101 protein-coding genes (1 of these 101 cut by a window edge) are annotated in these 115343 nt (G+C 72.1%); 62 read left to right on the top strand and 39 right to left on the bottom strand.

Features of this window, described 5'->3' with window-relative positions; all coding sequences use genetic code 11:
* The 4 genes in view from IE172_RS12330 to IE172_RS12315 are tightly spaced (at most 43 nt apart) and all read right to left on the bottom strand, a layout consistent with a single transcriptional unit that may run on beyond the window.
* On the bottom strand, positions 1–182 hold the beginning of the coding sequence (locus IE172_RS12330) for a succinate dehydrogenase/fumarate reductase iron-sulfur subunit (protein ID WP_190097212.1). The gene continues 586 nt to the left of window position 1, outside the view; 182 of the gene's 768 nt are visible here — the first part of the coding sequence; the start codon lies at positions 180–182; its stop codon lies off the left edge, out of view.
* Positions 179–2113, bottom strand: a complete 1935-nt coding sequence (locus tag IE172_RS12325; protein WP_190097211.1) for a fumarate reductase/succinate dehydrogenase flavoprotein subunit — start codon at positions 2111–2113, stop codon at positions 179–181. Before IE172_RS12325 ends, IE172_RS12330 begins: the two co-directional genes overlap by 4 nt.
* Positions 2114–2128: 15 nt before the next feature.
* The gene (sdhC, locus tag IE172_RS12320) at positions 2129–2965 is read right to left on the bottom strand and encodes a succinate dehydrogenase subunit SdhC (protein ID WP_190097210.1); all 837 of its coding nucleotides are present in this window, start codon (positions 2963–2965) and stop codon (positions 2129–2131) included.
* A gap of 43 nt (positions 2966–3008) precedes the next feature.
* Positions 3009–3302 carry an Rv0250c family protein gene (locus IE172_RS12315; protein ID WP_190097209.1) on the bottom strand — a complete coding sequence of 98 codons (294 nt, stop codon included), beginning with the start codon at positions 3300–3302 and terminating at the stop codon, positions 3009–3011.
* A gap of 290 nt (positions 3303–3592) precedes the next feature.
* On the opposite strand from IE172_RS12315, the gene IE172_RS12310 reads away from it, so the two are divergent.
* Positions 3593–5884, top strand: a complete 2292-nt coding sequence (locus IE172_RS12310; RefSeq protein WP_190097208.1) for an ABC transporter family substrate-binding protein — start codon at positions 3593–3595, stop codon at positions 5882–5884.
* Positions 5885–5956: 72 nt separating this feature from the next.
* Here the strand turns inward: IE172_RS12310 and typA are convergent, their stop codons facing one another.
* On the bottom strand, positions 5957–7873 hold the full coding sequence (typA, locus tag IE172_RS12305; protein ID WP_190097207.1) for a translational GTPase TypA: 1917 nt from the start codon (positions 7871–7873) through the stop codon (positions 5957–5959).
* Between the two features lie 441 nt (positions 7874–8314).
* On the opposite strand from typA, the gene IE172_RS12300 reads away from it, so the two are divergent.
* From IE172_RS12300 to IE172_RS12255, 10 genes are all read left to right on the top strand, one after another.
* Positions 8315–9361, top strand: coding sequence for an ABC transporter permease (locus tag IE172_RS12300; RefSeq protein ID WP_190097206.1), 1047 nt, complete (start codon positions 8315–8317; stop codon positions 9359–9361).
* 100 nt (positions 9362–9461) lie between these two features.
* Entirely contained in the window at positions 9462–11264 is a 1803-nt protein-coding gene (locus IE172_RS12295; protein ID WP_190097205.1) for an ABC transporter substrate-binding protein, read from the top strand.
* Between the two features lie 104 nt (positions 11265–11368).
* Complete coding sequence (locus tag IE172_RS12290) at positions 11369–12346, top strand: ABC transporter permease (protein ID WP_190097204.1); 978 nt, start codon at positions 11369–11371, stop codon at positions 12344–12346.
* A 10-nt stretch (positions 12347–12356) separates the two neighbouring features.
* Complete coding sequence (locus IE172_RS12285) at positions 12357–13418, top strand: ABC transporter ATP-binding protein (protein WP_190097203.1); 1062 nt, start codon at positions 12357–12359, stop codon at positions 13416–13418.
* Between the two features lie 15 nt (positions 13419–13433).
* Positions 13434–14552, top strand: a complete 1119-nt coding sequence (locus IE172_RS12280) for an ABC transporter ATP-binding protein (protein ID WP_190097202.1) — start codon at positions 13434–13436, stop codon at positions 14550–14552.
* A 183-nt stretch (positions 14553–14735) separates the two neighbouring features.
* Entirely contained in the window at positions 14736–16364 is a 1629-nt protein-coding gene (locus tag IE172_RS12275; protein WP_190097201.1) for a peptide ABC transporter substrate-binding protein, read from the top strand.
* Between the two features lie 6 nt (positions 16365–16370).
* On the top strand, positions 16371–17294 hold the full coding sequence (locus tag IE172_RS12270) for an ABC transporter permease (RefSeq protein WP_190097200.1): 924 nt from the start codon (positions 16371–16373) through the stop codon (positions 17292–17294).
* A complete protein-coding gene (locus IE172_RS12265; protein ID WP_190097199.1) occupies positions 17287–18267 on the top strand; it encodes an ABC transporter permease in 981 nt (326 codons plus the stop codon). The genes IE172_RS12270 and IE172_RS12265 overlap by 8 nt, the downstream gene beginning before the upstream one ends.
* A gap of 6 nt (positions 18268–18273) precedes the next feature.
* Positions 18274–19248, top strand: a complete 975-nt coding sequence (locus IE172_RS12260) for an ABC transporter ATP-binding protein (protein WP_190097198.1) — start codon at positions 18274–18276, stop codon at positions 19246–19248.
* A complete protein-coding gene (locus tag IE172_RS12255; RefSeq protein ID WP_190097197.1) occupies positions 19241–20290 on the top strand; it encodes an ABC transporter ATP-binding protein in 1050 nt (349 codons plus the stop codon). The genes IE172_RS12260 and IE172_RS12255 overlap by 8 nt, the downstream gene beginning before the upstream one ends.
* A 101-nt stretch (positions 20291–20391) precedes the next feature.
* On the opposite strand, the gene IE172_RS12250 is transcribed toward IE172_RS12255, so the two are convergent.
* On the bottom strand, positions 20392–22530 hold the full coding sequence (locus tag IE172_RS12250) for a S9 family peptidase (protein WP_190097196.1): 2139 nt from the start codon (positions 22528–22530) through the stop codon (positions 20392–20394).
* 176 nt (positions 22531–22706) lie between these two features.
* Between IE172_RS12250 and IE172_RS12245 the strand changes: the two genes are divergently transcribed.
* Complete coding sequence (locus IE172_RS12245; protein ID WP_030860044.1) at positions 22707–22901, top strand: hypothetical protein; 195 nt, start codon at positions 22707–22709, stop codon at positions 22899–22901.
* A 200-nt stretch (positions 22902–23101) separates the two neighbouring features.
* Positions 23102–24541, top strand: a complete 1440-nt coding sequence (locus tag IE172_RS12240) for an amidase (RefSeq protein ID WP_190097195.1) — start codon at positions 23102–23104, stop codon at positions 24539–24541.
* Between the two features lie 57 nt (positions 24542–24598).
* On the opposite strand, the gene IE172_RS12235 is transcribed toward IE172_RS12240, so the two are convergent.
* From IE172_RS12235 to IE172_RS12225, 3 genes are read right to left on the bottom strand one after another with little or no spacing between them, the layout of a single operon-like run.
* Positions 24599–26488 (bottom strand): hypothetical protein, encoded by a 1890-nt coding sequence (locus tag IE172_RS12235; protein WP_229885960.1) that lies wholly within the window; start codon positions 26486–26488, stop codon positions 24599–24601.
* A 35-nt stretch (positions 26489–26523) separates the two neighbouring features.
* Positions 26524–26733 carry a DUF397 domain-containing protein gene (locus IE172_RS12230; protein WP_190097194.1) on the bottom strand — a complete coding sequence of 70 codons (210 nt, stop codon included), beginning with the start codon at positions 26731–26733 and terminating at the stop codon, positions 26524–26526.
* Positions 26730–27614 carry a helix-turn-helix domain-containing protein gene (locus IE172_RS12225; protein WP_190097193.1) on the bottom strand — a complete coding sequence of 295 codons (885 nt, stop codon included), beginning with the start codon at positions 27612–27614 and terminating at the stop codon, positions 26730–26732. Before IE172_RS12225 ends, IE172_RS12230 begins: the two co-directional genes overlap by 4 nt.
* 141 nt (positions 27615–27755) lie before the next feature.
* Between IE172_RS12225 and IE172_RS12220 the strand changes: the two genes are divergently transcribed.
* The 5 genes from IE172_RS12220 (at position 27756) to IE172_RS12200 (ending at position 32688) form a co-directional block, all read left to right on the top strand.
* A complete protein-coding gene (locus IE172_RS12220; protein WP_403380726.1) occupies positions 27756–28223 on the top strand; it encodes an ATP-binding protein in 468 nt (155 codons plus the stop codon).
* A gap of 303 nt (positions 28224–28526) precedes the next feature.
* Positions 28527–28910 (top strand): peptidase inhibitor family I36 protein, encoded by a 384-nt coding sequence (locus tag IE172_RS12215; RefSeq protein ID WP_190097192.1) that lies wholly within the window; start codon positions 28527–28529, stop codon positions 28908–28910.
* 177 nt (positions 28911–29087) lie between these two features.
* Complete coding sequence (gene mshB / locus IE172_RS12210) at positions 29088–29957, top strand: N-acetyl-1-D-myo-inositol-2-amino-2-deoxy-alpha-D-glucopyranoside deacetylase (protein ID WP_190097191.1); 870 nt, start codon at positions 29088–29090, stop codon at positions 29955–29957.
* Positions 29958–29974: 17 nt separating this feature from the next.
* A complete protein-coding gene (locus tag IE172_RS12205; RefSeq protein WP_190097340.1) occupies positions 29975–30367 on the top strand; it encodes a DUF6113 family protein in 393 nt (130 codons plus the stop codon).
* A gap of 194 nt (positions 30368–30561) precedes the next feature.
* The gene (locus tag IE172_RS12200) at positions 30562–32688 is read left to right on the top strand and encodes a hypothetical protein (RefSeq protein ID WP_190097190.1); all 2127 of its coding nucleotides are present in this window, start codon (positions 30562–30564) and stop codon (positions 32686–32688) included.
* Positions 32689–32772: 84 nt separating this feature from the next.
* Here the strand turns inward: IE172_RS12200 and IE172_RS12195 are convergent, their stop codons facing one another.
* The 4 genes from IE172_RS12195 to IE172_RS12180 form a co-directional block, all read right to left on the bottom strand.
* Complete coding sequence (locus IE172_RS12195; protein WP_190097189.1) at positions 32773–34368, bottom strand: MFS transporter; 1596 nt, start codon at positions 34366–34368, stop codon at positions 32773–32775.
* A gap of 130 nt (positions 34369–34498) precedes the next feature.
* Positions 34499–34963: a MarR family winged helix-turn-helix transcriptional regulator gene (locus IE172_RS12190; RefSeq protein ID WP_190097188.1), complete on the bottom strand. Its 465-nt coding sequence runs from the start codon at positions 34961–34963 to the stop codon at positions 34499–34501.
* A 90-nt stretch (positions 34964–35053) separates the two neighbouring features.
* The gene (locus IE172_RS12185; RefSeq protein ID WP_190097187.1) at positions 35054–35908 is read right to left on the bottom strand and encodes a transglutaminase-like and tetratricopeptide repeat-containing protein; all 855 of its coding nucleotides are present in this window, start codon (positions 35906–35908) and stop codon (positions 35054–35056) included.
* A 17-nt stretch (positions 35909–35925) separates the two neighbouring features.
* On the bottom strand, positions 35926–36990 hold the full coding sequence (locus IE172_RS12180; RefSeq protein ID WP_190097186.1) for a GNAT family N-acetyltransferase: 1065 nt from the start codon (positions 36988–36990) through the stop codon (positions 35926–35928).
* 140 nt (positions 36991–37130) lie between these two features.
* Between IE172_RS12180 and fdxA the strand changes: the two genes are divergently transcribed.
* Positions 37131–37448, top strand: a complete 318-nt coding sequence (gene fdxA / locus IE172_RS12175; protein ID WP_004926152.1) for a ferredoxin — start codon at positions 37131–37133, stop codon at positions 37446–37448.
* A 104-nt stretch (positions 37449–37552) separates the two neighbouring features.
* Complete coding sequence (locus IE172_RS12170; RefSeq protein ID WP_190097185.1) at positions 37553–38650, top strand: bifunctional succinyldiaminopimelate transaminase/glutamate-prephenate aminotransferase; 1098 nt, start codon at positions 37553–37555, stop codon at positions 38648–38650.
* 155 nt (positions 38651–38805) lie between these two features.
* Here the strand turns inward: IE172_RS12170 and IE172_RS12165 are convergent, their stop codons facing one another.
* Together IE172_RS12165 and IE172_RS12160 are read right to left on the bottom strand one after the other, a co-directional pair.
* A complete protein-coding gene (locus IE172_RS12165) occupies positions 38806–39147 on the bottom strand; it encodes an ATP-binding protein (RefSeq protein ID WP_190097184.1) in 342 nt (113 codons plus the stop codon).
* Positions 39148–39286: 139 nt separating this feature from the next.
* Positions 39287–40297 (bottom strand): heavy metal transporter, encoded by a 1011-nt coding sequence (locus IE172_RS12160; RefSeq protein ID WP_190097183.1) that lies wholly within the window; start codon positions 40295–40297, stop codon positions 39287–39289.
* Positions 40298–40380: 83 nt separating this feature from the next.
* Between IE172_RS12160 and dapE the strand changes: the two genes are divergently transcribed.
* Together dapE and IE172_RS12150 are read left to right on the top strand one after the other, a co-directional pair.
* A complete protein-coding gene (gene dapE / locus IE172_RS12155) occupies positions 40381–41460 on the top strand; it encodes a succinyl-diaminopimelate desuccinylase (RefSeq protein ID WP_190097182.1) in 1080 nt (359 codons plus the stop codon).
* A gap of 119 nt (positions 41461–41579) precedes the next feature.
* Positions 41580–42338 (top strand): LOG family protein, encoded by a 759-nt coding sequence (locus IE172_RS12150; protein ID WP_190097181.1) that lies wholly within the window; start codon positions 41580–41582, stop codon positions 42336–42338.
* A gap of 115 nt (positions 42339–42453) precedes the next feature.
* Here the strand turns inward: IE172_RS12150 and folP are convergent, their stop codons facing one another.
* Positions 42454–43314 (bottom strand): dihydropteroate synthase, encoded by an 861-nt coding sequence (gene folP, locus IE172_RS12145; protein ID WP_190097180.1) that lies wholly within the window; start codon positions 43312–43314, stop codon positions 42454–42456.
* 134 nt (positions 43315–43448) lie between these two features.
* On the opposite strand from folP, the gene IE172_RS12140 reads away from it, so the two are divergent.
* Positions 43449–43811: a DivIVA domain-containing protein gene (locus tag IE172_RS12140; protein WP_190097179.1), complete on the top strand. Its 363-nt coding sequence runs from the start codon at positions 43449–43451 to the stop codon at positions 43809–43811.
* Positions 43808–44398 carry a DNA-3-methyladenine glycosylase I gene (locus IE172_RS12135; RefSeq protein ID WP_190097178.1) on the top strand — a complete coding sequence of 197 codons (591 nt, stop codon included), beginning with the start codon at positions 43808–43810 and terminating at the stop codon, positions 44396–44398. The genes IE172_RS12140 and IE172_RS12135 overlap by 4 nt, the downstream gene beginning before the upstream one ends.
* Positions 44399–44507: 109 nt before the next feature.
* Here the strand turns inward: IE172_RS12135 and chcB are convergent, their stop codons facing one another.
* The gene (gene chcB, locus IE172_RS12130) at positions 44508–45311 is read right to left on the bottom strand and encodes a 2-cyclohexenylcarbonyl CoA isomerase (protein ID WP_190097177.1); all 804 of its coding nucleotides are present in this window, start codon (positions 45309–45311) and stop codon (positions 44508–44510) included.
* 379 nt (positions 45312–45690) lie between these two features.
* Between chcB and IE172_RS12125 the strand changes: the two genes are divergently transcribed.
* Complete coding sequence (locus IE172_RS12125) at positions 45691–45858, top strand: DUF3117 domain-containing protein (protein ID WP_003966491.1); 168 nt, start codon at positions 45691–45693, stop codon at positions 45856–45858.
* A 113-nt stretch (positions 45859–45971) separates the two neighbouring features.
* Here IE172_RS12125 and IE172_RS12120 read toward each other — a convergent pair whose 3' ends face one another.
* Positions 45972–46778 (bottom strand): O-methyltransferase, encoded by an 807-nt coding sequence (locus IE172_RS12120; protein WP_306432787.1) that lies wholly within the window; start codon positions 46776–46778, stop codon positions 45972–45974.
* Positions 46779–46946: 168 nt separating this feature from the next.
* Here IE172_RS12120 and sigE point away from each other — a divergent pair, with 168 nt between their 5' ends.
* From sigE to IE172_RS12095, 5 genes are all read left to right on the top strand, one after another.
* Positions 46947–47606, top strand: a complete 660-nt coding sequence (sigE, locus tag IE172_RS12115) for an RNA polymerase sigma factor SigE (RefSeq protein WP_190097176.1) — start codon at positions 46947–46949, stop codon at positions 47604–47606.
* A complete protein-coding gene (locus IE172_RS12110; RefSeq protein ID WP_190097175.1) occupies positions 47603–48541 on the top strand; it encodes an anti-sigma factor family protein in 939 nt (312 codons plus the stop codon). Before sigE ends, IE172_RS12110 begins: the two co-directional genes overlap by 4 nt.
* Positions 48542–48641: 100 nt before the next feature.
* Positions 48642–50468: a S1C family serine protease gene (locus tag IE172_RS12105; protein ID WP_190097174.1), complete on the top strand. Its 1827-nt coding sequence runs from the start codon at positions 48642–48644 to the stop codon at positions 50466–50468.
* Positions 50469–50596: 128 nt separating this feature from the next.
* Positions 50597–51037 carry a sec-independent translocase gene (locus IE172_RS12100; RefSeq protein WP_190097173.1) on the top strand — a complete coding sequence of 147 codons (441 nt, stop codon included), beginning with the start codon at positions 50597–50599 and terminating at the stop codon, positions 51035–51037.
* A gap of 263 nt (positions 51038–51300) precedes the next feature.
* Positions 51301–51975 (top strand): hypothetical protein, encoded by a 675-nt coding sequence (locus tag IE172_RS12095; RefSeq protein ID WP_190097172.1) that lies wholly within the window; start codon positions 51301–51303, stop codon positions 51973–51975.
* Positions 51976–52047: 72 nt separating this feature from the next.
* Here the strand turns inward: IE172_RS12095 and IE172_RS12090 are convergent, their stop codons facing one another.
* The 3 genes from IE172_RS12090 to IE172_RS12080 are packed head-to-tail and all read right to left on the bottom strand — an operon-like array spanning position 52048 to position 55109.
* The gene (locus IE172_RS12090) at positions 52048–53181 is read right to left on the bottom strand and encodes an Mrp/NBP35 family ATP-binding protein (RefSeq protein ID WP_190097171.1); all 1134 of its coding nucleotides are present in this window, start codon (positions 53179–53181) and stop codon (positions 52048–52050) included.
* 43 nt (positions 53182–53224) lie between these two features.
* On the bottom strand, positions 53225–53833 hold the full coding sequence (locus IE172_RS12085) for a DUF1003 domain-containing protein (RefSeq protein ID WP_190097170.1): 609 nt from the start codon (positions 53831–53833) through the stop codon (positions 53225–53227).
* Positions 53823–55109 (bottom strand): magnesium transporter MgtE N-terminal domain-containing protein, encoded by a 1287-nt coding sequence (locus IE172_RS12080; protein ID WP_190097169.1) that lies wholly within the window; start codon positions 55107–55109, stop codon positions 53823–53825. Before IE172_RS12080 ends, IE172_RS12085 begins: the two co-directional genes overlap by 11 nt.
* A 215-nt stretch (positions 55110–55324) precedes the next feature.
* Here IE172_RS12080 and IE172_RS12075 point away from each other — a divergent pair, with 215 nt between their 5' ends.
* Positions 55325–56098, top strand: a complete 774-nt coding sequence (locus IE172_RS12075) for a hypothetical protein (RefSeq protein ID WP_190097168.1) — start codon at positions 55325–55327, stop codon at positions 56096–56098.
* Positions 56099–56288: 190 nt separating this feature from the next.
* Here the strand turns inward: IE172_RS12075 and IE172_RS12070 are convergent, their stop codons facing one another.
* Together IE172_RS12070 and IE172_RS12065 are read right to left on the bottom strand one after the other, a co-directional pair.
* Entirely contained in the window at positions 56289–56804 is a 516-nt protein-coding gene (locus tag IE172_RS12070) for a hypothetical protein (protein ID WP_190097167.1), read from the bottom strand.
* Between the two features lie 34 nt (positions 56805–56838).
* On the bottom strand, positions 56839–57960 hold the full coding sequence (locus IE172_RS12065) for a magnesium and cobalt transport protein CorA (protein WP_190097166.1): 1122 nt from the start codon (positions 57958–57960) through the stop codon (positions 56839–56841).
* 496 nt (positions 57961–58456) lie between these two features.
* Between IE172_RS12065 and IE172_RS12060 the strand changes: the two genes are divergently transcribed.
* The 4 genes from IE172_RS12060 to IE172_RS12045 all read left to right on the top strand — a co-directional run bounded on the left by IE172_RS12060 (position 58457) and on the right by IE172_RS12045 (position 61553).
* Positions 58457–59041: a suppressor of fused domain protein gene (locus IE172_RS12060; protein WP_190097165.1), complete on the top strand. Its 585-nt coding sequence runs from the start codon at positions 58457–58459 to the stop codon at positions 59039–59041.
* A gap of 113 nt (positions 59042–59154) precedes the next feature.
* The gene (locus tag IE172_RS12055) at positions 59155–59796 is read left to right on the top strand and encodes a DUF6758 family protein (protein ID WP_190097164.1); all 642 of its coding nucleotides are present in this window, start codon (positions 59155–59157) and stop codon (positions 59794–59796) included.
* A gap of 142 nt (positions 59797–59938) precedes the next feature.
* The gene (locus IE172_RS12050; RefSeq protein ID WP_190097163.1) at positions 59939–60796 is read left to right on the top strand and encodes a PHP domain-containing protein; all 858 of its coding nucleotides are present in this window, start codon (positions 59939–59941) and stop codon (positions 60794–60796) included.
* Positions 60797–60947: 151 nt separating this feature from the next.
* Positions 60948–61553: a MarC family protein gene (locus tag IE172_RS12045; RefSeq protein ID WP_190097162.1), complete on the top strand. Its 606-nt coding sequence runs from the start codon at positions 60948–60950 to the stop codon at positions 61551–61553.
* 113 nt (positions 61554–61666) lie between these two features.
* On the opposite strand, the gene IE172_RS12040 is transcribed toward IE172_RS12045, so the two are convergent.
* The gene (locus IE172_RS12040) at positions 61667–61819 is read right to left on the bottom strand and encodes a DUF8834 family protein (protein WP_189559336.1); all 153 of its coding nucleotides are present in this window, start codon (positions 61817–61819) and stop codon (positions 61667–61669) included.
* 234 nt (positions 61820–62053) lie between these two features.
* On the opposite strand from IE172_RS12040, the gene IE172_RS12035 reads away from it, so the two are divergent.
* Positions 62054–62947, top strand: coding sequence for an NYN domain-containing protein (locus tag IE172_RS12035; protein ID WP_190097339.1), 894 nt, complete (start codon positions 62054–62056; stop codon positions 62945–62947).
* Here the strand turns inward: IE172_RS12035 and IE172_RS12030 are convergent.
* Complete coding sequence (locus IE172_RS12030) at positions 62944–63804, bottom strand: alpha/beta fold hydrolase (protein WP_190097161.1); 861 nt, start codon at positions 63802–63804, stop codon at positions 62944–62946. The genes IE172_RS12035 and IE172_RS12030 overlap by 4 nt on opposite strands.
* 115 nt (positions 63805–63919) lie before the next feature.
* Positions 63920–66385, bottom strand: a complete 2466-nt coding sequence (locus IE172_RS12025) for a DEAD/DEAH box helicase (RefSeq protein ID WP_190097160.1) — start codon at positions 66383–66385, stop codon at positions 63920–63922.
* Between the two features lie 479 nt (positions 66386–66864).
* Between IE172_RS12025 and IE172_RS12020 the strand changes: the two genes are divergently transcribed.
* Positions 66865–67620, top strand: coding sequence for a ferritin-like domain-containing protein (locus tag IE172_RS12020; protein WP_190097159.1), 756 nt, complete (start codon positions 66865–66867; stop codon positions 67618–67620).
* Between the two features lie 57 nt (positions 67621–67677).
* Here the strand turns inward: IE172_RS12020 and IE172_RS12015 are convergent, their stop codons facing one another.
* From IE172_RS12015 to IE172_RS12000, 4 genes are all read right to left on the bottom strand, one after another.
* A complete protein-coding gene (locus IE172_RS12015; protein WP_190097158.1) occupies positions 67678–67947 on the bottom strand; it encodes a hypothetical protein in 270 nt (89 codons plus the stop codon).
* Positions 67948–68119: 172 nt separating this feature from the next.
* Positions 68120–68347, bottom strand: a complete 228-nt coding sequence (locus IE172_RS12010; RefSeq protein WP_019522837.1) for a DUF3107 domain-containing protein — start codon at positions 68345–68347, stop codon at positions 68120–68122.
* Positions 68348–68488: 141 nt separating this feature from the next.
* Positions 68489–69133: a TetR/AcrR family transcriptional regulator gene (locus IE172_RS12005; protein ID WP_190097157.1), complete on the bottom strand. Its 645-nt coding sequence runs from the start codon at positions 69131–69133 to the stop codon at positions 68489–68491.
* 197 nt (positions 69134–69330) lie between these two features.
* The gene (locus IE172_RS12000; protein ID WP_190097156.1) at positions 69331–69558 is read right to left on the bottom strand and encodes an Rv3202a family protein; all 228 of its coding nucleotides are present in this window, start codon (positions 69556–69558) and stop codon (positions 69331–69333) included.
* Between the two features lie 229 nt (positions 69559–69787).
* Here IE172_RS12000 and IE172_RS11995 point away from each other — a divergent pair, with 229 nt between their 5' ends.
* From IE172_RS11995 to moeZ, 7 genes are all read left to right on the top strand, one after another.
* Complete coding sequence (locus IE172_RS11995) at positions 69788–70840, top strand: alpha/beta fold hydrolase (protein ID WP_190097155.1); 1053 nt, start codon at positions 69788–69790, stop codon at positions 70838–70840.
* An 8-nt stretch (positions 70841–70848) separates the two neighbouring features.
* Positions 70849–72480 (top strand): DUF3152 domain-containing protein, encoded by a 1632-nt coding sequence (locus IE172_RS11990; RefSeq protein ID WP_190097154.1) that lies wholly within the window; start codon positions 70849–70851, stop codon positions 72478–72480.
* A 192-nt stretch (positions 72481–72672) separates the two neighbouring features.
* Positions 72673–74331: a DUF3492 domain-containing protein gene (locus IE172_RS11985; protein WP_229885956.1), complete on the top strand. Its 1659-nt coding sequence runs from the start codon at positions 72673–72675 to the stop codon at positions 74329–74331.
* Entirely contained in the window at positions 74328–75443 is a 1116-nt protein-coding gene (locus IE172_RS11980; protein ID WP_190097152.1) for a hypothetical protein, read from the top strand. Before IE172_RS11985 ends, IE172_RS11980 begins: the two co-directional genes overlap by 4 nt.
* A gap of 96 nt (positions 75444–75539) precedes the next feature.
* The gene (locus IE172_RS11975; protein ID WP_190097151.1) at positions 75540–76553 is read left to right on the top strand and encodes an NAD-dependent epimerase/dehydratase family protein; all 1014 of its coding nucleotides are present in this window, start codon (positions 75540–75542) and stop codon (positions 76551–76553) included.
* Positions 76541–77287: a spherulation-specific family 4 protein gene (locus tag IE172_RS11970; RefSeq protein ID WP_190097150.1), complete on the top strand. Its 747-nt coding sequence runs from the start codon at positions 76541–76543 to the stop codon at positions 77285–77287. Before IE172_RS11975 ends, IE172_RS11970 begins: the two co-directional genes overlap by 13 nt.
* Positions 77288–77351: 64 nt before the next feature.
* Complete coding sequence (moeZ, locus tag IE172_RS11965; protein ID WP_190097149.1) at positions 77352–78530, top strand: adenylyltransferase/sulfurtransferase MoeZ; 1179 nt, start codon at positions 77352–77354, stop codon at positions 78528–78530.
* 71 nt (positions 78531–78601) lie between these two features.
* Here moeZ and IE172_RS11960 read toward each other — a convergent pair whose 3' ends face one another.
* The 3 genes from IE172_RS11960 to IE172_RS11950 all read right to left on the bottom strand — a co-directional run bounded on the left by IE172_RS11960 (position 78602) and on the right by IE172_RS11950 (position 84628).
* Positions 78602–80110, bottom strand: coding sequence for an alpha/beta hydrolase (locus IE172_RS11960; RefSeq protein WP_190097148.1), 1509 nt, complete (start codon positions 80108–80110; stop codon positions 78602–78604).
* 152 nt (positions 80111–80262) lie between these two features.
* A complete protein-coding gene (locus IE172_RS11955) occupies positions 80263–81810 on the bottom strand; it encodes an alpha/beta hydrolase (protein WP_190097147.1) in 1548 nt (515 codons plus the stop codon).
* A gap of 97 nt (positions 81811–81907) precedes the next feature.
* Positions 81908–84628, bottom strand: a complete 2721-nt coding sequence (locus IE172_RS11950; protein ID WP_190097146.1) for a lysylphosphatidylglycerol synthase transmembrane domain-containing protein — start codon at positions 84626–84628, stop codon at positions 81908–81910.
* A gap of 186 nt (positions 84629–84814) precedes the next feature.
* Between IE172_RS11950 and IE172_RS11945 the strand changes: the two genes are divergently transcribed.
* The 5 genes from IE172_RS11945 (at position 84815) to nudC (ending at position 95224) form a co-directional block, all read left to right on the top strand.
* Positions 84815–85201, top strand: a complete 387-nt coding sequence (locus IE172_RS11945) for an MGMT family protein (protein WP_190097145.1) — start codon at positions 84815–84817, stop codon at positions 85199–85201.
* A 257-nt stretch (positions 85202–85458) separates the two neighbouring features.
* Complete coding sequence (locus tag IE172_RS11940) at positions 85459–89016, top strand: ATP-dependent helicase (RefSeq protein ID WP_190097144.1); 3558 nt, start codon at positions 85459–85461, stop codon at positions 89014–89016.
* A 100-nt stretch (positions 89017–89116) separates the two neighbouring features.
* A complete protein-coding gene (locus IE172_RS11935; protein ID WP_190097143.1) occupies positions 89117–92707 on the top strand; it encodes an ATP-dependent helicase in 3591 nt (1196 codons plus the stop codon).
* A gap of 10 nt (positions 92708–92717) precedes the next feature.
* On the top strand, positions 92718–94130 hold the full coding sequence (locus tag IE172_RS11930) for a dipeptidase (protein ID WP_190097142.1): 1413 nt from the start codon (positions 92718–92720) through the stop codon (positions 94128–94130).
* A 137-nt stretch (positions 94131–94267) separates the two neighbouring features.
* Positions 94268–95224, top strand: a complete 957-nt coding sequence (gene nudC / locus IE172_RS11925) for an NAD(+) diphosphatase (RefSeq protein ID WP_190097141.1) — start codon at positions 94268–94270, stop codon at positions 95222–95224.
* Between the two features lie 64 nt (positions 95225–95288).
* Here nudC and IE172_RS11920 read toward each other — a convergent pair whose 3' ends face one another.
* Entirely contained in the window at positions 95289–95531 is a 243-nt protein-coding gene (locus tag IE172_RS11920) for a mycoredoxin (RefSeq protein ID WP_005312266.1), read from the bottom strand.
* A 120-nt stretch (positions 95532–95651) separates the two neighbouring features.
* Here IE172_RS11920 and IE172_RS11915 point away from each other — a divergent pair, with 120 nt between their 5' ends.
* The 4 genes from IE172_RS11915 to IE172_RS11900 all read left to right on the top strand — a co-directional run bounded on the left by IE172_RS11915 (position 95652) and on the right by IE172_RS11900 (position 99282).
* On the top strand, positions 95652–97946 hold the full coding sequence (locus tag IE172_RS11915; protein ID WP_438817011.1) for an ATP-dependent DNA helicase UvrD2: 2295 nt from the start codon (positions 95652–95654) through the stop codon (positions 97944–97946).
* Between the two features lie 162 nt (positions 97947–98108).
* Complete coding sequence (locus IE172_RS11910) at positions 98109–98423, top strand: hypothetical protein (protein WP_190097139.1); 315 nt, start codon at positions 98109–98111, stop codon at positions 98421–98423.
* Between the two features lie 170 nt (positions 98424–98593).
* Positions 98594–98962: a WhiB family transcriptional regulator gene (locus IE172_RS11905; RefSeq protein WP_189559311.1), complete on the top strand. Its 369-nt coding sequence runs from the start codon at positions 98594–98596 to the stop codon at positions 98960–98962.
* Positions 98959–99282 (top strand): putative WhiB-interacting protein, encoded by a 324-nt coding sequence (locus tag IE172_RS11900; RefSeq protein ID WP_190097138.1) that lies wholly within the window; start codon positions 98959–98961, stop codon positions 99280–99282. Before IE172_RS11905 ends, IE172_RS11900 begins: the two co-directional genes overlap by 4 nt.
* Before the next feature lie 151 nt (positions 99283–99433).
* Here IE172_RS11900 and IE172_RS11895 read toward each other — a convergent pair whose 3' ends face one another.
* Together IE172_RS11895 and IE172_RS11890 are read right to left on the bottom strand one after the other, a co-directional pair.
* Positions 99434–100801, bottom strand: coding sequence for an ABC1 kinase family protein (locus IE172_RS11895; RefSeq protein WP_190097137.1), 1368 nt, complete (start codon positions 100799–100801; stop codon positions 99434–99436).
* The gene (locus tag IE172_RS11890) at positions 100794–102041 is read right to left on the bottom strand and encodes a ThiF family adenylyltransferase (RefSeq protein WP_190097136.1); all 1248 of its coding nucleotides are present in this window, start codon (positions 102039–102041) and stop codon (positions 100794–100796) included. Before IE172_RS11890 ends, IE172_RS11895 begins: the two co-directional genes overlap by 8 nt.
* A 214-nt stretch (positions 102042–102255) precedes the next feature.
* On the opposite strand from IE172_RS11890, the gene IE172_RS11885 reads away from it, so the two are divergent.
* The 4 genes from IE172_RS11885 to IE172_RS11870 all read left to right on the top strand — a co-directional run bounded on the left by IE172_RS11885 (position 102256) and on the right by IE172_RS11870 (position 106147).
* Positions 102256–102852 (top strand): M48 metallopeptidase family protein, encoded by a 597-nt coding sequence (locus tag IE172_RS11885; RefSeq protein WP_190097135.1) that lies wholly within the window; start codon positions 102256–102258, stop codon positions 102850–102852.
* 137 nt (positions 102853–102989) lie between these two features.
* Entirely contained in the window at positions 102990–104681 is a 1692-nt protein-coding gene (locus IE172_RS11880) for a TerD family protein (RefSeq protein WP_190097134.1), read from the top strand.
* Between the two features lie 12 nt (positions 104682–104693).
* Complete coding sequence (locus IE172_RS11875; protein ID WP_190097133.1) at positions 104694–105374, top strand: AIM24 family protein; 681 nt, start codon at positions 104694–104696, stop codon at positions 105372–105374.
* 17 nt (positions 105375–105391) lie between these two features.
* Positions 105392–106147 carry an AIM24 family protein gene (locus IE172_RS11870; RefSeq protein WP_190097132.1) on the top strand — a complete coding sequence of 252 codons (756 nt, stop codon included), beginning with the start codon at positions 105392–105394 and terminating at the stop codon, positions 106145–106147.
* A 50-nt stretch (positions 106148–106197) separates the two neighbouring features.
* On the opposite strand, the gene IE172_RS11865 is transcribed toward IE172_RS11870, so the two are convergent.
* The gene (locus tag IE172_RS11865) at positions 106198–106725 is read right to left on the bottom strand and encodes an NUDIX hydrolase (RefSeq protein WP_190097131.1); all 528 of its coding nucleotides are present in this window, start codon (positions 106723–106725) and stop codon (positions 106198–106200) included.
* Complete coding sequence (locus tag IE172_RS11860) at positions 106722–108170, bottom strand: zinc-dependent metalloprotease (RefSeq protein WP_190097130.1); 1449 nt, start codon at positions 108168–108170, stop codon at positions 106722–106724. The genes IE172_RS11865 and IE172_RS11860 overlap by 4 nt, the downstream gene beginning before the upstream one ends.
* 192 nt (positions 108171–108362) lie before the next feature.
* Between IE172_RS11860 and IE172_RS11855 the strand changes: the two genes are divergently transcribed.
* The 4 genes from IE172_RS11855 to IE172_RS11840 all read left to right on the top strand — a co-directional run bounded on the left by IE172_RS11855 (position 108363) and on the right by IE172_RS11840 (position 111639).
* Complete coding sequence (locus tag IE172_RS11855) at positions 108363–109526, top strand: SDR family oxidoreductase (protein ID WP_190097129.1); 1164 nt, start codon at positions 108363–108365, stop codon at positions 109524–109526.
* 97 nt (positions 109527–109623) lie between these two features.
* Positions 109624–110082 carry a molybdenum cofactor biosynthesis protein MoaE gene (locus IE172_RS11850; protein ID WP_190097128.1) on the top strand — a complete coding sequence of 153 codons (459 nt, stop codon included), beginning with the start codon at positions 109624–109626 and terminating at the stop codon, positions 110080–110082.
* A 187-nt stretch (positions 110083–110269) separates the two neighbouring features.
* On the top strand, positions 110270–110434 hold the full coding sequence (locus tag IE172_RS11845; protein ID WP_190097127.1) for a hypothetical protein: 165 nt from the start codon (positions 110270–110272) through the stop codon (positions 110432–110434).
* Between the two features lie 110 nt (positions 110435–110544).
* Entirely contained in the window at positions 110545–111639 is a 1095-nt protein-coding gene (locus IE172_RS11840) for a YlbL family protein (protein WP_190097126.1), read from the top strand.
* 10 nt (positions 111640–111649) lie between these two features.
* Here the strand turns inward: IE172_RS11840 and IE172_RS11835 are convergent, their stop codons facing one another.
* Complete coding sequence (locus tag IE172_RS11835; protein ID WP_268253468.1) at positions 111650–112192, bottom strand: PPA1309 family protein; 543 nt, start codon at positions 112190–112192, stop codon at positions 111650–111652.
* A 165-nt stretch (positions 112193–112357) separates the two neighbouring features.
* Here IE172_RS11835 and IE172_RS11830 point away from each other — a divergent pair, with 165 nt between their 5' ends.
* Positions 112358–115288, top strand: a complete 2931-nt coding sequence (locus IE172_RS11830; protein WP_229885981.1) for a UPF0182 family membrane protein — start codon at positions 112358–112360, stop codon at positions 115286–115288.
* Positions 115289–115343 lie beyond the last annotated feature (55 nt).

Raw genomic sequence — 115343 nt, 5'->3', positions numbered from 1 at the left:
GAGCCGCACTTGCCGGCCTTGCAGTTCCAGCGCACGGCGAGGTCGGGGGCCTGGGTGGCCTGGAGGCGGTGGATGATGTCGAGCACCACCTCGCCGTCGTTCACCTCGACCCGGAAGTCCTCCAGGGCACCGCCCCGCACGTCCCCCCGCCACACCTTGAAGCGGGCCTCGTAGCTGCTCACTCGTAGAGCTCCTCTTCGGCGAGGTACTTGACCAGCTCCTCCTTCTCGAAGAGGGCGAGCAGGTCGGGGCGGACGGGTTCGGTGGTCTCCCGGGTGAGGGCGATCTGGCCCCGCACCGCTTCGGTGACGGGGAGGGCGTCGTCGGGTTCGGCGAGCGCGCACAGCAGGTTGACGTTGCGCCAGGCGCGGTCCATGGCGGCGTGGTCCTCACGGGTGTGCCCGCCGCGCGACTCGGTGCGTTCCAGTGCCGCCCGCGCCACGCACTCGCTGACCAGCAGCATGTTCCTGAGGTCGAGGGCGAGGTGCCAGCCCGGGTTGAACTGCCGGTGCCCCTCGACCCCGGCGCGGCGGGCCCGCACCCGCAGCTCGGCGAGCTTGTCGAGGGCCTGTTCCATCTCGTGCGCGCGGCGGATGATGCCGACCAGGTCGTTCATCGTCTGCTGGAGTTCCTGGTGCACGGTGTACGGGTTCTCCGGCGGGCCCCCGGCCGGTTCCCCGCCCTCCGCGGAGAACGGGCGCAGCGCCTCGGCGGCGGCCGTGTCGACCTGTACGTCGTCCACCCGGGGCCGGGTGTCCGCCAGGGAGCCCGCGTACTCGGCCGCGTGCCATCCCGCCCGGCGCCCGAACACCAGCAGGTCGGAGAGGGAGTTGCCGCCGAGCCGGTTGGAGCCGTGCATGCCGCCGGCCACCTCACCGGCCGCGAACAGCCCCGGCACCCCGCGGGCCGCCGCGGTGTCGGAGTCGACGGCGATGCCGCCCATCACGTAGTGGCAGGTCGGCCCGACCTCCATCGGCTCCGCCGTGATGTCGACGTCCGCCAGCTCCTTGAACTGGTGGTACATCGAGGGCAGCCGTCGTGTGATGACGTCGGCCGGCATCCGGGTGGAGACGTCCAGGAAGACCCCGCCGTGCGGGGAGCCGCGGCCCGCCTTGACCTCCGCGTTGATGGCGCGGGCCACCTCGTCGCGGGGGAGCAGTTCGGGCGGGCGCCGGTTGTGGTCGGGGTCGTCGTACCAGCGGTCGCCCTCCTCCTCGGACTCGGCGTACTTGTCCTTGAAGACGTCCGGGACGTAGTCGAACATGAACCGCTTGCCCTCGGAGTTGCGCAGCACCCCGCCGTCGCCGCGCACCGACTCGGTGACGAGGATGCCCTTCACCGACGGCGGCCAGACCATCCCGGTCGGGTGGAACTGCACGAACTCCATGTTCAGCAGCGGCGCCCCGGCCAGCAGCGCCAGCGCGTGTCCGTCGCCGGTGTACTCCCACGAGTTGGACGTCACCTTGAACGACTTGCCGATCCCGCCGGTGGCGATCACCACGGCGGGCGCCTGGAGGACGAAGAAGCGCCCGGTCTCCCGTTCGTAGCCGAAGACCCCCGAGACGCGGGGCCCGTCCTTGAGCACGCGGGTGACCGTGCACTCCTGGAAGACCTTCAGCCGGGACTCGTAGTCCCCGGTCTCGCGGAAGTCCTCCTGCTGGAGGGCGACGATCTTCTGCTGGAGGGTGCGGATCAGTTCGAGGCCGGTGCGGTCGCCCACGTGCGCCAGGCGCGGGTACTCGTGGCCGCCGAAGTTGCGCTGCGAGATGCGGCCGTCCTTCGTGCGGTCGAACAGCGCGCCCCAGGTCTCCAGCTCCCACACCCGCTGCGGCGCCTCCCGGGCGTGCAGTTCGGCCATCCGCCACTGGTTGAGGAACTTGCCGCCGCGCATGGTGTCGCGGAAGTGGACCTGCCAGTTGTCGCCGGAGTTGACGTTGCCCATCGCCGCGGCGATGCCGCCCTCGGCCATCACGGTGTGCGCCTTGCCGAACAGCGACTTGCAGATCACGGCCGTACGGGCGCCCCGCTCGCGCGCCTCGACGGCGGCGCGCAGGCCCGCGCCGCCGGCGCCGACCACGACGACGTCCCACTCCTGTCGGTCGACCACGGACATAGGCAAGGCCCCCAGCTAGAAGAAGCGCGGATCGTCGAAGACACCGGTCGCGACGAGGTACACGTAGAGGTCGGCGACCGCCACGCTCACCAGCGACGCCCAGGCGAGCTGCATGTGCCGGGCGTTCAGCCGGCCCACCCACTGCCACATCCGGTAGCGCACCGGGTGCTTGGAGAAGTGCTTCAGCTTCCCGCCGACGATGTGCCGGCAGGAGTGGCAGGAGATGGTGTACGCCCAGATGAGGGCGATGTTGACCAGGAACACCAGGGTGCCGAGCCCCATGTGGCCCCAGTCGTAGTTCTCGTCCCGGAAGGCGAGCACGGTGTCGTAGGTCAGGACGCCGGCGACCAGCAGGGCCGCGTAGAAGAAGTACCGGTGGATGTTCTGGAGGATCAGCGGGAAGCGGGTCTCCCCGGTGTACGTGGCGTGCGGCTCGGCGACGGCGCAGGCCGGGGGGGACGCCCAGAAGCCCCGGTAGTAGGCCTTGCGGTAGTAGTAGCAGGTCAGGCGGAAGCCGAGCGGGAAGATCAGGATGATGACCGCCGGTGAGATGCCCCACCAGCTCCCGAAGAGCTCCCAGTTCGGTCCGGCCTTCATCGGCTCGCAGTTCTCCGCCAGGCACGGCGAGTAGAACGGCGAGACGTAGGGGGCCGCGTAGTAGTCGGCGTTGGCCAGGGCCCGCCAGGTCGAGTAGACGACGAAGGCGAGCAGCCCGGCCGCGGTGGCGGCGGGGGCCAGCCACCAGCGGTCGGTCCGCAGGTGCGGGGCGGCGATCGCGGCGCGTGTGCCGGTGCGCACGCCGCCGGTTCGGGGATGGGGTTCGGTGGCGGGAGGTTCCGTGCCAGTGGCCACTGGTCCACTCCGGTAGGGGTCAGGGTGCCGCGATCGGCGGTGGTCAGGGGGCGTGTCGGCCGCGGGCGCCGAGCCCTTCGTCGTCCGTGTCCACCCACAGCGAGGGGTCGTAGGGCGTGTCGGAGATGGTGACGAGGTCGTGCCGCTTCTGGGGGGCCGCGGCGGTGACCGCCGTCTCCCGCAGCAGCGCGATGCTCTCGCGCAGGTGATCGGTGTCGGACCGGACGCGGCGCATCTCCAGGCCGCCGCTGCCCATCTGCTTCTCCAGGCGCCCCACCGACCGGATCAGGTCGTCGAGGCAGCGCTGGACGGATGTCAGTTCATCGTGCACGGACATGACTTGCCCTCACTTCCACGGGTCCTTCGGGCCCAAGGCGGCAACGCTCATGCGCCTGCGAGTGTCGCGCGTCACACCTTGCGCTGTGAAGGGATGTGCATCGATTGGCCGAGGCGTACGGGTGCATCGTCCGGTGCGTTGCGCCGCACGGGTGGGCTTGTCACTCATGGCCGTCGTGTCGCCCTGCGTTGCAGAACCCTTTCCTCTTCAGTGGGCCGCATACATCGGATGAGATCCAAATACCACCAAAAGTGATCGTAACGCCCGCGGCTTCCCGGAGGTACTCAGAGATGTCCCACGACGGCGTCGGCCCGCGCGCGGCTCTGCGCTCGGTCGCCCTCCTCACCGCCGGCATCCTCGCGGTACCCGCGCTGGCCGGATGCGGCTCCGAAGGCGACCCCGCGGGCGAGCCGCTCGCCGGCGCGGACATCGGGCGCGCCGACCGGGCGACGATCGCGGACGGGGGCACCCTGCGCTGGGCCGTGGACACCGTCCCGGCCACCCTGAACACCTTCCAGGCGGACGCCGACTCCACCACCTCCCGGATCGCCCAGGCCGTGCTGCCCTCCCTGTACCGGACGGACGGCAAGGGCCGGGCGGTGCGCAACCCCGACTACCTGGAATCGGCCGAGGTCGTCGACACCGAGCCCAAACAGGTGGTCCTCTACAAGCTCAACCAGCAGGCCGTGTGGAGCGACGGCCGCGAGATCGGCGCCGCCGACTTCGCCGCCCAGTGGCGCGCCCTGTCCGGCAAGGACACCGCCTACTGGACCGCCCGCAACGCCGGCTACGACCGCATCCAGAAGATCGAGCGGGGCAGGAACAACCTGGAGGTCAAGGTCACCTTCGACCGTCCCTACGCCGACTGGAAGTCGCTGTTCACCCCGCTGTACCCCAAGGAGGTCATGGGCACCCCGGACTCCTTCAACGACGGGGCGCGCAAGAAGCTGAAGGTCACCGCCGGCCCCTTCACGGTGAAGAAGATCGACACCGAGGAGGACGAGGTCACCCTCGTCCGTGACGCGCGGTGGTGGGGCGACCCGGCGAAGCTCTCCACGATCGTGCTGCGCTCGGTGCCCCGCGCCAAGCGGATCTCCGCGCTCAGCGCCGGCACCCTCGACCTGGCCGAGATCGACGCCACGGCGGCCGGCCGCGTCAGCGCCGCCGCGCCGGCCCGCGGGGAGAGCACGGAGAGCGGGGCCACCCCTCTCATGGGCCCCGGCGCGGACCGCTCCGCCGCCGACGCCCTGCGGTCCTGGGCGGTCGCCAACGGCTCCGACGAGGACGCCGCCGACGAGGAGGTCGCCGCCCGCGCGAAGCTCCGCAAGAAGGCCGAGAAGTACGCGCGTCAGCAGAAGGCCCTCGCGGGCTTCGAGGTGCGCAAGTCACTGGAACCCGCCTACACCCAGCTCGCCCTCAACGGCGCCGACGGCCCCCTGGCCGACGAGCGGGTCCGCCGGGCCGTGGCCCGCGCCCTGGACCGGGGTGCCATCGCCGAGTCCGTCCTGAAGCCGCTGGGCCTGCCCGCCGAGCCCGTCGGCAGCCACCTGGCGCTGGCCGGCCAGGCCGCCTACGCCGACGGCAGCGGTGCCCTCGGCGAGCAGGACGCCAAGGAGGCCCGGGCGCTGCTCGCGGACGCCGGCTGGGTGCGGGGGGGCCCGGTCAAGGAGGAGAAGAAGGACGCGGAGAAGGCGGCGGGCTCCGAGAACGACGAGGGTTCCGGCGGCGACGAGGACGCCGGGAGCGACTCCGAGGGCGGCGACGACGGCACGTACATCGTCGGCCAGGACGACGGCGAGGGCGACGGGGACAAGGGCGACAAGGGCAGCAACGGCAGTAACGTCGACAACAGCGACAACGGCGACAACAGCGACAACAAGGCCCCTCGCGACTCCGGCACCGGTGCCAAGCAGCTCAACCAGGGCAGTGCTCCCGGCGCCTACGCCCCCCGGGGCACCGCGGCCCCCGCCCGCGCCGACAACGCGCCCGTCGCCAAGAACGGCAAGGCGCTCATCCTCCGCTTCGTCCTGCCCTCGGGGCCCGGCTCGGACACGCTGGCCGCCGTGGCGGGCCGGATCTCGGCGATGCTGGAGAGGATCGGCATCCGCACCGACGTCTCCAAGGTCGACGACGACAGCTACTTCAAGGACCACATCGCGTCCGGCGAGTACGACCTCGCCCTGTACTCGTGGCCCGCGACCGCCTTCCCCGCCACCGACGCCCGCCCCGTCTACTCCAAGCCGGTCCCGGCCGCCGACGGCTCCCTGAACGTCGAGCAGAACTGGACCCGCGTCGGCACCGACCAGGTCGACCAGCTCTTCGACCAGGCGATCGCCACCCTCGACGACGCCGAGCGCGCCGCCTTGATCCGCAAGGCCGACTCCCGCATCTGGGCGGCGGCCGGCTCGATCCCCCTCTTCCAGCGCCCCGAGCTCACCGCGGCCCGCGAGAACCTGGCCAACGCCGGCGCCTTCGGCCTGCGTACGCCGGTCTTCGAGGACATGGGATTCCTAAGGAAGTCCGCGCGGGGCCCGTCGGGCTCGCCGGGCGCCACGGGCTCCGGGCCGTCGGCCGGGGACTGACGCCTCGGGTACGTACGGAAGCGGCCCACCCCGCTCGGGGGTGGGCCGCTTCCGCAGGCGTGCGTGCCGGGGTCAGGCGTGCTTGGCGCGGCTCGTGGCGCGGGCGCGCTCGCGGGCGTCCAGGTTCACCTTGCGGATGCGGATGGCCTCCGGGGTGACCTCCACGCACTCGTCGTCGCGGCAGAACTCCAGGGACTGCTCCAGCGACAGCTTGCGCGGCGGGACGATCGCCTCGAACGAGTCGGCCGAGGACGACCGCATGTTGGTGAGCTTCTTCTCCTTGGTGATGTTCACGTCCATGTCGTCGGAGCGCGAGTTCTCGCCGACGATCATGCCCTCGTACACCTCGGTGCCGGGGTCGGTGAACAGCACGCCGCGCTCCTGGAGGTTGGTCATCGCGAAAGCGGTGACCGCGCCGGCGCGGTCGGCGACCAGGGAGCCGTTGTTACGGGTCGTGAGCGTGCCGAACCAGGGCTCGTGGCCCTCGTGGATGGAGTGGCCGATGCCCGTGCCGCGGGTCTGGGTCAGGAATTCCGTGCGGAAGCCGATCAGACCGCGGGAGGGCACCACGAACTCCATGCGCACCCAGCCGGAGCCGTGGTTGGACATGTTGTCCATGCGGCCCTTGCGGACGCCCATGAGCTGCGTGACCGCGCCCATGTGCTCCTCGGGGACGTCGATGGTCATGCGCTCGACCGGCTCGTGGACCTTGCCGTCGACGAGCTTGGTGACCACCTGCGGCTTGCCGATCGTGAGCTCGAAGCCCTCACGGCGCATCTGCTCGACCAGGATGGCCAGCGCCAGCTCGCCGCGGCCCTGCACCTCCCAGGCGTCGGGGCGGTCGGTGTCCAGGACGCGGAGCGAGACGTTGCCGATCAGCTCGCGGTCCAGGCGGTCCTTGACCTGGCGGGCGGTGACCTTGCGGTCCTTGACGGCTGCCTTGTTGTTCGCGCCCTTGCCGGTGCCGCCGCGGCCGACCAGCGGGGAGGTGTTGGTGCCGATGGTCATGGAGATCGCCGGCTCGTCCACCGTGATCAGCGGCAGCGCGACCGGGTTCTCCGGGTCGGCCAGCGTCTCGCCGATCATGATGTCCGGGATGCCGGCGACGGCGCAGATGTCACCGGGGCCGGCCTTCTCGGCGGGCTTGCGGGTGAGCGCCTCGGTCATCATCAGCTCGGAGATGCGCACGTTGGTGACGGTGCCGTCGCGCTTCATCCAGGCGACCGTCTGGCCCTTCTTCAGCTCGCCCTGGTGGACGCGGAGCAGGGCGATGCGGCCGAGGAAGTTGTCGGCGTCGAGGTTGGTGACGTGGGCCTGGAGCGGGGCTTCCTCGTCGTACGTGGGAGCCGGGATGTAGTCCAGGATCGTCGAGAAGAACGGCTCCAGGCTGGTGGAGTCGGTCGGGACCGTGCCGTCCTGCGGCTTGGTCAGCGAGGCGACGCCGTCGCGGCCGCAGGCGTAGACGATCGGGAACTCGATCTGCTCCTCGTCGGCGTCCAGGTCGAGGAAGAGGTCGTAGGTCTCGTTGACGACCTCGTCGATGCGGGCGTCCGGACGGTCCGTCTTGTTGATGCACAGGATGATCGGCAGCCGCTGCTGGAGCGCCTTGCGCAGCACGAAGCGGGTCTGCGGCAGCGGGCCCTCGGAGGAGTCCACCAGCAGCACCACGCCGTCGACCATCGACAGGCCGCGCTCGACCTCGCCGCCGAAGTCGGCGTGGCCGGGGGTGTCGATGATGTTGATCGTGATGGGCTCCCCGCCGTCCTTGGGGTGGTACTTCACCGCCGTGTTCTTGGCGAGGATCGTGATGCCCTTCTCACGCTCCAGGTCGTTCGAGTCCATCATGCGCTCGTCGACCTGGTCGAGCTGGTGGGCGGCGAAGGCGCCGGCCTGCTTGAGCATGCCGTCGACGATGGTGGTCTTACCGTGGTCGACGTGAGCGACGATGGCGACGTTGCGGATGTCGTGACGTGTTGCGGACGGAGCCATAAAAGGCGTACTCCCGGAGTGCTGAGGAATGCCCCGCACGGGCGTCTGTGGTGTGCGGGCCCTGCCGGGCTGTACACGCCTCGGCCTCACCCCATGGTACGGGTGCGCGACAGGGTCCGCCGTCGCGAGCGGGCGCGCGGGCTGTTGCTCCCGGGAAGCGGGAAGACCCGTTCGGATATCGGAGTGCACAGAAACACGTTTCGGACATGTAAACAAAATGGTGCACCTGTATGTCCGGAATGTCGATTTCCGATTCTTCATGTCAAGCGCGCGCAGGTGTCAATCTTTGCAATTTTTGCTCAAAATATGGACGGTAGGGAGATCCCTATGTCTTCCGCCCTTGACGCGCGTTGACCGTCTTGGCGAAAGTTCCCCCAAACCACAGAACCTGCCGGTATCTGTGCTGCGCTCAACTCTCCAACCCCCCGGGGGACGAACACGATGACCAGTCCAATCAAGGCCGAGGACTCCGGGTCCGCGGCTGTCTTGGACCCTGAGCTCGCAGCGACCGCCGAGAACGCGGTCGTGAAGGGCGAGAAGCAGCCCGAGGGTCGTTCCCCCGGCCAGTTGATGTGGCAGCGCTTCAAGCGCGACCGTACCGGGGTCGTCTCCGCGTGCGTAGTGATTTTCTTCTTCGTCGTCTCCGCCGCGGCTCCGCTCATCGCGAAGCTGTACGGCAAGAACCCCTACACGCTGTACGCCCAGGAGCCGGACTACCCCTTCCTCCTGGACGACTTCGCCATGCCGACCGGATCCTTCGGCGGCATGTCGGGCGAGTTCTGGTTCGGTGTGGAGCCGAAGCTGGGCCGTGACGTGTTCACGATGCTGCTGTACGGCATGCGGACCTCGCTCTACATGGCCGTGGTCGTCACGACGCTCTGCGTGATCACCGGCGTGCTCATCGGCATGGTGATGGGCTACTTCGGCGGCCGGGTCGACTACTGGCTCGGACGGGTCACCGACTTCTTCCTGGCCTTCCCGCAGCAGCTCTTCTTCATCGCCTTCATGCCGGTCGTGGTCGCCATGTTCGTCGACCCGCAGGACGAAACCCCCACCTTCCTGCGGGCCGTGGCGATCACCCTGGTGATGTGGTTCCTCGGCTGGATGGGCCTGGCGCGCCTCGTGCGAAGCTCCGTGCTCTCGCTCGCCGAGCGGGAGTTCGTGGAGGCGGCCAAGGTGTCCGGCGCTTCTCCGTGGCGCATCGTGCGCAAGGAGATCCTGCCGAACATCGTCACCCCGATCCTGGTGCAGGCCACCTACATCCTCCCGGGAACGATCCTCTCCATCGCCTTCCTCTCGTACATCGGCGTCGGCTTCGTCGAGCCGACCCCCGACTGGGGCCGGATGTTCGCCATCGGCGCCGACGTGTACGAGCAGGACCCGATGTTCATGTTCTTCCCGGGCGTGGCGCTGGTGGTGTTCGTTCTCTCCTTCAACCTTCTCGGAGACTCCGTCCGGGACGCATTCGACCCCAAGACCGGACGGTAATCGTCCATTGGTGGTGGGGGAGCTGCCGCCCCCGTGCCGGGCTACCGGACCGCTAGGCAGCACTCGTGGACAACTAATGACAGGTAGGTGCATCGGCATCATGAAGCCCATCAGAACGCGTACCGCGCGTGCCATCGCCGTCGCCATCGTGGCCGGCTCGCTGGCGCTGACCGGCTGCTCCAGCGACAACGGTGGTGGCAGCAAGGGCAAGGACGACGCGAAGAACCAGAAGGACGCCGCCGAGCAGCAGGACCCTGTCGCCTACGGTGACGCCGCCGCCTCCAACGGTCCGGCCGAGGAGATCGCCGGCGCGAAGCCCGGTGGTTTCATCAACGTCTACATGCAGTCGGACCTGACCCACATGGACCCGGGTCAGATCTACGTCTCCGACGCGGGTCAGTTCTCCAACCTGATCCACCGCGGTCTGACCAACTACCAGGAGGACGAGAAGGGCAACCTGACCGTCGTCGGTGACATCGCCACCGACTCCGGCCAGTCCTCCGACGGCGGCAAGGTCTGGACGTACAAGCTCAAGGACGGCGTCAAGGACCAGGACGGCAACGCCATCACGTCCGCCGACGTCCGCCACACCATCGAGCGCCTGTACTCGAAGGTCATCTTCGACGGCCCGACGTTCGTCCAGTCCTGGCTCTCGGGCAACGACTACCGCAAGGCGCTGCCGGACGGCCCCTACAAGGGCAAGCACCTCCCGGACACCGTCCTGGAGACCCCGGACGACAAGACGGTCGTCTTCAAGTTCGACAAGCCGCGTCCGGACCTCCCGCAGGCCCTCGCCATGGCGGGCTACTCCATCGTCCCGGCGAAGGCCGACACGAAGGAGAAGTACGACGACGCCCCGAAGGCGCTCGGCCCCTACAAGATCGCCGAGTACAAGCCGGGCAAGTCGATGAAGCTGGTCAAGAACGACCAGTGGGACGCCAAGACGGACTCGGTGCGTCACCAGTACGTCGACGGCTACAACTTCAGCTCCACCATCGACCAGGCCAGCCAGACCAAGCGTCTGATCGCCGACCAGGGCGAGGCGAAGAACGCCATCCAGTTCACCGACTCGGTGGACCCGGCGCAGATGTCCACGGTCATCGGTGACGCGAACGCCAAGAAGCGCACCGTCCAGGGCTACCAGCCCTACGTGTGGCAGCTGACCTTCAACCTCGACCGCGTCAAGGACAAGAAGATCCGTGACGCGATCACCTACGCGATCCCGAACCAGTCCATGGTTCAGGCGGACGGTGGCCGCTACGGCGGTGAGGTCGCCGGCGGTCTGCTCGCCCCGACCCTGCCGAACTACGACCCCGAGTACGACCCGTTCGGCAAGCTGAAGAAGCCCAACGGTGACCCGGAGAAGGCCAAGGAGCTGCTGAAGGAGGCGGGCTTCAAGGAGGGCACCAAGATCTCCTACGCCTACTCCAACACCCCGCGTGGCCAGGCGCAGCAGGTCATCATCAAGGACGCGCTCGAGAAGATCGGCTTCGACGTCCAGGCCAAGGAGATCGACCGGGCCAGCTTCTACGAGCAGATCGGCAAGCTGAACAACCCGTACGACATCTACATGACCGGCTGGGGCCAGGACTGGTCCTCCCCGTCCACGGTCATCACCCCGGTCTACGACGGTGAGCTGGTCGCCGACGGCGCGTCCAACTACTCGCACGTCAACGACCCGCAGGTGAACGAGCTGATCAAGAAGGCCCTCGTCCAGGAGCCGGAGGAGGCCGCCAAGACGTGGGAGCAGGCTCACCACCGTCTGGTGGAGGAGATCAACCCGGCTGCTCCGGTCTACTACTCGAAGCAGATCCAGCTCTACGGTTCGAACATCGGTGGCGCCAAGTACAGCACGGAGTCGAGCTACATCAACATCAACGACCTGTACCTGAAGCAGCCGTAACCCGTCAGCTCGGCTGACCGCGGGGGTGTGCGCCAGGCGGAGCGCACCCCCGCGGACGGTACCCCCTCCCTGCCGCCGCGTTTCGAAGAGAGCATCCACCCGCCATGCTTCAGTTCCTCATCCGCAGGCTGATCGGCGCCGTCGTCATCATGTTCCTGATCGGCGCCTTCACGTTCTTCCTGTTCTATACGGTTCCTCAGGACTTCGCTGCGCTGTCCTGCGGCAAGAACTGCTCGCCCGAGAACCTCGCCGTGATCCGGGAGAACCTCGGTCTTGACAAGCCCATCACGACCCAGTTCTGGGAGTTCATGACGGGCATCGTCGCAGGGCGGGACTTCGCGACCGGTCACTGTGCCGCACCCTGCCTCGGGCAGTCCTTCAGCACCGGTGAGTTCGTCTGGGACTCGATCATGGACCGCTTCCCGCTGACGCTCTCGCTGACCGTCGGCGGTCTGGTGATCTTCCTCATCGTCGGCCTCGGCTCCGGCCTGCTGGCCGCGTGGAAGCGCGGCACGGTCGCCGACCGGGTGGTCAGCGGCGCGTCCATCGTGCTGAGCTCGTTCCAGATCTACTTCCTCGGCCCGATCGTCCTCGGCATCGTCGTCTACCAGTCGGGCTGGCTGGACAACCCCAAGTACCACCCCTTCACGGAGAACCCGCTCACCTGGGCCGCCGGCATGCTGATCCCGTGGGCGGTGATGGCGACCATCTTCACCGCCCAGTACACCCGTATGTCGCGCTCGACCATGATCGAGCAGCTCCAGGAGGAGCACGTCCGCACCGCCCGCGCCAAGGGCATGAAGCAGAGCTACGTCTTCTTCCGCTACGCCTGGCGCGGTTCGCTCATCCCGATCGTCACTATCCTGGGTATCGACCTCAGCGCGCTGCTGTCCGGCGCGGTGGTCACGGAGTTCACGTTCGACCTGGCCGGCATCGGCCGTCTCGCGGTGGATTCGTCGCTGACGAAGGACCTGCCGGTGACCATGGGCGTCATGCTGTTCGGGGCGTTCTTCATCCTGCTCCTGAACATCCTCGTGGACCTCGTCTACGCGTACATCGACCCGCGCGTGCGGCTCAGCTAGGAGAATGACCGTGACCACACTGACCAAGACCGAAGGCGAGAAGGCCCCGACCGGGCCGGACTCCTTCCTCTCGGTCCGCGACCTGCGGGTGCGGTTCTCCACCGAGGACGGCATCGTCAAGGCGGTCGACGGACTGTCCTTCGATGTCGAGCGCGGCAAGACCCTCGGGATCGTCGGCGAGTCGGGCTCCGGCAAGTCGGTGACCAACCTGACCGTCCTCGGTCTGCACAACCCCAAGAGCACCACCGTCGAGGGCGAGATCCTCCTCGAGGGGCGGGACCTGGTCACCGCCCCCGAGAAGGAGCTGGAGAAGCTCCGCGGCAACAAGGTCGCGATGATCTTCCAGGACCCGCTGACGGCGCTCTCGCCGTACTACACGGTGGGCCGGCAGATCGCCGAGCCGTACATGAAGCACACGGGTGCCTCCAAGAAGGAGGCGCGGGCCCGGGCGATCGAGATGCTGACCAAGGTCGGCATCCCGCAGCCCCAGTCCCGGGTGGACGACTACCCGCACCAGTTCTCCGGCGGTATGCGCCAGCGCGCCATGATCGCCATGGCGCTGGTCTGCGACCCCGACCTGCTGATCGCGGACGAGCCGACCACCGCCCTGGACGTGACGGTGCAGGCGCAGATCCTCGACCTGCTGAAGGAACTCCAGCAGGAGTTCGGCACGGGCATCATCTTCATCACCCACGACCTCGGCGTCATCTCCGACATGGCCGACGACCTGCTGGTGATGTACTCGGGCCGGGCCGTGGAGCGCGGCACCGTCCGCGAGGTGCTGCGTCAGCCGAAGCATCCCTACACCTGGGGTCTGCTCAGCTCGATGCCGCGTCTGGGCGCCGACGTCTCGCAGGCCCTCAACCCGATCCCCGGATCCCCGCCCAGCCTGCTGAACCCGCCCTCCGGCTGCCCCTTCCACCCGCGCTGCGCCTTCACCGGCGAGGTGCCGGGGGACCGGTGCAGCACCGAGCGCCCGCCGCTCGGCGAGGGCCGGGACGCTGCCTGCCACCTGACGGCGGAGCAGAAGCAGTCCATATTCATCGACACGATCCAGCCCCGGCTGCGCTAGGGAGAGATCCGAGACATGAGCGACAACCTCACCCTCCCCGCACAGCAGGGCTCCACCGGCGCGTCCACCGAGACGCTGCTGAAGGTGGAGGGCCTGACCAAGCACTTCCCGATCTACGGCGGCTTTCCGATCAAGCGGAAGGTCGGCGCCGTCCAGGCCGTCGACAACGTCGACCTGACCGTCGGCGTCGGCGAGAGCGTCGGACTGGTGGGTGAGTCGGGCTGCGGCAAGTCGACCACCGGCCGGCTCATCACCCGGCTGCTGGAGCCGACCGGCGGCAGGATCGAGTACGCGGGCCAGGACATCACGCACGCCAAGCGCAGGCAGCTGGCGCCGGTCCGGTCCGAGATCCAGATGATCTTCCAGGACCCGTACTCGTCGCTGAACCCGCGCCAGACCGTCGGCACCATCATCAAGTCGCCGATGGAGGTCAACGGGATCGACCCCGCGGGCGGCCGGGAGAAGAAGGTGCGCGAGCTGCTCGAGCTCGTCGGCCTCAACCCCGAGCACTACAACCGCTTCCCGCACGAGTTCTCCGGCGGTCAGCGCCAGCGCATCGGCGTCGCCCGCGCCCTGGCGCTCAGCCCGAAGCTGATCGTCGCGGACGAGCCGGTCTCCGCCCTGGACGTCTCCATCCAGGCGCAGGTCGTCAACCTGCTGCAGAAGGTCCAGGACGAGCTGGGCATCGCCTTCCTGTTCATCGCCCACGACCTCGCGGTCGTCCGGCACTTCTCGCAGCGCGTGGCCGTGATGTACCTCGGCAAGGTGGTCGAGGTCGGCGACCGGGACTCCATCTACAACCGTCCCCGCCACCCGTACACCCACGCCCTGCTGTCGGCCGTGCCCGAGGTGGCGATGGACGACGAGACGGAGAACCGCGAGCGCATCCGCCTCTACGGTGACGTCCCCTCGCCGATCATGCCGCCGTCCGGCTGCCGCTTCCGCACCCGGTGCTGGAAGGCGCAGGACAAGTGCGCGACGGACGAGCCGCCGCTGGTGCAGATCTCCGGCAACCGTGACGGCCACCTGACGGCCTGCCACTTCCCGGAGGAGCCGACCACGGAGGCCCGCAGCGAGGACGTCGTCCTCGACCCGGCCCTGAAGGCCCTGGAGGAGTCGGCCGGCAAGGACTGACACCTCGTCGTACGCCACGGCTGCCGCCCGCCCCGTCGAGGGGCGGGCGGCAGCCGTCGTTCGTCCCGGAGCCGTACGCGCGGACGGGGGAGTGCCCCCCGGACAGGTGCCCTGCGTGTGCGTGATGCCCCGTGTGCCCCGATATTGGCGTAAAGGATCGGCGCACGTACGAGGAGGCACCCCATGCGCGGAGCCATGCACGCCGGATGGGCCGCTTGCGCGATGGCGGTCGCCCTCGCCGCGGCGGGCTGCGGAGGCGGCGGGGACGGCGGCGGGAGCGACTCGGGAGCCGTGCTGAGCGCCTCCTGGGGCGATCCGCAGAACCCGCTGGAGCCGTCGAACACCAACGAGGTGCAGGGCGGCAAGGTCCTCGACATGATCTTCCGCGGACTGAAGCGGTACGACCCGAAGACCGGCGAGGCCCAGGACATGCTCGCCGAGAAGATCGAGACCTCCGACTCGCAGAACTTCACCATCACCGTCAAGGACGGCTGGACCTTCAGCAACGGGGAGAAGGTCACCGCCCGGTCCTTCGTCGACGCCTGGAACTACGGCGCCAGTCTGAGGAACAACCAGCGCAACGCGTACTTCTTCGGCTACATCGAGGGCTACGACCAGGTCCACCCGGAGGAGGGCGACCAGACCGCCGACACCATGTCCGGTCTGAAGGTCACCGGCGACCGCACCTTCACCGTGAAGCTCACCCAGAAGTTCTCCACCTTCCCCGACACCCTCGGCTACGCGGCGTTCGCCCCGCTGCCCCAGGCCTTCTTCGACGACCACGACGCCTGGGTGAAGAAGCCCGTCGGCAACGGCCCCTACCTGGTCGACTCCTACACGCGCGGCTCACAGATGGCCCTGCGCAAGTGGGACGACTACCCCGGTGACGACAAGGCGCAGAACGGCGGCGTGGACCTCAAGGTCTACACCGACAACAACACCGCCTACACCGACCTGATCGCCGGCAACCTCGACCTGGTCGACGACGTCCCCGCCGCCCAGCTGAAGAACGTGGGGAACGACCTGGGCGACCGCTACCTCAACACCCCCGCCGGCATCATCCAGACCCTCGCCTTCCCCTTCTACGACGAGAACTGGAACAAGGCGGGCTCGGAGAAGGTCCGCACGGGCCTGTCCATGGCGATCGACCGGAAGCAGATCACCGACACGATCTTCCAGAAGACCCGCACCCCCGCCACCGACTGGACCTCGCCCGTCCTCGGCGAGGACGGCGGCTACCAGGCCGGCCTGTGCGGGGACGCCTGCGAGTACAACCCCGGCGAGGCCAAGAAGCTCATCGAGGAGGGCGGCGGCCTGCCCGGCGGCAAGGTGACGATCACCTTCAACGCCGACACGGGCTCCCACCGCGAGTGGGTCAACGCCGTCTGCAACTCCATCAACAACGCGCTGGACGACGAGCGCGCCTGCACCGCCAACCCGGTCGGCACCTTCGCCGACTTCCGCAACGAGATCACCGACCAGAAGATGACGGGCCCGTTCCGGGCCGGCTGGCAGATGGACTACCCGCTCATCCAGAACTTCCTCCAGCCGCTCTACTACACCGGAGCCTCCTCCAACGACGGCAAGTGGTCCAACCAGCAGTTCGACGACCTCGTCAACCGGGCCAACCAGGAGACCGACACCGCCAAGGCCATCGACCTGTTCCAGCAGGCCGAGGGGGTCGTCCGCGACAACATGGCCGCCATTCCGCTGTGGTACCAGAACGGCAGCGCCGGCTGGTCCGACCGGCTCTCCGGCGTCGAACTCAACCCCTTCAGCGTCCCCGTGTACAACCAGATCAAGGTGAGCTGACCGGCCATGGGACGCTATGTCGTCCGGCGGCTGCTCCAGATGATCCCGGTGTTCATCGGGGCCACCCTGCTGATCTTCCTCATGGTCAACGTGATGGGCGACCCCATCGCCGGCCTCTGCGGGGAGCGCCAGTGCGACCCGGCGACCGCCGCCCGGCTGGAGCAGGAGTTCGGCCTCGACAAGCCCGTCTGGCAGCAGTACCTGACCTACATGGGGAACGTCTTCACCGGCGACTTCGGCACGGCCTTCAACGGCCAGGAGGTCACCGAGCTGATGGCGACGGCGTTCCCCGTCACCATCCGGCTCACCCTCATCGCGATCCTCTTCGAGATCGTCATCGGCGTCACCCTCGGCGTGGTCACCGGACTGCGCCGGGGCCGCCCCGTCGACACGGGCGTGCTGCTGCTCACCCTCGTCGTCATCTCCGTGCCCACCTTCGTCACCGGTCTGCTGCTCCAGCTGCTGCTCGGCGTGAAGTGGGGCTGGATCCGCCCCTCGGTCTCCTCCGAGGCGCCCTTCGACGAACTGATCCTGCCCGGCCTGGTGCTGGCCTCCGTCTCCCTCGCCTACGTCACGCGGCTGACCCGCACCTCCATCGCCGAGAACCGCCGCTCCGACTACGTCCGCACCGCCGTCGCCAAGGGCCTGCCCCGGCACCGGGTCGTCGTGAGGCACCTGCTGCGCAACTCCCTCATCCCGGTGGTCACCTTCATCGGGGCCGACATCGGCTTCCTCATGGGCGGCGCCATCGTCACGGAGCGGATCTTCAACATCCACGGCGTCGGCTACCAGCTCTACCAGGGCATCCTCCGGCAGAACACGCAGACCGTCGTCGGCTTCGTCACCGTGCTGGTGCTGGTGTTCCTGGTCGCCAACCTGATCGTCGACCTCCTGTACGCCGTACTCGACCCGAGGATCCGCTATGCCTGACGGACGCCACGAACCCGAGCAGGCCATCGCGGGCACCTCGATGGGCGGCACCATGGACCTCGGCGTCGACGAGGCGGAGACCCTGGAGCAGCGGCCGGACGGCGCGGGCGGCCCCGGACCCGAGGGCAAGCCGCGCTCACTGTGGTCCGACGCGTGGCGCGACCTGCGCCGCAACCCCGTCTTCATCATCTCGGCGCTGGTGATCCTCTTCCTGGTCTTCATCTCCCTGTGGCCCTCGGCGATCACCTCCGGCAGCCCCCTCAAGTGCGACCTGTCCAAGGCGCAGCAGGGCTCCCAGTCCGGGCACCCCTTCGGCTTCGACGGCCAGGGCTGCGACGTCTACACCCGCACCGTCTACGGGGCCCGCACGTCCGTGGCGGTCGGCGTCCTCGCCACCCTCGGCGTCGCCGTCCTCGGCAGCGTCCTCGGTGCCCTCGCCGGGTTCTTCGGCGGTGTCGGGGACTCGGTCCTGTCCCGGATCACCGACGTGTTCTTCGCCATCCCGGTCGTCCTCGGCGGACTGGTGCTGCTGTCGGTCATCACCAGCAACACCGTCTGGCCGGTCATCGGGTTCATCGTGCTGCTGGGCTGGCCGCAGCTGTCGCGCATCGCCCGCGGTTCCGTCATCACCGCCAAGCAGAACGACTACGTGCAGGCGGCGCGGGCGCTCGGCGCCTCCAACTCGCGCCTGGTGCTGCGGCACATCGCGCCCAACGCCATCGCCCCGGTCATCGTCGTGGCGACCATCGCGCTGGGCACCTACATCGCCCTGGAGGCCACCCTGTCCTACCTCGGCGTCGGCCTGAAGCCGCCCAGCGTCTCCTGGGGCATCGACATCTCCGCCGCCTCCCCGTACATCCGCAACGCCCCGCACGCGCTGCTGTGGCCCTCCGGGGCCCTCGCGATCACCGTCCTGGCGTTCATCATGCTCGGCGACGCGGTGCGCGACGCCCTCGACCCGAAGCTGAGGTGAACCGCCGTGCTGCTCGAAGTGCGGGACCTGCACGTGGAGTTCCACACCCGTGACGGGGTCGCCAGGGCCGTCAACGGGGTCAGCTACGGCGTGGACGCTGGGGAGACCCTGGCCGTGCTCGGCGAGTCCGGCTCCGGCAAGTCGGTGACCGCGCAGGCCGTCATGGGCATCCTCGACGTCCCGCCCGGCCGGATCACCGGCGGCGAGGTCGTCTTCCAGGGGCGCGACCTGCTGAAGCTCAAGGAGGACGAACGCCGGCGGGTCCGGGGCGCCGAGATGGCGATGATCTTCCAGGACGCGCTGTCGTCCCTGAACCCCGTGCTCAGCGTCGGCGACCAGCTCGGTGAGATGTTCACCGTGCACCGGGGGATGTCCCGCAAGGACGCCCGCGCCAAGGCGATCGAGCTGATGGACCGGGTGCGCATCCCCGCCGCCCGGGAGCGGGTCAGGCAGTACCCGCACCAGTTCTCCGGCGGCATGCGCCAGCGCATCATGATCGCGATGGCGCTGGCCCTGGAGCCCGCCCTGATCATCGCCGACGAACCGACCACCGCCCTCGACGTCACCGTCCAGGCCCAGGTCATGGAACTGCTCGCGGAGCTCCAGCGGGAGTACCGCATGGGGCTGATCCTCATCACCCACGACCTGGGCGTGGTGGCCGACGTCGCCGACCGCATCGCCGTGATGTACGCGGGCCGGATCGTGGAGTCGGCGCCGGTCCACGACATCTACAAGGCCCCGGCCCACCCCTACACGCGGGGTCTGCTGGAGTCGATCCCGCGCCTGGACCAGAAGGGCCAGGAGCTGTACGCCATCAAGGGGCTGCCGCCCAACCTCATGAACATCCCGCCGGGCTGCGCCTTCCACCCCCGCTGCCCCCTGGCCCGGGACGTCTGCCGCACCGACGAGCCGCCGCTGTACGAGGTGTCGTCGACGCGGGGGAGTGCCTGCCACTTCTGGAGGGAGTGCCTGGATGGCTGAGCCGATCCTGGAGGTCAGCGGCCTGGTCAAGCACTACCCGCTGACGCGGGGCATCGTCTTCCGCAAGCAGGTCGGCGCCGTGCGCGCGGTCGACGGCGTGGACTTCCGCCTGGGGCGGGGCGAGACGCTGGGCATCGTCGGCGAGTCCGGCTGCGGCAAGTCGACGGTCGCCAAGATGCTGGTCAACCTGGAGCGTCCGACGGCCGGTTCGATCCGCTACAAGGGCGAGGACATCACCCGTCTGTCGGGCAAGGCCCTCAAGGCCGTGCGCCGCAACATCCAGATGGTGTTCCAGGACCCGTACACCTCCCTCAACCCCCGTATGACGGTGGGCGACATCATCGGGGAGCCCTACGACATCCATCCCGAGGTGGCGCCCAAGGGCGACCGGCGCCGCAGGGTGCGTGAGCTGCTGGACGTGGTCGGCCTCAACCCCGAGTACATCAACCGCTATCCGCACCAGTTCTCCGGCGGCCAGCGCCAGCGCATCGGCATCGCGCGCGGGCTGGCGCTGCGGCCGGAGGTGATCGTCGCCGACGAGCCGGTCTCCGCGCTGGACGTCTCGGTGCAGGCGCAGGTCATCAACCTGATGGACCGGCTGCAGAGCGAGTTCGACCTCGCCTACGTCTTCATCGCGCACGACCTGTCGATCGTCCGGCACATCTCAAACCGGGTCGGGGTGATGTACCTGGGGCGGATCGTGGAGACGGGCACGGACACGGAGATCTACGAGCATCCCACCCACCCCTACACGCAGGCACTGCTCTCCGCCGTGCCCGTGCCGGACCCGGAGGCCAGGGAGCACCGGGAGCGGATCATCCTCAGCGGGGACGTGCCGTCCCCGACGAACATCCCCTCCGGCTGCCGCTTCCGCACCCGCTGCTGGAAGGCGCAGGAGCGCTGCGCGCTGGAGGTGCCGGCGCTCGCGGTGCCCGCCTGGTTCGAGGCGGCGGGCGGTCCGGCGGCGCACGACTCGGCCTGCCACTTCGCGGAGGAGAAGCATGTGGTGCCGGCGGAGGGCGACGGCGACGGGCCGGGGTGACATGGCTGCACCCCGGCCCGCTCACGGCACCCGCACGGCCGCACGTCGTTCAGCTTCCCGTGTCCGTATATCGGGACGGCTTCCGTGAAGTTGCCCCGCTGTTAACGCGGTTCGTCATCGTTTGTCAGGCCCAGGGAGCGCCTGAGGAAGTCGAGCTGGAGGCGGAGCAGGTTCTCGGCGACCTCCTCCTGCGGGGTCATGTGCGTGACGCCGGACAGGGGGAGCACCTCGTGGGGCCGGCCGGCCGCGAGCAGCGCCGAGGACAGCCGCAGCGAGTGCGCGACCACCACGTTGTCGTCGGCCAGCCCGTGGATGACCATCATCGGCCGGTGCGGTTCGGCGGCGTCGACCAGGCCGGCGTCGTCGATCACCGAGTTGCGTCGGTAGACGTCCGGCTGCTCGTCGGGGAGGCCGACGTAGCGTTCCTGGTAGTGCGTGTCGTAGAGGCGGAGGTCGGTGACCGGGGCGCCCACCACGGCCGCGTGGAAGACGTCGGGGCGGCGCAGCGCGGCGAGGGCGGCGAGGTAGCCGCCGAAGGACCAGCCGCGGATCGCGACCCGGTCGAGGTCGAGCGGGAAGTCACCGGCGAGCGCGTGCAGCGCGTCGACCTGGTCCTCCACGACGACCGCCGCGATGTCGTCCCTGACGGACTTCTCCCAGGCGGGGGAGCGGCCCGGCGTGCCGCGGCCGTCCGCGACGATCACGGCGAAGCCCTGGTCGGCGAACCACTGGGAGGTCAGGTGCGGGTTGTGGGCGGCCACCACCCGCTGGCCGTGCGGACCACCATAGGGGTCCATGAGCACCGGGAGAAGGGTGTCACCGGCGTAGTCACGAGGCATAAGCACGGCGCACGGGATACGCCGTGCGCCCCCCTGGGTCAGGGTCAGACGGGGGGACATACCGGGGTCTTCGGCGTACGAGGGGACGGTCGCCGTCGGTTTCCCGTCACGCAGGACGACGGCCCGGGAACCTGGCCGGTCCGGGACGGCGGAGACGAGCACGGTGACGCCTCCGGCGCGCACGGCGGAGTGGACGCCGGGCTCCCGGGAGACGCGCTCCACGCCGAGTTCGTTCACCCGGTAGACGTGCACCTCGCCGGTCTCCGGGACGGCTGCGTCCTCGCCCGCCGACGCCGAGACCAGCACGTCGTCGTCGGACACGTCCAGCACGGCCCGGACATGCAACTGGCTGCCGGTGAGCGGTCGTTCACCCACGGCGAGGCGTCGTGCGCCCCCCTCGTCCGCGATCCGCACCAGCTGCCCGGAAGGGCTCCAGCAGGGCACGCCGGGGAAAAGTTCCAGCCAAGTTGGATCTTCGTCGGCGTGCACCATCCGGGTCGCCCCGGAGTCCGGGTCCACGGCCAGGACGAGCTGCCCGCGCTGGTCGCGCGCCTGTACGAGCAGCAGCGGGGCTCCCGCGGCTGACCAGTGCACATGCGCCAGATAGGGATACCGGGCACGGTCCCAGGAGACCTCCGTGCGGGCCCCGTCGAGGCCGATCACGAACAGCCGCACGTCCGCGTTCGGGGTGCCCGCCGCCGGGTAGCGCACGGGGTGCGGCTCACGCTCCGGACGGGCGGGGTCGGAGATCCACCACCGCTGTACCGGCGTGTCGTCCACGCGCGCCACCAGCAGCCGGTCCGACTCCGGAGCCCACCAGAAGCCCCGCGAACGCCCCATCTCCTCGGCCGCGACGAACTCCGCCAGGCCGTAGGTGACCTGCTCCGCATCGGGGGTCGCGAGCGCGCGGTCGTCCGCCCCCTCGGCCCCGGTCACCCGCAGGGCCCCCTGGGCGACGTAGGCGACGTGCCGCCCGTCGGGGGAGGGCCGGGGGTCGATCACCGGTCCCGCCGCGGGCAGTTCACGCGCCGTCCCGTCCCGCAGTCCGGCCGTGAAGAGCCGCCCTGACAAGGCGAAAGCCGCCAACTCGACGGCCGCGTCGGTGGCGTAGCCCACGATGCCGGCGCCGCCCTCGCGGCTGCGCTCGCGCCGCGCGCGCTCCTCGGCGGAGAGGTTCTCCGAGACCCCGCCCAGGAGGGCGCGCGGGTCGGCGGCCACGCGCTCCCCGCCCTCCCGCGTGTCGAGGACCCACAGGGAATGGGCCCGGTCCGTACCGGAACCCGAGCGCAGGAACACGACGCGCGAGCCGTCGGGCGCCACGCTGAACGAGCGCGGCGCGCCGAGTGTGAAGCGCAGGGTACGGGCGTGCCGTCGGGGGAAGGAGTCAGCCTCGGTCGTCATGCCATGACCATATTGGCCATGCGCCCCCTTGTGCGGCCGTGCGCCGACCGATGCGCACGTACGGATAGTTATGATCGTTAGCGCATAGTGGGTATGAACCTGCTGGCTGCTGTGTGGATTTATCTGCCCCCATATTCCTACCCCCCGCGCCCTGGGATCCTTGGAGGTGAACCGCCGTGGCACTCTCGATTTCGGCGGTGGTGCTGCTGGCGATCATCGTCTTCCTGCTGATCAAGAAGTCGGGCCTGAAGGCAGGGCACGCCGTGGTGTGCATGCTGCTCGGCTTCTACCTGGCCTCGTCGACGATCGCCCCGACCATCAGCGAGCTGACGACGAACATCGCGGGGATGATCGGCAGCATCAACTTCTAGGCGCCGGCCCGCGGTTGCGCGCACCGTCTTCCGGCTGGGGCCCCGTGGCGGGACCCGGGACCCGGCCGGAGTCCACGTCCCGTGCGGACGGGGGGAGCGGGTGGTCCTTCCCACCCCGTCCGCTCGACCCCCTCGCGTGTTACCCGTCGGTAAGCAATGATGGCGGGGCCATCATCCACGCACGCAGGGCGGAGCCGACGGTGACGACTTCCGAGGAACAGAGCGGGGAACGAAGCGAGGCGGCGACGAGGGTGCACGTCTTCCGGGACGACGCCCTCGGCGACCTGGACGCGGTCGGACTCGCCGCGGCGATCCGCCGGGGCGAGGTCGGCGCCGCCGAGGCCGCCCGTGCCACGTCGGCGCGCGTCCGGGCCGCCGACGACCGGCTCAACGCCGTCCAGGTCCACCTCGACCTCCCGGCCCACGGCTCCGCGCCCGCCGGCGCCCTCGCCGGGGTGCCGACCTTCGTCAAGGACAACACCGACTACCAGGGGCTGCCCACGGGGCACGGCAGCGCCGCCTTCGCGCCCCGCGCGGCCCGGCGGCACGCACCGTTCACCCGCCAGTTCCTGAGCACCGGCGTCACCGTCCTCGGCAAGACCCGGCTGCCCGAGTTCGGCTTCAGCCCGACCACCGAGTTCGAGGGGGCCGAGCCGGTCCGCAACCCGTGGCACACGGACCACTCGGCGGGCGGCTCCTCGGGCGGCAGCGCGGCCCTGGTCGCCGCCGGCGCGGTACCGATCGCCCACGCCAACGACGGCGGCGGCTCGATCCGCATCCCCGCCGCCTGCTGCGGCCTCGTCGGCCTGAAGCCGACCCGCGGCCGGGTGGTGGCGAACGCCCAGGGCCGCCAACTCCCCATCGACCTGGTCAGCGACGGCGTGGTGAGCCGCTCGGTGCGCGACAGCGCGGCGTTCCTGGCCGCGGCGGAAGAGCACTGGTGGAACCCGAAGCTGCCGCCCGTCGGTCTCGTCGAGGGACCGTCGGACCGCCGCCTGCGCATCGGCCTCCTGGTGGACTCGCCGAACGGGGTCCGTGTCGACGCCGACACCCGGACGGCCGTCACGGAGACGGCCGAGCGCCTGGAACGGCTCGGCCACACCGTGGAGCCGGTGGAACTCTCCATCGACCCGCACTTCACCGAGGACTTCCTGACGTACTGGGGTCTGCTGTCGTTCCTGATCGGCGTGACCGGCAGGACGATGGGCGCGGACTTCGACCGCCGCCGCATGGACGGGCTGAGCCGGGGCCTGCGGGAGATGTACGTGAGCAGGTGGCGAACCACGCCGGGCGTCGTGCGCCGGCTGAAGCGCACGCGGGAGGCGTACGCGGCGGGCTTCCGGGGCCTCGACGTGATCCTCTCCCCGGTGCTGGCCCACACCACCCCGCCGATCGGCCACCTCGACCCGACGGTCGAGTACGACACGCTGATCCAACGGCTCCTCGCCTACGTGGCGTTCACCCCGGTCAACAACGTGGTCGGCACCCCGTCCCTCTCGGTCCCGGCCGCGCACGCGACGGCGGACGGGCTGCCGGTCGGCGTCATGCTCTCCGGCCGCCCCGGTGCCGAACGCAAGCTGCTGGAGCTGGCGTTCGAGCTGGAGGCGGACCAGCCCTTCCGGCGCCTCCAGGACGTCTGAAGGGCCCGGTCGTCCTCGCGGTGACGGGCGGGTGGCGCCCCACGGCCCCGCCGTCCGTCACAGCAGGAGCAGCACCGCCGCGCCCCACAGCACCGACAGGGCCGCCAGCGGGGGCCCGACGGGCATGCCCTGCTGCCCGGGCGGCGCCTCCTCCGGAGGCCGCAGCTCCGGGTGGAGCAGCAGCGCCCGCATCTCGTCCGCTACGCGCTCCGCCCCCGGCTCACGGCCCAGGCGCCGCTCCAGCCACACGAAGCCGGTGGGGGAGAGATCGACGGAGCCGTCCTTGGCCACTCCGACGCGGAGGGTGTCCTCGGAGAGCCGCACGGACGTGATGGCGTCCCACGGGACCCGCCGTACGCGCCACGCCCCGGTCACCCACAGCCCACCCCGGTCGGCGGTGATCCGCCAGGTGAGCGCCGTCGCCACGGCCGTCACCAGCCACGGCAGACCCACGATCAGGAGCAGCCAGGTCCAGGACGGCCCGTCGTCGAGCATGGCCCAGATGCCGCCGCCCTCCACCAGCAGCAGCCCCAGCCCCACCGCCCGCGAGAAGCCGTGCGCCCGCCACCTCCGCGGGCCCGTCGTCGGCGTCATGCCGGCGGCGACCTCGTCGGCGGACCGCCGCACGCTCTTGCGTCCACGGCGCTGCGCCCCGGGTTTCCTCCACCCCGGTTCCGCCGGCTTCACCGCGTTGACGCTGCACTCCACGATCACCTCGTCGTCGTCCGCGTCGTCGCGCGCGACGAAGGCGACTTCGGCACCCGCGTAGGGGACGCCGTACAGGACGGCCTCCCGCATCGGCGGCTCGGGGCCGTCGCCCCGGAGGATGTCCCTGAGCCTGCCGAGTTCGACGGCGGACGCGTGCTCGTCGTCCGGCCCGGGGCCGGTCTCCCCCTCGTCGTCCTGCTCGTCCTCGTCCTCGAAGGCGGAGAGCGAGTGGAAGTGCAGGACCGGCCGGAGGCCCGCCGGGTCGTCGGCGGCGAACACCCAGGTGCGGCCGTCGTCGCGACCCTCCCGCACCAGCACGTGCAGGACCGGCAGCGGCCCGCGCCGCAGCCGGCGCGAACCCGCCTGCCCGGCCGCGCCGTTCACGAGGAACGCGAGCCCCACGACGGAGCCGCCCAGCACCAGCAGCTCCCAGCCGAAGACGTCGTACGGCTCCGCGACGAGGGCCTTCCAGTCGCCGTCCACGACGATGTCGACCCTGCTGCCCACGGGGAAGTCCTCGGGGAACGCCGTCTCGAAGCGGTGCGCGCGCCCGTCGGCCGTCACCGTGACGACGTCGGTGTCCTCGTCTCCCCGGTCCAGGGCCGTGACCCGTCCAGACAGGTGCGTGGCGCCCGCGGCCCGCTCCTCGTACGCGTCGGCGACCTGCTGGGCCTGCCAGAAACCGAACCCGGCGACGGCCAGCAAAACCGCGGCCAGGATGAAGGAGAGCCGGCCCCGGCGGAACGTCCGAGCGGCGGGGGGCAGCGGCTGCGCGACCGGCCCGGCCGCCTCCAGGGCCAGCGACCGCTGCCGTCCGGCGGCGGCCAGCCGGTGGAGGATCCCCGCCGTGGTGAAAGCGACGGCCAGGAGGAAGGCGAGCGCGGACGGCCGGCCGAACGTGGCGAAGCCCTCCTCGACGGCGAGCGCCGCCGTGACGGCCGCGAGCCCGGCGAGCGCGAGCCGTGGCTGCCGCCACACCCAGTACGGGGTCAGCACCATGACGACGGCCACCCCGAGGCCCGGCCAGTCGGTGCCGCACGGGTCGGCGGACGTGCACGCGGCGGCGGGACCCGCCTCCAGTTCCCACACGACGGAGACGAGCAACGCCAGGGTCGCCCACAGCGGATGGGCCCACCGGGCGGGCACGGCGGCGAGCCAGCGACGGGTGTCGGACGTCCGCCAGTCGGCGGTGCCGGGCGGTATGCGCTCGGCGGGCAACGGCACGGGAGGTAGGGACACCCGCGCATTATGATCACATCTGCTTCACACGTGGATCAGCTGTCGGTCGCGTACGGCACGAAGCCGGCCCACGCGGCGCGGGCGAAGGCCAGGCGGGGACCTTCGAGGTTCTTCGAGTCACGCACGTGGACGGTGCCGGGGGCGGCGGCGATCTCGACGCAGGAGTCTCCCTCGCTGCCGCTGCTGTAACTGCTCTTGAACCACACCAGGTCGGAGGCACTTCTGGCCGTGCTGTTCCGGATCATGTCTCCCCCAGCAGATGCTCGATAAAGGCGGTCGACTCGCGAGGTGTGAGTGCCTGGGCCCGGATGATGCCATACCGGAGTTCCAGGATACGGAGCTGCCGCAGGTCGGAAACCGGACGCCCGTTGGCCACCGCAGGGGAACGTCCGATTGCTGCGCCGTCCTCGAACTTGAGCACCTCGATGCCGCCGTCCACTCCGGCGTGCTCCTCGCGTTCCATCGGCATCACCTGAAGCTCGACGTTACGCAACTGGCCGACTTCCACGAGGTGTTCAAGTTGACCTCGCAGGATTGCCCTCCCGCCCAGCGGTCGCCGAAGTGTCCACTCCTCCAGGACGAAGCTGAGGTCGGGTGCCGGGTCACGCTCGAAGACCGCCTTGCGTCCTACGCGTGCTGCGATGAATCGCTCCACCTCTTCCGCGGAATAGGCCGGGCGACGCATGGTCAGTAGGGAGCGAGCGAACTCCGGAGTCTGCAACAGGCCATGGATGTGCAGCGGGTCATAGAGCTGAAGCTCGACCGCCCGAGCTTCCAACTGCGCCAGGTCCCGCACCTTCTTCGGGTACCGGACCTTCTTCACGTCCTCCTTCATCGCCGCGATGAGCCCTCCGGCGCGCAGCACTTCGTCGGCCGTGTCCAAGAACTCGGGCCGGGGGATCCGCTTGCCCGTCTCGATCTTGTAGACCAGGTCCTCGCCGTACCCGACGGCCACCGCGAAGTCGCCGACCCGCAGGCCCGCGGCCTCCCGGCGGAGCCGCACCTGCCGCCCCACCGTCGCCACCACGGCGAGCGCCCAGTCGTCGTCCGGGTCGACCTCCCACCCCGGCTCGTCGGTCCGCTCCGGCTCCGACCCGACCCGCACCGCCTCGACGTTCACCGACATCTGTGACCCTCCGTGCCGCCGTGCTCCGTGCGCGGGGGTCGTCCCGACAGCCCGGACACGACCGGACAGACCTCGGACCATCACCCTACGCAACCCCGTGATTACCCCCCACGGTACGACCGGGCGGCCACGCTGAGTGATGTGAATCAGGAAATTGCCCAGAGCAGGACCCGACCGGGCAGCGGCGTCCGGAACGTCACCATGCTGCTGTCCTCGACCCCGCGCGGTGCCCGCCTCGCCCGTCTCCTGGCGGTGGACGCCCTCCGCGACTGGGGCCTCCCCGACGAGCGGGCGAGTCATGTCGTCGCCGAACTGGCCGCCAACGCCGCGACGCACGGCCGCGTCCCCGGGCGCAGCTTCCGGCTGACGCTGTACGTGGTCGGCACCACCCTCCGCATCGAAGTCACCGATACGCGCGGGGACCTGAGCCCCGTGCTCCGGGAGCCCGGCGACGGCGGCGAGTCGGGCCGGGGCCTGCTGCTCGTCGAGGCGCTGGCCGACCGCTGGGGCGTGACCGAGGGCCGGTTCCCGCGCAAGACCGTCTGGGCCGAACTGGGCTTTTCACCACCGCGACCCGCACCTTCGCGTCCCGGTGGCGTCGGCGACTGAGGACACAGAACGTCGGGGGAGAGCACCCCCGCACGTCACCCCGCGGCCGTACGCCGCGCTCTGACCGGCGACCTGCCCGCCGAGTGCGGGACCGCGACGGCTGCGACCGCGGCTTCCGCGCACCCGAGCCCGGGCCGGGGCCGAACGCCATGGCCCACCTCTTCCGGGGACTGTGATCTACGTCATCGCTCTGAACTCCCCGCGCGCGGGGGCCGTCTTACGGCCGGATTCCTTCGAGGAACGACAGCTGGACGCGGCGACCCTAGCCGCGCTTCCACGGGCAGCAACGGGAAAGAGGCAGACATGAAGCTGGCGGTCAAGACAGCGGCAGTGGGAGCGGTCCTCGCCTCCACCGCCGTACTGGCGACTCCGGGAACCGCATCGGCCGACCCCGCCAAGGAGGGGATCGTGAGCAGCTGTCAGGCAGGCATGATCTGCCTCTTCGACGGCCACAACCTCACCGGGGACGTCGGGCAGTTCTACCCGGTGAACACCCCCAATATCGGCTGGGTGTGGAACGACCGGGCCAGTTCGGTGTGGAACCGCAGCGGCGAGGAACTCTGCATCTGGACCGATGTCGGCTACAACGGCATCTTCTTCCCCATCCAGCCGGGTGCGACACAGGAACTCCTGTACCTCTACGACAACGCGGTGTCCGGCTTCTCGATCAATCAGTGCGGAGGCTGAACAGGGTTGACCGGTTGACCGGTCCCGCCCTCCGCCCGCGCTTCGCGGGAGGAGGGCGGGACTCGGCCGGGCGGCGTCCCGTGAGACGCCGTGGGCCCGTGCGGCGGTGGCCGCCGGACGAGGTCCGGTGAGGCGTCGAATCGGTCCACGGGGTCCCGCGCCTCATAGGGTGGGGCCATGACGGAACTGCCCCCTCGGCGTCTGATGCTGGTGCACGCCCACCCCGACGACGAATCGATCAACAACGGCGCGACCATGGCCCGGTACGCGGCCGAGGGAGCCCATGTGACGCTGGTCACCTGCACCCTCGGTGAGCGGGGCGAGGTCATCCCCGGTGAGCTGCGGCACCTGAGCGGAGCCGCCCTCGGCGGACACCGGCTCGGGGAGCTCAGGGAGGCCATGCGCGCGCTCGGGGTCACGGACTTCCGGCTGCTCGGCGGGGCCGGGCGCTACTGCGACTCCGGGATGATGGGGCTCCCCGACAACGAGGACCCCGGCTGCTTCTGGCAGGCCGACGTCGACCAGGCCGCCGCCACCCTCGCCGAGGCGATCCTCGAGGTGCGGCCGCAGGTCCTCGTCACGTACGACGAGAACGGGGGGTACGGCCACCCCGACCACATCCAGGCCCACCGCGTCGCCATGCGCGCCGTCGAGCTCGCCGCCGAGGCCGGGTGGGACATCCCCAAGGTGTACTGGAACCGCGTCCCGCGCTCCGTGGTCGAGGAGTCCTTCGCCCGGCTGGACGACGACCTCGCCGGACTGCCCTTCGGCAAGGCCGGCGCCATGGCCGACGTACCCGGCGTGGTCGACGACGAGCGGATCACCGCCGCGGTCGACGGCACCGCGCACGCCTCCGCCAAGGCCGCCGCCATGCGCGCGCACGCCACCCAGATCACCGTCGCCGAACCGTACTTCGCCCTGTCCAACGAACTCGCGCAGCCCCTCCTCACCACCGAGTACTACGAACTGGTGCGCGGGGAACGCCCCGAAGGGCGGGAAAGCGACCTGTTCGCCGGAGTCGGCGTCGCGGCGGGGGAGGCGTCGTGAGCGGCGAGCGGGCGCCGATGATGGCGCGGCCCCCGCGCCCGCCCTCCGCCGGGCGGGCCGCCGCCTACCTGGGACTTGTGGTGCTCGGGGCCGTGACCGGCGTGGCGGGCGCGCTCGTTCAGCCCGCGTGGTTCCCCGGCGGGCTGCTGTTCGCGCTCGCCGCCGAGGCGGGACTGGTGCTGGCCGCGGCGCGCGTGATGGACAGTCGGGCCGGCGGTGCGGCCGTCGCCGCCGGGTGGATGATCGTCGTCGTCCTGCTCACGGCCAGCCGTCCGGAAGGCGACTTCCTGTTCGCCGCGGGAGCCGGATCGTACCTCTTCCTGCTCGGCGGAATCGGCGTGGCTGTGATCTGCGCCACCCTCGGTGGGGGGCGAAAACCAGCCGGTGACCCCGCCCGACTTGGCAAGTGACGTACCACTTCTCCGTGTCTGGGGGGTGCGGGTCCGGTGTGGGTTTCGCCAGTGGTACTGGGATACGGGCCGGATGTGGCCAGTAAGGTGGTGCGCGCCGCCGAGCCTCCCTCGAACCCTCGGCTTCGCCCGAGCAGGGGGGACCCCCACCGTGAGGTCGTGACGGGCGGCGGAGCCAACCGGGAGAACCTGCCTTGAGTCGTGAAACTGACACTCCGTCCTCCGGGCCCAACGGGCGCGGCGGAGCCGCCTACCCGTCGGGCACCCCGCCCTACGGCATTCCGGCGATTCCGGACGAGGGTACGGACGCGGGCCGTTCGGCCGCGCGACCGGGAGAACGCAAGACCGAGACCACGCTGACCACCCGCATCCGGATCAACATCCCCGGGTCGCGGCCCATTCCGCCGGTCGTCGTGCGCAAACCCGTCAAGGACGCGGAGAGCCAGGGCACCGTGGACGCCGAGGCGTCGGCGGCCCCCGCCCCCGCCGCCGACACGGCCCCGCTTCCGGCGCTGCCCACCCGGCCCGCCCCGTCCGCCCAGCCCGCCAAGCCGGCGGCCGGGGACAAGCCGGCCAGCGACTGGTTCGCGCCGCGCAAGGGCGGCTCGGGCAACGGCACTCAGGGTGGCGGCTCCGCCAACGGGACCGGTGCGCCGAGCGGTTCGGGAAGCGGAGCGCCCGGCGGCGCCCCGGCCGGTCCCGCCGCCCCGGCCGCACCCGGCGGCGCGCGGCCGGGTACCGGGCGCCCGGGAGGCGTGGTCGGTGCCATGGGCGCGCCGGGCGGCCCCCGCCCCGGTGCCGCGCCAGGTTCCGGACGGACCGGCACGACCGGTGCGACCGGCGGCCCCGTCGCTCCCGGACACGGCGGCGGCACCGGTTCCTTCGACGTGACCGAGGCGCTGGCCGGCGGCCCCGCGGCCAACGGCACCCGGCCGGGCGCCGACCGCGCGGGCGAACCGCGCCACGACGACCCGCCGTTCCCCCCGGGCGGCGGCCCCGCCCCGGTCGGGCAGCGCGGTCCGGGCGCCCAGGGGCACCCGGACGGGCCGCAGGGTCCCGCCGGTCCCACGGGCGGCCCGGTCACCGGCAGCGGCCCGATGGCCCCGCCGGCGGGCGGCCTGCCGGGCGGTACCGGTCTCAGCGACGACACCGCGATCCTCACGCCCCAGCAGCCCGCCGAACCGGGCACCCCGGGCTACGGGCCCCGCCACGACAACGTCTCCGGGCACACCGTCACGAGCGGCATCCCCGTCGTCTCCCCGAGCGCCGCCTTCGACGCGCCCGGCACGGGCCCGGCCGGTCCCCGCGCGCAGACGGCCCCCAAGCGTCCCGAGCCGGCCGCCGCGCCCCCGGCGAGCTCCTCGAAGCCGCCGAAGAAGAAGGGGCGCAGCAAGCTCGTCCTGCTCGGCACCGGTGTGGTCGTCGTCCTCGGTGTGGCCTACGGCGCCGGTCTGCTGATGAACAGCTCCGACGTGCCCAAGGGCACCACCGTGCTCGGCGTCGACATCGGCGGCGGCACCCGCGACGACGCCGTGAAGAAGCTGGACGCCGCCCTCGGCGAGCGGCTGAACAAGCCGTTGAAGCTGTCCGTCGACGGCAAGACCGTGGAGCTCCAGCCGGACAACGCCGGCCTGCAGTTCGACACCGACGCCACCGCCGGCGACGCCGCCACCAGCGACTACAACCCGGTCAACGTGATCGGGTCGCTCTTCGGCCAGCAGCGCGTCGTTGACCCGGTCATGCCCGTCGACGAGGAGAAGCTCCAGGCGGCCCTGGAGAACGCCGCCGGCGGTGCCGGCTCGGTGACCGAGGGCTCCGTCAAATTCGAGTCCGGCAAGGCCGTCCCCGTCTACCCCAGGGCGGGCCAGGGCATCGACGTCGCCAAGGCGTCCTCGGTGGTGACGGAGGCCTACCGCACCCAGGTGGAGACCGGCGCCGCCGCCGCGGTGAACGTGCCGACCAGCCCTCAGCAGCCCAAGGTCTCCAAGGCCGAGGTCGACCGGATGCTGAAGGAGTTCGCCGAGCCGGCGATGTCGGACATAGTGACGGTGCAGACCGATCCGGCGCACTCCATCCCGATGAGCCCCGAGAAGTCCCTGTGGAAGTTCCTCAGGGTCCAGGCCGTGAACGGCAAGCTGGTCGACAAGCCCGACCTGAACGCCCTCAAGGAGCTCTACGGGCAGACCTTCGACGGCGTGCTCATCACCCGGGGCAACGGCGAGAAGACGGCCGTCACCCCGCAGGACGTCTACGGCGCCCTCCGCCAGGCCCTGATGAGCAGGACCGACCGCGTCGCCGTCATCGAGACCGACCCCAGCTGACGCGGTCCTCTCCGGGCGCACGGAAGCGGCGCCGTACGGGTCCCCGGCCGGGGACCCGTACGGCGCCGCTTCCGCGTGCGCGCGTCAGTGGGCGGCGACGGCCACCGGGACCTCCGCCTCCCCGGCGCCGGCCCGCTCCTGCGGACGGCGCCTGATGCCGAGCACGGCGACCACGGCACCGATCAGGCACAGCACACCGGTGACCGTGACCGCGGAGTGCAGCCCGTTGACGAACGCCTGCCCACTGCCCTCGACGACCGCGGCCCTCAACTGCGCCGGCATGTCCCCCGAGACCGGGGCGATGCCCATCGTCACCGCGTCCTCGGCCTTCTCCAGCCCGTGCGCCACGGAAGCCGGCACGCCCGCGGCGGTGAGCTCACCGAACAGCGAGGAGCCGACCCGGCCCGCGATCACGGTGACCAGGACGGAGGTGCCCAGCGCGCCACCGATCTGCAGCATCGTCGACTGCAGGCCCGACGCCACACCCCCGTCCCCGACCGGCGCGTTGCCGATGATCGCGGCGGCCGTGGCGGGCAGCACGATGCCCACGCCGAGGCCCATCGCGATGTACGACGGCCACATCGTGGCGTAGGAGGAGTCGGTGGTCCAGGAGAGCATCCCGAACAGGGCGGCGGCCGAGAGGACCAGACCCAGCGGGATCGTGACGCGCGGCCCGAAACGGGTGGTCAGCTGGGAGCCGAGGGGAGAGGCGAACAGGGACGCGATTGACAGCGGCAGCGTGCTGATACCGGCCTCGACGGGCGTGTAGCCGCGCACGTTCTGCAGGTACAGCATGATGAAGAAGATGCCGCCGAGCATGACGAAGAAGTTCAGCCCGGTCATCACGACACCGGTGGTCAGCGACCGGTCGCGGAACAGGCGCATCGGCAGCAGCGGGTGCGTCTGCCGGGTCTCGTACCAGCCGAAGAGGAGCAGCAGCACCAGGCCCAGGGCGATGGAGCCGAGCGTCCCGGCGGAGGTCCAGCCCCACGTCTCGCCCTTGACGATGCCGAAGACGAGCGCGAGCAGGCCCGCGGCGAGCACCACGACACCGACGAAGTCGAAGCGCTGCTCGTCGTCGGCGTTCTTCGACTCGGCCAGCACGGCCATGCTGAACAGCAGGGCGATGACGCCGATGGGCGCGTTCAGGTAGAAGACCCAGGTCCAGTCGACGTGCTCGACGAGCAGACCGCCGACGATCGGGCCGAGCGAGGTGGACACGGCCGAGACCATGCCCCAGATGCCGACCGCGAGGCCGAACTTCCCCGGCGGGAACACCGCGCGCAGGATGCCCAGGGTGTTGGGCATCAGGATGCCGCCGCACAGGCCCTGCAGGGCGCGGAAGAGGATGACGCCCTCGATGCTGCCGGCCAGGCCGATGGCGACCGAGGTGACCACGAAGCCGCCGACGCCGAGGAGGTAGTGGAAGCGCCGGCCGAACCGGTCACCGAGCTTGCCGCCGAGGATCATCGAGGCGGCGAGCGCGAGCAGGTAGGAGTTGGTGACCCACTGCAGTTCCGCCGTGTCGGCACCGAGGTCCTTGCCGATCGCGGGGTTGGCGATGGCGACGACGGAGCCGTCGAGCTGCACCATGAGCAGCCCGAACGACACGGCGACGAGGGCGAGCCAGGGATTGCCCCGGCGCGCGGTGGAGCGATCCACGGACGTGGACGACGACATGCGGAAGCCGTTTCTCTCTCAAAGGGGGAAGAACGAAGCGCGCGGGACGGCGTGCGGGCAGGGGACTGCCCGGGGCGTCACCGCGCGGGGAACACGCGTGAGGGGGCGACCGCGTCCGAGGTGGTGTCGGTCAGCGGGTCGCGGCGTGGAGGTGGCCGGTCAGCGCCTTGAGCGCGCCGAGCGCGGAGCCGAGGGCGTCCATCTCGCCGTCGGTGACGGCCCGCAGGGCCTCACCGAGCAGACGCTCCTCCAGGGCACGGACCTCCGCGATCCGCTGACGGGACGTCGCGGTGAGGTGGAGGCGGGCGACGCGCTTGTCGGCGTCGTCCTGGCGGCGCTCCAGCTCGCCCCGCTCCGTGAGCTGGGAGACGACGGCGCTGACGTTGTTGGGCTTCATCAGCAGCGCGGTGGCCGCCTCGCCCACCGTGGCACCCTCGTGCCGGGCGACGAACCGCAGCAGCGCGAGCTGTCCCTCGGTCGGCTTCGGGTGGGCGTACTCACTGCCGACCCGCCGGTCCAGAGCCCGGTGCAACGCGGGCAGGCACGCGGCCAGCTCGGCGGCCACGTGCGCGATGCGCTGCTCGGAAACGGACATGTACGTGAGGATAGGTATCTGGTCATACCTATGTCAAAGCGGGAGAGCGCCGGCGGATCGTCACGGCGCGGGTCCAGGGGACGTCCGGGCTCAGTTCAGCATCGCCCGAGCCGCCAGCGCCTCGCCCCGCACCTGCTCGGCGGCCCCCTCGTCCACCGCCCCCACCACGTCCGCGTACGCCTCCAGCTCCCCGGCCCCCGCCGAGAACTCCCCCCGCAGCACCAGCAGTCGGGCCCGCTCGTACCGCAGCCGCGCCGCGTGCGAGGGCAGCAGCAGCGACAGGTCCACCGCCCACAACCCCACGTCCGACCGCTCCGGCCGGGCCGCCGCCCACGCCCGCACGTTGTTCAGGATCCGCAGGACGACGTCCAGCGTCCCCGCCGGCGTCAGCATCGACGCGTCCAGCGCCGCACCCGTCGCCCCCGCGACCAGCAGCTCCGCGTCCGCCCCGCTCAGCACCCGCCCCCCGTCGAACGGATCGGCCAGCACCTGCCCCGCCCCCGGCTCCCCGAACCCGACGACGAAGTGCCCCGGCAGGGCCACCCCGTACACCGGCGCGCCCGCCCGCCGGGCCACCTCCAGCCACACCACCGACAGCAGGATCGGCAGCCCGCGCCGCCGCCTCAGCACCTCGTGCAGCAGCGACGACTCCAGCCGCTGGTAGTCCTCCGGCGCCCCGTGGAAGCCGTACCGCTCACCCAGCAGGTCCCGCAGCGCCGACGCCCACGCGTGCGGCGAAGCCGGACGGTAGGGCAGCTCACCGGCCAGCCGGTCCAGCTCCACCTCGACGGCGTCCATGCCCGCCTCGTCCAGCGTGCCGTCCCCCTCGGCGCCCACCAGCACACAGAGCGCGGACAGCCCGGGCCGCTCACTGCGGGCCTCCTCGGCGAACCGCCGGCGCAGTTCGGCCGAGCGCCCGGGAGGCGGGGGGTACGGGGAACGCATACCCGGTACGTGCCCGCTCACGGCGCTCCCTCACCCTCCGGGGCACGGTAGTGGTGATAGGCGTGGTGCGCGGCGAACCCCATGCGCTCGTACAGCGCCCGCGCGCCCGCGTTGTCCTCCTCCACCTGGAGCCACGCCGCCGACGCGCCCTCGTCCAGCGCCCGCCGGGCCAGCGCGGCCATCACCGCGGTCGCCAGACCCTGCCGCCGCCGCGCCGGATCCACCTCGACCGCCGCGAAGCCGGCCCACCGCCCGTCCACCATGCACCGCCCGATGGCGGCGGGCGCGTCCGGCCCGCCCGGCACCGTGGCGAACCACACCGACGGCCCGCCCGTCAGCACCCGCAGGGCCACCCCGCTCACCCCCTTGCGCCGGTACCGGGCCAGCCACGCCTCGTCGGCCTCCCGCGACAGCAGCACGCCCGACGGCTCCGCGCCCAGGTCGGCGACCGGCGCCAGCGGGCCCACCCACACCTCGGCGGTCACCTCCCGCACCCAGCCCCGCCGCTCCAGCTCCGCGCAGAGCAGCTCCTGCGCCCCCTCCGCGCCCGTCGCCGTCTGGAGGTACGCGGGCAGCCCACGAGCCGCGTACCAGCCGCGTACGGCCGTCAGCGCCTCGTCGAGCGGCACGCCCGGGTCGCCCAGCGGCAGCACCGAATTGGCCCGCCGGGTGAAGCCCTCCCGTCGCCCGGCCGCCGCCCCCCGGGGACGCGCTCCGCACGGCACCTCCCCGACTGCCGCCCGCAGTTCCCAGTCCCCGAGCCGCTCGCTCTCCACGGGCCGCCACGCCCGCGCGGAGACCCGCGCCAGCTCCTCGTAGGTGGCCGCCGGACCACGCCGGCGCGCCGGGGCGGACGCCACGACCTTGCCCGCGACCAGCGCGGACTCCGCGACACGGACGCCCTCACCGCTCTTCTTTGTGATCCGCAGCACACCGTCGTCCCATGATGTGAGAACGCCGACCGTGTCGGTGAACTTCTCACCCGGGGGACCATGTTCGATCAAGCTCCGTACGGAGACTCGTTTCCCCACGTCAGCGGTGGTGATGCGGACCTCCAGACGCCCGGCGGCGGAGATTTCCACAGGTCGGTTCACCCCTCCTGTTCGGATCATGCCCAAGAACGGAGATACTAGGGGCGGGCATCGACGACGCCGCGCTCCCGCGCGCCAGGCGGCGGAGCCTGAGGAGGCCCGCCAGCGCCCTATCGAGGAGGAACGACAGCGTGACCTACGTCATCGCGCAGCCTTGTGTCGACGTGAAGGACAAGGCGTGCATCGAGGAGTGCCCGGTCGACTGCATCTACGAGGGCCAGCGGTCCTTGTACATCCACCCGGACGAATGCGTCGACTGTGGCGCCTGTGAACCGGTCTGCCCGGTCGAGGCCATCTTCTACGAGGACGACACTCCCGAGGAGTGGAAGGACTACTACAAGGCGAACGTCGAGTTCTTCGACGAGCTCGGCTCGCCCGGCGGCGCCAGCAAGCTGGGTCTGATCGAGCGGGACCACCCGTTCATCGCCGCGCTGCCGCCGCAGGCGTAGCCGTCCCGCAAGCGGCACCGCATCGACGTGCCGCCCCGGTCCCGTACGGCCAGACCGCCGTACGGGGCCGAGGCGTTCGCCGTACCAGAAAGTGAGCCCCGCCCGTGTCCGCAGTCTCCGACCGGTTGCCCACCTTCCCCTGGGACAAGCTGGAGCCCTACAAGAAGACGGCCGCCGCGCACCCCGACGGCATCGTCGACCTCTCGGTCGGCACGCCCGTCGACCCGGTGCCCGAGCCGATCCAGAAGGCGCTGATCGCCGCCGCGGACTCCCCGGGCTACCCGACCGTCTGGGGCACCCCGGAACTGCGTGACGCGATCACCCGCTGGGCGGAGCACCGGCTGGGCGCCCGCGGGATCACCCACCGGCACGTCCTGCCGGTCGTCGGCTCCAAGGAACTCGTCGCCTGGCTCCCCACCCAGCTCGGACTCGGTCCCGGCGACAAGGTGGCCTTCCCGCGCCTGGCCTACCCGACGTACGAGGTCGGCGCCCGCCTCGCCCGCGCGCAGTACGAGAGCTACGACGACCCGACCGAGCTGGACCCGGCGAACCTCAGGCTGCTCTGGCTGAACTCCCCGTCCAATCCGACCGGCCGGGTGCTCTCCAAGGAGGAGCTGACCCGGATCGTCGCCTGGGCCCGCGAGCACGGCGTCCTCGTCCTCTCCGACGAGTGCTACATCGAGCTGGGCTGGGAGGCCGACCCGGTCTCGGTGCTGCACCCCGACGTCAACGGCGGTTCCCTCGACGGCATCGTCTCGGTCCACTCCCTGTCCAAGCGGTCCAACCTCGCCGGATACCGCGCCGCCTTCCTCGCCGGCGACCCGGCGGTCCTCGGCCCGCTGCTGCAGATCCGCAAGCACGGCGGCATGATGACGTCCGCGCCGACGCAGGCTGCCGTGGTGGCGGCGCTGAGCGACGACGAGCACGTCCGCGTCCAGCGCGAGCGGTACGCGGCCCGTCGCACCGCCCTGCGCGCGGCGCTCCTCGCCCACGGCTTCCGCATCGAGCACAGCGAGGCCAGCCTCTACCTCTGGGCCACACGCGACGAGTCCTGCTGGACCACCGTCGCGCACCTCGCCGACCTCGGCATCCTCGTCGCCCCCGGCGACTTCTACGGCCCGGCGGGCGCCGACTTCGTCCGCGTCGCCCTCACGGCGACAGACCCGCAGATCCACGCAGCGGTCACCCGCCTGACTCCCTGAACCACCCTCCGCAGGGCGATGGGGGAGCGTGGGCACAGCCACCGGCGCCGGGCGCCGTTCGATCCACGGCCGTTCAGCCGACGTGGCCGCACAAGGAAACGGGGCCTGGGGAACACCCCAGACCCCGTCGCCGTACAGCCCGGCCGCAGCCGGCCTCAGCCGATCGGCAGTCCCTCGACCGGCAGGTTCTTCGCCGGCCCGCCCCCCTGCGCCAGCGAATCCGTCGGCAGCTCCTTCACCACCGGCACGGCCTTCTTCACGGTCGTCCCCGCGGCCGGCGCCACCTGTCCCGCGTCGGGCGTGGTCTTGCCGACACCCTTCGACACGTTATCCATGGTGTTGCCGGTGGCGCCGTCCAGGGCGCTCAGCCCGAGGCCGGGCGCGGCCGGCAGCTGCGGAGCCGCACTCGCGGAACCGGCCGCACCGACCCCGGCGGCCGCTCCCGCAGCGACGATCAGCGCGGCACGGGCGATGCGACGGGTGAGGGGGAGGGACATGGTGCTCCTTCGACGGCAGAGAACTCGTACGCGGTGACTACCGCTCGACCGCCAGGAAGGTTGCGGCGCGGCACCGTAAAGAGTTGGCAATGCCGCCGTCCGACCGGCCTTCCGCCACGCCTGCGGGGGACGTCCCGCACTACTGCACGGTCGTGATCCTGACCGTCCCGGCGCCGCCGCCCCCGTCCGCCGCCGACCCCTTGCCGTCGTCCTGCCGCCACCGGCCGTCGGTCGTCCCGGCGACCCACTCCCACCCGGCGTAGGAGACCCGCTTTATGCGCAGCTCGGACGCGTTGGCCACGGCCCAGTGGGCCAGCTGCCAGCCCCGCGCCCCCGCGCTCCGCCCGGCTCCCGCACCGGCGTCCCCGGTGACCGGGAGCGTCACCGTCCGCCCGCCGGAATCATCCGGACCACCGGAGTCACCGGAACCGGAGGCGTCCGCGGACGGCGAGGACGTCGCCGACCCCTCCACCTCCGCACCGGCAGGCTCCAGCACGTCCCGCCCGAAGTCCCGCGCCAGCGCGGCCCGCACCCCGTCCGCACCCGACGTCCGGTTCGCCGAGGGCCGGCCCTCACAGGTGAGCGTCGCCGCCGAGCGTCCGGTGAGGGCGGCCGCCAGCAGGGCCGCGTCCGGTTCGTGCTTGGCGTACGCCTGCGGGAAGCCGCTGCGCTGCACCCGCTGCGCGGCGACCGTGAGCGGCAGCCGGGTGTAACCCGGCACCTCCTCGAGATGCTCGTAGAACTTGTCCGCCGAGTACGACGGGTCCATGATCTCCTGCGGCGAGCCCCAGCCCTGCGAGGGACGCTGCTGGAACAGGCCCAGCGAGTCACGGTCGCCGTAGTCGATGTTGCGCAGCGCCGACTCCTGCAGCGCGGTCGCCAGCGCGATCGTCACGGCCCGCTCGGGCAGGTTGCGCGCGGTGCCCACGGCGGTGATCGTCGCCGCGTTCACCGCCTGTTCGGGCGTGAACTCGTACGTCGCGCCGTCGTCCGTGCCGGAGACGACCTTGCAGCCCGGACCGCGGGTGCCCCCGGTGTCGTACTGCACCACGACGTATCCGGCGACCGCGGAAAGCACCACGAGGCCCGCGCTCCAGCGGAGGACACGGCCGCGACGCGTGCGCTTGGAAGGAAGGGACGGCTCTGGCACGCGTACAAGGTACTGGAGAGTACGGTTCGCTGTGAGCCGGGTGCGCACCGTGCGCGGACGCCCGCCGGGTTAGGGTCGAGGCCATGGCCGACACCCCGCTTGACCTCACGCTGGACGCCGCGCGGCTGACCGCGCAGCTCGTCGACTTCCCGTCCGAGAGCGGCACCGAGAAGCCCCTCGCGGACGCGATCGAGACCGCGCTGCGCGCGCTGCCGCACCTGACGGTCGACCGGTACGGCAACAACGTCGTGGCCCGTACCCGGCTCGGGCGCGCGGAGCGGGTGATCCTGGCCGGCCACATCGACACCGTCCCCATCGCGGACAACGTCCCCTCCCGGCTCGACGCCGACGGCACGCTGTGGGGCTGCGGCACCTGCGACATGAAGGCGGGCGTGGCCGTCCAGCTGCGCCTCGCGGCCACGGTCCCCGCCCCCAACCGCGACCTGACCTTCGTCTTCTACGACAACGAGGAGGTCGCCGCCGACCTCAACGGTCTGAAGCACGTCGCCGAAACCCACCCCGAGTGGCTGGAGGGCGACTTCGCGGTGCTCCTCGAACCCTCCGACGGCCAGGTGGAGGGCGGCTGCCAGGGCACGCTGCGGGTGCTGCTGAGGACCGCCGGCGAGCGCGCCCACTCCGCGCGCGGCTGGATGGGCTCCAACGCCATCCACGCCGCCGCCCCCGTCCTCGCCCGCCTGGCCGCCTACGAGCCGCGCCACCCGGTGATCGACGGCCTGGAGTACCGCGAGGGCCTGAACGCGGTCGGCATCAGCGGCGGAGTGGCCGGCAACGTCATCCCCGACGAGTGCGTCGTCACCGTGAACTTCCGCTACGCGCCGGACCGCAGCGAGGAGGAGGCCCTGGCGCACGTCCGTGAGGTCTTCGCGGACTGCGGGGTCAGCGACTTCGTCGTCGACGACCACAGCGGCGCGGCCCTCCCCGGCCTCTCCCACCCGGCCGCGGCCGCCTTCATCGAGGCGGTGGGCGGCACGCCGCAGCCCAAGTACGGCTGGACGGACGTCTCCCGCTTCGCCTCCCTGGGCATCCCCGCGGTCAACTACGGCCCCGGCAACCCCCACTTGGCGCACAAGCGGGACGAGCGCGTGGACACGTCGAAGATCCTCGCGGGGGAGGAGCGGCTGCGCTCCTGGCTGACGGCCTGAGCCCGCGCGGACCACGGGGCGTTTGGAACTCTCTCCCGTGGACATGCTGACGTCCCCCGTACGTAACCCGCGTAGATCTACGCTGAGGCGGTACGACCTGGCAATCGGAGGGAGCACACATGGCTACGGGAAACCCGGAGGGCAAGCGGCAGCCGCCGGAGGAGAAGCGACTGGGACCGGTGCTCCGCCGGCGCGGCCAGGTGCAGGGAAGCACCACCGACCAGCGCCTGCTGGACGAGCGCGCCCCGTCGGACTGGGTGCACACCGACCCCTGGCGGGTGCTGCGCATCCAGTCGGAGTTCATCGAGGGCTTCGGCACACTGGCCGAACTCCCGCCCGCCATCAGCGTCTTCGGCTCGGCCCGCACACCGGTCGACTCGCCCGAGTACGAGGCCGGGGTGCGGCTGGGCCGGGGCCTGGTCGAAGCGGGCTTCGCGGTGATCACCGGCGGCGGCCCGGGAGCCATGGAGGCGGCCAACAAGGGCGCCCTCGAAGCGGACGGCATGTCGGTCGGCCTGGGCATCGAGCTGCCCTTCGAGCAGGGGCTGAACCGGTACGTCGACATCGGCCTGAACTTCCGGTACTTCTTCGTGCGCAAGCTGATGTTCGTGAAGTACGCCCAGGGCTTCGTGGTCCTGCCCGGGGGCCTCGGCACGCTCGACGAGCTCTTCGAGGCCCTGACCCTGGTCCAGACCCAGAAGGTCACCCAGTTCCCCATCGTCCTCTTCGGCACCGAGTACTGGGGCGGCCTGGTCGACTGGCTCCGCGACTCGGTCATCGCCCAGGGCAAGGCGGCCGAGAAGGACCTCCTCCTGTTCCACGTCACGGACGACGTGGAGGAGGCGGTGGCCCTGGTCTCCAAGGAAGCCGGGCGCTAGCAGGGCCCCGGGAACGGCGGCGGGGCGGAAGACCTGCGGCGCCCCCCGCCCGTCGGCCCCCCGGGCCGGGTCCCGCGCCGGCCCCGCCGTCCGCTGCGCCGGCCCTGGCCGTCCGCTACGCCAGCCCCCGCCGTCCCACGGCCGGCTCCCGCTCCCCGGCGATCGCGGACACCATGTCCAGCACCTGCCGCGTCTCCGCGACCTCGTGCACCCGGTAGACCTGCGCCCCCAGCCACGCCGACACCGCCGTCGTGGCGAGCGTCCCCACCACCCGCTCCTTCACCGGCCGGTCCAGCGTCTCCCCGACGAAGTCCTTGTTGGACAGGGACACCAGCACCGACCACCCGGTGTCCACCATCTCCCCCAGCCGCCGGGTCGCCTCCAGACTGTGCCGGGTGTTCTTCCCGAAGTCGTGCCCCGGATCGATCATGACCGACTCCCGCGCCACCCCCAGCGACACCGCCCGCTCCGCCAGCCCCACGGTCACGTCGAGGATGTCGGCCATGACGTCGTCGTACGTCACCCGGTGCGGCCGCGTCCGCGGCTGCGAGCCGCCCGCGTGGGTGCACACCAGCCCCGCCCCGTACCGCGCGGCGACCTCCGCGAGCCGCGGGTCGACCCCGCCCCAGGCGTCGTTCAGGACGTCCGCGCCCGCCTCGCACACCGCTTCGCCGACGTCGTGCCGCCAGGTGTCCACGCTGATCACGACGTCCGGGAAGCGCCGCCGCACCTCGGCGACGAAGCCGACCGTCCGCCGCGCCTCCTCCTCGGCGGTGACCTCCTCGCCGGGACCGGCCTTCACGCCGCCGATGTCGATGATCGCGGCGCCCTCGGCCACGGCCTGCTCCACGCGTGTGAGCGCGGGCTCGTCGAGGAACGTGGCGCCCCGGTCGTAGAAGGAGTCCGGGGTCCGGTTCACGATCGCCATGATCACCCGCTCGTGCGGTGCGAATTCCCGCCTGCCCAGCCTGAGCATCCCCTGTGACCTCTTCCTCGTGCGTCCGTCCCGGGCCGTCCGCGTCCGCCCGACGGCCCCGAGTGTCAGACTCGCATGGCACGATCGGAGCCACACATCCGACTCCGATTCATCCGACCGTGGGGGCCCCGGCGATGGTTATGTTCCTGTTCCTGGTCGTGGCGCTCGCCGTCGTGGTCGCCGCGGTGACCCTCGCGGTGGTGGGCGGCGGCGACAGCGGCCCGCTGCCCGAGGCCGCCCCCGAGCGTCTGGTGGACCACCTCCCGCCGGACCGGCCGGTCAGCCGCGCGGACGTGGACGGCCTGCGCTTCCCGCCCGCCGCCCGCGGCTACCGCATGGCGGACGTGGACGACGCCCTCGGCCGCCTCGGCGCCGAGATCGCCGAGCGCGACGCCCGGATCGCCGACCTGGAGTCCGCGCTGGCCGGCGCGCGCGCCGCCGCGGCGCACATGTCCCTGGACAAGCCCGCCCCGCACGACGAGGACGAGCGGCCGTGACCGGGGAAGCGGCCGCCCCGGCCGGTCCGGACGGGCTCCCGCGCTGCCCCTGGGCGCTGTCCGCCCCGGACTACGTGGCGTACCACGACGAGGAGTGGGGCCGCCCGGTCCGCGGGGACGACGCCCTCTTCGAGCGGCTCAGCCTGGAGGCGTTCCAGTCCGGCCTGTCCTGGATCACCATCCTGCGCCGCCGCCCCGGCTTCCGGGCCGCCTTCGCCGACTTCAAGATCGTCACGGTCGCGGAGTTCACCGACACCGACCGCGAGCGCCTGCTGGCCGACACCGGCATCATCCGCAACCGCGCAAAGATCGACGCGACGCTCGCCAACGCGCGTCTGCTGGCCGGGTGGGAGCCCGGTGACCTGGACGCCCTGATCTGGTCGCACGCCCCCGACCCGGCCGGCCGGCCGGTACCGAAGACCCTCGCCGAGGTCCCGGCGGTGACCCCCGAGTCGACGGCCCTGTCCAAGGCCCTGAAGAAACGGGGCGTCCGCTTCGTCGGCCCCACCACGGCCTACGCCCTGATGCAGGCGTGCGGCCTGGTCAACGACCACCTCGCCACCTGCACCATGAGAAACACCCCCTGAGCCGCCCCCGCCCAGCCTCACCGACCCGGCGCCGCAGCCCCCAAGGAGCGCGGGGAACTGCGCGCCCAGCCGCAGCGAACCCGCACCCGAAACGGCGCCGCAGGCGCCCTCACCGACCCAGGTACGTCGGCTTCTCCTTGTTCACGAACGCCCGCACCGCGATCGCGTGGTCCTCCGAGGAGCCCGCCCGCGTCTGCAGCTCGTCCTCCTTCTCCAGCGCCTCCTCCAGCGAGTGGCTCAGCCCGTACGCCACCGACTCCTTCAGCGCCGCGTACGCCACCGTCGGCCCCTCGGCCAGCGCGCGGGCCACCTTCTCCGCCTCCGCCCGGAGCTCCGCCGCCGGCACCAGACGGTTGGCGATCCCCAGCTCGTACGCCTCCTGCGCGGAGATGCCGCGCGGGAAGAGCAGCAGGTCGGTGGCGCGCCCGGGGCCGACCACGCGCGGCAGCGTCCAGGAGATCCCCGAGTCGGCGGTCAGCGCGACCCCCGCGAACGAGGTGTTGAACGCAGCCGTGTCCGCGACGATCCGGTAGTCCGCGGCCAGCGCGAAACCGAAGCCGGCGCCCGCCGCGACCCCGTTCACCGCCGCGACCACCGGCTTCGCGGCCCCGGCGATCGCCTTCACGATCGGGTTGTAGTGCTCGCGCACCGTGCTCATGGTCTGCCCCGAACCGGTCTCCCGGTCCTCCTTCAGCAGCCCGATGTGCTCCTTGAGGTCCTGGCCGACGCAGAACGCCCGGTCACCGGCGGCCGTCAGCAGCACGGCCCGCACGGCGTCGTCGTCCGCGGCGGAGCGGACCGCGTCCCGGAGGGCGACCTTCGCCGCGACGTTCAGCGCGTTCATCGCCTCGGGGCGGTTCAGCGTGATCGTCGCGAGCCCGTCGCTCACCTCGTAGAGCACGGTGTCGGCCATGGTGTATCCCTCCGTGTGCGGCTCGGGACGTACCGGTGGAGACGTCCCCCTCTGCTGGACAGCATGACGGAGATCACCGGCCGTGGAGCATGCCCTCCGTGTGAGGTGCGTCAAACGATTCGGTCCCGTTTCCGGTCGCCGGAAGGGAATGCGGCGGCGCAGTATCGCAGTCACATCGCCGAATTGAGTGGTTTTGCTCGCGCGCGTTGCCCAAGCGATGCCTACTGATGTTGGTCATCGGGTCCTGCCATGCGGGATAATGGCCTGGAAGCAATGTGTTCGATGCCGGTGGCGTGTGTCCTGCTTCAAGGACCGCAGGTGCCCTTCAGTGGGCCGTCGGCTCAGACGGTTTAGCCGGGTTTCAGGAAGGGGAACGAGCATGGCGGCCATGAAGCCGCGGACGGGTGATGGCCCGCTCGAGGTGACCAAGGAGGGGCGGGGCATCGTCATGCGCGTTCCGCTCGAAGGCGGCGGTCGGCTCGTCGTCGAGCTGACCCCGGACGAGGCCGACGCGCTCGGCGACGCCCTCAAGAAGGTCGTCGGCTGACGCGCAAGCGACCATACCCTTTCAGTCGCCCCGGTGCCGCACGCGGTGCCGGGGCGGCTGTTTCGCGTACGGGCGCGGTGCGCGGGGCCCGGGTGTCGCCGGTGAACCGGCGGTCACCGCTTCACGGCGCAGAGGAGCCCGTCCCCCACCGGCAGCAGGGACGACACCAGCTCCTGGCTCTCGCGGACGGTCCGCACCAGCTCCCGCAGCCGCAGCACCTCCGACGGCTGCGGACCCGAATCCACCGTGCGTCCGTTCGCGAAGAGACCTTCGAAGGCGACCAGGCCTCCCGGGCGCAGCAGACGCAGCGATTCGGCGAGATAGTCCTGGTACTCCTGCCGGTCGCCGTCACAGAACACCAGGTCGTAACCGGCGTCCGCGAGACGGGGCAGGACGTCCAGCGCGCGGCCGGGGATGAACCGGGCCCGGTTGCCGGCGAAACCCGCCTCGCGGAACGCCTGACGGGCGGACTGCTGGTGCTCCGGCTCCTGGTCGACCGTGGTCAGCACACCGTCCGGCCGCATGCCGTGCAGCAGATGGATCCCGGAGACGCCGCAGCCGGTGCCGATCTCCGCGACCGCCTTGGCGTCCACGCTGGCGGCGAGCAACCGCAGGGCCGCGCCCGTGCCGGGCGACACCGAGCGCAGGCCTGCGTCGCGGGCCCGGTCCCGGGCCCAGTGCAGCGCCTCGTCCTCGGCGACATAGGCGTCGGCGAACGCCCAGCTCGTCTGCCGGTTGGCGGTAATGACCCTCTCCTGTCCCCGTGGTTGCCTGGGCGTGACTGTATCCGTTGGCGTCGGGAACCCGCAGATGGGACCGGTCGTTTGAAGGGGTGAGGACTTGGTGTGCGCCATGACGGGGGGCAGGCAGTGGACGAGGACGCCGAGCAAGTGCTGACGCAGTCGTACGAGCCGTGGCACCCCAGATCAAATTCTCGTAAAACCGCTTATCCGGAGCTAACGGGCGAGGTGGCTATGGTAGGGGCTCCACTGGACACCACCAGAGCCGACAGGGGAGGTGCGGCTGCACCTGTGGATCGCGGAGGAGTGTTCCGGCGCTTCCTCGGATCGGCGGGCAGGCCGAAATCCGTGAACGACACCGCAGCTGACCACGACCGCGCCGGCGACCCGGCCCAGACCGCCACCTTCTCCGGCGAAGCGGACGGGCAGGCGTGGACTCCGCCCAGCTGGGAGGAGATCGTCAGCATGCACAGCGGCCGGGTCTACCGGCTCGCCTACCGTCTCACGGGCAACCAGCACGACGCCGAGGACCTCACCCAGGAGGTCTTCGTCCGCGTCTTCCGTTCCCTGTCGACGTACACGCCGGGCACCTTCGAGGGCTGGCTGCACCGCATCACCACCAACCTCTTCCTGGACATGGTCCGCCGCAAGCAGCGGATCCGCTTCGACGCGCTCGGCGACGACGCGGCCGAGCGGCTGCCCAGCAAGGAGCCCACGCCGCAGCAGGCGTTCAACGACGCCCACTTCGACGCGGACGTCCAGCAGGCCCTCGACACCCTGGCGCCCGAGTTCCGCGCCGCCGTCGTCCTGTGCGACATCGAGGGACTGTCGTACGAGGAGATCGCGGCGACCCTGGGCGTGAAGCTCGGCACCGTCCGGTCCCGCATCCACCGCGGCCGTTCCCAGCTGCGCAAGGCCCTCGCACACCGTTCGCCCAAGGCACGCGCGGAGCGCCGCTCCTTCGTGCCGCGTGTTCCCGCACTGGGAGGAGGGGGCGCGAGCGCGTGAGCGGTTCACAGCCGAAGTCGGCCGAGGGACACCTCGCAGAGCAGCACCTGGGAGACCGACTCTCCGCCCTGGTGGACGGAGAGCTCGGTCATGACGCGCGCGAGCGCGTACTGGCGCACGTCGCCACCTGCGCCAAGTGCAAGGCGGAGGTGGACGCGCAGCGCCGGCTGAAGAACGTCTTCGCGGAGGCGGCCCCGCCGCCGCCCTCCGAGAGCTTCCTGGCCCGCCTCCAGGGGCTTCCGGGCGGCGGGGACTTCGGCGACGGCGGCTCACCGCTGGGCGGCGGCGGGCTGCCGGGCGGCGCGTCGGGGCGCTTCGGCTCGTCCGGGGTCTTCGGGCCCAGGCGGAGCGAGCGCTTCGAGTTCGCGTACACGCCGGTCCGGCGGCACACGCCGGTGGACACGGCGGCCGGCCGGGGACCCGGCGCGCACGCCGTCGGCCGGCACGAGACCGACCGGCCGTCCTCCCGCGGACTGCGGTTCGCCTTCGTCGCCGCCGGAGCGGTGTCGCTGGCCGCGATCGCCCTGGGCGGCGTCACCGTGAGCGGCCCCGTCGACACGGAGACGCGCGGCTCGGGCAAGGGCAGCAACGTGACGCCCGCGCGGACCCAGGGCACCGGCGCGGCGGCGGCGACGCCCGACACGCGTCGCCGTGGCGTCGGGCCGCTGCTGGGCCAGATGGCCGGCCACAGCGGGCTGGGACACACCCCCGTGGCCCCGACCGCCGTCGCCGCACCACTGCTGCCCGGCCTCCCGGCGCCCACCACGGGCGGCGCGACGGCGGTGTCCCCGCTGATACGTCCGCTGGGCACCACCCCGCCGCTCACCCTGGCCGCCTGGGCCGCGTCCTCCGGCCTCCGGGCACCCGGGACCGTCACCGCCGCCGGTACGACGCCGGAGCCGACGCCCACCGGCACCTCCCGCACGGCCCGCTGACCGTTCACTGCGCGGGGGCGCGCGAACCTGGTTCAATTCCAGGTGGCGCGCCCAGGCCCCACGGCCGGGCGCCGAGTCAGTGTCCAGCTGTGGGGAGAGCATGAACCAGGGGAAGCCGGGCCCACCGGGGGATGAGCCGACCGTGCGTCCGGAGACACCCGACGGGGACTTCGAACTGCCGCGCCCGGCCCGGGCAGCCGCAGCCGCCCACGACGAGGGCGACTACGAACTCGAACGCCCCCGGCCCTCCGAAACCCCCCTCCCGCCTCCCAGGACCGCGCCTCCGGCCGCCGGTCCCCGGACGCCGGACGAGGGCGCCACGCCCCCCGCCACACCCGTGCCCGACCCAGGAACGGGCGCCCCCGGCCCCGGAGCGGACGCCCCCGGCCCCGCAGCGGACGTGCCCGGCCCCGGAGCGGACCCCACGAACCCCGCGGCCGCACAGGACGGCGGGAGCGCCGTGCGGGCCGTTCCGGCGTCCGAGGCGGGCGGCGCCCCGGAGCCCGCGACCGGGCCGGACGAGGGGCAGGTACGGCCGTTGCACGACCCCGACCCCTACAGCACCCCGCCGTACGGCGAACCGGGCCCCTGGGCGCCCGCGCCGCCCGTGCAGCACCCGGGGAACACGCCCGCGCACGGTGTGCCGAGCGCCGCCCCGCCGCCGGTCGTGGAAGCGGCCCCGCCCGCCCCCGACAGCCCGGCGGTCACCCCGCCCGCCGACCCCTGGGGCCGCTACGACCCCTGGGCGGTCGCCGCGGCGGCGACGCCGTTGCAGCAGGCCGATCCCGTCCCGACGGACGGGAAGCGGCGGCGCGGACGCACCCGGCGGACGCTGATCGCGGGCGCCCTGCTGCTCGCCCTCGCCTCCGGCGGCGCCGGCGGGATCGTCGGCGCCTACCTGGAGCGCAACGGCGGCATGGGGACCGTGGAACTGCCGCAGGCCGCCGGGAACGACGCCGGCCGCGATCCCGGCAGCGTCGCCGGCATCGCCGCACAGGCCCTGCCCAGCGTCGTCACCCTGCACGTCAGCGGCGCCGGAGCGGCCGGCACCGGGACCGGCTTCGTGCTCGACGAGCGCGGCCACATCCTCACCAACAACCACGTCGTCGAGCCCGCCGGCGACGACGGCGACATCACCGTCACCTTCAACAGCGGCGACACCGCCGAGGCAGCCGTCGTCGGCCGGGACAGCGGCTACGACCTCGCCGTGGTCAGGGTGAAGGGCGTCCGCGGGCTCGCCCCGCTGCCCCTCGGCAACTCCGACAACGCCCGCGTGGGCGACCCCGTTGTCGCCATCGGTGCCCCCTTCGACCTGGCCGGCACCGTCACCTCCGGCATCATCAGCGCCCGCGAGCGGCCCATCACCGCCGGCGGCGAGAAGGGTGACGGCAGCGACGTGTCGTACGTCGACGCCCTCCAGACCGACGCGCCGATCAACCCCGGCAACTCCGGCGGCCCCCTGCTCGACACCGAGGGGCGGGTGATCGGCATCAACTCCGCGATCCGCTCCGCCGACGGCGGCGACGACCCGGACGGCGGCGGCCGGGCCGGCTCCATAGGACTCGGCTTCGCCATCCCGATCAACCAGGGCAAGCGCGTCGCCGAGGAACTGATCAACACCGGGAAGGCGACCCACCCGGTGATCGGCGTCACCCTCGACATGGACTACAGCGGTGACGGCGCGCGCGTCGCCGCCCGGGGCAACGGCGGCGGACCGCCCGTCACCACCGGGGGTCCCGGCGCCAAGGCGGGCATCAAGGCCGGTGACGTCATCACGGAGGTCGACGGCCGCCGCATCCACTCCGGCGAGGAGCTCATCGTCAAGACCCGCGCCCACCGCCCCGGCGACCGGCTGGACCTCACCGTGGAGCGGGACGGGAAGGAACGGAAGGTGTCCCTGGTGCTCGGTTCCTCCGGCGGCGACTGAGCCACAAGGGGCACCGGACAGTACCGGTCGTACGGGATGGCCGGGTACCGTGGACCCGGCCCGGACCACGGAGAGAGCACAGGCCGGCACCGAGGGCCGAGGACCGAAGGCATCGCGAGGAGCTTCAGGTGTTCAATGACATAGGACCGCTCGAGCTGGTGACGCTCATCGTCCTCGCCGTGCTCGTCTTCGGTCCGGACAAGCTCCCCAAGGTCATCCAGGACGTCACCCGCACGATCCGGAAGATCCGGGACTTCTCGGACAGTGCCAAGCAGGACATCCGGGAGGAGCTCGGTCCGGAGTTCAAGGACTTCGAGTTCGAGGACCTCAACCCCAAGACGTACCTCCGCAAGAAGCTGGACAGCGACGAGCTGGGGCTGAAGGAGATCCGTAACGGCTTCGACCTGAAGAAGGAGATGGCCGAGGTCACGGACGCCGTCCACGGCCGTGAGAGCGAGGCCGCGCCGGCCCCCGCCGACTCCGCCGGTGGCCGCGTGGACATGACCAAGAAGCCGGAGCGCGCGGCGGCCGCCGACGACCGCCCGCCCTTCGACATGGACGCCACCTGACCCACGGAAGCGGAGGCCACCGCTCCGTCAGGCCCCGGGACCGGCGGGGCGGGCGTACGCCCCCGCCTACGTGACGCGTTTCATACTCCACACGGGCTGTGCGAGGCCCGATCAGGACGTCCAGGTGGCCCATGCGCCGGGCGCTTTCCCCGGCCTGTGGCCACAGGGTGACTATGCTGCCGACTTGTTGTGCGGAGTGGACGAGTACGCCCGAAGGGGGGCGGGCCGCCCGGTCCGACGAGAGCGAGGAGGCGTCCGGGCACATGGAGACGACGAGTTCGGCGGTCGCGCAGGCACCGGCCGCGGAGGACGGACAACACGTCCCCTCCGCCCGGCGTACGGTCGACGGCTACCTGCGCGCACCGTTCCCCTGGTACGGCCTCGACGAGGCCTTCACGGGCCCGCGCTGGCTGATGCAGGTCGGACTGGCCGCCGACGGAGCCGTCGAGCACGGATCGGTCGGGCACGGCGACGAGCCCTCGGTGCGCAGCGAGTTCGTGGCCGGCGGCGACCCGGAGGCCAAGGAGAAGTTCGCCGTGGTGGTGACCGTGGCCGCCAACCCGGTCCGCCGCAGCGCCGACGGCACCGGACTGCTGGAGGCCACCTCGGTCTCCTCCGCCGCCTGGCTCGCCGGCGTGGGACTGCTGTCCTTCACCTGGCCCGGCCAGATGGACCACTCCCTGCGCGACGACTGGCTGGAGCAGCAGACGGAGACGGCCTGGGCCCTCGCCGACGACCTGCAGGGCGAGGACTGGTCGACCCTGTCCCTGCCCGTGGACGGCGTGCCGACCCCGTTCCACTACCGGGAGTCGGAGTTCGGCTGGGTGCTCGCCGGTTCCACCCGGGCCGGCGTGCACGTGGGCGCGTACGGCCGGGGGATGAGCGCCTACGGCCTGGGCTTCGCCGTGGTCGACGACATCGCCGCGTACGCCGACTGAGCGGACCCCGCACCGAGCGATCACGCCGAAGGGCGCCGTCCGCGTGGACGGCGCCCTTCGGCGTGGAGACCCTCAGAACTTGTTGCGCGGGGTGATCCCCAGGGACATGCCCGACAGGCCCCGCTGGCGGCCGCCCAGCTTGCCGGCGATCGAGCGGAGCGCCGAGCCCGCGGCGGAGTCCGGGTCGGACAGCACCACCGGCTTGCCCTCGTCGCCGCCCTCGCGCAGCCGGACGTCGATCGGGATGGAGCCGAGCACCGGAACGTTCGTACCGGTCGTGCGGGTCAGCCCGTCGGCGACCGTCTGGCCGCCGCCCGTGCCGAACACGTCGACCATCTCGCCGCAGTGCGGGCAGGGCAGCCCGGACATGTTCTCCACCACGCCGACGATCTTCTGGTGGGTCTGCACCGCGATGGACCCGGCCCGCTCCGCCACCTCGGCCGCCGCCTGCTGGGGCGTGGTGACGACGAGGATCTCCGCGTTCGGCACCAGCTGGGCGACGGAGATCGCGATGTCGCCCGTGCCGGGCGGCAGGTCGAGCAGCAGCACGTCCAGGTCGCCCCAGTACACGTCCGCGAGGAACTGCTGGAGCGCGCGGTGCAGCATCGGGCCGCGCCACACCACCGGCGCGTTGCCCGGGGTGAACATGCCGATGGAGATGACCTTCACGCCGTGCGCCGACGGCGGCATGATCATGTTCTCGACCTGGGTCGGACGCCCGTCGGCGCCCAGCATGCGCGGCACCGAGTGGCCGTAGATGTCGGCGTCCACGACACCGACCTTCAGGCCGTCGGCCGCCATCGCCGCCGCCAGGTTCACCGTCACCGACGACTTGCCGACGCCGCCCTTGCCGGACGCCACCGCGTACACCCGGGTCAGGCTGCCCGGCTTGGCGAAGGGCACCTCGCGCTCGGTCTGGCCGCCGCGCAGGGCGTTGGCCAGCTCCTTGCGCTGCTCGTCACTCATGACGTCCAGCGTGACCTCGACACCGGTGACGCCCTCGACCCCGGAGACCGCGTCCGTCACGCGCTGCGTGATGGTGTCCCGCATGGGGCAGCCGGACACCGTCAGGTACACGGTGACCGCGACCGCACCGTCCGCACCGATCTCCACCGATTTGACCATCCCGAGCTCGGTGATGGGCCGGTTGATCTCGGGGTCGTTCACCGTCGCCAGTGCTTCGCGCACCGCGTCTTCCGTAGCCATACCGACGATGGTACGGCGCCGGGCACACCGGCCGGTAAGGACGTCAGCGGTCGTCTGCGTCACGTCCCGGCGGCCGTTCCGCCCGCATCGCCGGGAACGACCCGTGCTGGTCCTTGTGCCCGTTCTGCCGCGCCTCCATCTCCTTGACCATGTCCTGCAGCTCGGAGCGGATCCAGTCCCGGGTGGCCACCTCCCCGAGCCCGATCCGCAGCGCGGCGATCTCCCGGGTCAGGTACTCGGTGTCCGCGATCGACCGCTCGTTCTGCTTGCGGTCCTGCTCCAGGTTGACCCGGTCGCGGTCGTCCTGCCTGTTCTGCGCGAGCAGGATCAGCGGGGCCGCGTAGGAGGCCTGGAGGGACAGGGCCAGGGTCAGGAAGATGAACGGGTACTCGTCGAAGCGCAGCTCCTTCGGCGCGGACACGTTCCACAGCACCCACAGGATGATGACGAACGTCATCCAGACGATGAACCGCCCGGTGCCCAGGAACCGGGCGACGCTCTCCGACAGCCGTCCGAAGGCCTCCGGGTCCCACTCGGGCAGGAACCGGCGCCTGGGGGGCCGCGGCTGGTCCAGCCGGGGCGTGCGCGGCCGTCCGGCCGCCGTGGCGCCCGCCGGCAGCCGCTCGCGTGCGCCGTCGCGCTCAGCCGCCATCGGGCACCGCCTTCTCGTCGGCGAGGTGGAACTCGGTCTCCCGCCAGTCGTCGGGCAGCATGTGGTCCAGCACGTCGTCCACCGTCACCGCGCCCAGCAGCGACCCCGACTCGTCGACCACGGGCGCCGCCACCATGTCGTACGTGGCGAAGAACCCGGCGACCACCGGCAGCGCCGCCTCCGGGTCCAGGGGCTGCAGATCGTCGTCCAGCATCGAGCCGACCAGCGTGTACGGGGGATCGCGCAGCAGCCGCTGGAAGTGCACCGTGCCCAGGTACTTGCCGGTCGGCGTCTCCTCGGGCGGGCGGCAGACGTACACCTGCGCGGCGTGCGCCGGGGACAGGTCGGGCTCCCGGATCCGCGCCAGGGCGTCGGCGACGGTCGCGTCGGGCCGTAGCACGATCGGCTCGGTCGTCATCAGACCGCCCGCCGTGTGCTCCTCGTACGACATCAGGCGCCGCATGTCGGCCGCGTCGGCGGGCTTCATCAGGCTCAGCAGGCGCTCCTTGTCCGCCTCCGGCAGCTCACCGAGCAGGTCGGCCGCGTCGTCGGGGTCCATGGCCTCCAGGACGTCCGCCGCACGCTCCTCCTTCAGCTTGCCCAGGATCTCGATCTGATCGTCCTCGGGCAGCTCCTCCAGGACGTCGGCGAGCCGGTCGTCGTCGAGGGCGGCGGCCACCTCCGCCCGCCGTTTCGGGGAGAGGTGGTGCAGGACGTTGGCGAGGTCGGCGGGGCGCAGCTGCTCGAAGGTGGCGAGCAGGTTCTCGGCGCCCTGCGCGTGCTCCTCCAGGGAGAAGCCGGTGACGGCGGACCACTCCACGGTCAGCGCCTCGCCCTTGCCGCGCCGGAACGCGCCGCCCTTCTTCCCCTTGCGCACGAAGACCCGGTCGATCTCCCACTCGCGGCGGGCCTGCAGCTGATGCACCGACAGGTCCAGGACGGTGACCTCCTCGCCGCTGTCCACGAGCGTCACCCGCCGGTCGAGGAGCTCGCCGAAGACGAGCCGCTCCGTGGGCCGCTGCTCGAAACGCCGCACATTGAGCACCCCGGTCGTGATGACCTGGCCGGACTGCACCGCGGTCACCCGGGTCATGGGCAGGAAGATGCGGCGGCGGGTGGAGAGTTCGACCACCAGGCCGAGCAGCCTCGGCGGCCGCCGGCCGGGCCGCAGGATGACGACGAGATCACGCACGCGCCCCACCTGGTCGCCGGCCGGGTCGAAGACGGCGACACCGGAGACATGTGAGACGAAGAACCGGGGGGCACCCGCTGCCATGGCGGCGGCTCCTTTGCGTGCGGGGTCTTTCGTTGCCGTGTACTGCCTGCTGCGTTCGATTTCCGGATTGCCCGCTCGGGTGGGCTTCAGGCTAGCCCGTCCCGATCGGCCGTGCGCCCGCGGCCGGTCCGGACGGACTGGCTCCGTCCGGCCGCGCACGCCCCGGTACTCTGCGGTACGCCGTTCAGGTCCCCCGTAAGAGAGGCAGCCCACCTGTGATTCCGATCTCCCAGGGCCGATCCCGCAGGGCCAGGCTGGCCGGCGCCGTGTGCGCGCTGCTCGTGACGGGGACGGCGCTCACGGGATGCTCCGAGGATCCGAACGAGGGCACCAACGGGGTGGGCCGGCTGCCCGCCGACCAGATCCAGGACAGGGCCCAGAAGGCCGCCGAGTCGGTCGGCACGGTGCGGCTGCACGGAAGCGTGGTCACCAGTGGGCGCACCTACACGCTCGACATGCGCCTGAAGGAGACCGGTGGCGTCGGCTCGGTCACCACCAAGGGGGAGACGTTCCGCCTCCTGCGGATCGACGAGGAGCTGTACCTGAAGGCCGACGCCGAGTTCTGGAGCCACGGGGCCGACGAGACCGACGGGGGTGAGGGCGGGGCGGGCGGCGCGGCGGACGCGGCGGCGGCCGAGAAGCTCGCCTCGAAGTACGTGAAGGTCCCCCAGGGCGACCCCTCGTACAAGAAGTTCATCGGCTTCACCGACAAGACTGTCCTGCTCAGCGGCCTGCTGACGCTGCACGGCAAGCTGGCCACCGACGGCCACCACGAGCAGTCCGGCGTGCGCACCATCCGGGTCACCGGCGACGAGGGCTCCGGGGGCACCCTGGACGTCTCGCTCGAGGGCAAGCCGTACCCCGTGCGCCTGGTGCGGGCCGGCGAGGCGGGCACCCTCACCTTCTCGGCCTGGGGCACCGACTTCCCGCTGGAGGAACCGGCCAAGGACGAGACCCTGGACTACGGGAAGCAGCTCCCGACCTCCTAGCCGGGAGGGTCCGGCGCGCCGGACCCGGGACCCCCGGTTCGGGCGGGCCAGGGGCGGCCGGGCCCGCCCGCCCGGCACGGGAGGGCGTCGACGTGACGCGGCAGCGGGCCGGTGGGGACGGGGTGCCCGCGGTGGGCGAGCGCGTGCATCCCGGCCCGTGGAGCAGCGGACCGGACCCGCGTGCACGGTCTCAGCCGTGCCGCCGCTTCCTCTTCAGCAGCAGCCGGGGCAGTGCCGCCGGGACCGGCCGTCGGGTCGTCACCGGGGTCGGCAGCGGAGCCTCGGCCAGGGAACCCCCGGGGAGCGGCGAGGTCGCCCCCGTCGGCTCCAGGCGCAGCACCCGGCACTCGCGGGCCCAGCGCTCGGGCATCGTCTCGGCGTCGGGCGCGTTGAGCCGCTTGCCCTTGAGTTCGGCGACCGCCGCCGTCCACGCCTCGGAGTGCGGCGCCACCCGCACGACCGTGGCGGCCCACGACACCAGCCGGCCGCCCTTGTCCTTGCTGCGCACGGTGACCTCGGCGGGCCCGCCGTCGACCAGCCCCGGCAGCGGCTGCTCCCCGGGCCCGTCACCGACGACGCAGGCGGCACCCTCGTGCCAGACGTGCCACAGCGCGCGGGCCGGCACGCCGGGCCCCGCGACCCAGACGAGGCCGGACTTCTTCGTGGCCTCCTCGATGAGGGCCCGGTCGAGCAGCGCACCTGTCATGGGGGCAGCCTATCCGGGCCGGGCGCGGACGCCCTCACAGCCAGCCGTTGCGCTTCAGGGTGCGGTGGATGCCCAGACAGATCGCCACGGTGACCCCGAGGACCACCGGGTAGCCGTACTTCCAGTGGGTCTCCGGCATGTAGTCGAAGTTCATCCCGTACACCCCGCACACCATCGTCGGCACGGCGATGATCGCGGCCCACGAGGTGATCTTCCGCATGTCCTCGTTCTGCGCGACGGAGGCCTGGGCGAGGTTGGCCTGGAGGATGGAGTTCAGCAGTTCGTCGAAGCCGACGACCTGCTCCTGCACCCGCGCCACATGGTCGGCGACGTCCCGGAAGTACTTCTGGATCTCCGGGTCGACCAGCCGCATCGGACGCTCACTCAGCAGCTGCATCGGCCGCAGCAGCGGTGCCACGGCCCGCTTGAACTCCAGCACCTCACGCTTGAGTTGGTAGATCTCACCGGCGTCCGTACCGCGCGGGGTGCCCTTGCGGCCCGGCGAGAACACCTTGGTCTCGACCTCGTCGATGTCGTCCTGCATCGCGTCGGCGACCGCGATGTAGCCGTCCACCACATGGTCGGCGAGGGCGTGCAGCACGGCCGAGGGCCCTTTGGCCAGCAGCTCCGGGTCGTCCTGGAGGCGGTGCCTGAGGGCCCGCAGGGAGCCCTGGCCGCCGTGCCGGACGGTGATGACGAAGTCCCGGCCGGTGAAGCACATCACCTCACCGGTCTCGACGACCTCACTGCCGGCGGAGTGCCGCTCGTGGTCGAGGTAGTGGACGGTCTTGAAGACCGTGAACAGCGAGTCGTCGTAGCGCTCCAGCTTGGGCCGCTGATGGGCCTGGACGGCGTCCTCCACCGCCAGCGGGTGCAGCCCGAACTCCTCGGCGATGCCCGCGAATTCGGCCTCGTTCGGCTCGTGCATGCCGATCCAGACGAAGCCCCCGTCGCGGCGCACGAGACGCATCGCCTCCTGGGGGCCGAGCGGGCCGCCCCCGGTCTCCAGGCGGCGGCCGTCGCGGTAGACGGCGCAGTCCACGACGGCACTGGCCGTCCCGGCGTCGCGGGTGGGGTCGTACGGGCCGCTCTCCTTGCGCAGCGAGATGCGGGAGGAGGGACGGACCACGGCGCGCAGGTCGCGGATCATCGACATGGCGGGCTCCTTCGCGGGCAGGCAACGAAAGGCGCCGGAACGACGGGTGGAACAACCCGGAATGAGGACGTCCTGGACTGTGCGTATGGGGCACGTCCACAAAGCGGGGAGCACCGCACCGTCGCGGTGGCGAGCTTCGTCGCTGATTCAGCTACTGGGGCAGATCAGGCAGAACGAAACGAAGTGCTCTTCCGATGGAGACGCGCGCGGAGAGTGAGGCGGCAGCCGGACAGGAGGCGACTACATCAGAGGGCGGAAGAGCGGGTGCTACTGCACGGTCGACTTCGGTCCATGCGAGCCCCACCTCCTCCGGCCGGTCCCTCGTGAGGGACGATCCACGATCCCCTGCGGGGATTTCCCCTCGACAGGGGAGCGTCGTACAGCGTTCGGGACGATCGGACGCCACTGGCTGTCCGAATCACCGGGCAAGCGTATCAGCCGACTGCCGTGTCAAGGCCCCGCTTTGCCCCGTACCGACGAGTTCTATGCTCGCCGCATGGCTGATGTTCTTCCTCTGGTCGAGGCCCGGCTGCGCACGGCGCTGGGCGAGCCGGACGCGCGCGCGGCGGTCACCTTCCTGGGCACGGACCGGATCGAGGTGCTGCGCTTCCACGAGGGCGACATCGCGCGCTACGCCACCCTCGGCATGTCCGCGCAGCCCATGACCGACCCCACGGCGGTGGTCGCGGACCCGGTCAAGGGGCCGCGCGTCGAGCTGGTGCTGTCGGTGCGGGCCGGCGTCGCGGACACCGACAAGGTGCTCCGCCCGCTCGCGGTCCTGGCCGCGTCCCCGCAGGTCGAGGGCGTGGTCGTGGCCCCCGGAGCCTCGCTCGACGTGGGTGAACCGCTGTGGCCCGGCGCCCCGTTCACCTCGGTGCTGGTCGCCGAGCCGGGCGGTCTGGTGGAGGACCTGGAGCTCGACGAACCGCTGGATCCCGTCCGGTTCCTGCCGCTGCTGCCGATGACTCCGAACGAGGCGGCCTGGAAGCGGGTGCACGGCGCCCAGGCCCTCCAGGAGCGCTGGCTGAACCAGGGCACGGACCTGCGCGACCCGACCCGCAGGTCTGCCTCGCTGGACTGAGCCCGGCGGCCGGCACGCATCACCCCGGTGAGGGTGTTCATCGCACAAGATGAGTGCGCTGGACGGGTGATCGTCCTTGACGTGGCGCGGCGGAGCTAGGACCGTGGGGCCCTATGAGGGGCGAACCCAGTTGCCCGAAGTGCGGTGGCCGGGTCAGGGCTCCCGGCCTCTTCTCGGATGCCTGGCAGTGCGACGCACACGGCACCGTGCACCCGATGCAGCCCGTGATACCGCCGAGCGTCGAGGCCCTGGAGGTCGTGGTGCACCGCACCAGGGTGCCGGTGTGGATGCCGTGGCCGCTGCCGGTCGGCTGGCTCTTCACGGGGGTGGCCAGCGCGGGCGACGACCGCAGCGGGGGCCGGGCGACCGCCGTCGCCTGCACCGGTCCGGGACCGCTCGGCGGCATGGGCGAGCTGATCCTGGTCGCCGAGGAACTCGGCGTCGGCCTCGGCGCGCGGTACGCGGGCACCGAGGGCCCGGACCCGGGCCCGTACATGAACGTCGAGAAGCCGGCCCAGGCGAAGGTGCTGGCCGCCGGCCGGCCGACCCCGCTCTGGCACGTCTCCAGGACGCCCGACGACCGCGCCGTCTTCGCCGGCGAGGCGCTCGGCATGTGGCTGTGGGCGGTGGTGTGGCCGGAGCAGTCCGGGATGCTGATGTACGACGAGCTGGTCCTGACCGACCTGCGCGACGCCGGCGCCGAGGTGGAACTGGTGCCCTGCGGGGCGCTCTCCCCCCGCCTGCTGGAGGCGTAGGCGCTCCGGACCGCGCCGGAGCGGTCGGTGGCAGGGAAGCCGGTAGGGGGCGCGGAGCGGGTTCGGGTATGACGGGGGAGGTCGGGAATCCGGTTATCCTGAAGCGTCCCCGTCCGTCCGACACCGCTTGGAGTAACGCGTCGTGCGTATCGACCTGCACACCCACTCCACCGCGTCCGACGGTACGGACACGCCCGCCGACCTGGTCCGCAAGGCGGCCGCCGCCGGTCTGGACGTCGTCGCGCTGACCGACCACGACACCACCCGCGGGCACGCCGAGGCGCTCGCCGCGCTGCCGGCGGGACTGACGCTGGTCACCGGAGCCGAGCTCTCCTGCCGGCTCGACGGCATCAGCATGCACATGCTGGCCTACCTCTTCGACCCCGAGGAGCCCGCGCTGCTCGCCGAGCGCGAGCTCGTCCGGGACGACCGGGTGCCCCGTGCCAAGGGCATGATCGCCAAGCTGAACGCGCTGGGTGTGCCGGTCACCTGGGAGCAGGTCGCGAGGATCGCCGGGGGCGGCTCGGTGGGACGCCCGCACGTGGCCTCCGCGCTCGTCGACCTGGGGGTCGTGCCGAGCGTGAACGACGCCTTCACCCAGGAATGGCTGGCCGACGGCGGCCGCGCGCACATGGAGAAGCACGAGACCGACCCCTTCGAGGCCCTGCGGCTGGTCAAGAACGCGGGCGGGGTCGCCGTCTTCGCGCACCCGGCCGCGACCAAGCGCGGCCGGACCGTGCCGGAGTCCGCCGTCGTCGCGCTGGCCGAGGCCGGACTCGACGGCATCGAGGTCGACCACATGGACCACGACCCCGACACCCGGGCCCGGCTGCGCGGCCTGGCCAAGGAACTGGGGCTCCTGGTCACCGGCTCCAGCGACTACCACGGCAGCCGCAAGTCCTGCGTCCTCGGCGAGTTCACCACCGACCCCGAGGTCTACGGCGAGATCACGCGCCGTGCGACCGGGGCGTTCCCGGTGCCGGGGGCCGGAGGAGTCTGAGGCTTCCCTCCCGGACACGGCGCCGACGCGCCCGGGTCCGGCTCCTCACCCTCCCGACCCACCCCTTTCCCGTACGCGGGCACCGTCGCACGCGTGCGTACCGCCCCATGCGCCCCCGTGCGCCCTTCACCGTTTCCTCAGCAAGGCAGTCATGCTCGACATCGCCGTCTTCGGCTCTCTGTTCCTGACCCTGTTCGTCATCATGGACCCCCCGGGGATCACCCCGATCTTCCTCGCCCTGACCGCGGGCCGGCCCGCCAAGGTGCAGAAGCGGATGGCCTTCCAGGCCGTCTGCGTGGCCGGTGGCGTGATCACCGTGTTCGGGCTGCTCGGCCATCAGATCCTCGCCTACCTGCACGTCTCGGTGCCGGCGCTGATGATCGCGGGCGGGCTGCTCCTCCTGCTGATCGCCCTCGACCTGCTCACCGGCAAGACCGACGAGCCGCAGCAGACCAAGGACGTCAACGTCGCGCTCGTCCCGCTGGGCATGCCGCTGCTCGCCGGGCCGGGCGCGATCGTGTCGGTCATCCTGGCCGTGCAGAAGGCCGACGGCGTCACCGGGCAGATCTCGGTGTGGTCGGCGATCCTCGCCATCCACGTCGTGCTGTGGCTGGTGATGCGCTACTCGCTGCTGATCATCCGCGTCATCAAGGACGGGGGAGTGGTCCTGGTGACGCGCCTGGCGGGCATGATGCTGTCCGCGATCGCGGTGCAGCAGATCATCAACGGCGTCACCCAGGTGATCCAGGGCGCCTGATCGCCGCACCGGCGCGGTGAACGCACGGAGCCCCCGTACCGTTGGCGGTACGGGGGCTCCGCGGTGCGTACCGGGTCCCGGCCCGTGTGGCCGGTGTCCGCGCGCGACGGGCGTTACGAGGCCGGTGTGTCGGCCGGGCGGATCCACAGGCGCTGTCCGATGGCGGCGGCCTGCTGCACGATGCTGTTGACGGAGGCGGCGTCCACGACGGTCGAGTCCACGGGTGTGCCGTCGACGTCGTCGAGTCGCATGATTTCGAAGCGCATAGGGCTTCTCCCTTCGTCTGGTCATCCTCCTGGAGGAGAACTACTCGGTGGGGCGGCCCACGGGCCTCCGGGCCCGTGTTCTCTGAACGGTTCAACGGGATGCGTGGTGCAAACATTCCCTACGCTAAAGAAAATGTTCGATCGACTAAATACTGACGAGTAAGGGTTTCGTTTCGAAGGGGACCGACCGGGACCGGTTGTGTTCATAGCGTGACCACCGGGACAATGGACGTGATGAACGACGACCTCGCGGCCCTGCACGCCCGTATCGACCGCACGAACGAACTGCTTCAGCGGATGCTCGCCGAGGTGGCGAAGACACCCTCGACCCATGCGATCTTCGTCGACGCCGGGTACCTGTACGCCGCCGCGGGCCGGCTCGTGGCCGGGACGGAGGACCGCCGGGCCTTCGACCTCGACGCCGAGGGACTCATCGACGCGCTCATCGACCGGGCCCGCACCGTCTTCGCCGACAGCAGGCTGCTGCGCGTCTACTGGTACGACGGGGCCAGGCGCCGCATCCACACCGCCGAGCAGCAGACCATCGCCGAACTCCCCGACGTCAAGGTCCGCCTCGGCAACCTCAACGCCAACAACCAGCAGAAGGGCGTCGACAGCCTGATCCGCACCGACCTGGAGTCACTGGCCCGGCACCGCGCCATCAGCGACGCGGCCCTGCTCGGCGGCGACGAGGACCTCGTCTCGGCCGTCGAGGCGGCGCAGGGATACGGCGCACGGGTCCACCTCTGGGGCATCGAGGCGCCAGAGGGGCGCAACCAGGCGGAGCCGCTGCTCTGGGAGGTCGACAGCCAGCGCACCCTCGACCTCGACTTCTTCAAGCCCTACGTCTCCCGGCGCACCGCACCGGCGTACGAGGCCGCCACGGGCCGGCCCACCCGCGAGGACGTCCGGTTCGTCGGCGCGCAGATCGCCGCGAAGTGGCTGGTCGTACGCGGCCGGGAAGCCATGGCGGAACTCCTCCCCGGCCACCCCTACCTGCCCGGGTCCGTCGACCAGGACCTGCTGGTGGAGGCGGAGAGCCTGCTGCAGTACTCCCTGCGCGGCCAGGCCGACCTGCGCCGGTCCCTGCGCGACGGCTTCTGGGCCCACCTCCAGGCCCAGTGCTAGCGGGAGGCGTCCCAGAAGTCGGCGAGCGCGCGGGCGGTCGGCGCGGGCCGGTCGACGGCGGGTGAGTGCTCGGCCCCGTCGACGACCGTACGGTGCGCGCCCAGCCGGCGGGCCATCCCGTCGAGGTCCGGCACCGGCCAGGTGTCGTCGCGCGCGCCTGACAGGACATGGAACGGCAGCGGTACGGACGCCAGTTCGGCGACACGGTCCGGCTCCGCGCACAACTGGCGTCCTGTAGCCAGCAGTTGCGCGGGCTTGGTGCCCAACCAGCGTTCCCTCAGCCACTCCTGGCCTCCGATCCCGCGGGCCGGGCCGCCGACCTCCTCCGGCGGGCCCATGGCGAGGATCGCCTCCCAGCACTCCGCCATCGACATCACCGCGAGAGCGTCCCGGAGCAGCCTCACCCGCTGCTCCTGGGAGACGGAGATCCGCGCCGGCCCCGAGGAGACGAGGGTGAGGGAGCGGAAGGGTGAGGGGTCGAGGAGGACGGCGGCCCGGGCGATCTGGCCGCCGAGCGAGTGCCCGACGAGATGCACGGGCGCGTCGAGCGCCGCCGCCTGCGCGAGCACGTCCCGCGCCAACTCCTCCTGCGCGTAAGCGGATTCGTCGTCGGCGGGTCCGTCCGACTCGTACTGCCCCCGCCCGTCCACGGCGACGGTGCGATAGCCGCGCGCGGCGAGCGGCTCGTGCACCAGCGCGAAGTCCTCCTTGCTGCCGGTGTACCCGGGCAGCAGCAGGACGGTCCCGCGGGCCGTGGCCCCCGGGGCGGGGGGCACGTCCACGACGGCGAACTCACCGCGGTCGGTGCGCAGTCGGCGTGCGCCGGAGGTCGGGGCGGGCGCGGAGTGGCTGGTCACGTGGGCGAGGGTAGTCGCCGCCCTCGGCCGGCGCCGCGCGGGTGGGCGAGTGGGGGAGCGGACATGCCGACGGCCCGGCCCCCGCGAGGGGGACCGGGCCGTCGGCGCGGGTGCGTCAGCTCTCCGCGGGTTCCGCGGCGGCCGTGGCCTTCCGGGTACGGCGGGCCTTGGGCTTCGCCTCCTCGGCGGCCTCCGTCTCCGGCGCGGACTGCGCGGGGATGTCGGCGGCGGCCTTGCGGGTGCGGCGCGGCTTGGCCTCGGCGGCCTCGGCCGTGTCGCCGGCGGCGGTGGCGGCTGCCGTCTTGCGCGTGCGCCGGGGCTTGGCCTCGGCGGTGTCCACGGCGGCCTCCGCCTTCTTGGCGGCCGTCTTGCGGGTGCGGCGCGGCTTGGCCTCCGCCTCTTCGGCCTCCGGCGCCGTCTGCGCCGGGATCTCGACGGCGACGGCCGGCTCCACGGCCTCGGCGGCCTTGCGGGTGCGGCGCGGCCTGGCCTCGGCGGCCTCGGCCGTGTCGCCGGCGGTGGCCGCCGTCTTCCGCGTGCGCCGGGGCTTGGCCTCGGCGGTGTCGACGGCCTCCTCGGCCTTCGCGGCAGCGGTCTTCCGGGTGCGGCGCGGCTTGGCCTCCGCCGCCTCGGCCTTCGCCTCGGCGGTGTCGACGACCGTCTCGGCCTTCGCCGCCGTCTTGCGGGTGCGGCGCGGCTTGGCCTCGACGGCTTCGGCCGGCTCGGCGTTCGCCTCGGCGGTGTCGAGCACCGTCTCGGCCTTCGCGGCGGTCTTGCGGGTGCGGCGCGGCTTGGTCTCCGCCGCCTCGGCGGTGTCGACGACCGTCTCGGCCTTCACGGCCGTCGTGCGGGTACGGCGGCGGCTCGGCTCCGCGGCCGGGGCCTCGGGCTCCGCGGCCGGCGCCTCGGGCTCCGTGGCGACCGGGGCCGCGACAGCCACCGCGGTCTCCTCGGCCGGGGACGGGTCGACGGACGTCACCGTGTCCACCGTCACCGGCTCCGCGGACCTGCGGGTCCGGCGACGGCGCGGCTTGGCGGGCGCCTCGGCGGCGTCCACCGTGCCCTCGGCCGTGCCGACAGCCGACTCCGCCGCCTCCACGGACTCCACCGGGCTCGCCGACGGCGCCCCGGACGCGGCGCCGCCGCGCGTGCGGCGACGACGGCGCGGGGTGCGTGCGGCCGTGTCGGTCTCCGCCTCGCCGGAGCCTTCGGCGACCGGGCCCGCGGGCTGCTGGGCCGCCTCGCCCAGCGGCGTGCCGCCTCGCGTGCGGCGGCGGCGCCGCGGCGTGCGCGGGGCACTCTCCCGCTCCTCGTGACGCGAGTCTCCGCGTCCGTCCCGGCCGCCTCGCCCGCCGTCCCGGCCACCACGCCCGCGCGGTGCGCGGCCGCCCGGCTCGCCCAGGTCCTCCAGCTCCTCCGCGTCCAGCCCGGCACGGGTGCGCTCCGAGCGCGGCAGGATGCCCTTGGTGCCCTCGGGGATGCCCAGGTCCGTGAACAGGTGCGGCGAGGTGGAGTACGTCTCCGGCGGGTCGCTGAAGCCCAGGTCCAGTGCCTTGTTGATGAGCTGCCAGCGCGGGATGTCGTCCCAGTCGACCAGCGTGATCGCCGTACCCTTCGCGCCCGCGCGGCCGGTACGGCCGATGCGGTGCAGGTACGTCTTCTCTTCCTCGGGGGACTGGTAGTTGATGACGTGGGTGACGCCCTCGACGTCGATACCGCGGGCGGCGACGTCGGTGCAGACGAGCACGTCCACCTTGCCGTTGCGGAACGCGCGCAGCGCCTGCTCACGGGCACCCTGGCCGAGGTCGCCGTGGACCGCGCCGGAGGCGAAGCCGCGCTGCTTGAGCTGGTCGGCGAGGTCGGCGGCGGTGCGCTTGGTGCGGCAGAAGACCATGACCAGGCCGCGGCCGTCGGCCTGCAGTATCCGCGCGACCATCTCGGGCTTGTCCATGTTGTGGGCGCGGTAGACGAATTGCGTCGTGTTCGCGACCGTGGCGCCCTCGTCGTCCGGCGTCGTGGCGCGGATGTGCGTCGGCTGCGACATGTAGCGCCGGGCCAGTCCGATCACCGCGCCCGGCATGGTGGCCGAGAACAGCATCGTCTGGCGCCTGACCGGAAGCATGTTGATGATCTTCTCGACGTCGGGCAGGAAGCCCAGGTCGAGCATCTCGTCGGCCTCGTCGAGGACGAGCGCCTTCACGTCCTTCAGGTTCAGCTTCTTCTGGCCCGCGAGGTCGAGCAGTCGGCCCGGGGTGCCGACGACCACGTCGACGCCCTTCTTCAGGGCCTCGACCTGAGGCTCGTAGGCCCGGCCGCCGTAGATCGCCGTGACGCGCACGTTGCGCACCTTGCCGGCGGTGAGCAGGTCGTTGGTGACCTGCGTGCACAGCTCGCGGGTGGGGACGACCACCAGCGCCTGCGGGGTGTCGGTGAGGTCCTCGGGCCGGGCGCGGCCGGCCTCCACGTCCGCGGGGACGGTGACGCGCTCGAGGAGCGGGAGGCCGAAGCCCAGCGTCTTGCCGGTGCCGGTCTTGGCCTGGCCGATGACGTCCGTGCCCGTCAGGGCCACGGGGAGCGTCATCTCCTGAATGGGGAAGGGAGTGGTGATGCCGACGGCCTCCAGGGCCTCGGCGGTCTCGGGGAGGATTCCGAGCTCTCGGAACGTCGTAGTCAGGGTGCTGCCTCTTCTGTGTGCGCGGTGCGAGGCGAGCGCGGGGGTCGTGTAGGGACCGTGCCGGGGACGTCGGCTGCCTTGAGGGCGGGGCCGAAGGACACGGGACCACTGCCGACGCTCGAGCGTTCGTACCGCTGAGGTGTCCCTCCGGATTCCGTACGCACGGTGCCGTACGGCCGAGAAGGCTGTCGGGTCGGAGCCGATCGGGCCTCCGACCGGGCATCCTCATACATGCGGCCCGTCGAGTACGTCAGAGTGCTCAGCAGGCGCCTTACCACCATACCCCGGATTCGCGCACACGCCATGGCCGATGTGGTCACGTAGTCGTCGTCACACTGATCGGTCGGGACCCTACGGTGTGGGACAAGCGGGCTATTGTGCGCTTCATGACGAGCTCTGACAAGCCTGACAACGCCGCGGACACCCCCGACACCAACGCCGGACACACCGGCGTCGCCGCCATGGACTGGGCGGCCGCCTCCGCCGACCCCCAGTACCGTGCCGCCGTCGTGGATCTGCTCGGCGCGCTCGCGTACGGCGAACTGGCGGCGTTCGAGCGGCTCGCGGAGGACGCCAAGCTGGCGCCCACGCTGGCGGACAAGGCGGAGCTGGCGAAGATGGCCTCGGCCGAGTTCCACCACTTCGAGCGGTTGCGCGACCGGCTCGCCGAGATCGGTGAGGAACCGACCCTCGCCATGGAGCCCTTCGTCGCCGCCTACGACGGCTTCCACAAGCAGACGGCTCCCTCCGACTGGCTGGAGGGCCTGGTCAAGGCCTATGTCGGCGACTCCATCGCCAGTGACTTCTACCGGGAGGTCGCGGCCCGGCTGGACTCCGACAGCCGCGCCCTGGTGCTGGCCGTGCTCGACGACACGGGGCACGGCGGCTTCGCCGTGGAGAAGGTGCGCGCGGCGATCGACGCGGACCCGCGCGTCGGCGGACGGCTCGCTCTGTGGGCGCGGCGGCTGATGGGCGAGGCGCTCTCGCAGTCCCAGCGGGTGGTCGCGGACCGGGACGCGCTGTCGACGATGCTGGTGGGCGGGGTGGCGGACGGCTTCGACCTGGCCGAGGTCGGCAAGATGTTCTCCCGGATCACCGAGGCGCACACCAAGCGGATGGCGGCCCTGGGACTGGCGGCCTGAGGGAGCCCCGGCACGCGCGGTGCCCGGATCACCCCCGGCGCCGCCCCCGGCGGCCGGTCAGGCGGTCGCCGATCGGCGGCGCAGTCTTCCCGCGGGGCGCAGCAGCAGCGACAGCGACGCCACGGACACGATCGCCGCACCGAGCAGTATCGTCAGGAAGCTCCCGGCGTCCAGCGCGGTGTTCATGACGAAGGCACCGGACAGCGCTCCGGCCACGCCGGTCGGCAGGACCAGGGTGCGGGCGGGCAGACGGTGCGGCAGGCGCTGATACGCCACCCACGCCAGGGTCAGGCCGAGGATCGCGGAGCTGAGCGCTTCCAAGAGCATGCTGGGGTCCCTCCCACATGGCCGGCGTGCTCACATCGGTCGTAGCCCGTCCTACCCCTGACCTGCGGAATCCAATCCACCCCTGCGGGGGACCCGTGCCCCCTCGCGGGGAACGCGGAAGGGCCCGGCGGTACGGAACCGCCGGGCCCTTCGCTCTGCCTCCGGTCGTCGCCTACAGCGCGCCGAAGCCCACCTTGCGGGGGGCCGGCTCGCCGATCTCGACGTACGCGAGACGGTCGGCCGGGACCAGGATCTTGCGGCCGTGCTCGTCCACGAGGCTCAGCAGCTGCGACTTGCCGGCCAGCGCCTCGGCCACCACACGCTCGACCTCCTCGGCGCTCTGACCGCTCTCCAGAACGATCTCGCGGGGCGCGTGCTGCACGCCGATCTTGACCTCCACGGCTATGTCCCTCCGACGGTCAGTGAGTGCGCGACCTTCCGCGCCGTACCAGCACACATTAGCCCGGTGAGGGGACCTGCATGCCGCGCCCGGCCACGCCAGGAGCGAACAGCCGACGGGAACAAACGCCCGCCGGCGCCGTCAGTGCTGCTGGTCGATCCCGTGCAGCGGGAATCCGGCGATGCCCCGCCAGGCCAGCGAGGTCAGCAGCTGCACCGCCTGGTCGCGCGGCACGCTGCGGTCGCTGTGCAGCCAGGACCGCGCCACCACCTGGGCGAGACCGCCGAGCCCCGAGGCCAGCAGCATCGACTCCGCACGCGACAGCCCGGTGTCCTCGGCGATGACGTCGCAGATCGCCTCCGCGCACTCGTTGGTCACCTTGTCGACCCGCTCGCGCACGGCGGGCTCGTTCGTCAGGTCCGACTCGAACACCAGGCGGAACGCGCCGCCGTCGTCCTCCACGTACGCGAAGTAGGCGTCCATGGTCGCCCGGACGCGCTGCTTGTTGTCCGACGTCGACGCCAGCGCCTGGCGCACCGACTGGATCAGCGCCTCGCAGTGCTGGTCCAGCAGGGCCAGATAGAGGTCGAGCTTGCCGGGGAAGTGCTGGTACAGCACCGGCTTGCTGACACCGGCACGCTCGGCGATGTCGTCCATCGCCGCCGCGTGGTAACCCTGCGCGACGAAAACCTCCTGGGCGGCGCCCAGCAACTGGTTCCGCCGGGCACGGCGCGGCAGGCGTGTACCCCTCGGGCGTACCGCGTCCGTCTGCTCGATGGCTGTCACGCCGCCTCCCATTGTCGTCCCTGTGCGGAGTGAGCCGCGCCGCCATCGTACTTTTCGGTAACCGTGGTGTGCGCGGCGAGAGTGCAGAATTTCACGGACCGGACGGAGGCGAAAGCCGTACGGATGGTTTCAAAAGCTGTCAGAGCGGGCAAGAGTGGTCCCCTCGTCGCTCGCAGGCGTCCTGGCAGGCGTGCTCCTCACCGGTAGTCGTCCTCGTCGAGGGAGACGACCCGGGCCTGTTCCACCAGGTCCGCCTCGTTCCCGCGGTCCGGGTCGACGCCGGTCAGCGGGTCGTCACGGTCCGGGGCGACCTCGGCCTGCTGCTCGGCGGCGTCCACCTCGGGCGCCTCGACGTCGTGCTCCTGGCCCTCGGACACGTCCTCGTCCTCCGCGAACGTCTCGGGGTCGGTCGGGTCTACGGCCATGCTGGGCTCCCTTCCTACGGATGTCCCTGAGGATGCAGGGGCCACTCACGGGTGCCCTCTTCCCGAGCCTAGGAGACACCCGATCCGGATGCCATGCGATCCGCGACCGGGACGTGACAGGGCGCGCACGCCGGTGCGCCGGGGCACGCGCCCCGACGCGCGCGGGGCGGGAGCGTTCTGTGACGCCGAACACGTGAGCCAATACGTGATCGTCTCGTAACATTGCCGCATGTCTTCGCCCGAGCTGCCGTCCGTGCCGCCCGCCAACCTGCTGCCCGAGGTCGCGGACGTCAGGGTCGCCGACGGCGAGCGCCTCAGGTCGGTGGAACTGCCCGGCGTCACGCTCTCGGTGCGGTCGAGGCCGCCCGCGCGGGAGGGCCTCCCCCCGGCGCTCTACGTCCACGGACTCGGCGGCTCCTCGCTGAACTGGTCGGCCCTCATGCCCCTGCTGCACGACGTCGTCGACAGCGAGGCCGTGGACCTGCCCGGCTTCGGCAACTCCCCGCCGCCGGACGACGGCGACTACTCGGTCACCGCGCACGCCCGCGCGGTGATCCGCTATGTCGAGTCCACCGGCCGGGGCCCGGTCCACCTCTTCGGCAACTCGCTGGGCGGCGCGGTCACCACCCGGGTCGCCGCCGTGCGCCCCGATCTCGTCCGCACCCTCACCCTCGTGTCGCCCGCCCTGCCCGAGCTGCGGGTGCAGCGCACCGCCGTCCCCACGGGACTGCTGGCGCTCCCCGGGATCGCACTGCTGTTCACCCGCCTCACGCGGGAGTGGACCGCGGAACAGCGGGTCCGCGGAGTGCTGAAGCTCTGTTACGGAGACCCCGCGCGGGTGTCGCCGGAGGGCTTCCGCAACGCCGTGCTGGAGATGGAGCGGCGGCTGCGGCTGCCGTATTTCTGGGACGCGATGGCGCGCTCGGCGCGCGGACTCGTCAACGCGTACACCCTCGGTGGCCAGCAGGGACTGTGGCGCCAGGCCGAGCGGGTGCTCGCGCCGACGCTGCTCGTCTACGGCGGCCGGGACCAGCTCGTCGGGTTCCGGATGGCGCAGCGGTCGGCGCGCGCCTTCCGCGGCTCCCGGCTGCTGACCCTCCCGGACGCGGGGCACGTGGCGATGATGGAATACCCCGAGACCGTGGCGCTCGCCTTCCGTGAACTCCTCATGCAGGCAACGGATTCTGCCGATGAGGGGGATACTGGGCAGCCGGGAGCGCGGCGCGCTCCGGGTCCGCCCGCCACCGGTGGCGGATCCACCGCAGACGACAAGAGGGGCTGAGGCGCGACGTGGGACGCCACAGCCGTCGTGGACCCGCCCCCAAGGGCGACACCGCCGACACCACCGCGGCACGCAGGGCCCGCGAGGGCCGGGACGACGGCGACGACCGCCGGGACACCCGCGCCGGCCGGCGCCGGACGCCTCCGGCTCCACCGGCCCAGGGGCCGCTCCAGCAGCCGGGCCGGCCCGCCACGGGCGGCACCCAGGGGTACGGGACCCCTGCCGGGGGCGTACCGCGCTTCCCCGACGGGACGCCGGCGCACGGAGTGCCGCGCCTGCCGGACGGATGGACCCCGCAGGGAACGCCGGCGTACGGCTTCCCCCGCCTCCCGGACGGAACACCGGCGCACGGCGTGCCGCGACACCCCGACGGGACCCCGCCGCGGAGCGTTCCGAGGCCGCCCGACGGTACCCCCGCGCGCGGAATTCCCCTGCTGCCCGACGGCACTCCCGCGCACGGTGTCCCCCGGGCCCGCGGCGGACACCCCGAGCAGCGGGAACCCGGGGGCGGCTGGGGCACGTTGAACGGCCGGACGACCGGCGGGACCGGATACGGTCCGCCGGCCGCCGGGCGGGGTGCCGTGCTCCCGGGACAGCGGCAGGCGCCGCAGGGAGACCTCCGGGACCCGCACGGCCCGCGCCAGGACTACCTGGACGCCTTCGGTGACGACGTCGACCTCTTCACCCCGCGCACGCCCGTCCCCGCTCCCCGCCCACCGCACTCCGCCGGCGCCCGTGCCACCCTCACCGGCCGGGACGACCTCCCGGCCGCCGGCGCCCGTGCCGACGCGGAGGACGGTCACGAGCCGCCGGCCGGCGAGCCCGCGCCGGCCAGGGGCGGCAAGGGGCGCGCGTTCACCGGGATCGCGGCCGCCGCCGTCACCACGGTGCTGGCGGTCGTCGTGGCCGGCCAGGTCACCGAGGAGCACGACGCCTCCGGCGCGCAGGCCAGGCCCGCCGGCGAACAGGCCCGTGACGTCCGGGGCTCCGCCTCGCGCGGTGACGAGCGGGAGACACCCGCCGTGCCCTCCGCCGAGCCGTTGACGTACGAGCAGAAGATGGACAGGACGTACCCGTTGGCCGCGACGCGCGCGGGCAGCGGGAAGTTCGACGCGATCCCCGGCATCGACAAGGCGCCCGGCAAGGGACAGCGGATCACCTACCGCGTGGACGTGGAGCAGGGGCTCGGCCTCGACGGCGAGCTCTTCGCCGACGCCGTGCACAGGACGCTCAACGACGACCGCAGCTGGGCGCACAACGGTGCCCGGACCTTCGAGCGCGTCCACTCCGGCCGTGTCGACTGGGTGATCACCCTCGCCAGTCCCCGCACGACCGCCGACTGGTGCGCCAAGTCGGGCCTGGACACGACCGAGGACAACGTCTCCTGCGACTCCGCGGCCACCGACCGCGTGATGATCAACGCGTACCGGTGGGCGCAGGGGTCCGAGACCTACGGCGACGAGATCCACGCCTACCGCCAGATGCTGATCAACCACGAGATCGGCCACCGCCTCGGCCACAACCACGTCACCTGCGACAAGGACGGCGACCTCGCCCCGGTGATGCAGCAGCAGACCAAGTTCCTCGACCACGACGGGATCAGCTGCCGCCCCAACCCGTGGGCCTATCCCAACGCCTGATCATCACCTGATCGCACGCTGACGCCCGACGTCACGAACGCGTCCCGCGCGGGAAGGTTACGCCCGTTCACCCCTTTTGGTGGCGTGATGGACAACCGTCCGTCGCGGCACCACCTCTTCCGCGTACGTTCGTCCCGCTGCGAGCCGTCGGGTCAACGGCGGCTCCCCACACGGGAGATCGGGGGTGCACACGTGCGCATCGGACTGCTTACGGAGGGTGGCTACCCGTATGTGGGCGGTGACGGATGGCTCTGGTGCGACCGCCTGGTGCGCGGACTCGACCGGCACGAGTTCGACGTCTACGCGTTCAGCAGCGGCGAGGCCCAGGAGGACGCCGGCTGGGTGCCGCTGCCTGGCCAGGTCCGCAGGGTGCGCACCGCGCCCCTGTGGGCGACGGAGGACGACGGGGTGGTGTTCGGCCGCCGCGCGCGCCGGCGTTTCCGGGAGCACTACGGCGAACTGGCCGCCGCCCTCTGCGCCGCCGTCGCCCCTGCCGCCCCCGAGGCGGACCGTTTCACCACCGCGCTCCACGGCCTCGCCGAACTCGCCCGCGACGAAGGCGGCCTGGTGTCCGCGCTCCGCTCCGAGACGGCCGTACGCGCTCTGGAGCGCGCCTGTCGTGCGCCCGGCGCCCAGCGCGCCGCGCGGGAGGCCCGCGTTCCCGACCTGCTCGCCGTCGCCGCACACCTGGAACGCGCCCTGCGCCCCCTCTCGCTCGACTGGTACGAGGAGGACGGGCTCGGCGCGGTGGACCTGTGCCACGCCGCCGCCGGGGGAGCGGCGGCCCTTCCGGGCCTGCTCGCGCACCACTTCTTCGGCATCCCGTTCCTGGTCACCGAGTACGGCGTGCGCCTGCGCGCGCACTACCTCACCCGCCCCGACTCCCCGCCCGCGGTGCGCTCCCTGCTCGCCGCCTTCCACGGCAGGCTCGCCGCCGAGACCTACCGCCGGGCCGCCTTCATCACGCCGGGCAACACACACGCCCGCCGCTGGCAGGAGCGCTGCGGCGCCGACCGGGCCAAGCTGCGCACGGTGTACCCCGGCATGGACCCCGCGCCCTTCGCCGACGCGGGGGACTCCCTCCGGGAAGCGGACCCGCACACCCTCGTCTGGGTCGGCCGGGTGGAACCCGCCAAGGACCTGGTGTCCCTGCTGCACGCCTTCGCGATGACCCGCGCCGCGGAGCCGAAGTCCCGCCTGCGGATCATCGGCGGCCCGTCCGGCCCCGAGGGCGCCGCCTACCTCGGCCACTGCAGGACGCTGGCCGCACAGCTCTTCCCCGACGAGGCCGACGGCCCGCACACCGTCGGCGACAACCCGGTGTCCTTCGAGGAACCCGGCGCCCCCGGCCCGGCCACGTCCGCCGACGCCCACGCCGCCGGGGCCGTGACCGTGCTGTCCAGCGTCGTCGAGGGATTCCCCGTGGGCCTGGTCGAGGCGATGCTCTGCGGGCGCGCGACCGTCTCCACGGACGTCGGCGCCGTCGTGGAGGCCATCGGCGGCACCGGTCTCGTCGTACCACCGCGCAACCCCCGGGCGCTCGCCGACGCCTGCGTCTCCCTGCTGCGCGACCCCGAACGCCGCACGCGCCTGGGCGCCGCCGCCCGCGCCCGCGCACTCGAACTCTTCACCGTCGACCAGAACGTCGCGGCCTTCCGCGGCCTCTACCTGGAGACCGTCGCACACACCCCGGTCCGCCACCCCGTCCTCGACGACACCGGCGACCCCCTGCCCTTCGCGGCGCCCGCCGAGGCCCGCGTCCCCGGCCACTGGACGACCGACCCCGGCCCACGCGCCGTGCCCCGATGGGCCATGGACACACCGGTACCCGCGACGGAGACAGCACGATGAGCCACCTCGGCGAACTGAACCGCGGTCCGTCCCCCGGGGCGGCCGACCCGGTCAAGGCACTCCTGCACCGCCACCGCGACCTGTGCCTGCGGGCCGTGGACCCCCTGGAGATCGCGGCGGGCCTGGAGGCCCATGGCATCACCGACCGCACCGCCGCCCGTTTCCGCCACCGCGACGTCTTCTCCCTCGCGGAGGAGCTCTACGCCCGGGTCCCCCGCGACGGCGACCCCCCTCACCCCGTCCCGCCCAGCGCCGCGCCCTTCGACCGGGCGGCCCTCCTCCTCCCCCTCCTGCCCGGCGCGGTGTGCGCGGCATCGGTGACCGCCCTGCGGCACACCGACGGCGGGACGCGCCTCTATGCCGCGGCAGCCGGCGTCCTCGCCCTCACCCTCGCTCTCCGCGCGGTCCTGCGCCGGGGCCCGCTGAGCACCCCCGCCCACGCACCGCGCCCGGCCACCGCGGCCTGGACCTGGTGGCTCATCGGCTACGCCCTCCTCGGCGACGGCCTGCTGCACCTGGCGATCACCGGCGGCCCCGACAGCCCGCCCGACGGCACCGGCGGCGGCCACTGGCCGCTCACCACCGCCCCGGTCCTGGCCCTCGCCCTCGCCTGCGCGCCCGCCGCCTGGACCACCCATCTCTTCAGCGGCCACGCCCGCCGCCGACTCGGGTCCAGCCGCGGCCTGGAGGACTTCACCGCCTCGGTGCGCCCCGTGCTGCTGGGCACGTTCGCCCTGTTCCTGCTCGCGCTGACCGCCCTGCTCACCACGGCGTCCGCCCTCCTCGACGAGCCCGCCCCGCTCCCCGGGACGCTCACCCTCGGAGCGCTGCTCTTCCTGGCCCGCCTCCTCATGGCCCACGGCTTCACCCACGCGCCCAAGGTGATCCTCACGCTCACGGCCGGCGCCCAGGTGACGGCCCTGGCGACGGTCTTCGCCGCCCGCCTCCCCGGCTGCGCCGCCCTGTCCGCACCGGTGGAGACCCTGACCGCCTGGCATCCGGCAGCCGTCCCGTCCGTCACCTGCGGAATCGCCGCGCTGACCCTCCTCGTCCACGCCTCCCGCAGGCTTCCCCGCGCCTCGGCGCACCTTCCCCCGGGGAGGGCGCGGTGACCGGCCGACGCGCGGCGAGCAGTACGACCCCACCTGAAGGAGAACCCACATGACCCTCCGTCCCGCCGCTCCGCGCCACCCCGAAGGAGCCGCCCGATGAGAGTCCTGCTGATCGGAGCCAACGGCTACATCGGCCGCTTCGTCGCCGACCGCCTCCTCGCCGACCCCGCCGTCCAGCTGACCGCCCTCGGCCGGGGAGACGACGCCGACGTGCGCTTCGACCTCGCCACCGGCAGCCCCGGCGCCCTCACCCGCTTCCTCGACGCCGTCCACCCCGGCGTCGTCGTCAACTGCGCGGGCGCCACCCGCGGCGGCGCCCGCGAACTGACCCGCCACAACACCGTCGCCGTCGCCACCGTCTGCGAGGCACTCCGCCGCAGCGGCTGCGGCGCGCGGCTCGTGCAGATCGGCTGCGGCTCGGAGTACGGCCCCAGCCAGCCCGGCTCCTCCACCGCGGAGGACGCCGTCCCCCGGCCCGGCGGCCCCTACGGCGTCAGCAAGCTCGCCGCCACCGAACTGGTCCTCGGGTCCGGCCTGGACGCCGTGGTCCTGCGGGTCTTCTCACCCGTGGGCCCCGGCACCCCCGCCGGCTCCCCCCTCGGCCGGCTCGCCGAGGCCATGCGCCGGGCCATGCAGTCCGGTGACGCCGAACTGAAACTCGGCGGCCTCGGCGCGCAACGGGACTTCGTCGACGTCCGCGACGTGGCCCGCGCCGTCCACGCCGCCTCCCTCTCCGCCGCGCAGGGCGTCATCAACATCGGCTCCGGCCGTGCCGTCCGCCTCCGCGACGCCGCCGGCATCCTCGCCCGCGTGGCGGGCTACAGCGGCGCCCTCAACGAACTCGACAACACGCCCGGCCCGCACCACGCCGGCCACATGGCGCACACGACCGGCACCCCTCACCTCAGGCCCGCCATCGGCCACCCCCGCCCCGACCCCGACCACCCCCACGCCGCCACCTCGCCCACCGCCTTCCCCTACCCCGACGGCTGCGGCACCTGGCAGCAGGCGGACGTCCGCACCGCCCGCGACCGCCTCGGCTGGCGGCCCCGCATCAACCTGGAGGAGTCCCTGGCCGACATCTGGATGGAGGCGGCGTGCCGTATCTGACCAGCACCAGACCAGGCACCGCGGGCACGGACGTCCGCACCGGCTTCGGCGTCCCCGGTCCGGCGCACCCCCTCCTCGCCCCCGCCGAGTGGAACAGGCTCACCCGCCCCGGCACCCCCCTGCACTGGGTGGTGCTCGACGTGGCCGACGGCCCCGGCGTCCAGCCCGACCCGCACTGCCTGGAAGCGGCCGGCCGGCTGCGGAACGCCGGTGTCCGTGTCCTCGGCCACCTCGACACCGCCTACGGTCTGCGCTCCTTCGGGGAGGTGATCTCGGACGCGCACCGCTTCCTCGACTGGTACCAGGTCGACGGCTTCCTGCTGCACCGCTGTCCCGCCGACCCCGCCGCGCTCCCCGAGGTGCGGCGCACCGTCGGCACGCTCCGGGCGATCCACGAGGACGCCCACATCGTCCTCGGCCACGGCACCCACCCCTGTCCCGGCTACGCCGAGTACGCCGACCAGCTGGTCACCTTCTCCGGGGCGTGGAGCGACTACCGCTGGTCGCAGGTGGCCGAGTGGACCGCCGACCACCCGCCCGAACGCTTCTGCCACTTCGTGCACGGGGTGCCGGGGCCGCACCTGGACGAGGCCCTGCGCATCGCCCGCTGGCAGGGCGCGGCGACGATCTACTTCACCGACCACGCCCCCGGCCACCACACCGATCCGTGGGAACCGATGCCCGGCTACTGGGACGACATCGTCTCGCGGATCGGGACAGGTGTCTCGGAATGAAAAAGCGCGTGGCAGTGTTAAGCGGAGAACAACCCGTAGTGATTGACCGACCAACGGAGTCCCCGTGTCGCTGCCACCCCTGGTCGAGCCGGCCCCCGAGCTCACCGTAGACGAGGTCCGCAGGTACTCCCGCCACCTGATCATCCCCGATGTGGGGATGGACGGGCAGAAGCGGCTGAAGAACGCCAAGGTGCTCTTTGTGGGCGCCGGCGGCCTGGGTTCCCCGGGGCTGATGTACATGGCCGCGGCGGGCGTGGGCACGCTCGGCATCGTGGAGTTCGACGAGGTCGACGAGTCGAACCTGCAGCGCCAGATCATTCACAGCCAGGCCGACATCGGCCGCCCCAAGGCCGAGTCCGCGCGGGACACGATCAAGGGCATCAACCCGTACGTGAACGTGGTGCTTCACGAGGAGCGGCTCGAGGCCGACAACGTGATGGACCTGTTCGGCCAGTACGACCTCATCGTCGACGGCACGGACAACTTCGCGACCCGCTACCTGGTCAACGACGCCTGCGTGCTGCTGAACAAGCCGTACGTCTGGGGCTCGATCTACCGCTTCGACGGCCAGGCGTCCGTCTTCTGGTCCGAGCACGGGCCCTGCTACCGCTGCCTCTACCCGGAGCCCCCGCCCCCCGGCATGGTCCCCTCCTGCGCCGAGGGCGGCGTCCTCGGCGTGCTGTGCGCGTCGATCGGCTCCATCCAGGCCAACGAGGCCATCAAGCTGCTCGCCGGCATCGGTGAGCCCCTCGTCGGCCGTCTGATGATCTACGACGCCCTGGAGATGCAGTACCGCCAGGTCAAGGTCCGCAAGGACCCCGACTGCGCGATCTGCGGCGAGAACCCCACCGTCACCGAGCTCATCGACTACGAGGCCTTCTGCGGCGTCGTGTCCGAGGAGGCCCAGGCGGCGGCCGCGGACTCGACGATCACTCCGAAGCAGCTCAAGGAGTGGATCGACGACGGCGAGAGCATCGAGCTCATCGACGTCCGCGAGCCGAACGAGTTCGAGATCGTGTCCATTCCGGGCGCCCGGCTGATCCCCAAGAACGAGTTCCTCATGGGCAACGCCCTGGAGAGCCTGCCGCAGGACAAGAAGATCGTCTTGAACTGCAAGACGGGTGTCCGCAGTGCGGAAGTCCTCGCGGTGCTCAAGGCCGCTGGCTTCGCCGACGCCGTCCACGTCGGCGGCGGCGTGATCGGCTGGGTCAACCAGATCGAACCGGCGAAGCCGGTCTACTGAGCGACACCGGCCGCTGCCGAGGCCGGGGCGGGGGCTCCGCGCACCACGGGTGCGCGGAGCCCCCGCCGTCGTCATGAGCAGACCTTGCCGTCCTTCGGCACCGTGCCGTCCAGCAGGTACGCGTTCACCGTGGAGTCGACGCAGTCGCTGCCGCTGCCGTACGCGCCGTGGCCCTCGCCCTTCCAGGTGAGGACGACGCCGACCCCCTCGCCCAGCTCGTCCGCCATCTTCCGGGCGCCCTCGTACGGCGTGGCCGGGTCGCCGGTGTTGCCCACGACCAGGATCGGCGCCGCGCCCGGCGCGCTCACCTCCGGGGTGTCGAACTGGCCCGGAACCGGCCAGTCGTGGCACCAGCCGGCCGTGTCCCAGCCGAGGAAGGTGCCGAACACGGGCGAGAGCTCCTCGAATGCGGGCAGCAGCTTCTTCGTCTCCTCGACGGTCGGCCGCTGCTTGTCGTCGAGGCACGATATGACCCGCTGCGAGTGGGTCGTGGTGCCGTAGCGGCCCGAGGGGTCGCGTTCGTTGTAACCGTCGGCCAGGGCCAGCAGTTCCGAGCCGTCCCCGTCCTCCGCCGCGTCCAGCGCGCTGGTCAGCGCCGGCCAGCCGTCCTTGCTGTACAGCGGCAGGACGATGCCGGTCAGTGCCAGCGACTGGGTCAGCTTCCGTCCGGAGGAGGACGTCGGCAGCGGCTCGGCGTCGATCCGGTCGAGCAGGTCCGCGATCTCCCGGGAGCCCTGCTCGGGGTCCCGGCCGGTGGACTTCAGGTAGTTGTTGAGGGCCGTCTGGAAACCGCGCGTCTGGTTCTTGGCGTGCCCCACGGTGTCCGCGGTCGGGTCGACCACCGCGTCGAGCGTCAGCCTGCCGACCTTCCCGGGGAACAGGTGGGCGTAGACACCGCCGAGTTCGGTCCCGTAGGAGATGCCGAAGTAGTTCAGCCTGTCGTCGCCGAGGACCTGCCGGATGCGGTCCATGTCGCGGGCGGTGTCGGTGGTCGAGACGTGGGCCATCAGCTCGCCCGCGGACTTCTCGCACCCCTTGCCGAAGTCGGCGGCGTCCTGGAGGTACGCCCGCTCCTCGGCCGGTGTGTCCGGGGTGCCGTCGACCGCCGACTCGGCTGCCTGGATGTCCTTGTCGTCGCGGCAGCGGACGCCTTCGCTGGCGGCCACGCCACGAGGGTCCCAGCTGACCAGGTCGTACCGCTCGTGCAGGGTGGAGACCGCGGAGGCGTAGGACGGCATCATGGAGACGCCCGAGCCGCCGGGCCCGCCGAAGTTGAACAGCAGTGAGCCGAGCCGGTCGTCTCCCGTGGCCTTGGCCCTGATGAGGGCGAGCCCGATCGTCGAGCCGTCCGGCTTCGACCAGTCGAGCGGCACCTGGAGGGTGGCGCACTGCCAGTCGCCGCCCGGCGCGGGCTCGTCCCCGGAGGCCTTGCAGCGTCCCCAGTCGAGCGCCGCCGTGCCGTCGTCGCCCTTCTTGCCGTCGTCCCCGGAGCCGTCGTCCGACGAGCCGCCGCCGGTGCAGCCGGCCGTCAACAGCGCGGCGGCGGCCGTCAGGGCCGCCCACCGTGTGAAACGGGTCATGTGCCGATTTCCCCCCTCGCTTGCCGTCCGCACCGTGCCACGGATGGCGGTCGTGCCATGGTAGGCAGATTCGCCGTCCACCGTGACAGCCTGTGGAAAACGCTCTGACCTGTGGGTTTGCGGTTGGTGCGGAGCGAGGCCGACGGTTCCGCTCAGGAACAGACGGTCCCGGCCGCCGGTACCCTCCCGTCCAGCAGATAGCCGTGCACCGCCCTGCGCACGCACGCGTCGCCGCTGTTGTACGCGCCGTGCCCCTCCCCCTTGTACGTCAGTTCCACGCCGACACCCTCACCGAGGGCCCGCGCCATCCTGCGTGCCCCCTCGTACGGCGTGGCCGGGTCGCCGGTGGTGCCGATCACCAGGATCGGTGCGGCTCCCCGGGCGCTCACGTCGGGACGGCCGGCGGCACCCGGCACCGCCCAGTCGGTGCAGCCGATCATGCCCCAGGCCAGGAAGTCGCCGAACACGGCGGACGCGGACCGGAATTCCGGCAGGCTTCGCCGGACGTCCTCGGGTGTGTAGCGGGGTTCGGTGTCGGCACAGTTGATGGAGGTGTTGGCCGCGACGAGGTTGCTGTACTCCCCGTTCTCCCCGCGTCCGTTCATCGAGTCGGACAGCAGCATCAGGATCGTGCCGTCACCGTCGTACGCCTGCTCCAGGCCATCGGTGAGGAACGCCCAGAAGTCCTGTGAGTAGAGGGCCTGAAGGATCCCGCCGGTCGCCGCGGTCTGGGTCAGCCGGCGGGGGAACACCCCCGGCAGGGGCGAGCCGTCCAAGTCCTTCAGCAGCCGGGCGATACGGTTCTTCACGTCCTGCGCGCTGTCCCCGACGGGGCACTCCTCGGCCTGGGAGACGCAGTCCTCGGCGTAGTTGTCGAGGGCGAGCTGGAACCCGCGGGCCTGTCCGAGCGCGCCCTCCTCGGCGGTCAGCGTGGGGTCGACGACCGCGTCGAACACCGCCCGGCCCACCTTGTCGGGGAACAGGTGGGCGTAGACGCCGCCGAGTTCGGTGCCGTAGGAGAAGCCGAAGTAGTGCAGCCGTTCGTCGCCGAGGACCTCACGCATCAGATCCAGGTCACGGGCGGCGTCGGTGGTGCGCACGTGCGGCAGGACCCGCCCGGAGTTCTCCTCGCAGTCCATGTTGAACTCCTTCGTGTTGTTCAGGAGTTCGCTGCGCTCCGCCGCGTCGTCGGGGGTGGCGTCCTGTTGGAGGAGGGCGTCGAGCCGCTGGTCGTCCTGACAGATCACGGGTGCGCTGCGGCCGACCCCCCGGGGGTCGAAGCCGACCAGGTCGTAGCGGGTGCGCAGGGTCGCGTACTCGTCGCCGAAGGCGGGCAGGGTGGTGACGCCGGAGACGCCCGGGCCGCCGAAGTTGAAGACCAGGGAGCCGATGCGCTCGTCCGCCGGACCGCTCGACCGGGCCCGGATCAGGGCGAGGTCGATGGTGTCGCCCCCGGGATCGGCCCAGTCGAGCGGCGCCTTCATGGTGGCGCACATCCACTCGCCTCGGCCGCCCGGCAGGGGGGAGGGCGGAGGTCCCCCGCCCTGGGCCTCGGAAGGGGCCGGGCAGGCCTTCCAGTCGAGCTCCTGCCGGGCAGGGTCCGCGCCCTTGTCGTCCTCGCCGCAGCCTGCCAGCAGCGCGGGGAGCAGTACGGCGCAGACGGTCAGGGCGGCGGCACGCAGGCGGCAGGGGCGGGGCATGGTCCCATCCTGCGGTCGTCCGGGGCGGGCCGCGCGGGACGCGGGCCGTACGAGGTAGGCACCTCGTGGGGGCCCACCCGGTGCCGGGCCGCCGCCCTTACAAGGCGGCCTTGCGCGTGAGGTGGTTGAAGGCGATCCATCCGGGCAGCACGGGCAGCCACAGCGTCAGCAGGCGGAAGAGCAGCACCGCCGGTGCGGCGACCTCCTTGGGGAGTCCGACGGCGATCAGGCCGACCGTCAGGGTCGCCTCGACCGCGCCCACGCCACCGGGTGTCGGCGCCGCCGACCCCAGGGCGTTGCCGGCCAGGAAGACGACGGCGACACTGGCGATGCTGACCGAGGTCGTCTCGTCGCCGAAGGCGCGGATCGAGGCGTCCAGACACATCACGAAGCACGCCGTCAGCAGCAGCATGCCGCCGATGCCGGTGACCAGCTTCTGCGGCCGCTGGAGCACGTCGAGCATGCGCGGCACGACGCCCGCGAAGAGCGACCGCACCCGGGTGACGACGAACTTCCGCAGGAACGGCACCGACGTCACGACCAGGACCAGCACCGCCACCGTGAGCAGGCCGCCGATCACCGTGCGGGACGGGGAGAGGGAGGGGGTCTTCTCGGTACCGGTCAGGTAGCCGAAGGCCAGCAGCATCAGGATGTGGCAGCCGAGCCCGAACAGCTGCGACGCGCCGACGCTCGCCACCGCGAGACCCGGCCGCACCCCGGCGCGCTGCAGGAAGCGCGTGTTCAGGGCGACGCCGCCCACCGCCGCGGGGGCGACGATCTTCACGAACGACCCGGCGACCTGAGCCGCCACGGTCCGCACGAACGGCACTCGCTCGGGCACGAACCCGAGCAGCGCCATCGCCGCGGCGACGTAGCTGGCCGCCGAGAACAGCACCGCCGCGGCCACCCAGCCCCACTCCGCGTTCGCGATCAGCGGGCCGAACTCGATGTGGGTGAGCTGGGTGAGCAGGAAGTACGCGCCGATCGCGCCGGCGATGAAACTGATCAGCGTCCGCGGGCGCACCCGCTCCAGGCGGGCCGGCTCGACCGGGGCCTGCGGCCGGATCCGCAGCACCTCGTGCCGGATCTGGGTGAGCAGGTCCTCCTCGCGCGCCTCCTCCAGCGCCTCGTCGATGGCCCGCTTCTCGGCCCGCTGCTCGGCGCGCACGGCCTTCTTGTCGGACTTGTCGGTTCTGTCCGCCTTGGCGGGTGACGGCTGTCCGGCGTCGTGGGCGCCGGCGGGCTCCGCGCGGGCCGGCCTGGACTGCCGGGAGGCCTCCAGGACCGCCTCGCGTTCGCGTTCGGCGCGCTCGCGGGCGAGCCTGCGCAGGGTCCCGCGCGTGGAGCGGCTCAGCGCGATGGGCTGGAGCATCGGCAGGCAGTCCGCCACGGCGTCGGGGCCGAGGACGCTCAGCGCGGAGGCCACCGCGCGTTCCGCGCCCACCCTGAGGCCCAGCGTCACCAGCAGCTGCGAGACGTCCATGCGCAGCAGCAGTTCACCGGCCGCGATCTCGCCGCCGCGCAGATCGGTGAGGATCACCGTGCCGGAAGGGTCCACCAGGATGGCGTCGCCCACCAGTCTGCGGTGCGCGATGCGGCGGGACTGAAGGGCCCGCACCTGGTGCCAGGTGTCGCGCAGCAGATCGTCGGTGATCTCCTCGTCCGGCAGCGAGTCGAGCGTGCGCCCGCCGCTGTGCTCGTAGACGAGCATCACCGCGTCCGGCCCGAGTTCGGAGGTCGCGATCAGCTTGGGCGCGTTGGCGCCGGCCGCGATGGCCGCGTACGCGAGCAGCGCCTCCTGTTCCAGGGCCTGGCGCAGCGACTGCAGGCTGCTGCGGGTGGCGAAGCCGCGCAGGGCGAGATTGCGCCACGCGCGGTAGAAGAAGCCCTGCGCCTGCTGTTCACGGTCGACCACCGTGACGTCCAGCGGCGGACCGTCCTCCAGGGTGACGAAGTACCGGCGCCCGCGGTCACCGGTCTCGGAGGCGTCCGACGCCTCCTCGCGCGAGGCGGTCACGGGGTGGAAACCGACGGTGCGCAGGCCCGCCATCAGCGTGCGTCCGGTGGGGCGCACATTGGGTGACCCCACCGCGTAGAGGGTGCCGTAGGCGACGGTCCAGCCGATCAGCACCGTGAGGATGATCGAGAACGGGGTCGTGTACCCGGTGACGAGCATCGAGAAGGCGTCGAGGAGCAGCACCACCCACAGCACCGCGCGCCAGCGGGGTCTGCGGGACATGCCGACGGCCGTCATGTACGCGATGACGGGGGCCAGATAGCCGTGCACCGGGTCGGTGAGGGCGTGGATGTCACCGGGGGAGGGCTGGGTGAGCGCGTCCTGGATCGAGTCCGGGGCGGCCCGCGCCACCCACAGGTCGGTGGCGAGTGTCACACCGTGCGCGAGGACGGCGGCGAGCACACCGTCGGCGATCCGCAGCCCGTCCCGTTTGATCAGCCGCTCGATGGCGAAGGCGACCGGCACCAGGAGGATCGCGATGCTGGAGGCCAGGCCCGCGATCTTGATGAGCAGGTCGGGCGCCTGCCCGGTGCCCTTGGTGATGTCCTGTTCCAGCCCGGAGGTGGTGCCGTGGGCGAACGCGGCGATGGCCAGCAGCACCGCGACGGCGAGCACGCCGCCGAGGAGCCGCATGAGGTCGGACGGCCGGTGCACCCGCGCGGGGAGCAGCGGCTCGTCGCCCTCCACCTCGTCGATGTGCGCCGTGTCGGGGTCCGTGCGGCCGGGGCCCGCGGTGTCCGGGCGCGACGAGGCGTCAGGGCTGCCCTCCGTGTTCTCGGGGTGCGCGCCCTGCTGCTTCATCGTCTCTTCTCGATCTCGTATCACCGGTCACCGCCCGCACGATGGTGGCATGCCGTATCGGCACAAGGGGGCATCAGGGTCGAAAAGCGGGGCGGCACAGTCTGCCCGAAGCACTGCTCCGGGGCGAGTCGTACGCACACGCGTGAGCGCGTCGGGTTGTCGGTGGCGTGGGGCAGGATGGGACGGATGAGCCAGGAAAGCCTCGCGCCGGACGGCGGCCCGCAGGGTCCGGACGCCCTCCCCGAATACGCCGAGCGCGTCCTCGAGGTGGCCGAGCTGATCCCGCCGGGACGCGTCATGACGTACGGAGACGTCGCCGAGTGGCTGGGGGAGGGCGGCCCCCGGCAGGTGGGGCGCGTGATGGCCCTGTACGGGGGAGCCGTCCCGTGGTGGCGCGTCGTCCGTGCGGACGGCGTGCTGCTGCCGGGCCACGAGCCGAGAGCCCTCGGTCACTACCGCGCGGAGGGCACACCGCTGAAGGAGGCGAGCCGGGCCGCGCAGGACCATGTGCCGCGGCTCGACATGAGACGCGCGCGGTGGGACGGCGGCGGGGACACCAGGGGTCACACCTGACAGCTTCCGCCATCGCGCGCGACGCCGTGTGACCCGTGATCCGTTCCGGGGACGGGGAGCACATCCGTGGCATGACGTACGTTCGTGAGGTGAGGGACATGTGCGCCGGAAGTGGCCGGAGGGAAGAAGCGGAAGCTCTGCTTCCACTGTTTTCCCCGGCGTAGCGTCGGCAGCGCGTGTCCCCTTCACCACCCGCCCACCGCCCCGCACGCGCGGCGAACGGCCCCACAGCACACCCACCAGGACCGGCGAACCACGTGAGCTCCTCTTCTTCCACCAGCGGCCTGTCGCACCCCCCGGTGCGACGGGGGAACCGTGGCGCCTACCGACTGGTGCGTACCCCGCCGGCTCACGTGAACCCCCCTGTACTGGACGCCGCACAGCGCTCCGTGGTTGAGCACACGACCGGGCCGCTGCTCGTTCTCGCAGGTCCGGGCACCGGGAAGACCACCACGCTGGTGGAGTCCGTGGCCGCCCGGATCGCCCGCGGCGGGGACCCGGAGCGCATCCTGGTGCTGACCTTCAGCCGCAAGGCGGCCGTCGAACTGCGCGACCGCATGGCCCTGCGCATCGGGGCCGCGCGCGCCCCGCGGGCCACCACCTTCCACTCGTTCAGCTACGCCCTGATCCGCGCCCACCAGGACAGCGACCTCTTCGTCGAACCGCTGCGGCTGCTGTCGGGCCCCGAGCAGGACGTCACCGTCCGCGAGCTGCTGGCCGGCCAGGTGGACCTGGAGCGGCTCGGGCTCGCCCACGTGCGCTGGCCGGACGAACTGCGTGCCTGCCTGACCACCCGCGGATTCGCCGACGAGGTCCGCGCGGTGCTCGCCCGCAGCCGCGAACTGGGGCTCGGCCCCGACGCGCTGGACGCCTTCGCCCGCCGCATAGGGCGCCCCGACTGGCGGGCCGCCTCCGCCTTCCTCGCCGAGTACCTCGACGTCCTCGACCTGCAGGGCGTCCTCGACTACGCCGAACTCGTCCACCGCGCGGTGCTCCTCGCCGGCCGCCCGGAGATCGCCGGACAGCTCGCCGCGCGGTACGACGCGGTGTATGTCGACGAGTACCAGGACACCGACCCCGCACAGGTACGGCTGCTGCACGCGCTGGCCGGCGGCCGCACCCTCGTCGCCTTCGGCGACCCCGACCAGTCGATCTACGCCTTCCGGGGCGCGGACGTGGGCGGCATCCTGGAGTTCCCCCAGGCCTTCCCCCGCCCGGACGGCCGCCCCGCCCCGGTCGAGGTGCTGCGCACCTCCCGCCGGTCCGGCGCCGCCCTCCTGGAGGCCACCCGGCGGGTCACCACGCGCATGCCGCTGCCCCGGCTCCCCGCCGAGAAGGTCCGCGCCCACCGGGAACTCACCCCGGTGCGGGACGGCGGGCGGGTCGAGGTCCACACGTACCCGACGTCCGGCACCGAGCTGGACAACATCGCCGACATCCTGCGCCGGGCCCACCTGGAGGACGGGGTGCCCTGGAACGACATGGCCGTCCTGGTACGGGCGGGCTCCCGCACCCTGCCCGCGGTCCGCCGCGCCCTCACCTCGGCGGGCGTCCCCGTGGACGTCGACGGCGACGACCTGCCCCTGCGCCACGAGCCGGCGGTGGCCCCGCTGCTGACGGCCCTGCGCGCGGTGGCGACCGCGGAGGCGGACGGACGGGACGCCACCGGGACCGGGGCGGAGGCCGTGACCGGGACCGATGCCGTGACCGGTGCCGATGCCGGTCCGGAGCCCGGTGCCGATGGCGACACCGAACCCGGGACCGACGCCGGTCCGGAGTCCGGTGCCGATGGCGACACCGAATCCGGGACCGACGCCGGTCCGGAGTCCGGTGCCGATGGCGACACCGAACCCGGGACCGACGCCGGTACGGACACCGGGACCGGCCCCGGAGCCGGGACCGACGAATCCGGCCCCGCCCCCGACACCGGTGCGGAAGCGTGCTGGCTCAGCACCGAGACCGCCCTCACCCTGCTCACCTCCCCCCTCGCCGGCATGGACACCGCCGACCTGCGCCGCCTCGGGCGGGCCCTGCGCGAGGAGGAGCGGGCCGGGGGCAACCCGCTGCCACCGCCCTCGGACGACCTGCTCGCGCGGGCGCTGGCCGAACCGGAACGGCTCGCCGTGCACGACCCCGTCTACGCGCGGGGCGCCCAGCGGCTCGGTTCCCTGCTGCGCCGGGCCCGCGAACGCCTGGCGGACGGCGGCACGGCGGAGGAGGCCCTGTGGGACCTGTGGGACGGCACACCGTGGCCCCAGCGCCTGGAACGCTCCGCGCGGCGCGGAGGCGCGGCCGGCCGCAACGCCGACCGTGACCTCGACGCCGTGTGCGCCCTGTTCGCGACCGCCGCCCGCGCCGAGGAACGCACCGGCGGCCGGGGCGCCCTGAACTTCCTGGAGGAGATCGAGGCCGAGGACATCGCCGCCGACACCCTCACCCGGCGCGCCGTCCGCCCCGACGCCGTGCGCCTGATGACCGCGCACCGCTCCAAGGGCCTGGAGTGGCGCCTGGTCGTCGTGGCCGGTGTCCAGGAGGGCCTCTGGCCCGACCTGCGCCGCCGCGGCTCCCTGCTGGAGGCCGACCGCATCGGCCGCGACGGACTCGCCGAACCCCTCACCCCCGGCGCGCTGCTCGCCGAGGAACGGCGCCTGTTCTACGTCGCCGCGACCCGCGCGCGCGAACGCCTCGTCGTGACGGCCGTGAAGGCCCCCGCCGACGACGGCGACCAGCCCTCCCGCTTCCTGACCGAGCTCGGCGTCGAACCCAGGGACGTCACCGGGCGCCCCCGCCGGCCCCTGGCCGTCGCCGCGCTGGTCGCGGAACTGCGCGCCACGACGGTCGACCCCCGGGTCTCCGGCACCCTCCGCCAGGCCGCCGCCCGGCGGCTGGCCCGGCTCGCCGCGCTCGCCGACGAGGACGGCCGCCCGCTCGTCCCCTCCGCGCACCCCTACCGCTGGTGGGGCATGTTCGAACCGACCGAGAGCAAGGTGCCGCTGCGCGACCGCGACCAGCCCGTCGTCCTCTCCGGCAGCGCCCTCGACCAGCTCGCCAACACCTGCGCCCTGCAGTGGTTCCTGGGCCGGGAGGTGAAGGCCGACGCGCCCGCCACCGCCGCCCAGGGCTTCGGCAACGTGGTGCACGTCCTCGCCGACGAGGTGGCCTCCGGGCGCACCCCGGCCGATCTCGCCGTCCTCATGGAACGCCTCGACTCCGTGTGGAACGCGCTCGCCTTCGACGCGCCGTGGAAATCGGCACAGGAGAAGGAGAACGCCCGCGTGGCGCTCGAACGCTTCCTGCGGTGGCACGTCATGGACCGCACCGGACGCACCCCGCTGGCCGGCGAGCACGACTTCGACGTCACCCTCGAGGCGGGCGACTACGAGGTCCGCATCCGCGGTCAGATGGACCGCGTCGAGACCGACGGCGAGGGACGCGCGTACGTCGTCGACTTCAAGACCGGTAAACAGGCGCCCAGCAGCAAGGAGGTGGAACGCCACCCCCAGCTCGCCGTCTACCAGCTCGCCGTCGGTGAGGGCGCCGTCGACGACCTCTTCGACGGGACACGCCCCGAACCGGGCGGCGCCGAACTCGTCCAGCTGCGCCAGGGCGCCGCCAAACGGGACGGCGGCGAGACCCTGCCCAAGGTGCAGTCCCAGGAGCCGCCGCAGGGCGAGTGGGTCGGCGACCTGCTGGCCACCGCCGCCGGCAAGGTCCTCGACGAACGGTTCACCCCGACCACGGGCCAGCACTGCACCCACTGCGCGTTCCGCGCCTCGTGCAGCGCCCGCCCCGAGGGCCGGCACATCGTCGAGTGACGGGGGTGACGCATCGCACCACCCGCCCCGACCTGCGGTTCCTCACCCCCGGGACGCTCGGTGGGCCCCCGCTGTCAGTACCCGCCGCTAGATTCTCTGTGTGCCCGCCCGTATCACCGATCCCGATCAGCTCAAGGAACTCCTCGGGATCCCCTTCACCCCGGAGCAGACGGCCTGCATCACCGCGCCGCCCGCCCCGCAGGTGATCGTGGCCGGAGCCGGATCGGGCAAGACCACGGTCATGGCCGCCCGCGTGGTGTGGCTGGTCGGCACCGGCCAGGTCGCCCCCGAACAGGTACTGGGCCTCACCTTCACCAACAAGGCCGCCGCCGAACTCGCCGAACGCGTCCGCAAGGCACTGGTCAAGGCCGGCGTCACCGACCCCGACGCCATCGACCCGGACAACCCCCCGGGCGAACCGCTGATCTCCACCTACCACGCCTTCGCCGGCCGCCTGCTCACCGACCACGGACTGCGCATCGGCCTGGAACCCACCTCCCGGCTGCTCGCCGACGCCACCCGCTACCAGCTCGCCGCACGCGTCCTGCGCGAAGCTCCGGGGACCTACCCGGCCCTCACCCGCTCCTTCGCCGACCTGGTCGGCGACCTCCTCACCCTCGACGGCGAGCTCGCCGAACACCTCGTACGGCCCGAGGACCTGCGCGCCCACGACGCCGAACTGCTGCGCACCCTGGAAAACCTCAAGCTCACCAACGCCGACCTGCGCAAGGTCCCCGAGGCGGCCGCCGCCCGGCGCGAACTCGCCGGGCTGGTCCTGCGCTACCGGGCCGCCAAACGCGAACGCGACCTGCTCGACTTCGGTGACCAGATCGCCCTGTCCGCCCGCCTCGCCGCCATCCCCGAGGTCGGCCGCGCCCTGCGCGACGAGTTCCGCGTGGTCCTCCTCGACGAGTACCAGGACACCTCCGTCGCCCAGCGCGTCCTGCTGGCCGGACTGTTCGGCGACGGCACCGGCCACCCGGTGACCGCCGTCGGCGACCCCTGCCAGGCCATCTACGGCTGGCGCGGCGCCTCCGTCGCCAACCTCGACGACTTCCCCGAACACTTCGCCCACGCCGACGGCCGCCCCGCCACCCGCCAGTCGCTCAGCGAGAACCGCCGCAGCGGAGGCCGCCTGCTGGACCTCGCCAACGGCCTCGCCGAACCCCTGCGCGCCCTGCACGCGGGCGTGGAAGCCCTCCGCCCGGCCCCCGGCGCGGAACGCGACGGCACCGTCCGCTGCGCCCTGCTGCCCACCCACGCGGAGGAGATCGACTGGATCGCCGACTCCATCGCCCACCTCGTCGACACCGGCAAGGCACCCGGCGAGATCGCCGTCCTGTGCCGCACGGCGACGGACTTCGCCGAGATCCAGGGCGCCCTGGTCGCCCGGGACGTCCCCGTCGAGGTGGTCGGCCTGTCCGGGCTGCTGCACCTGCCCGAGATCGCCGACCTGGTCGCCGTCTGCGAGGTCCTCCAGGACCCCGGCGCCAACGCCTCCCTCGTACGGCTGCTCACCGGACCGCGCTGGCGCATCGGCCCCCGCGACCTCGCCCTGCTCGGCCGCCGCGCCCGGCGGCTGGTCTCCCACGCGCGTGTGGACGGCGACGACGACCCCGACCGCCGGCTCGCCGAAGCCGTCGAGGGCGTCGACCCGGCCGAGGTGATCTCCCTCGCCGACGCCCTCGACACGTTCCTGGAGACACCGCTGGACGGCCGCGGGGACGACGACGGCCTGCCCTTCTCCCCCGACGCCCGCGTACGCTTCGCCCGCCTCGCCGCCGAACTGCGCGACCTGCGCCGCTCCCTCGCCGACCCCCTCATGGACGTCCTGCACCGCGTCCTCGCCGTCACCGGCCTCGAGGTCGAACTCTCCGCCTCCCCGCACGCCCTGGCCGCCCGCCGTCGCGAGACCCTCTCCAACTTCCTCGACATCGCCGCCTCCTTCGCCGCCGGCGACGGCGAGGCCACCCTGCTCGCCTTCCTCGGCTTCCTGCACACCGCCGCCCAGTACGAGAAGGGCCTCGACAACGCGCTGCCCGGCGGCGAGAACACCGTCAAGGTGCTCACCGCCCACAAGTCCAAGGGCCTCGAATGGGACGTCGTCGCCGTCCCCGGACTGGTCACCGGCACCTTCCCCAGCGGCCAGGGCCGCGAGAAGTGGACCGCGCAGGGCAAGGTGCTGCCGCACGCGCTGCGCGGCGACGCCGAGACCCTGCCCGACGTCCTCTCCTGGGACTCCCGCGGCCTGAAGTCCTTCCACGAGGCCATGAAGGACCACCAGCACACCGAGGAACTCCGCCTCGGCTACGTCACCTTCACCCGCCCCCGCTCCCTGCTCCTCGGCTCCGGGCACTGGTGGGGCCCCAGCCAGAAGAAGCCCCGCGGGCCCTCCGACTTCCTCCACGCCCTCCACGACCACTGCGCCGCCGGGTACGGCGAGATCGAGGCATGGGCGGACGAGCCCGCCGAGGACGAGGAGAACCCCGCCCTGCAGCGGGCCGGCGACCTCCAGGCGTGGCCGCTGCCCCTGGACGACGCCGCCCTCGCCCGCCGCCGCGAGGCCGCCGAGGCCGTCCTCGCCCACCTCGACGGCCTCGCCGGCCCGCCGGACGGCCCCGCCACGGCCGTACACGACCCGGACGCCCACGACGACCCGGACTGGCCCCCGCCACCGGACGACGAGGACCCCTTCCCCGACGAGGACCCCTTCCCGGACGCGGACTCCTTCCCGGACGCGGACTCCTCCCGGGACGGAGAGTCCTTCCGGGACGGAGAGTCCTTCCGGGGCGAGGACTCCCCTCCCGACGAGGACCCCCTCACCGACCCCGGCCCGGACGACTGGGACTCCTGGAGCACCGACCGCCCCACCGTCCCCCACCAGGCGACCGCCCCCGACGCCACGGACCGCCCCCGCACGCAGGAGCACCGGCCGGCCCGAATGCCGGCAGCACCCCCGCTCACTCCCGAGGAAGCCCGCACCATCGCCTCCTGGGACCGCGACCTCGATGCCCTCACCGGAGAACTGCTGCGCACCCGCTCCGCCGTCACCCACGTACCGCTGCCCGCCTCCCTCACCGCCTCCCAGCTGCTCCGCCTGGCCGAGGACCCCGACGCCTTCGCCCGGGAGCTGGCCCGCCCCATGCCCCGCCCGCCGCAGCCCGCCGCCCGCCGCGGCACCCGCTTCCACGCCTGGGTCGAGGCACGCTTCGAGGCGCTGACGCTCCCCCTGCTCGACCCGGACGAGCTGCCCGGCAGCGACGCCGAGATCGACGACGAACGCGACCTGGAAACACTCAAGGAAGCCTTCGAGCGCACCGAGTACGCCCACCGGACACCCCACCGCGTGGAGGCACCCTTCCAGCTGTCGATCGCCGGACGCGTCGTCCGAGGCCGCATCGACGCCGTCTACAAGGAGGACGGCGACCACGGCACGACCTACGAGATCGTCGACTGGAAGACCGGCCGCGGCCACACCGCCGACCCGCTCCAGCTCGCCGTCTACCGGCTCGCCTGGGCCGAGCAGCAGGGAATCGAGGTGGAATCCGTCACAGCCGCCTTCCTGTACGTACGCACCGGCGAGGTGGTCCGCCCCCGCTCCCTGCCCGGCCGCGACGCGCTCGAGAGGCTCCTCCTGGAGGAGCCCCCCGGTGAGATACCGCACTCCGAGGACACCCCCGCGGGCCGATAGGCTCGAAGGCATGAGCCAGCCCGTTGACAGTGCCGTCAGCGCCGTCCGTACGTACATCGAGCGGCACCGAGCCGCCTTCCTCGACGACCTCGCCGAGTGGCTGCGCATCCCGTCCGTCTCCGCCCAGCCCGACCACGCCACCGACGTGCGCCGCAGCGCCGACTGGCTCGCCGCCAAGCTCAAGGAGACCGGCTTCCCCACCACCGAGGTCTGGCACACCCCCGGCGCCCCGGCCGTCTACGCCGAGTGGCCCTCCGCCGACCCCGAGGCACCCACCGTGCTGGTCTACGGCCACCACGACGTGCAGCCCGCCGCCCGCGAGGACGGCTGGGACACCGACCCCTTCGAACCCGTCGTCCGCGGCGACCGCCTGTACGCACGCGGCGCGGCCGACGACAAGGGGCAGGTCTTCTTCCACACCCTCGGCGTCCGCGCCCACCTCGCCGCCACCGGCCGCACCACCCCCGCCGTCCACCTGAAACTGCTGATCGAGGGCGAGGAGGAGTCCGGGTCCCCGCACTTCCGGGCCCTCGTCGAACAGCACGCCGACCGGCTCGCCGCCGACGCCGTGATCGTCTCCGACACCGGCATGTGGTCCGAGGACACCCCGACCGTGTGCACCGGCATGCGCGGCCTCGCCGAGTGCGAGATCCGGCTGTACGGCCCCGACCAGGACATCCACTCCGGTTCCTTCGGCGGCGCCGTCCCCAACCCGGCCACCGCCGCCGCCCGCCTGGTGGCCGCCCTGCACGACGAACACGAGCGCGTCGCGGTCCCCGGCTTCTACGACGGCGTCGTCGACCTCACCGACCGGGAGCGCGAACTCCTCGCCGCCCTGCCCTTCGACGAGGCCCGCTGGCTGCGCACCGCCAAGTCCCACGGCACCCTGGGCGAAGCCGGGTACAGCACCCTGGAACGCGTCTGGGCCCGCCCCACCGCCGAGGTCAACGGCATCGGCGGCGGCTACCAGGGCCCCGGCAGCAAGACGATCGTCCCGTCCTCCGCCACCGTGAAGCTCTCCTTCCGGCTGGTCGCCGGACAGGACCCGGAGCACGTGGCGAACGCCGTCCGCGCCTGGGTACCCGGACAGCTCCCCGACGGCATCCGCCACGAGACCTCCTTCAGCCCCGCCACCCGTCCCTGCCTGACGCCGCTGGACCACCCCGCCCTCCGGTCCGTCGTCCGCGCGATGGGCCGCGCCTTCGGAAAACCCGTCCTCTTCACCCGCGAGGGAGGCTCCGGCCCCGCCGCCGACCTCCAGGACGTCCTCGGCGCACCGGTGCTCTTCCTCGGCATCTCCGTCCCGTCCGACGGCTGGCACGCCCCGAACGAGAAGGTCGAGCTGGACCTCCTCCTCAAGGGCGTCGAGACCAGCGCCCACCTGTGGGGCGACCTCGCCGAGCACTGGCGGCACGCCCCCTGACCGCCGCCCGCCGCCCGCACACGGCGCACCCGCGGGACGCACGGAACCGGCCCGCCACCACGCCGTACCGGACCCGGCCCCTCCCGCCGCACACCCCGCCGAACCGCCCGCCGACCCAATCCGTTTCACCGGGGGAGATGGAAGCACCCGTGACCACCTGGACCGACCACACCGCCGACCGCCCCGTCTCGCTCACCGCCCCGAGCGGCATCGACCGCGCCGCCCACCACCGGCTCGACGAAGCATGGCTCGCGGCGGCGTGGAGCCACCCCTCCACCCGCTGCTTCGTGGTCTCCGGCGGCCAGGTCCTCATCGACGAGACGGCGGACGGCCGCACCGAACTCGTCATGACCCCGACCTTCGAGGCCCCGCTCACCGAAGCCCACCGCTACTTCCTCGGCACCGACCAGGACGGCGTCAGCTACTTCGCCCTCCAGAAGGACTCCCTGCCCGGCCGCATGGACGACTCCGCCCGCCCGGCCGGCCTGCGCGAGGCGGGCCTGCTGCTGTCCCCCCGCCAGGCGGGCCTCATGGTGCACGCGGTCGCCCTGGAGAACTGGCAGCGGCTGCACCGCTTCTGCTCCCGCTGCGGCGAGCGCACCGTCATCGCCGCCGCCGGCCACATCCGCCGCTGCCCGGCCTGCGGTGCCGAGCACTACCCGCGCACCGACCCCGCGGTGATCATGGCCGTGGTCGACGACCGCGACCGCATCCTCCTCGGCCGCCAGGTCCACTGGCCCGAGGGCCGCTTCTCCACGCTCGCCGGCTTCGTCGAGCCCGGCGAGTCCATCGAGCAGTCGGTGCGCCGCGAGGTCCACGAGGAGGTCGGCATCGACGTCGGCGAGGTCGAGTACGTCGCCAGCCAGCCCTGGCCCTTCCCCTCGAGCCTCATGCTGGGCTTCACCGCCCGCGCCACCACGACCGACATCGACGTCGACGGCGACGAGATCCACGAGGCCCGCTGGTTCTCCCGCGACGAACTCGGCGCCGCGTTCGCCTCCGGCGAGGTGCTCCCGCCCTACGGCATCTCCATCGCGGCCCGCCTCATCGAGCGCTGGTACGGCAAGGACCTGCCGACCCGCAGCGCCTTCTGACCCGGCACACGACGAAGCGGGGCGGCCTCCCGGAGGAGACCGCCCCGCTTCGTACGTCGACCGCTCAGACGCCGACCTTCTGCTTCACCTGGGCCAGCGACGGATTCGTGAGCGTCGAGCCGTCGGGGAAGAGAACGGTCGGAACCGTCTGGTTCCCGCCGTTCGCCTTCTCCACGAACGCCGCCGACTCGGGGTCCTGCTCGATGTTGATCTCGGTGTACGCGATGCCCTCGCGGTCCATCTGGCTCTTCAGCCGACGGCAGTAGCCGCACCACGTGGTGCTGTACATCGTCACAGTGCCCTGCATGCCTCTCGCGCTCCTTCGGCGGCTCGGGGAAGTCCTCGTCGTCGATGGCAACGTACTTGAAAGCGCCGGCATTCCCACCGGGCGGTGCGCCGCCCGCCGGCCCGGGAGCGGCGGGCCGGCGTGACGCCCGCCGCATTCGTACGACTGCGAGGCCCTCCCTGTGGACAACCGGCTCACCTGTCCCGCGCGACCTGGCAGCATGGCTGTGTGACAGCAGCAACGCACTCCACCCTCTTCCCGCAGGCACCGGACTCGGCCGACGCGGTGCTCGAAGGGCTCGACCCCGAGCAGCGGGCCGTGGCCACCGCACTGCACGGGCCGGTGTGCGTGCTGGCCGGCGCGGGCACCGGCAAGACCCGGGCGATCACCCACCGCATCGCCTACGGGGTGCGTGCCGGGATCCTCCAGCCCTCCAGCGTGCTCGCCGTCACCTTCACCAACCGGGCCGCCGGAGAGATGCGCGGCCGGCTGCGCCAGCTCGGTGCCACCGGGGTCCAGGCCCGCACCTTCCACTCCGCGGCGCTGCGCCAGCTCCAGTACTTCTGGCCGAAAGCCATCGGTGGTTCCCTGCCCCGGCTCGTCGACCGCAAGATCCAGCTCGTCGCCGACGCGGCCGCCGCCTGCCGCATCCGGCTCGACCGGGGAGAGCTGCGCGACGTCACCGCGGAGATCGAGTGGTCCAAGGTCACCCAGACCGTCCCGGCGGACTACGCGGCCGCCGCGGCGAAGGCCGGCCGGGAGACCCCCCGCGACCCGTCCGAGGTCGCCCAGCTCTACTCGGCCTACGAGGAGCTCAAGCGCGACCGTGCCGTCATCGACTTCGAGGACGTGCTGCTGCTGACCGTCGCCGTCCTGCAGGACCGGCACGACATCGCCGACCAGGTCCGCGCCCAGTACCAGCACTTCGTCGTCGACGAGTACCAGGACGTCAGCCCGCTCCAGCAGCGCCTGCTCGAACTGTGGCTCGGCGAGCGGGACGACCTGTGCGTGGTCGGCGACGCCAGTCAGACGATCTACTCGTTCACGGGAGCAACCCCCGACCATCTGCTCGACTTCAGGACCCGGCACCCCGGCGCCACCGTCGTCAAGCTCGTCCGCGACTACCGGTCGACCCCCCAGGTCGTCCGGCTGGCGAACGGACTCCTCGCCCAGGCCCGCGGCCGTGCCGCCGACCACCGGCTGGAACTGATCTCGCAGCGCGCCGCGGGGACGGAGCCGGTCTTCACCGAGTACGCCGACGAACCCGCGGAGGCCGAGGGCGCCGCGCGCCGCATCCGCGAGCTGATCGACGGGGGCGTCCCGGCGAGCGAGATCGCCGTCCTGTTCCGGACGAACTCCCAGTCCGAGACGTACGAGCAGGCCCTCGCCGACGCGGGGGTGCCCTACCAGCTGCGAGGCGCCGAGCGGTTCTTCGACCGTCCCGAGGTGCGCAAAGCGATCCACTCCCTGCGTGCCGCGGCCCGGTTCGGGCGCAACGACGCGCTCCTCGACGACGCCCCCGACCTGCCGTCCCAGGTGCGCGCCGTGCTCTCGGGCGAGGGCTGGACGACGCAGCCGCCGGCCGGATCGGGCGCGGTCCGCGAGCGCTGGGAGTCCCTGGCCGCGCTGGCGCACCTGGCCCAGGACTTCGCCGCCGCCTGGGACGGCGTCACCCTCGCCGACCTCGTCTCCGAACTCGACGAGCGGGCGAGTGCCCAGCACGCCCCGACCGTGCAGGGCGTCACGCTCGCCTCGCTGCACTCGGCCAAGGGGCTGGAATGGGACGTCGTCTTCCTGGTCGGTGTCGCCGAGGGCATGATGCCGATCACCTACGCAAAGACGGACGAGCAGATCGAGGAGGAGCGCCGCCTCCTCTATGTCGGGGTGACCCGTGCCCGTGAGCGTCTGCACCTCTCCTGGGCGCTCTCCCGTGCGCCGGGCGGCCGGCCCGGCCGGCGTTCCAGCCGTTTCCTCGACGGACTGCGCCCGGGAGGGCGGGCGGCCGGCGGGCGCGGCGGTCCGGCCGGTCCGGGGGGAGTGGAGCGGGGCAGCTTCGGCGCCGCGTCGGGCCCGGCCGCGCCGCGCCCGCGGCGGGGACAGCGCAGCCCCGCCCGCTGCCGGGTCTGCGGCCGCACGCTGACCGACGCGGGCGAGATGAAGCTGATGCGCTGCGAGGACTGCCCCTCCGACATGGACGAGGGCCTGTACGAGCGGCTGCGCGAGTGGCGCGCCGACCAGGCGCGGCGCAGCGGACAGCCGGCCTTCTGCGTCTTCACCGACAAGACGCTGATCGCCATCGCGGAGACGGCCCCCGACGACGAGCACGATCTGGCCCGCATCCCCGGGGTCGGGATGCGCAAGCTGGGGCGCTACGGAGCCGATGTCCTGTCCATCTGCGCAGGCCGTGAGACAGCCGGGGAGCGCGATCCGGACTGATGCGAACTCGTCGAGAAAATAGTTTGCGCATGCCCCAGCGAGCCCCATAGGTTCTTAGGCACGGGGACGGCGGCCTTCTCCAAGGCCCTGATCCCGTGTTCTACTTGCATATCCGCGGACTGGTTCGTCCAGTCCCTGAGACGCCGAGAGGAGGCGAGTCCAGTGATCAGCATCAACACCAGCTCCATCGTCAAACTGACCGATCGCTCGGCTGTCTCCCTGTGCATTCTCGGCGCCTCGAACCAGGGCACCGGTCTGTCCGGCATGCGTGCCGCTCGCCTGGTGTCCTCTCCCGCTCCCGCGGCCTTCGCCGTCCGTGAGCGCGATGAGCGACCGACCGAGGCACCGGAAGCAGTAGTGGCACAGGCGCAGGCCTATGCCTTTGCGGCGACCGGTGCCGGATTCCGGAAGCAGACGACGCAGCACCACCTGATGTGGGCCTTCCGTGGGCCAGAACCCTGGAGTGATCCAGCCTGATTCGATCAGGCCGGCGCCTTCAGGGCCGCGGAACCCCAACCGGGATCCGCGGCCCTTCTGTTTGCCCCGAACGGGGAGCAGGGCGAAGCGCCTCGGGACAAGAAAAGAACCCGGTACCAAGCCGCCACCCGGCCGACCGGCCGGAAACGACCAGACGAGGAAGACGAACCGTGCAACTCGAAGCGCACGCCCCGTCCGTACCGCCTTCCGACACGATCCCCAAGTACGGCTCCACGGAGGACCCGACCTTGACTCCGCTCACCGCGCTCACCGCGCTCGACGACGCCATCGAGAACCTGGGCGTACCCGTCCCGTGCCGCTCCTACGACCCGGAGGTCTTCTTCGCCGAGTCGCCCGCGGACGTCGAGTACGCCAAGTCCCTGTGCCGCACCTGCCCGCTGGTCGAGGCCTGCCTCGCCGGCGCCAAGGAGCGGCGCGAGCCCTGGGGCGTCTGGGGTGGCGAGCTGTTCGTCCAGGGAGTTGTCGTCGCCCGGAAGCGGCCGCGTGGCCGCCCGCGCAAGAACCCGGTCACAGCATGAACACCCCGGGAACGATCGACCGCCCCCTCACGCACGACCCCCAGAAGCAGGCCCCGATGATGCCGTCCGCCCACGAGCCCGCAGGCTCCGCGACCGAAGACTTCACCACCAGTGGTGCGAACGACTCGCGCCAGAACAGGACCCGAGAGATGCAACTCATCCCAGAAGCCATGGCCCGTGCGCGAATGCACGAGCGACTGCACGAGGCGCAACGGGAGCGCCAGGCCGTGCGCCTGGTGACCGCGCGCCGGATGCAGCGCCGGGCGGAGCGCGCCTCCCGGCGCGCCCGCCGCGCGCTCGCGATGGCGGTCATGCAGTAACCGATCCACCAGCAACCGCCTCACAAGAAGCGGCGGCCCCCCGCGAGGGGGCCCGGCTCTTCCGCCGGGGGCCGGCCCGTGTCGACGGACCGGCCCCCGCGGTGCGTTGAGCCGTGCACGCCGTGCACGACGGCGCCGTCCCCCGCGCCGGTCACGCCTCCGCGGCCGGTGCCTCCTCCTCGGGCTCCTCGGGGACGAACATCGGCAGCCATTCCTCCAGCTCGTCCCGCAGCCGCACCGTCGCTCCGAGCTGGCAGAGCACACCGATCGTGCTCAGCGTCACCCGGTGGATCAGCAGGTAGGCCGGGGGCAGGTTGAGCTGCTTGGCCAGCTGGTAGGCGGGGGAGCGGGGGTCGGCTATCCGGGCGGCCTGGCTGCGCATCCAGCCGCGGGTGAAGGTGAACTCGTCGGCCCGGGCCGGTTCGATGATCGGCAGCAGGTAGTCGAGGACCGCGTCGGGGTCCAGCTCGATCGACTCCCTGACGAAGCCCTCCGCGCAGAGCATCTCGTAGACCGCTTCCGCCTCGCCGTCCAGCGTCATGCGCAGCGCCTCGCCGATGGGGGAGGGCAGTCCGCCGGGGAGCCGGTCGACGGTGCCGAAGTCCAGTACGCCCAGGCGCCAGTCGTCCTCCCCGTCCGGCCCTCCGGGCAGCAGACGGAAGTTGCCCGGATGCGGGTCCGCGTGCAGCAGGCGGGTGCGGGCGGGGCCGGAGAACAGGAAACGGGCCAGGAGCTGGCCGGCCCGGTCGCGCTGCGCCGCGGTGCCGTCGGAGATGATCTCCGACAGCGGGATGCCGTCCATCCACTCGGTGATCAGGACCTGCTCGCACTGGTGGACCACGTCCGGCACGACGACATCGGGGTCGCCGGCGAACTCCTCGGCGTGGGCCCGCTGGGCCTGGGCCTCCAGGCCGTAGTCCAGCTCCTCCGACACACGGTCCTTGAGCTCGGTGATCAGCGGCTTGACGTCCATGCCGGGAATGAGCGGACCCAGCAGACGGGCGAAGCGGCTCAGCTGGTTCAGGTCCGACAGCAGGGCCTCGCCGGCGCCCGGGTACTGCACCTTGACCGCCACCTCGCGGCCGTCGTGCCACACCGCCCGGTGCACCTGGCCGATCGACGCGGCCGCGGCCGGCTTGTCCTGGAACTCCAGGAACAGCTCCTGCCAGTCCTCGCCGAGCCGCTCCCCGAGCACCCGGTGAACGGTGCCGGTCGGCATCGGCGGGGCCGCTTCCTGGAGCTTCGTCAGTGCCGCGCGGTAGGGGCCGGCGACCTCCTCCGGCAGGGCCGACTCGAAGACCGACAGGGCCTGGCCGAACTTCATCGCTCCGCCCTTGAGCTCGCCGAGCACCTTGAACAGCTGCTCGGCGGTGCGCTGCTGGAGCTCGCGGCCGACGATCTCCGCGGACTCGCCCACGATCCGCTTGCCGAGACCCCAGGTCGCCCGCCCGGCGAAGCCGAGCGGGAGCGCGGCCAGCTTCGCGGTCCGGGTGACCGCCTTCCGGGGAAGATCAGACATGCGCCCTCCAAGTACCTGCCGGCCGCTCCGCGTCCGCCTGACGGCGACACTGGTCCGGCGGCCCTTGCACGGCCATTGTCGCGCGGGACCCCCCGCCGCCGGTGGTGTGTTCTCGCTTACCTTCGTCCGGGCCGCTCGTCTCCTCCCGCGGACCCCTTCCGGCCGCTCCGCAGGGGCAGGCGGCGTGGGGCCACACCGACCGGGCGTGCCAGTGCAGGCCGGGCAGGGACACCTCCCAGCGGGCGCCGGCCGTGGAGGGGACCCGGCCGTCCAGGAAGGCGAGCGCGTGGGCGGCCGCCAGCCCCGCCACCGTCGTGGCGAGTGTCACATCACAGGCGCCGGTCCGGCGCCGGTGGCCGGAGCGCCACTGGGCGACCAGCCGGGGCCACGTCGGGTCCCGGTCGACGCGGTCCTGCTGCAGGCAGCCGGCGCAGCTCGTCTCACCGGGCAGCACCAGCGGACCGGCGACACCGGTCGCCTCCACCACCCCGGCGTAGAGATGGGGCGTGCCGGAGTCGAGGAGGGTCTGGGCGGCCGCCGGGTCGGGCGCGTGCACGGCGACGTCGTCCCGCGGGGCGAGGACCACCAGGGAGTAACCCGGGTCGCCCTCCTCGAGGGGTGACCGGGCGGTCCGGCGCGGCGGCCGGTCCGGTGCCGCCCGCCGCACCGCCCGGCGGGCCGCCTCCTCCCGGCGCTCGCCGACGGACTCGGGGGGCAGCCCGCCCGGCGAGACGTCCCACGGCTCGACCCGGCCCACGTCACGCACCAGCACCTCACCCACCCCGGCCCCCGACAGCAGCGCAGCGACCGCCGCGCCCACCCGGCCCGCGCCCCTCACCTGCACCCGCATGCCGCGACGCGCCGCCATCCGGCGGAGCGGATCGCCGGGCTCGGAGGTGGTCAGGCTGAGGGAGGCCAGGTCCGGTCGGAGCCGCTCGATCACCTCCGGCTTGCCGCGCAGGGCCTCGCCGGCCGGTCCGCCGCCCCGGGAGTCGTCCAGCAGCCCGGCCCGGGACAGCCGCCGCACCAGCCGGTCGGTATGACCCTCGGGCAGGTCTATGCGCCGCGCCTCCTCGCGCAGGAGCTCCAGACCGCGGGTGCCGTCGAGCAGGTCGAGGAAGCTGCCCGTGGCCGTGTCCACCGGGCCCACCGTCAGGGCGTGCGCCGGTGTCATCCCGAACTGCACGGTGTTGAGGTCGCGCCAGCCGCGCCTGAGCGCGGGTTTCACCATCGGATGCATGACAGGCCCCCGTACGTCCGGCTTCGATCCGTGGGTGGCCGGGTCCGTCCGTGGTCCGGCCACGCGTCACAGCATGCCGGGACGTGCCGGAGGGCGCCGAAAGTTGTCCACAGGCACCGCATTTCATCGTACAAATCCGGCGCCCGGTGAGGGGATCGCCACGGAAGCGTCCCGGAGTCAAGACTTCCCCGTGTGCAGCGGGTAACGTCGGGGCGTGCCCGCCGACCCACTGCACAGCGCCGGAACGTCACAGCGCAGCACGACGAGCCAGCCGACGAACGGCTCCAGGGCGAGCGCGATCGAGGTCCGCAGGAGCGCCCGTCGACGCAGGACGGTCTCCGCGTACCGCGAGGGCGATCGCACCGTCGTGCTCATCCCCGCCCGGATGTCCGAGGCGGAGGAGCAGCGCTGGGTGAACGTCATGCTCGACAAGCTGGCCGCCCAGGAGAGCCGGCGCACGCTCGACGACTCGGATCTGGCCGAGCGCGCCCGGCGGCTGTCGGACCAGTACTTCGACGGACGGGCCAGGCCCGCCTCCGTGCGCTGGGTGACCAACCAGAACACCCGCTGGGGCTCGTGCACCCCCTCCGAGGGCAGCATCCGCCTGTCCCACCGGCTGCAGGGCATGCCCGAGTACGTCGTCGACTACGTGCTCTGCCACGAACTGGCCCATCTGCTGGTACCCGGACACGGCCCCCGGTTCTGGCGGCTGCTGGAGGCGTACCCGAGGACCGAGCGGGCCCGCGGTTATCTCGAGGGCGTGGTCGCGGCCGAGCGGCTGCCGCACCTCCCGGGCGCCCGCGGCACGTGAGCGCCCGCCCGGAGTGAGCGCGCCGTAGGCCCCCGTACGCGTTGTGTACCGGGTCTGTACCGACTTCATCCGGTGTCGGTGTTTGCCGTTAGCCTGGCGCGACGCACTCACATTCGGGATGGGGGACGGTCGTACGTATGGTCAGGGAATTCCAGCGCGGCCACAAGGCCAGGATCAGTGATCTGACCGCGGGCACGGATCTGTACGTGGGCGTGCAGATCTCCGGTCCGGGGCTGAGCTTCGACATCAGCTGCTTCGGTCTCGACGCCGACGAGCGGCTCTCGGACGACCGGTACTTCATCTTCTACAACCAGCCGAAGTCCCCCGAGGAGTCCGTTCAGCTCCTGGGCGCCCAGGCGGGCGACACCGAGTCCTTCCGCGTGACGCTGGACCGCATCCCGCAGCAGATCAGGAAGCTGTCCTTCACCGCGACGATCGACGGCGCCGGGCAGATGTCGCAGGTCGGCCCCGGTTACATCCGAATCGTCGCGGGCGGCGAGGAAGTGGCCCGGTACCCCTTCGGCGGCTCGGAGTTCTCCACCGAGCGGGCCGTGATGCTCGGCGACTTCTACTTCAAGGACGTGTGGCGGTTCGCCGCGGTCGGACAGGGCTTCGACGGCGGGCTCGACGCGCTGCTGAGGAACTTCGGCGGTGAGGTGGCCGAGGACGAGCCGGCCGCCCCGCAGCAGCCGGGGGCCGGTGCCGCCGCGCCCGGTTTCGCACCGCCTGCCCAGGCCGCCGCGCCTCCCGCGTTCGGTGTTCCCGGCGGGGGCGCGCCCGTCCCGCCGCCCCCGGCACCGGCCCCCCAGCCCGCCGCCCAGGGCTTCGCGCCGCCTGCGGGCGCCACCCCGCCGCCGGCCCCCGCGCCCTCCGTGCCGCCGGTGCACTCCGCGCCGACGATCGTCGCGCCCCTGCACACCCCGCCCGGTGGCTCCACGGTGCCGCCCCCCGCCCCGGCCCCGGCTCCGTTCGGCCAGCAGCCGCCGCCGTACGGCCAGAGCGCCCCGCCGCCCCCGGGTTACGGGCAGCCCCCCGCACCGCAGGCACCCCCGCCGCCCGGCTACGGCGGCGCGCCGACGCCCCCTCCCGGCTACGGACATCAGCCCCCTCCCGGCCAGGTGCCCCACCAGCAGGCCCCCTACGGCGCCCCGCAGGCGGCACCGCAGAGCCCCGGCGTGCTCGGCGCGCTCCAGCAGTACAAGGAGACGCCCACCGGGCAGCGGTGGACGCAGCAGAACAAGAAGCTCGTCCGCGCGGACCTCGGCATCGGCGGGCAGCCCGTGCTGGCCCGGCAGGGCAGCATGGTGCTCTACCAGGGCAAGGTCGACTTCAGCTACAAGGGCGCCGGTTTCTCCGGCCGCATCGTGGGCAACGCCACCGGCCAGGAGATGCAGCTGATGCGCTGCACCGGCCAGGGTCAGGTGTTCTTCGCCGAGGACTCCACGATGCTGCACCCCATCGAGCTCCAGGGCGACGCCGTGTGCGTCTCCGCGGAGAACGTCCTCGCCTTCGACGAGGGTCTCCAGTACGAGGTCCGCCGCATCGAGGGCCACGGCATCCCCGGCGGCGCCCTGTTCACGATGCAGTTCCAGGGCACCGGCACGATCGTCGTGAAGACCCACGGCACGCCCGTGGTCCTCCCGGTCACACCGACCACCTTCGCCGACTGCAACGCCGTGGTCGCCTGGTCGGCCGCCTCCCAGGTGGTCGTCTCCAGTCAGGTGCGGATGCGGCGCAACTCCTACCCCGGCGACACCGGGGAGAGCGTGAACCTGCAGTTCCGGGGCGCACCCGGCAACTTCATCGTCGTCCAGCCGTACGAGATCTAAGGGGAGCCCGTCATGAACCAGCCACTCGCGGGCTTCGCCCCCGCACCCGTCACCGCCCGCATGGAGAACCACGGCAACCACATGCTGAAGGTCGCCATGCAGACCGGCAACGACCTCCTCGCACGCGTGGGCTCGATGGTCGCCTACGAAGGATTCGTCCAGTACGAGCCGAACCCGCCGGCCGTGCGCCAGATCGCCAAGGACTGGATGACCGGCGAGGGCGCGCCCCTGATGAAGTGCTCCGGCGACGGCCTGCTGTACCTCGCCGACTACGGCGCCAACGTCGTCGTGATCAACCTCAACGGCGACGGCATCTCCGTGAACGCCACCAACCTGCTCGCCTTCGACGCCCACCTCACCTGGGGTGTGGAGCGGGTCAAGGGCCTGGCGAAGTTCGCCGGACAGGGGCTGTGGAACACCAGGATCTCCGGGCAGGGCTGGGTCGCGCTGACCTCGCGCGGCAAGCCGATCGTCGTCGACTGCGGTGGCGGCGACGACGAGACGTACGTCGACCCGGACGCCCTGGTCGCCTGGTCCCCGAACCTCAAGGTGAAGGGCAAGCGCAGCTTCCGCGCCCAGTCGCTGATCGGCCGCGGCAGCGGCGAGGCCTACCAGATGGCCTTCTCCGGTCAGGGCATCGTCGTCGTCCAGCCCAGTGAGGACAGCACCGACCGTCTCCGGGTCCGGGGCTGAGGGGGAGCAACCACATCATGCAGAGCCCGCTTTTCGCCTTCAACGACCAGCAGACCCAGGAGCGCTGGAGCCTGCAGAACCAGCAGATGCTCCGCGTCGCCCTGGAGGGTCACGACGACGTCCTCGCCCGCAAGGGCAGCATGGTCGCCTACCAGGGACTCATGGAGTTCGACGCCGAGTTCCAGAGCAGCGGCGCCTCACGCACGCGTGCGCGCACCGGTGAGGGCCTCGACCTGATGCGCTGCCACGGCCAGGGCACGGTCTACCTCGCCAACCTCGCCCAGCGCATCCACATCATGGACGTGGACCACGACGGGCTGACGGTCGACAGCAGCTACGTGCTGGCCATGGACTCCTCGCTGCACCACGAGGTCATCGCCGTGGACAGCCTGTACGGCATCTCCGGCTCGGGGAAGTACCAGCTCAACATCACCGGCAACGGCAAGGTCGCGCTGATGACCTCGGGGATGCCGCTCCTCATGCAGGTGACGCCGGACAAGTACGTCAACTGCGACGCCGACGCCATCGTCGCCTGGTCCACCTCGCTGCGGGTGCAGATGCAGGCGCAGACCCACTCCTCGGGAGTGTGGCGGCGCCGCGGCAGCACGGGTGAGGGCTGGGAGCTCAGCTTCATGGGCAGCGGTTTCGCGCTCGTCCAGCCCAGCGAGCTGCTGCCGCCGCAGAACGCCCAGATCGGCTCGGGCCTCGCCGCCCAGTACGGCATGGGGCAGCAGGGCGCCCGCGGCCAGAACCAGGGCAACGTCTGGAGCTGACCGGCACACGTGAGGGGGCGGCCGCCCAGGCGGCCGCCCCCTCACGCGTGTCAGACGCCCAGCCTCGACCGGGTCGCCTCCAGCAGACGCAGGACCGACGCGTCGGCCACGTCCGCGATCTTGTCGTAGGGGAACCAGCGCAGGTCGAGGGACTCGTCGCTGATCGCGTGCGCCGCGCCCGGCGCGGCCACGGCCGCGTACTGGACGTCGAAGTGCCAGTGGCAGGGCGCCGGGATGGGATGCCGGTCCAGGCGCACGGGACCGCCCGCCAGGAGCGTGAGGTCCGCAATGCCGGACTCCTCCGTGGCCTCCCGCAGGGCCGCCCGGGCGAGCGAGGCGTCCTGGGGCTCGCAGTGGCCGCCCATCTGGAGCCACATCCGCAGCTTCCGGTGCAGGGTGAGCAGCACCCGGCCGCGCTCCGGGTCGACCACCAGGGCGCTCGCGGTGACGTGGCCCGCGTGGCAGGCCTTCCACATGCCGTCCGGATGCGCGGCGAGGTGGTCCAGGTAGGCCTGGCGCAGCTCCGGCTGGTCCTCGTACCCCTTGAGGACGAGGACCGCGTCGTCGTACAGGCTCACTCGGCGCCGTCGCCCTTGCTGTCGTCGCCGCTCTCGCCGCCGCCCTCGTCCTTCTTCCCGAGGTCGGGCTTGTCGGCGGCCTCGCCGAGCATCTTGTCCCACTCGGAGAAGTCGATCTGCTCGCGGTGCACGAACCCGTCCGGGTCGTCCAGGTCGGTGGCCGTCGGCAGCATGTCCGGGTGCGCCCACAGGGCGTCCCGGCCGTCGACTCCGCGCGCGTCGGTGAGCGACGCCCACAGCCGCGAGGCGTCGCGCAGCCGGCGCGGACGCAGTTCCAGACCGATCAGCGTGGCGAACGTCTGCTCGGCGGGACCGCCCGAGGCGCGACGGCGTCGCAGGGTCTCGCGCAGCGCGTCGGCCGAGGACAGCCTCGGCTTGGCGGCAGCGTGCACCACCGCGTCGACCCAGCCCTCGACGAGCGCCAGCGCCGTCTCCAGACGGGCCAGGGCCGCCTTCTGCTCGGGCGTGTCCTCCGGCTGGAACATGCCCTGCTGGAGTGCTTCCTGGAGCTGCTCGGGATTCTGCGGATCGAACTGGCCGACCACGTCCTCCAGCTTGCCGGTGTCGACCTTGATCCCGCGCGCGTACCCGTCGACCGCGCCGAACAGGTGCGAGCGCAGCCACGGCACGTGCGCGAACAGACGCTGGTGGGCGGCCTCGCGCAGGGCGAGATACAGCCGCACCTCCTCCTGCGGGACGCCCAGGTCCTTGCCGAAGGCCTCGACGTTCAGCGGCAGCAGCGCGGCCCGGCGGGCGGGGCCCAGCGGCAGGCCGATGTCGGACGAACCGACGACCTCACCGGCGAGCACGCCGACGGCCTGCCCGATCTGGGTACCGAACATGGCGCCGCCCATGGAGCGCATCATGCCGATCAGCGGGCCGGCCATGGCCTGCATCTCCTCCGGCAGGACGTCGCCCATCGCGTTGCCGACGCGCTCGGCTACCGGGTCGACCAGCTCGCGCCAGGCCGGCAGGGTGGCCTCGACCCACTCCGCGCGGCTCCAGGCCACGGCGGAGTTGGCGCCGGACGGCAGCGAGGTGGCGTCGTCCAGCCACAGGTCGGCCAGCCGGACGGCCTCCTCCACGGCCTTGCGGTCCGCGGGACCGACGCTCGCGTCCTTCGAGCCGCCGGCGGTGCCCTGGGACACCGTCTGGCGGGCGATCTGCTTGGCCATGTCCCAGTTCACCGGCCCGCCCTCGTAGGAGAGCATCTGGCCCAGCTGCTGGAACGCGGCCCCCAGGTCGCCCGGGTTCAGCGACCCGAACATCGCGGCGAACGGATTGTCCGCGCCCGGGCCGCCCAAGCCTCCGGCTCCGGACATGCCGAAACCGAACGGGTTGGCCGGGCCCTGACCACCGCCGCTCTGCGGGTCCTTCTTCTTGCCCTCGTCGCCGTCGTCCGGCTCCTCCGGCGGAAGGCCGAATCCGAATGGGGTGTCACTCACGGGATTCCTCGGCTTGTAGGGCCACCGGTTCTTTCCGGCGGCACGGCTGCCCGACAACACCACCCAGCGTAGACACCTGAAGCGGTTCGGGCCTCGGTGCTTCGCCGACACAACGCCTGCGGCAGGATGGATGCCACCTGGTACGTACGCGTCGCTTGCGCTCGTACTGAAGACAACCGCTGGAGACGCCCGGTGAGTTCCCCAGATCCGCAGGTTCGCGCAGCGCGAAACGAGTCGGCGCGCCCGTCACCCGACCACCGACCCTCGACGGCCGCCCACGGCGCCGACCGGACGACCGCGCCGCGCGGGCCCGTCGTCGCCGTCACCGGAGCCGCGTCCGGCGTCGGCGCGCTGCTCACCGCGCGGCTCGCCGCGTCGGAGGAGATCAAGCAGGTCGTCGCGATCGACGAGCGGCGCGGCGAGTGCGACGAGGCGCTGTGGCACATCCTGGACGTACGGGACCCGGCCATCGCGGACAAGCTGCGCGGTGCCGACGTGGTGGTCCACCTGGCCCTCGACCTCGATCTGGAGTCCGACGCGGCCGCCCGGACGGCCTACAACGTACGGGGCACCCAGACCGTGCTCACCGCGGCCGCCGCGGCCGGAGTGCACCGGGTCGTGCTGTGCACCTCGACGATGGTCTACGGGGCGCTGCCGGACAACGGGCTCCCGCTGTCCGAGGACGCGGAACTGCGCGCCACGGCGGAGGCCACCGGCGTCGGTGACCTGCTGGAGATCGAGCGGCTGGCCCGCCGGGCCCCCCGCGCCCATCCCGGGCTCAATGTCACCGTGGTGCGCCCCGCGGTGCTGGTCGGAGGCACCGACACCGCGCTGACCAGGTACTTCGAGTCGCCGAGGCTGCTGGTGGTGGCGGGATCACGGCCCGCCTGGCAGTTCTGCCACGTCGACGACCTGTGCAGCGCCCTGGAGTACACCGTGCTGGAGAAGGTCGAGGGCGAACTGGCCGTCGGCTGCGACGGCTGGCTGGAGCAGGAGGAGGTCGAGGAGCTCAGCGGGATCCGTCGGATGGAGCTGCCGTCGGCGGTCGCGCTCGGCGCGGCGGCCCGGCTGCACCGGATCGGACTCACCCCCTCCCCGGCCGGTGACCTGGCGTACACGATGTATCCGTGGGTGGTCAGCGGGAGCAGGCTGCACGACGCCGGGTGGCGGCCCGCGCACACCAACGAGGAGGTGCTCGCGGAGCTGCTCGACGAGGTGTCGGGCAGGCACACGGTCGCCGGCCGGCGGCTGGGCCGCAAGGACGCCACGGCCGCGGGCGCGGCGGGCGCCACGGTGGCCCTGCTGGGCGCGGCGGCGGTGGTGCGCCGGGCCAGGAAGACGCGGCGGCGCATCTGACCGCCGGGGGACGGGCCGGCCTCCGGCGGAGGTGCGGGCGGGTGCGGGGCGGCGGCTTCCGTTCCCCGCCCCCGTCCCGGTGGGGCACGATGGTGGCATGGCATCCACGCACGATCATCCGGGTGAGCAGGCGGCACAGGACGCGATCAGGCTGATCGCGATCCGGGACACGCCGCTGTCGGTGGACGAGGTCCTCCGGGCCGTCGGGGACGACGCGGCCGGTGGGACGGCGCTCTTCGTGGGCACCGTGCGCAACCACGACGGCGGTGCGGACGTCGACGCGCTCGGCTATTCGTGTCACCCCAGTGCCGAGGACGAGATGCGGCGGATCGCCGAGAAGGTCGTCGCCGAGTACCCCGTGCGCGCGCTCGCCGCCGTCCACCGTGTGGGGGATCTCCGGGTCGGCGACCTCGCCGTGGTCGTCGGCGTGTCGTGCCCGCACCGGGGGGAGGCCTTCGAGGCCTGCCGGAAACTGATCGACGACCTCAAGCACGAGGTGCCGATCTGGAAGCACCAGACGTTCTCCGACGGCACCGAGGAATGGGTCGGCGCGTAGCGGCGTCGTTGACGGGTAGGAGGACGGGTCGGCGCGTGGCGCGGCGTCGTCGAGGGGCGGTGGCCGGGCCGTCGTCGCAGGCAGGGCCTCCGGTTGCGTAACCCCACCCCTGAGGTGAGCGTTGTCACTGCGGATGGTTAATCTGCTCATCAGTCAGTTGCGGACGCTCATGGGTTGGGAGGTCGGCATGGGGGCTCTCGCCTGGTTGCTGATTCCGCTTGTGGCCGCGATCGGAGCCGGACTGTGGGGCAGTTGGGCCAACAGAACCCGCAAGGTGCGGAGCGACGGGCCCGAACTCATCGGTTACGCCCGGTTCCGTGAGGCCATGGAGAAGCCGCGCTCGGACCGCTGAGAGCAGGAACGCGGCGGTTCGCGGCGGTTCGCGGCGCACAGCAGGGTCAGGGCCGCCCGTCCGGGCGGCCCTGACGGTGCGCTGACAGGCCCGTCCCGTACTGTCGAGACATGCCACGCCGCACCGCGACGATGCTCGCCTCCACCCTGATGCTGATCGCGTTGCTGTGCGTGGGAGTCTTCATCCCCGTGCCCTACTCGGAGATGTCGCCGGGGCCGACGGTGAACACGCTGGGCGAGCACGACGGGGAGCCGGTGCTGAACATCGCGGGCCGCAAGACGTACCCGGCGGACGGTCACCTCAACATGACCACGGTGCGCGTCACCGGCGCCGACTACCGGATGAACCTCGTCGAGGCCGTGTACGGATGGCTCGCGCACGACAGCAAGGTCGTGCCGCACGAGACCCTCTACCCCGACGGCAAGACGGAGGAGGAGTCCACCCAGGAGAACGCCGAGGAGTTCAGCCAGTCCCAGGAGAGCGCCAAGGTCGCGGCCCTGGAGGCGCTGGACATCCCGGTGAGCTCATGGGTGATCGTCGCCACGGTGGTCAAGGGCTCACCGGCCGAGGGCAAGCTGCACGCGGGCGACGTGATCAAGGCCGTCGACGGCACGGCCGTGAAGGAGCCCGCCGACGTCGCCGAGCTGGTGACCGAGCACAAGCCCGGCGAGGACGTCGTCTTCACGATCGTCCCCGCCAAGGAGCAGGCCGCCGCGGAGAAGGAGAAGCGGGAGCCGGCGAAGATCGAGAAGGTCACCATCACCACCGCGACCTCCGACGACGCCGGCGAGAAGCGCGCCATCGTCGGCATCTCCGCCGGGACCGACCACACCTTCCCGTTCAGCATCGACATCAAGCTCGCCGACGTGGGCGGTCCCAGCGCCGGCCTGATGTTCGCGCTCGGCATCTACGACAAGCTCACCCCGGGCGACCTGACCGGCGGCGCGTTCGTCGCCGGGACCGGCACGATCGACGACGACGGCAAGGTCGGGCCGATCGGCGGGATCGAGATGAAGACGGTCGGCGCGCGGGACAAGGGCGCCGAGTACTTCCTCACGCCCGCCGACAACTGCGCGTCCGCGGCCAGGGACACCCCCGAGGGCCTCACCCTGGTGAAGGTGAGCACCATCGACGACGCCCTGGGCGCGCTGGAGGACATCCGTTCCGGCGACACCGCCGGCCTGCCGAAGTGCACGGTGTCCTGACCGGACGGGCCTACTCCGCGAACGTCGCCGTCAGCGCCTCCGCCAGACCCGGCACCAGGTCGGAGCCGGTGAGGACCTCCGTGGGGGAGTCCTTCTCGCGCAGCCGCAGCGCGGACTCGCGGGCGCCGTCGCGCAGCACCGCGACCGTCATCCGGACCTCCTGACGCTCGGGGTGCTGTGCCACCCACTTGGTCAGCGCGGCCTCGCCGAGGTCCTTGGGGACCTGGGCCTCCGCCGACGGGGGCAGCATCATCCGCTCCACGGTCAGGGCGCAGCCGGCCACCGCCTCGGGCCAGGCGATGGTGCCCAGGAACTCGTCGAGCGGCTTGCCCGCCGGAATTTTGTCCTGCTCGATCGGGGTGTAGGCGGTGGTCTCCTGTTCGCCGTCGGGGCCGAGACGGCCCGCGAGCGAGGGCTGCTCGGCCCGCAGCCGGGCGGTGTCGACGAGGGCGAACAGGCGTGCGGGCTGGTCCCAGCCGAGTCCGGAGGCGTACTCGTCGATCTCGAGAACGGCCCGGGTGAGCGGGTTCGCGGCCATGGGTGTGTTGGACATGGTCACAATCCTCTCTCGTTCCTTGCCGGAATCGGGAACCGAGTAAAGCGTAGGTAAGTTGCATAGGTGTGGGCCCTCGATCACGGGGGGCCCACACATGGTCCGTGGAACCGCGGGCCTGACGAATCAACAGCGATTTTCGAGGTGCCTACCTTGGCTTTCCAGATGCCGGACCGCGGCGGAGGCCCGACGGGGCCACGGATCAGAGTGGGCCGCCCGTCCCGGCGGGTCCGGACCCTGCTGATGACACTGGGCGTCCTGGCCGTCCTCGGCATGGTGTTCACCATGTTCGCGGGCTTCTGGACGGACTGGCTGTGGTATCGCTCGGTCGATTATTCCTCCGTCTTCACGACGACCCTGTGGACCAAGATCGGGCTGTTCTTCGTCTTCGGTCTGCTGATGGCCCTGGCGGTCGGTTTCAACATCTGGCTGGCCCACCGCATGCGGCCGCCGTTGAGCGCCATGTCGATGGAGCAGCAGAACCTCGACCGGTACCGCATGGGCATCGCCCCGTACAAGAAGTGGCTGCTGCTCGGCATCACCGCGCTGGTCGGTCTGATCGCCGGCGCCTCGGCGTCGAGCCAGTGGCGGACGTGGCTGATGTGGGTCAACGGCGTGGCGTTCGGCCAGAAGGACCCGCAGTTCAACCTCGACGTCTCCTTCTACGCCTTCGACCTGCCGTGGTACCGCTTCATGCTGGGCTTCGGCTTCGCCGCCACGATCCTGGCGCTGATCGCCGCCGCGCTCACCCACTACCTGTACGGCGGGCTGCGCATCACCAGCCCGGGCGCGCGTGCCACGGCGGCGGCCACCGGGCACCTGTCGGTGCTCCTCGGCGTGTTCGTCACGCTGAAGGCCGTCGCGTACTGGCTCGACCGGTACGGACTGGCGGTGAAGTCCAGCGACTTCAAGGCCACCGACAGCTGGACGGGCCTGAGGTACGTCGACGCGAACGCCTACCTGCCGGCCAAGACGATCCTGTTCTGCATCGCCGTGATCTGCGCGCTGCTGTTCTTCGCCACCCTGTGGCGGCGCACCTGGCAGCTGCCCGTGATCGGTTTCGGCCTGATGGTACTGTCGGCGATCCTGATCGGCGGCCTGTACCCGGCGATCGTGCAGAAGTTCCAGGTCCAGCCGAACGAGCAGGCCAAGGAAGCGCCGTACGTCGAGAAGAACCTCAAGGCCACGCGTGAGGCCTACGGGATCAACGACTCGCAGGTCACCGAGTACCCGGGCACGGCCCAGACCGAGGACGCGACCAAGCTGCGCAAGGACGTCGCCGACGCGGCGAGCATCCGCATCATGGACCCGAACATCGTCTCGCCGACCTTCCAGCAGCTCCAGCAGATCAGGAACTACTACGCGTTCCCGACCAACCTGGACGTCGACCGGTACATGATCGACGGCAAGGAGCAGGACACGGTCATCGGTCTGCGCGAGCTGAACTACAACGGCATCCCGAAGCGGAACTGGATCAACGACCACTTCCGCTACACCCACGGGTACGGTGTCGTCGCCGCGGAGGGCACCACCGCCGACTCCGGCGGCCGTCCGGCGTTCACCGAGTCCGACCTGCCCTCCAAGGGCGAGCTGGGCGAGTACGAGCAGCGCGTCTACTACGGCGAGCGGACGACGACGTACTCGATCGTCGGCGGTCCCCAGAAGGAGATCGACTACTCCGACGACAGCGGCGAGAAGACGTACAGCTACAAGGGCGACAGCGGCGTCAACCTCGCCAACCCGGTCAACCGGGCCGCGTACGCCGTCGCGTTCGGCGAGCCGCAGATCCTGTACTCCGGCGCGATCGGTGACGGGTCGCGGATCCTGTACAACCGCACGCCCAAGGAGCGCGTCGAGGCGATCGCCCCGTGGCTGACCATCGACGGCGACGCCTACCCGGCGGTCGTGGACGGCCGGATCCAGTGGATCGTCGACGCCTACACGACGACCAACGGCTATCCGTACGCCTCGCGGACGACCCTCGGTGACACCACGGCCGACTCGCTGACCGCCACCAACGACCAGCGCGCGGTGGTGGCCCAGCAGAACCAGGTCAACTACATCCGCAACTCGGTGAAGGCGACCGTCGACGCGTACAGCGGCGAGGTCAAGCTCTACCAGTGGGACACCAAGGACCCCGTCCTCAAGACGTGGATGAAGGCCTTCCCGGGCACGGTCGAGCCGAAGAGCGAGATCTCGGGCGATCTGATGGCCCACCTGCGCTACCCGCAGGACCTGTTCAAGGTGCAGCGCGAGCTGCTGACCCGCTACCACGTGAAGGACGCCAACACGTTCCTCTCCGGCAGCGAGGTGTGGCAGGTGCCGGACGACCCGACGAACAAGACCGGCGACGCGGTGCCGCCGTACTACCTGAGCATGAGGATGCCGGACCAGCAGGAACAGGTCTTCTCGCTCACCACGACGTTCACTCCCAACGGGCGCGACAACCTCAGCGCCTTCATGGCGGTGAACGCCGACCCCGGCACCGAGGACTACGGAAAGATCAGAGTCCTCAAGCTGCCGACCAGTACGACGGTCTCCGGACCGAAGCAGGTCCAGAGCCAGTTCAACTCCCAGCAGGACATCGCCGAGACGATCAGGCTGCTGAGGGGCGGGGACTCGGAGGTCGAGTACGGCAACCTCCTGACCGTCCCGCTCGACGGGGGACTGCTCTACGTGGAGCCGGTCTACGTACGCGGTGGCGGGCTGAAGTACCCGCTGCTGCGGAAGGTGCTGGTGACCTACGGCGGTCAGACCGCGTTCGAGGACACCCTCGAACAGGCTTTGGACAAGGTCTTCGGCGGAGAGGGCACGCCCGTCGAGCCGCCACCGGGCGAGGACGAGGGAACGGGTGAGGACGAGGGCACCACGCCACCGCCCAGCACCGAGGCGCCCTCGGTCCAGAAGGCTCTGGACGACGCCCAGAAGGCCTTCGACGCCGGCCAGGAAGCCCTGAAGAAGAACGACTGGGAGGCCTACGGCAAGGCGCAGAAGGACCTGGAGGCCGCGCTCCGCAAGGCCGAGGAGGCCCAGTCGGCCGAAGGGGGCGGCGGCGCGCAGAGCAGTCCCAGCGCCACCGCGAGTCCCAGCGGTTAGCGAGCGGGCTGGTCAGAGGCCCACCCCGCGCCGTGCTACGGTTGCAGCACAACGG

Origin of the sequence: Streptomyces griseoflavus (genome assembly GCF_014649995.1) — a bacterium.
Lineage (GTDB): Bacteria > Actinomycetota > Actinomycetes > Streptomycetales > Streptomycetaceae > Streptomyces > Streptomyces griseoflavus.
Note: the sequence above shows the minus strand (reverse complement) of the source record. Positions and strands in the feature narration are given on the sequence as shown.

Excerpts from the sequence above, each read along its gene's own strand:
- IE172_RS12325 (WP_190097211.1), bottom strand. The coding sequence starts at position 2,113 with ATGTCCGTGGTCGACCGACAGGAGTGGGACGTCGTCGTGGTCGGCGCC.
- IE172_RS12315 (WP_190097209.1), bottom strand. The coding sequence starts at position 3,302 with ATGTCCGTGCACGATGAACTGACATCCGTCCAGCGCTGCCTCGACGAC.
- IE172_RS12310 (WP_190097208.1), top strand. The coding sequence starts at position 3,593 with ATGTCCCACGACGGCGTCGGCCCGCGCGCGGCTCTGCGCTCGGTCGCC.
- typA (WP_190097207.1), bottom strand. The coding sequence starts at position 7,873 with ATGGCTCCGTCCGCAACACGTCACGACATCCGCAACGTCGCCATCGTC.
- IE172_RS12300 (WP_190097206.1), top strand. The coding sequence starts at position 8,315 with ATGACCAGTCCAATCAAGGCCGAGGACTCCGGGTCCGCGGCTGTCTTG.
- IE172_RS12295 (WP_190097205.1), top strand. The coding sequence starts at position 9,462 with ATGAAGCCCATCAGAACGCGTACCGCGCGTGCCATCGCCGTCGCCATC.
- IE172_RS12290 (WP_190097204.1), top strand. The coding sequence starts at position 11,369 with ATGCTTCAGTTCCTCATCCGCAGGCTGATCGGCGCCGTCGTCATCATG.
- IE172_RS12280 (WP_190097202.1), top strand. The coding sequence starts at position 13,434 with ATGAGCGACAACCTCACCCTCCCCGCACAGCAGGGCTCCACCGGCGCG.
- IE172_RS12275 (WP_190097201.1), top strand. The coding sequence starts at position 14,736 with ATGCGCGGAGCCATGCACGCCGGATGGGCCGCTTGCGCGATGGCGGTC.
- IE172_RS12270 (WP_190097200.1), top strand. The coding sequence starts at position 16,371 with ATGGGACGCTATGTCGTCCGGCGGCTGCTCCAGATGATCCCGGTGTTC.
- IE172_RS12265 (WP_190097199.1), top strand. The coding sequence starts at position 17,287 with ATGCCTGACGGACGCCACGAACCCGAGCAGGCCATCGCGGGCACCTCG.
- IE172_RS12255 (WP_190097197.1), top strand. The coding sequence starts at position 19,241 with ATGGCTGAGCCGATCCTGGAGGTCAGCGGCCTGGTCAAGCACTACCCG.
- IE172_RS12250 (WP_190097196.1), bottom strand. The coding sequence starts at position 22,530 with ATGACGACCGAGGCTGACTCCTTCCCCCGACGGCACGCCCGTACCCTG.
- IE172_RS12230 (WP_190097194.1), bottom strand. The coding sequence starts at position 26,733 with ATGATCCGGAACAGCACGGCCAGAAGTGCCTCCGACCTGGTGTGGTTC.
- IE172_RS12225 (WP_190097193.1), bottom strand. The coding sequence starts at position 27,614 with ATGTCGGTGAACGTCGAGGCGGTGCGGGTCGGGTCGGAGCCGGAGCGG.
- IE172_RS12215 (WP_190097192.1), top strand. The coding sequence starts at position 28,527 with ATGAAGCTGGCGGTCAAGACAGCGGCAGTGGGAGCGGTCCTCGCCTCC.
- mshB (WP_190097191.1), top strand. The coding sequence starts at position 29,088 with ATGACGGAACTGCCCCCTCGGCGTCTGATGCTGGTGCACGCCCACCCC.
- IE172_RS12205 (WP_190097340.1), top strand. The coding sequence starts at position 29,975 with ATGATGGCGCGGCCCCCGCGCCCGCCCTCCGCCGGGCGGGCCGCCGCC.
- IE172_RS12195 (WP_190097189.1), bottom strand. The coding sequence starts at position 34,368 with ATGTCGTCGTCCACGTCCGTGGATCGCTCCACCGCGCGCCGGGGCAAT.
- IE172_RS12190 (WP_190097188.1), bottom strand. The coding sequence starts at position 34,963 with ATGTCCGTTTCCGAGCAGCGCATCGCGCACGTGGCCGCCGAGCTGGCC.
- IE172_RS12185 (WP_190097187.1), bottom strand. The coding sequence starts at position 35,908 with ATGCGTTCCCCGTACCCCCCGCCTCCCGGGCGCTCGGCCGAACTGCGC.
- IE172_RS12165 (WP_190097184.1), bottom strand. The coding sequence starts at position 39,147 with ATGTCCCTCCCCCTCACCCGTCGCATCGCCCGTGCCGCGCTGATCGTC.
- dapE (WP_190097182.1), top strand. The coding sequence starts at position 40,381 with ATGGCCGACACCCCGCTTGACCTCACGCTGGACGCCGCGCGGCTGACC.
- IE172_RS12150 (WP_190097181.1), top strand. The coding sequence starts at position 41,580 with ATGGCTACGGGAAACCCGGAGGGCAAGCGGCAGCCGCCGGAGGAGAAG.
- folP (WP_190097180.1), bottom strand. The coding sequence starts at position 43,314 with ATGCTCAGGCTGGGCAGGCGGGAATTCGCACCGCACGAGCGGGTGATC.
- IE172_RS12140 (WP_190097179.1), top strand. The coding sequence starts at position 43,449 with ATGGTTATGTTCCTGTTCCTGGTCGTGGCGCTCGCCGTCGTGGTCGCC.
- chcB (WP_190097177.1), bottom strand. The coding sequence starts at position 45,311 with ATGGCCGACACCGTGCTCTACGAGGTGAGCGACGGGCTCGCGACGATC.
- IE172_RS12125 (WP_003966491.1), top strand. The coding sequence starts at position 45,691 with ATGGCGGCCATGAAGCCGCGGACGGGTGATGGCCCGCTCGAGGTGACC.
- IE172_RS12105 (WP_190097174.1), top strand. The coding sequence starts at position 48,642 with ATGAACCAGGGGAAGCCGGGCCCACCGGGGGATGAGCCGACCGTGCGT.
- IE172_RS12095 (WP_190097172.1), top strand. The coding sequence starts at position 51,301 with ATGGAGACGACGAGTTCGGCGGTCGCGCAGGCACCGGCCGCGGAGGAC.
- IE172_RS12090 (WP_190097171.1), bottom strand. The coding sequence starts at position 53,181 with ATGGCTACGGAAGACGCGGTGCGCGAAGCACTGGCGACGGTGAACGAC.
- IE172_RS12085 (WP_190097170.1), bottom strand. The coding sequence starts at position 53,833 with ATGGCGGCTGAGCGCGACGGCGCACGCGAGCGGCTGCCGGCGGGCGCC.
- IE172_RS12080 (WP_190097169.1), bottom strand. The coding sequence starts at position 55,109 with ATGGCAGCGGGTGCCCCCCGGTTCTTCGTCTCACATGTCTCCGGTGTC.
- IE172_RS12070 (WP_190097167.1), bottom strand. The coding sequence starts at position 56,804 with ATGACAGGTGCGCTGCTCGACCGGGCCCTCATCGAGGAGGCCACGAAG.
- IE172_RS12065 (WP_190097166.1), bottom strand. The coding sequence starts at position 57,960 with ATGTCGATGATCCGCGACCTGCGCGCCGTGGTCCGTCCCTCCTCCCGC.
- IE172_RS12060 (WP_190097165.1), top strand. The coding sequence starts at position 58,457 with ATGGCTGATGTTCTTCCTCTGGTCGAGGCCCGGCTGCGCACGGCGCTG.
- IE172_RS12055 (WP_190097164.1), top strand. The coding sequence starts at position 59,155 with ATGAGGGGCGAACCCAGTTGCCCGAAGTGCGGTGGCCGGGTCAGGGCT.
- IE172_RS12045 (WP_190097162.1), top strand. The coding sequence starts at position 60,948 with ATGCTCGACATCGCCGTCTTCGGCTCTCTGTTCCTGACCCTGTTCGTC.
- IE172_RS12040 (WP_189559336.1), bottom strand. The coding sequence starts at position 61,819 with ATGCGCTTCGAAATCATGCGACTCGACGACGTCGACGGCACACCCGTG.
- IE172_RS12035 (WP_190097339.1), top strand. The coding sequence starts at position 62,054 with ATGAACGACGACCTCGCGGCCCTGCACGCCCGTATCGACCGCACGAAC.
- IE172_RS12025 (WP_190097160.1), bottom strand. The coding sequence starts at position 66,385 with ATGACGCTCCCCGTGGCCCTGACGGGCACGGACGTCATCGGCCAGGCC.
- IE172_RS12020 (WP_190097159.1), top strand. The coding sequence starts at position 66,865 with ATGACGAGCTCTGACAAGCCTGACAACGCCGCGGACACCCCCGACACC.
- IE172_RS12015 (WP_190097158.1), bottom strand. The coding sequence starts at position 67,947 with ATGCTCTTGGAAGCGCTCAGCTCCGCGATCCTCGGCCTGACCCTGGCG.
- IE172_RS12000 (WP_190097156.1), bottom strand. The coding sequence starts at position 69,558 with ATGGCCGTAGACCCGACCGACCCCGAGACGTTCGCGGAGGACGAGGAC.
- IE172_RS11995 (WP_190097155.1), top strand. The coding sequence starts at position 69,788 with ATGTCTTCGCCCGAGCTGCCGTCCGTGCCGCCCGCCAACCTGCTGCCC.
- IE172_RS11980 (WP_190097152.1), top strand. The coding sequence starts at position 74,328 with ATGAGCCACCTCGGCGAACTGAACCGCGGTCCGTCCCCCGGGGCGGCC.
- IE172_RS11975 (WP_190097151.1), top strand. The coding sequence starts at position 75,540 with ATGAGAGTCCTGCTGATCGGAGCCAACGGCTACATCGGCCGCTTCGTC.
- IE172_RS11960 (WP_190097148.1), bottom strand. The coding sequence starts at position 80,110 with ATGACCCGTTTCACACGGTGGGCGGCCCTGACGGCCGCCGCCGCGCTG.
- IE172_RS11955 (WP_190097147.1), bottom strand. The coding sequence starts at position 81,810 with ATGCCCCGCCCCTGCCGCCTGCGTGCCGCCGCCCTGACCGTCTGCGCC.
- IE172_RS11950 (WP_190097146.1), bottom strand. The coding sequence starts at position 84,628 with ATGAAGCAGCAGGGCGCGCACCCCGAGAACACGGAGGGCAGCCCTGAC.
- IE172_RS11945 (WP_190097145.1), top strand. The coding sequence starts at position 84,815 with ATGAGCCAGGAAAGCCTCGCGCCGGACGGCGGCCCGCAGGGTCCGGAC.
- IE172_RS11930 (WP_190097142.1), top strand. The coding sequence starts at position 92,718 with ATGAGCCAGCCCGTTGACAGTGCCGTCAGCGCCGTCCGTACGTACATC.
- nudC (WP_190097141.1), top strand. The coding sequence starts at position 94,268 with ATGGAAGCACCCGTGACCACCTGGACCGACCACACCGCCGACCGCCCC.
- IE172_RS11920 (WP_005312266.1), bottom strand. The coding sequence starts at position 95,531 with ATGCAGGGCACTGTGACGATGTACAGCACCACGTGGTGCGGCTACTGC.
- IE172_RS11900 (WP_190097138.1), top strand. The coding sequence starts at position 98,959 with ATGAACACCCCGGGAACGATCGACCGCCCCCTCACGCACGACCCCCAG.
- IE172_RS11895 (WP_190097137.1), bottom strand. The coding sequence starts at position 100,801 with ATGTCTGATCTTCCCCGGAAGGCGGTCACCCGGACCGCGAAGCTGGCC.
- IE172_RS11890 (WP_190097136.1), bottom strand. The coding sequence starts at position 102,041 with ATGCATCCGATGGTGAAACCCGCGCTCAGGCGCGGCTGGCGCGACCTC.
- IE172_RS11880 (WP_190097134.1), top strand. The coding sequence starts at position 102,990 with ATGGTCAGGGAATTCCAGCGCGGCCACAAGGCCAGGATCAGTGATCTG.
- IE172_RS11875 (WP_190097133.1), top strand. The coding sequence starts at position 104,694 with ATGAACCAGCCACTCGCGGGCTTCGCCCCCGCACCCGTCACCGCCCGC.
- IE172_RS11870 (WP_190097132.1), top strand. The coding sequence starts at position 105,392 with ATGCAGAGCCCGCTTTTCGCCTTCAACGACCAGCAGACCCAGGAGCGC.
- IE172_RS11850 (WP_190097128.1), top strand. The coding sequence starts at position 109,624 with ATGGCATCCACGCACGATCATCCGGGTGAGCAGGCGGCACAGGACGCG.
- IE172_RS11845 (WP_190097127.1), top strand. The coding sequence starts at position 110,270 with ATGGGGGCTCTCGCCTGGTTGCTGATTCCGCTTGTGGCCGCGATCGGA.
- IE172_RS11840 (WP_190097126.1), top strand. The coding sequence starts at position 110,545 with ATGCCACGCCGCACCGCGACGATGCTCGCCTCCACCCTGATGCTGATC.
- IE172_RS11835 (WP_268253468.1), bottom strand. The coding sequence starts at position 112,192 with ATGTCCAACACACCCATGGCCGCGAACCCGCTCACCCGGGCCGTTCTC.
- IE172_RS11830 (WP_229885981.1), top strand. The coding sequence starts at position 112,358 with ATGCCGGACCGCGGCGGAGGCCCGACGGGGCCACGGATCAGAGTGGGC.